Origin of the sequence: Aeromonas sp. S15(2024) (assembly GCF_041402265.1) — a bacterium.
GTDB classification, from domain to species: domain Bacteria; phylum Pseudomonadota; class Gammaproteobacteria; order Enterobacterales; family Aeromonadaceae; genus Aeromonas; species Aeromonas dhakensis.
In genome coordinates this window covers 1-113431 of sequence record NZ_JBGLQY010000013.1, presented here as the reverse complement: position 1 = coordinate 113431, position 113431 = coordinate 1, and the positions used below count along the sequence as shown (strand labels likewise).

Here is a 113431-nt window from a genome sequence, read left to right as displayed (position 1 = left end):
TCCAGCAGCAGGCGCGCCTTGCGCTCCGCTACCTCGCCGCCGCCGACCATCAGCACGGGTTTGTTGTCGAGTCGGCAAAAGATGGGCAAGTAGTCCATGGGGCCTCCTGATCAGGCGGTTTGGGTCTGGCTGGCAGTGGTGGTGGTTTCGGTCACGGCAACCGGGCGCTCAGCCTTGGGGGTGGCATACCAGTAGCCGAGTCCCATGAAGAGGGCGCCGGAGACGGTGTTGCCCAGGGTCACCCACAACAGGTTGTGGCCGATGCCGCCCAGGGTGTAGGCCTCGGAATGGGCGCCGAACCAGGAGAGGGCGAACAGGGTCATGTTGGCGATGGAGTGCTCGTAGCCGGAGGCGATAAAGGCCAGCAGGCACCACCAGATGGCGATGAAGCGGGCCGCCCCTTCGGTGCGCAGCGCCATCCAGATGGCGAGGCAGACCAGCCAGTTGCAGAGGATCCCTTTCATGAACAGGGTCAGCGCCGGTGCCTGGGTCTTGGCCAGCGCCACCTTGTGGGCCAAACTGCCCGCGTCCGGCAGCAGGCTGCCGCCATAGGAGTAGATCAGCGCCACCGCGATGGAGCCGAGCAGGTTGCCGGCCCAGGTCTGGGGCAGGATGCGCAGCAGATCTACCATGGAAATCTTGCCGGTCTTCACCCCGAAGGTGAGGAACATGGTGTGGCCGGTGAACAGCTCGGAGCCGGCGATGATGACCAGGGTCAGGGCGATGCCAAAGGTGGCCCCCATCACCAGCGGACGGATGCTCGGATCCACCAGGTTGCCCAGGGTGAAGATGAGGATGATGCCAAGGCCCACATAGGCCCCCGCCATGGCGGAGCTGAGCCAGAAGCCAAGCTTGTCGCTGCGCTCGAAGCGGTTGATGCGGGCCGCGTTGGCGGCGCACTTGTTGATGGTTTCGGTATACATCTTTGTTTCCTTCAAGAGGGCCGCCCGCGGGCAGCCCTGATGTTCATGGTGTTAGACGGCGACCCAGACCTGCTGGTCGCGCACTTCAATGGGGTAGCTCTGTACCGACATAGCGGGGTTGTCGAAGCAGTGGCCATCGCTCAGGCGAAAGCGCTGCTTCTTGAGGGGGCTGGCCACCCAGAGCTCGCCGTCGTGTTCGCAGAGGATGCCCCGCGACAGCACGTTGGCGGCGAAGAAGGGATCCCGGTTGTCGATGGCGAATACCTCCGCCGCCGCGCTCGGGCGGAACAGGGCGATCTGGCGACCCTCAATGAGCGCACAGACGCCGGTGCCAGGGAGTATGTCGTTGAGTTGGCAGGCAAGTTTCATCATTGGGTTTTCACCTCGATCTGGTAGACGGGGATGCGCTCGGCCGGAGTGGCCGGTCGATGCTGCGCGCGCTCGGCGACGAACTGGACGTCCGGATCGCGCTTGTCGCTGTTGATGAAGTGGCTGAAGCGCTGCAACGCCTGCTCTTCGTTGAGGGTGCGTGACCATTCGCATTCGTAGCTGTCGATGAGGGTCTGGATATCGCGCTCCAGCGTCTCGGCCAGCCCCAGCTTGTCGTCGACGATCACCTCGCGCAGGTAGTCGACGCCCCCTTCCAGGTTGCCGAGCCAGACCGAGGTGCGCTGCAGTTTGTCGGCGCTGGTGACGTAAAACATCATAAAGCGGTCGATCAGCTTGAGCAGGGTCTCGCGGTCGAGGTCAGAAGCCAGCAGATCGGCGTGGCGCGGCTTCATGCCGCCGTTGCCGCCCACATAGAGGTTCCAGCCCGCGTCGGTGGCGATGATGCCGACGTCCTTGCCCTGGGCTTCCGCACATTCACGGGTGCAGCCGGAGACGCCGAGCTTCATCTTGTGGGGGGTACGAATGCCCTTGTAGCGGTTCTCGAGGAAGACCCCGAGGCCGACGCTGTCCTGCACGCCGAAGCGGCACCAGGTGCTGCCGACGCAGGTCTTGGCCATGCGCAGCGCCTTGGCGTAGGCCTGACCGGTTTCGAAGCCCGCTGCCAGCAACTTGCGCCAGATGGCGGGCAGATCATCCTTCTGGGCCCCGAACAGGCCGATGCGCTGGGCGCCGGTGATCTTGGTGTAGAGCTTGTAGTCGCGGGCCACTTCGGCCACCGCCAGCAGCCCTTCCGGGGTCACCTCACCGCCAGCCATGCGCGGGATGACGGAGTAGGTCCCGTCCTTTTGCATGTTGCCGAGGAAGATGTCGTTGGTGTCCTGCAACTGGGTGTTGAGCGGGCTCAGCACGTAGTCGTTCCAGCAGGAGGCGAGGATGGAGCCGACGGTCGGTTTGCACACCTCGCAGCCATGACCCTGACCATGCCTGGCCAGCAGCTCGTCGAAGCTCTTGATCCCCTCCACCTTGACCAGATGGAACAGCTCCTGGCGGGAGTGGGGGAAGTGGGCGCAGAGGTGGTTGTTGACCTCGATGCCCTGCTTCACCAGTTCGGCGTTGAGCACCTGGCTGATGAGGGGCACGCAGCCGCCGCAGCCGGTACCGGCCTTGGTATGCTGCTTGATGGCGGCGAGCGTGGTGTGACCCTCGGCGACGGCCTTGGCGATGTCGCCCTTGGAGACGTCGAAGCAGGAGCAGATCTGGGCGCTCTCTGGCAGGGCATCCACCCCCAGGGTCGGCTTGGCACCGGCGTAGGCGGGCAGGATCAGGGTGTCCGGGTGGCTCGGCAGGGGCAGGGCGTTGAGCATCATCTGCAGCAGGTTGCCGTAATCCTCCACGTCACCTACCAGCACGGCGCCGAGCAGACGGCTGTTGTCTTCGCTTACCACGATTTTCTTGTAGACGCCGGCCTGGTCGTCCTGGAACACATAGCTGTGGCTGCCCGGGGTGCGGCCGTGGGCATCGCCGATGGAGCCGACGGAGACGCCGAGCAGCTTGAGCTTGGCGCTCATGTCCGCCCCTTCGAAGCGGCTGTCGCCGCCAAGCAGATGGTCGACGGTGATCTGGGCCATCTTGTAGCCCGGGGCCACCAGGCCGAAGAAGCGGCCCTGCCAGGCGGCGCACTCGCCGATGGCATAGATGTCGGGGTCTGAGGTGAGGCAGTGATCGTCGATGACGATGCCGCCGCGTTCGGCGATGGCGAGATCACCGTAGCGGCCGAGGGTATCTTGCGGGCGAATGCCGGTGGAGAAGACCACCACGTCCACTTCCAGCTGGCTGCCGTCGGCGAAGGCGAGGCGGTGTTTCGCCTGCTCGCCGCCATGCATCAGGATCTCGCTGGTGCTCTTGCTGGTGTGCACCTGCACGCCCATGGATTCAATCTTGCGGCGCAGCAACTGGCCGCCCTGGCCGTCGAGCTGTTCGGCCATCAGTACCGGGGCAAACTCCACCACGTGGGTCTCGAGACCCAATGCCTTGAGGGCACCGGCCGCTTCCAGGCCAAGCAGGCCGCCCCCGATCACCACCCCGCTCTTGCCGCTCTTGGCGGCGTTGCGGATGGCTTTCAGATCCTCGATGGTGCGATAGACGAAGCATTCGTGGTGCTGACTGCCCTGAATGGGCGGCACCCAGGGGTAGGAGCCGGTGGCCAGTACCAGCTTGTCGTACTCGACCACGGTGCCCTTGTTGGAGTGCACTTCGCGGTTGGTCCTGTCGATTTTTTTCACCGCTTCGCCGAGCAGCAACCGAATGCCGTGCTTGTCGTAGAAACCGGGTTTGACGAGGGAGAGATCTTCGCTGGTGTGGTGGGAGAAGTAGGAGGAGAGATGGACGCGATCGTAGGCGGGACGGGGTTCTGCACCGAAGACGGTGATCTCGTAGCGGCCCGGCTCAGCCCGCTCGATCAACTCTTCTATGAAGCGGTGCCCCACCATGCCGTTGCCCACAACGACCAGTCTGACTTTGCTCATGATTGCCTCTAGTTTGGAGTAATAAAACATCATTCTGAGGCTAGGCTACCCAGTCGGCAGGGGCGGGCGATTGATGCAAATCAAGTGTCTATTTATATATCCCCTCAGGGGTAATTCCTGATAATTCAAAGCTATACATAAATAGGTATACCAGTGGTGCAATTGGTTATGGCGTGGGGATCGGGGCCAGCGTCGCAGGGGCTGCCTGGCTGACCCTGCAAAGAAATGCCCATACCGTCAAAAAGCGTGAAAAATTCCTTCATGGGATGACGGCAGCCATGGGTTGTCAGCAGAACCGGGGGCGTCAGGGAAGGGGGCGGTAAGGCTCCTGGGCGCAGATATCGCGGATGAGGGTGCGCAGCCAGCGGTGGGCCGGGTCGGCATCCAGCCTGGGGTGCCAGAGCAGGGCGACCCGGATCGCTGGCAGCGCGAAGGGCAGGGGACGAACAACCAGATCCCCCAGCAGGGCGACGCAGTGACGCTCAGGCACAGTGGCCACCAGATCGCTGCCGCGCACCAGCGCCAGCGCGGTGGCAAAGCCGGGCACCAGGGTGGCGACGGTGCGCGAGAGCCCCTGCTTGGCCAGCGCCTCATCGACCGGGCTGTGGGGTTGGCCACGGCGGGACACCAGCACGTGGCGCGCCCCGGCGTAGCGGCTGGCGGTGAGCGGGCCGTCGCACAGTGGATGACCGGGGCGCAGCACGGCGACGAAGTGGTCCTGAAACAGGGCCTGGGTACGCAGCTCGGGCGCCGTGGTGGCGCTGATGACCCCGGTCTCGAAATCCAGCTCGCCGCTGCGCAAGGGGCCGCTCTCCTTGTCCGGCTTGGCCAGAAAGTGGAGCCGTACTCCGGGGGCCTCGGCGGCGAGTCGGTTCAGCAGGGCGGCGCCGAAGAGTTCTACCAGCCCCTCGCTGGCACGCAGGGTGAAGGTGCGCTCCAGCCGCGCCGGGTCGACCTCCTGCCGGGGGCTCAGCATGCTCTCTGCCTCCTGCACCAGCCGACCGACCTGCTCGCGCAGCAACTGGGCTCGAGGGGTCGGCACCAGGCCGCGGCCGGCCCGCACCAGCAGCGGATCGCCGGTGGTCTCCCGCAATCTTGCCAGGGCCCGGCTCATGGCTGAGGGGCTCAAGCCCAGTCGTCTGGCGGCGCCGGCCACGCTGCCTTCGTCCAGCAGGGCATCCAGGGTGATCAGCAGGTTGAGGTCGGGAGTGCTCATGTGCATGCCTTCATCGGAGTGGGAGCAGAGGGGCCAGCTTCATCATACCCGAGAACGGGCACCCTCATATGGCGTCCGCTGCATTGATAAGCTGCAACTGGTGCGTCTTCCGCCTGCTCACCGGCCCCACTAGCCTTGTCGTCATCACCCCTATGTGGAGCCCGGCTCATGTCAACATCAACCCATTTGCCGCCCCTGGCGGCGCCTCGTCTTGGTCTGCTGGCGCTTGGCCTCGCCACCCTGTTGCCCATGCTGGCGGCCAGCATGGGCGGCATCTTGCTGCCGGCATTGGGGGCGGCCTTTCATCTGCCCTTCGCCATCTTGCAGTGGGTGCTGGTGGCTTACCTGCTGGGGCTCACCTGCCTGACAGTGGTGGCCGGCCGGCTGGGTGACAGGTTCGGCCGGCGTCGGCTGCTGCTCTGTGGCATGGGGGGCTTTGCGCTGGCCTCCCTGCTCTGCGCGCTGGCGCCGACCATCGGTTGGCTGATCGCCGCCCGGGTGCTGCAGGGGGCGAGTGCGGCCTGCATGCTGACGCTGTCGCTGGCCATGGTGGGGCAGCTGGTGTCACCGGCCAGACGGGGCTGGAGCATGGGATTGCTCGGCACCCTGTCGGCCTGCGGCACGGCGCTGGGCCCCTCGTTTGGCGGCCTGCTGCTGGAGGTGGCGGGCTGGCAGGCTGCCTTCCTGGCGCTGCTACCCCTCGGCCTGCTGGCGCTGCTCTGTGCCCGTGCCGGTCTGCCCGATGACGGGGCGAGCGGGCAGGGGGCACGACTCAACCTGGCCAGCCTGGGGTGGCTGCTGGTGACGCTGCTGGGCTACGGGCTGGCGCTCACTGCGACAGGCGTCCCGGCCCTCTGGCTTGGGGGCGGGGCGCTGCTGGCCGCCGCCTGGCTGGTGCGCAGCGAACTGGGCTCCCCCGCCCCTCTGTTGCCGTTGGCATTGCTGCGAACCCGGCGGCTGCGCGGCGCTCTGGCGGCCAGTGCGCTGGTGGCCGGGGTGATGGTGGCGACCCTGCTGATCGGTCCCTTCTATCTGCAGGGGGTATTCGGGCTCGGCCCGCTGACCAGCGGGCTGCTTATCTCGGGTGGACCCCTGCTGGCGGCACTGAGCGGGATGCCAGCCGGTTGGCTGGTGGACAGGGTCGGCGCCATCACAGTGGTGCGACTGGGCTTGCTGGTGATGAGCGTGGCTGTGGTGCTGCTGGCCACCCTGGGCAGCGGCGGGGGCCCGATGGGATACCTGCTGCCCGTGTTGCTGCTGACTGCCGGCTACGCCCTGTTCCAGACCGCCAACAACAGCCTGGTGATCGGCGCCGCCGACGAACAGACCCGTGGTGCCGTGGCCGGGTTGCTGACCCTGTCGCGCAATCTGGGCCAGCTGACGGGGGCGGCGGGGCTGGGGGCCCTGTTTGCCGCCCTGGCGGGAGGCGGCAATCCGGCCGTCGCCAGTGCGAGCGAGCTGGCGTTCGCCATGCGGGCCACCTTCGCCCTGACGGCTCTGCTGCTGATGAGCGCACTCTGGCTGGCGGGAAGAGGTGAACGCGACGTACCGGGCAATGCGACCCGGGAAGGCTGCGAGCTGGGAGGGCGCTGAAAACGAAGACGCCTCCACAGGGGAGGCGTCTTGCTACGGGGTTGAGCAGGATAGTAAACCGCTCGGATCCTCGTCTTCGATCAAGCTGTTACAGGATAAAGCGGCTCAGATCCTCGTCTTCAATCAGCTTGCCGAGGTGGGCGTTGACGTAGTCGGTGTTGATGACAAAGGTCTCGCCGGACTTCTCGGAAGCGTCGTAGGAGATGTCTTCCATCAGGCGTTCCATCACGGTGTGCAGACGGCGGGCGCCGATGTTCTCGGTGCGCTCGTTGACCTGCCAGGCCGCTTCGGCCAGGCGGCGGATACCGTCCTGGGTGAACTCGATGTTGACCCCTTCGGTGGCCATCAGCGCCTTGTACTGATCGGTCAGGGAGGCGTTCGGCTCGGTCAGGATCCGCTCGAAGTCTTCGGTGGTCAGCGCGGTCAGCTCGACCCGGATCGGCAGACGGCCCTGCAGCTCGGGGATGAGGTCGGACGGCTTGGCGATCTGGAAGGCGCCGGAGGCGACGAACAGGATGTGATCGGTCTTGACCATGCCGTGCTTGGTGTTGACGGTGCAGCCCTCGACCAGCGGCAGCAGGTCGCGCTGAACCCCTTCACGGGAAACGTCCGGGCCTGAGCTCTCGCCGCGCTTGCAGATCTTGTCGATCTCGTCGAGGAAGACGATGCCGTTGTTCTCGACGGAGGCGATGGCCTTCTGCTTCAGCTCTTCCGGGTTGACCAGGCGGGCCGCTTCCTCTTCGATCAGCGCCTTCATGGCCTCTTTGACCTTGATCTTGCGCTTCTTCTTCTGGTTCTGGCCCAGGTTCTGGAACAGCCCCTGCAGCTGGTTGGCCATCTCTTCCATGCCCGGCGGGGTCATGATCTCGACGCCCATTGGGGAGGCGGAGAGCTCCAGCTCGATCTCCTTGTCATCCAGCTGCCCTTCCCGCAGTTTCTTGCGAAAGATCTGGCGGGTGTTGGAGTTGTCGGCCTTCTCTTCCTCGCCCCAGCTGTTGCGCGGGTTGGGCAGCAGGGCGTCGAGGATGCGCTCTTCGGCGGCTTCCTCGGCGCGGTATTTCATCTTCTCCATCTCGGTCTCGCGCACCAGCTTGATGGCGACATCGGTCAGATCGCGGATGATGCTGTCCACTTCCTTGCCCACATAGCCCACTTCGGTGAACTTGGTCGCTTCGACCTTGATGAAGGGGGCGTTGGCCAGCTTGGCCAGGCGACGGGCGATCTCGGTCTTGCCGACACCGGTCGGACCGATCATCAGGATGTTCTTCGGGGTCACCTCGTGGCGCATCTCCTCGGAGAGTTGCATCCGGCGCCAGCGGTTGCGCAGGGCCACGGCCACCGCACGCTTGGCGTCGGCTTGACCAATGATGTGTCTGTCCAGCTCGTGGACGATTTCTCTCGGGGTCATCTCGGACATGATGGTGTTCCTGTATCCGGGGCGGGCAGGGCCCACCCCTTGGAAAATGGGGTTTGGCTGGCGGCCTTATTTGGCGGTGTAGTCCAGCACTTCGATGGTGTGGTTGCCGTTGGTGAAGACACAGATGTCGCCCGCAATCTTGAGGGACTTCTCGACGATGCTCTTGGCATCCAGCTCGGTGTTCTCCAGCAGGGCGATGGCGGCGGACTGAGCGAAGTTGCCGCCGCTGCCGATGGCGATGAGATCGTGTTCCGGCTGCACCACGTCACCGTTGCCGGTGATGATGAAGGATTTGTGCTCGTCGGCGACGGCCAGCAGCGCCTCGAGGCGGCGCAGGGCGCGATCGGTGCGCCAGTCTTTGGCCAGCGCCACGGCGGCGCGCTCCAGGTTGCCCTGATGGGTCTGCAGCTTGGCCTCGAAGCGCTCGAGCAGGGTGAAGGCGTCGGCGGTGCCGCCGGCAAAACCTGCCAGCACCTTGCCGTTGTAGAGGCGATGAACCTTGCGGGCGTTGCCCTTCATGACGGTGTTGCCAAGAGAAACCTGGCCATCGCCACCGATGACGACCTGACCGTTGCGGCGAACTGAAACTATGGTAGTCACTTTACTTACCTCGCTTGAGCCGAATGACGGCCTGACTGTGCATGGCAAGAGAGATGGGGATGGCAATCCGGCTTTTCAAGCCTGCGCGCTGGCGCGGCCAACGGGGTTGGCTGGGAGTGGTGGCGACTGGCACCAAAAGAAACAGGGCCAGGTGTTGCCACCCGGCCCTGTTTATGGACGCTGCCATCACCCCTTCTTGGGGATGCAGCCGCTGATGCCTGAGCCCTGCAGCTTGCGGTTGGCCGCATCGGCCGCCGCCTTGCCGCTGAAGGGGCCCACCATCACCTTGTAGACGGCGCCACCGGCCCCGTTCACCACCTGCAGGCTGGAGGAGAGCCCGGCGGTGAAGGCGATGCGCGCCTTGAGGGATTCCGCGGAATCCTGCGAACGCAGGGCGGCGCACTGCATCATGTAGCGCTCGTTGTCGGCCGCGGCAGGCGGAGTCGCTGCCTTGGCCTTGGCGGCCTCGGCCCGTTCCCGCTCCAGTTCGGCGCGCAACTCCCGCTCCATCCGATCCCGTTCGGCCTTGCGGTCGATCACCTGCTCCTGGGCACTGGCTACCGGCGCGCCGGTAGCCGGCTTGGCCGGTTGTACCGGTTGCGGCTTGTAGGGCTGTACCTGGCCGATGGGGGTTCCAGGCTGAGGAATATTGGTCGGCACCGGCTGCGGCAGCTTCTCCGGCTGCAGGGTCATGGTTTCCGCCGGGGGGGGCGGCAGCACGCCCGGCTGGGGCGGCGGCTCGACGATGTCGACCTGCTTGTTCTCCAGCCGTTCGATGTAGCTCCACTTCTCCTGCGGCAGGCCGTTGCTCTGGGCCTTGGGCTTGTTGGCTTTCACCTGCTCCTCAATGGTGGGGGCGTCGTTGCCCTTGCCACTGATCATGTAGAGGAAACCGCCGAACCCCGCCAGCAACACTACGGCCAGCAGGGCCGGGATAACAGGAAAGCGGCGAGGTGCCGCTTTCTTGGTGTTGCGACCACCCGCCCGACGTCGCGGGCGGCTGCCGACATAATCCCGGGTCGCCATCTATTACATGCGCTCCAGGGTGTGGATGCCCAGTACGCCCAAGCCCAGCTTGAGGACCTTGGCGGTGGCGGCGCACAGCAGCAGACGGCTCTGACGGGTCGCCTCGTCCACGCCATCCTTGTTGATCGGACAGGCTTCGTAGAAGGTCATGAAGTTGCCGGACAGCTCGTACAGATAGGTACAGAGCAGGTGCGGCATGCCCTTGTCTGCCACGCCGTTGACCGCGTCGGAAAACTGGATCAGCTTCTGGGCCAGGGTCTCTTCCGCTTCTTCGCTCAGGACCACCTTGCCGCCCAGGGTATCGGCATCGACGCCGGCCTTGCGGAAGATGGACTGGATCCGGGTGTAGGCATACTGCAGGTAGGGTGCGGTGTTGCCTTCAAACGACAGCATCAGATCCCAGTCGAAGATGTAGTCGGTGGTGCGGTTCTTGGAGAGATCCGCATACTTGACCGCGCCCATGGCGATGGCGTGCACCACCTGGGCCTTCTCCTCTGCGGAGAGGTCGCTGTTGCGGCTCTCCAGCAGGGCGGCGGCGCGCTCTTCCGCCTCATTCAGCAGATCGACCAGCTTGACGGTGCCGCCGGAGCGGGTCTTGTAGGGACGGCCATCCTTGCCCAGCATCATGCCGAAGGCGTGGTGCTCGAGGGGCACGGATTCCGGCACATAGCCCGCCTTGCGGGTGATGGTCCAGGCCTGCATCAGGTGCTGGTGCTGGCGGGAGTCGATAAAGTACATCACCCGGTCGGCGCCCAGGGTCTCGTAACGATACTTGGCACAGGCGATGTCGGTGGTGGTGTAGAGGAAGCCGCCATCGCTCTTCTGGATGATGACGCCCATGGGCTCGCCATCCTTGTTCTTGAACTCGTCCAGGAAGACGACGGTGGCGCCTTCACTCTCGACCGCCAGGCCGCGCGCTTTCAGATCGGCGACGATTTCCGGCAGCATGTCGTTGTACATGGACTCGCCCATGATGTCCTTGTTGGTCAGGGAGACATTCAGGCGGTCGTAGTTGCGCTGGTTCTGCTCCATGGTCATGTCGACCAGCTTCTTCCACATGGTGCGGCAGTACTCATCACCACCCTGCAGCTTGACCACGTAGTTGCGCGCGCGCTCGGCGAACGCTTCGTCTTCGTCGTAGTGACGCTTGGCCTGGGTGTAGAAGGCTTCCAGATCGCGCAGCTCCATGTCGGAGGCGTGCTCGTTGGCCATCTTCTCCAGATAGGCGATCAGCATGCCGAACTGGGTACCCCAGTCGCCGATGTGGTTGGCACGCACCACCTTGTGGCCGAGGAACTCGAGGGCACGGGCAGCCACGTCACCGAGGACGGTGGAGCGGATGTGATGCACCGCCATCTCTTTGGCCACGTTGGGGGCGGAGTAGTCCACCACCACGGTCTGCGGGGTTGGCAGCTTCACGTTGGCGTTGGCGGAGGTCACCATGGCCTCTACCTGACCGGCCAGCCAGCTCGGGTCGAAGAAGAAGTTGATGAAGCCGGGGCCGGCGATCTCGACCTTGGCGATCAGGTCGGAGGCGGGCAGGTGCTCGATGATGGCAGCGGCCAGCTCACGGGGATTCTTGCGGGCCGGTTTGGCCAGCAGCATGGCCAGGTTGGTGGCCAGGTCACCGTGAGCCTTCTCCTTGCATCGGTCTACTTGCACGCGGGCTTCCAGGTCCGCCGGCAGGATGCCCGCTGACTTGAGATTGGCTACCGTTTGTTCAAGTAGATGATGAATATGCTCTTTCATAACTGACCACCAAGGTTGCGCGTCGAAAAATGACTGATATATAAGGGCGTGAATTTTACCCGCATCGGCCCGAGAAAACTATAGGGATGACCCGCCGCTCGCGGTCGGGCGGATATTTCACTGCATTTGGCACCAGATCCCAGAATATTGGACGGAAAATACGGTGCTTATCCATTTCTACTGCATATTGAAGCGGCTTGTCCAGGCTATTTTCCCCTGATTGTTAAGGGGTTTTTTATTCCAACTCGTTCTGAATGATCTGCCCCGCCGCCCCGGTCGTATCAACAGGTACCTTTTACCGAGGAATCTGTCGATGAAACTGGCGCTGTTTCCCCTCTCGGCCCACCTGCTGCCCGGTGGCATCATGCCGCTGCGCATCTTCGAGCCCAGATATCAGCGCATGATCGCCGAGGCGGGAGAGCAGGGTTTTGCTATCTGCATGCTGGATCCCCGCCAGCCCGATGCGTTGCGCAACATGTACCCCATCGCCACCCGGGTACGGATCGTCGACTTCGATCAGCTGCCGGACGGTCTGCTCGGCATCACAGTGCTCGGCATGGAGCGGGTCAGGATCACCGATCTGTGGCAGGAGTCGGACGGCTTGCGGGTCGGGGAGGTGGACGTGCTGCCCCCCTGGCGTACCGGCCGGCTCAATGCCGACCAGCACTCGCTGGCCAGGGCGTTGCAGGAGGTGTTCAACGACTATCCGGAATATGCGGCCCTCTACCGCAACCCGGACTGGGACGATGCCAGCTGGGTGGCCCAGCGCTGGCTGGAAGTGCTGCCCATCCCCGTTGAGCAGAAGCAGTGGCTGGTGGCGGCAGAAGACAACCAGCCGGCGCTCTCCCTGCTGAGCGGATTGCTGGTCGCCAGCCACTGAGCCGTTTTTGATGGCAGAGCCGGTGATCCTTTTGCTGCGCCACACGTATTGGCACTCACCACCCTCTTCAAGGCATGGCGCAATGGCATATACTGGCCAATCACAATCGACTCCGTACAGGATATCGCCCCCCATGGATGACCCAGCCGGCGATCTCAAGTCCCTGCTCGTCAGGGTTGCCGAACATGGCGACAAGGTCGCCTTTGCCACCCTGTTCCAGCACTTCGCGCCGCGCATCCGCAGCTATGGGCTGCGCCACCTCGGCAGCGAGGCCAATGCCATGGAGCTGGTGCAGGAGACCATGCTGCTGGTCTGGCAGAAGGCCCGTCTCTACCACCCCGACAAGGGAGCCGCCACCACCTGGATCTACACCGTCATGCGCAACCAGGGCTTCGACATGCTGCGCCGGCGCCGCGCCAGCAAGGAAGAGCTCTGCGCCGAGGAGCTGTGGCCCATGCTGGAGTACAGGGCGGAAGAGGAGCACCTGAGCGGCGGCGAAGACGCTGTGCTGACCCGTCAGATGGCCCACTACCTCGGCACCCTGCCGGAACCGCAGCAGCAGGTGGTGCGCGGCATCTACCTGCAGGAGCTCTCCCAGCAGGAGCTGGCAGACCGGCTCGGCGTGCCGCTCGGCACCATCAAATCCCGCCTCAGACTGGCGTTACAGAAATTGAAGGAACAAGTGGAGCAAGGCCATGATTAAAGCCCATCCCGTTCAGGCCATGTTGCGTGCCTTTGCCGCCGACGAACTGCCCCTGCCGCTGGCCGTCGGCGTCTCCGCCCACTGCGAGCTCTGCCCCGACTGTGCGGCCCGGTTGCGGGCCTGCGAAGAGGAGCTGGCTCGGCAATACCTGACCCCGGCTGAGGAGTGCGAGCCACTGCCGGCAGAGTTCGATGCCATGCTGGCCGGCATCCTGCAGCAGCCGGTGGCCACTGCGGTCGCATTGACCCAGTCGGCGGTGGCTCGGCCCGAGCTGCAGGTGGCGGGCCAGTCGTACCGGTTGCCGCGGGTGCTGGCCTGTCACCACGCCCCCAGCTGGCGCCACATCGGCGCCATCCGGCAGGTGAGCCTGCCGCTCGACGAGCAGGGGGCCCGTGCCAGCCTGCTGCACATAGAGGCGGGTGGCCGCATCCCTGAGCACACTCACAAGGGTTACGAGCTGACCTTGTTGCTGGCCGGCACCATCGAAGATGGCGACACCCGCTATCAGGCGGGGGACTTCATCTGGCGCGATGCCAGCCACGCCCACAGTCCGCACACCCCGGACGGTTGCCTCTGTTACACGGTGCAGGACGCGCCGGTACAGTTCACCAAGGGGCTGTCGCGGCTGCTCAACGGCATCAGCCATCGCCTCTACTGAGCCTTGGCGGCAATAAAAAAAGGGACCCTCGGGTCCCTTTTTGCATGGTGCGCTGACCGGATCAGGCCACGAACACCAGGTAGACGGCGAAGGCCACCACGAAGCGGTAGATGGCGAACGGGATGAAGTCGAGGCGACGGATCAGCGCCAGGAAAGTCTTGATGGCGATCATGGCCACCACGAAGGCGGTGACGAAACCCACCGCGAACATGGGGAAGTCGGCCATGGAGAGGAAATCGCGACTCTTGTAGAGATCCAGCCCGCTGGCCGCCACCATCATGGGCACCGCCAGGATGAAGGAGAACTCGGCCGCCGCCTGACGGCTGATCCCCATCAGCATGCCGCCGCTGATGGTGGCACCGGAGCGGGAGAAGCCGGGCCAGAGCGCCAGGCACTGGAACAGGCCGATGCCGAACGCCTGCTTGTAGCTGATGTCGTCCAGGGTTTCGGAGAGCACTGCCGGGCGAAACTTCTCGGCGATGATCAGCAGGATGCCGCCGGCCACCAGGGCGTACATCACGGTCTGCGGGCCGAACAGATGGGCCTTGATCCAGCTGTGGATGGCGAGGCCGATGACGACGGCGGGCAGCATGCCGAGGATGATGTGCACCAGCGAGAGGGTGGCGTGTCCCTGCGCCGGCTTCTGGCCGAAGTGGATGCCGATGAGGCCAAACAGGCGGCGCCAGAATACGGCGACCACCGCCAGGATGGAACCCATCTGGATCACCACTTCGAAGGTGGCAGCCTTGGGGCCGTCGAAGCCAAGCAGGTGGCCGACGATGATCATGTGGCCGGTGGAGGAGACGGGGAGGAACTCGGTCAGGCCCTCCACTATGCCCAGCACGAAGGCGACAAACAGGGCGTAAGACTCTGTCATGTTTCAGATCTCTTGATTATTGGTCCGGTTGAAGTCGGCCCCGAGCCGAGCCGAGGGCGACCAATGATGGAGGAAAATCGGGCAGGCAACCAGTGAATATTGTGTTGGCGCCAGGCCCCGCCGGCGGGATCGACGGTGAGGTCATTGGTTTTCATTCGGGCCTACATGGCGTTCGGCGCTCAGCGGCCCCGATCAGGCGGGACCCTGCCCGGCCAGGATCCCCTCGATTTGCTGCAGCAGCGCCGCATCCAGCGGGGGCTGGGCCTGGGCCTCCACCGCGCTGACAATCTGCTGCGGGCTGCTGGCACCGATCAGGGCGCAGCTCACCACTGAGTCGCGCAGGACCCACTGCAGCGCCAGTTGCGACAGTGGTTGGCCCCGCTGCTGCGCCAGCGCATGCAGGGCACGGATGGTGGCCAGCTTGTCGGCGGTGATCTGCTCGGGCTTGAGGAAGGGGCTGGCGCTGGCGGCGCGCGAATCCGCTGGAATGCCCGCCAGGTAGCGATCGCTCAGCAGTCCGCCCGCCAGCGGCGAGAAGGCGACCACCCCCATGCTGTGCTCGCGGCAGACCGGCAGGGTTTCAGCCTCGATGTCGCGCTGAAAGAGGGAGTATTTGAGCTGGTTGACCAGGCAGGGGGTGCCCAGCTCCGCCAGCCGGGCGGCGGCCTGCGCGGCGAGCAGGGCCGGGTAGTTGGAGAGGCCGACGTAGAGCGCCTTGCCCTGACGTACCATCAAGGCCAGCGCCTGACAGGTCTCCTCCAGCGGGGTGCGCGGGTCCGGCCTGTGGTGATAGAAGATGTCCACGTAGTCGAGACCGAGCCGGCGCAGGCTCTGGTGCAGGCTGGCAAACAGGTATTTGGCGCTGCCGCCATCGCCATAGGGGCCATCCCACATGATGTATCCCGCCTTGCTGGCGATGATGAGCTCGTCTCGATAGGGCGCCAGGCTCCCCTTGAGCAGCCTGCCGAAGGTTTGCTCGGCCGACCCCGGCGGCGGCCCGTAGTTGTTGGCCAGATCGAAGTGGGTGATACCCAGATCGAACGCCTGGTGCATCATGGCTTTCGCGGTGGCGGGATCGCTCTCGGCGCCGAAGTTGTGCCAGAGGCCGAGAGCTATGCCGGGCAGGCGCAGGCCGTGACGACCGGCGGGTCGATAGGGCTGGCGCTGGTAACGGTCGGGGGCGGCGAGGTAGTGATCATCCATAACGACTCCTTGCGTGGGATTGTTTGCGAGCGGATGTGAGGGGTGACCCCGAGCCCTCTTCGCTCGGCATGTCTGCGCGGGAGAAGAGGGGGCCGGGGTCAGCTGGCAGCGATGAAGCGATAGCGGGTCTGGTGGCGATAGGTCTGCCCCGGCAACAGCCAGGGATCGCCCAGCTCGGGCCGGTTGGGGCTGTCCGGTAGCTGCTGGGCCTCCAGACAGAAGCCGGCGTGATCCCGATGGAGCCGGCCATCGCGTGCCGGCGTATTGGCCAGCCAGTTGCCGCTGTAGAACTGCAGCGAAGGCTGGTTGGTGTAGACCTCCATCGCCAGCTGACGATCCCCCGAGACCACCCGCGCCGCCCACTCGGCGCTTGGCCCGTTGAGCACAAAGGCGTGATCGTACCCCTTGGCCTGTTGCTGCTGGGGGTGGCTCAGCCAATCTTGTCCGATCAGGCGTTCGCGGCGCAGATCGAACGGCCCCTCCACCGGTGTGATCGCGAGCGGCAGACCGCTTTGGTCGGTGGGCAGGAAACGGTCGGCGTTGAGGTGGATGAGGTGGTCGCGCACATCGCCACCGTCCGGGTTGTCGTCGAGATTGAAGTAGGTGTGGCTGGTGAGGCTGACCGGGGTCGCGGCATCCGTGCTGGCGACGCAATCCACCACCAGATCGCACTGCTCCAGCCGGTACTCCAGCATGACCCGCAGGTTGCCGGGAAAGCCCTGATCCCCGCTACGGGAGAGCAGGGTCAGTCTGACCCGGTCCGCCTCCCGCTCCTTGATCTGCCAGTGCTGGCGATGAAACCCCGCCCGTCCGCCGTGCAGGCAGTGGGGCGGCTGGTTGGCATCCAGCGGCCAGCGCTGGCCGTCGCGCAGCAGCTCGGCGTTGCCGATGCGGTTGGCAAAGCGTCCCGCCACCGCCCCCAGCCATACCTGTTGAGCGGGATAGGCCTCATCGGCGCAGCCCAGCAGCACTTCACGGCGCCCACCCGCCACCGGCAGGGTGAGGGAGGTGAGGGTGGCCCCGAAGTCGAGGCCGCGCAGGCGCAGCCCCTCCTCGTTTTCCAGCTCGAACGGGATCATGGCATCGCTCATAGTTTGCCTGCACCGGCGTTACCGAGCCGGCAGACATGGCCGTCGGCCTGCATCATCAATGGGCTCATAGTTTTCCCGCCCCCGCGCTGGCGCGGCAGACGTAGCTGTCGGCCTTGAGGCCGAAGCGGGCCGGGTACTCGGCATCGACCGCGGCGATCACCTCGGCCACTTTCTCTGGGCGCAGCAGGGCGACCACGCAGCCACCGAAGCCGCCACCGGTCATCCGCACGCCGCCCTCGGTACCGATCCTGGCCTTGATGATCTCCACCAGACCGTCGATGGCGGGCACGGTGATTTCGAAGTCATCGCGCATGGCGGCGTGGGAGTCGGCCATCAGCTCGCCGAGGCGCACCAGATCCCCCTGCGCCAACGCGTCGGCGGCGGCCAGGGTGCGGCTGTTGTCGCCCACAACGTGACGAGCACGGCGGTAGCAGACCTCATCCAGCCCGGCCTTGCCCGCTTCCAGCGCCGCCAGATCGAGATCGCGCAGCGCCTTGACCCCGTAGTGACGAGCGGCGGCTTCGCACTGCTGACGACGGGTGTTGTATTCGCTGTCCACCAGACCGCGACGGACGTTGGAGTTGACGATCAGCACCGCCAGGTCGGTGGGCATGGGGATGAGGCGGGTCTCCAGCGAACGGCAGTCGAGCAGCAGGGCGTGATCCTGTTTGCCGCTGGCGGAGATCATCTGGTCCATGATGCCGCAGTTGCAGCCGACGAACTGGTTCTCCGCCTGCTGGCCGTTGAGGGCAATCTCGGCCTGGCTGATGGTGAGCCCCAGCGCCTCCTTGAAGGCCTGGCCGATGGCCACCTCCAGCGAGGCGGAAGAGGAGAGGCCGGCTCCCTGCGGCACGTTGCCGGAGACCACCAGATTGAGGCCGCGCAGGGGATAGCCGCGCTCCTGCAGGTACTTCACCACCCCGCGGATGTAGTCGCTCCAGCGCTGGTCGGCATGATGATTGATGGGCTGGCCGAGATCGAACAGGTCGCGCTGGTTGCCATAGTCGGCGGCGATCACGTGCACCAGGCTGTCATCGCGCAGGCCGATGGCGACGCAGGTCTCGTAGTCGATGGCGCAGGGCAGCACGAAGCCGTCGTTGTAGTCGGTGTGCTCGCCGATGAGGTTGACGCGGCCGGGGGCCCGCACCAGCAGGTCGGGTTGTTGCTCAAACTGCTCGGCAAAGACGGCGCTGACGCGCTGGCTCGGGGTCATGGGGTCACCTCATTGGCTTTGTAATGAACGGGGGAAAGGGTACGCAGGCGCTCCGCGGTTTGCTCCGGGGTAAGGTCGCGCTGGGTTTCGGCCAGCATCTCGAAGCCCACCATGAATTTGCGCACCGTGGCGGAGCGCAGCAGGGGCGGATAGAAGTGGGCATGCAGTTGCCACGCCTCTGGGCAGTCGGAGCGGGGCGGCGCAAAGTGCCAGCCCATGGAGTAGGGAAAGCTGCACTCGAACAGGTTGTCGTAGCGGCTGGTGAGCTCCTTGAGCGCGATGGCCAGATCCTGCTGCAGCTCTGGGGTGAGGTCGAGCAGAGAGGGGACATGGCGCTTGGGCAGCAGCAGGGTTTCGAACGGCCAGGCCGCCCAGAAGGGCACTACCGCCAGCCAGTGTTCGGTCTCCACCACGATGCGGGAGCGATCCTGCAGCTCCCGCTCCACGTAGTCGACCAGCAGCGGGCGGCCATGTTCCGCCAGCCAGGCGCGCTGGTGCTGCTCTTCGCGGGCAATTTCATTGGGCAGGAAGTCGCTCCCCCACAGCTGACCGTGGGGATGCGGGTTGGAGCAGCCCATGACGGCGCCCTTGTTTTCAAACACCTGCACCCACTCCCACTGGGCCGACAGCTCGGCCACCTGCTCCATCCAGGTGGTGATCACCTGCTCGATGGCGGGCAGAGGCAGCTCGGGCAGGGTCTTGCCGTGATCCGGCGAGAAGCAGATGACCCGGCTGGTGCCGCGAGCGGCTTCCAGCTTGAGCAGGGGATCCTGCTCGCCACTGGCGGCCGGGGTGTCCTGCATCAGGGCAGCGAAGTCGTTGGTAAAGACGAAGGTATCCCGATAGTCGGGATTCTGGTCACCGGTGACGCGCTTGTTGCCGGCACAGAGGAAGCAGTCGGGGTCATGGGCCTGGCTCGGTGCCTGGCTCACCTTCTCGACCTGGCCCTGCCAGGGGCGCTTGGCTCTATGAGGGGAGACCAGCACGTATTGGCCGGTCAGCGGGTTGAAACGACGGTGGGGGTGATCAACCGGGTTGAACATCATCACTCCTCAAGCTCAATAAAAGGAATTGCGGGCAGGGATGAGGGCGGGTGCGCCCCTCATCTGTGGCCCTTCCCCCACAACGGGAGAAGGGAGCAAAACGGACATCACGCCTCATACCCCTGCGGGTTGGCGGATTGCCAGCGCCAGCTGTCGGCGCACATGGCGGCCAGATCCCGCCGGGCACGCCAGCCCAGCTCGCGCTCGGCCCTGGCGGGATCGGCCCAGCATTCGGCGATGTCGCCGGGGCGTCTTGGTTCGATGCGATAGGGCAAGGGGCGACCGCTGGCCGCCTCGAACGCCGCCACCATCTGCAGCACGCTCTGGCCCTGGCCCGTACCCAGGTTGTAGACGTGCACGCCGCCCTTGCTGGCGCAGTGCTGCAACGCCTTGACGTGCCCTTCGGCCAGATCCATCACGTGGATGTAGTCACGCACACCTGTGCCGTCGACGGTGGGGTAATCGTTACCAAAGATGGAAAGGCAGTCGCGCCGGCCGATGGCGACCTGGGTCAAAAACGGCATCAGGTTGTTGGGGATCCCCTGGGGATCCTCCCCCATGGTGCCCGACTCGTGGGCGCCGACCGGGTTGAAGTAGCGCAGCAGGGTCATGCTCCAGTGCGGCTCGGCCCGCTGCAGATCCTCGAGGATCTCTTCGATGATCAGCTTGGATCGGCCGTAGGGATTGGTGGCGCTGCGCGGGAAATCTTCCCGGATGGGCGTGCTGGCCGGGTCACCGTAGACGGTGGCCGACGAGCTGAACACCAGGTTGTGGACGCCGGCCCGCTTCATCGCCTGCAGCAATACCAGGGTGCCGCTCAGGTTGTTCTCGTAGTAGTCGAGGGGGATGCGGGTGGACTCGCCGACAGCCTTGAGGGCGGCGAAGTGGATCACGGCATCGATCCTTTGCTCGCTGAAGATGCGATCCAGCAGGAGCGGGTCACGGATGTCCCCCTGATAGAAGCGGGGCTCGCGCCCGCTGATGGCGGCGATGCGGGCCAGTACGCCGGCCTTGCTGTTGCAGAGGTTGTCCACCACCACGGGCTCCATGCCGGCCGCCTGCAGTGCCAGGCAGGTGTGGCTGCCGATGTAACCGCAGCCGCCGGTGACCAGTACTTTCATCCTCATCTCCACGCTCAAAAAAAGCCTGTGAAGGAGTCTAGCCGAGGGGCTGGCGGGCAAACTGTGAACTGGCTAACAAATATGTGTAAACGATTACACTTGTTTTGGTGGTCATCATTTCAGCAATATGGTTTTTCCCCCTGTTATCAGTGACATTGCTCGGTATAATGGCCTAGTCCCGAACCGTGAAATAAGTGAAAACAACATGAGTACCATCAAGGATGTCGCCCGTTTGGCCAACGTATCGGTGGCAACGGTTTCACGGGTGATGAACAACTCACCCAAGGCCAGCGCCGCCTCCCGCGAGGTAGTGCTGAAAGCCATGGCCGAACTGGGCTACACCCCCAATGCCAACGCACGGGCGCTGGTCAGCCAGACCTGCGACACCATGGGCGTGCTGGTGGGCGACGTGGCGGATCCCTTCTTCGGCGCCCTGGTCAAGGGGGTCGCCGCGGTGGCGGTGGAACAGGGGCTGCACCTGTTGATGGGTAATGGTTTTCACACGGCACGGCAGGAGCGCGAATCCATCGAGCTGCTGATCGGCAAGCGCTGCGAGGCGCTGGTGGTGCACAGCAAGGCGCTGAGCGACGAGGAGCTGATCGACTATGCGCTGCGGGTGCCCGGCATGGTGCTGATCAACCGCGACATCCCGGCACTCAAGGGGCGCTGCATTGCCCTCAACAACCGGCAGGGGGCTGCCACGGCGACCCGGCATCTGCTGGAGCTGGGCCACCGTCACATCGCCTTCCTGAGCTCCGATCACGCCATCGAGGATGCCATCCTGCGGCTGCAGGGCTATCAGGATGCGCTGGCCGAGGCGGGCGTGCGCGCCGACCCCGAGCTGGTGGAGAGCGGCATGCCCAACGAGGAGGGCGGCGAGCGGGCCATGCTCAACCTGCTGGCCAAGGGGCTGCCCATCACGGCCGTGGTGGCCTACAACGATGCTATGGCGGCGGGGGCCATCTCGGTGCTGGCGGACAACGGCCTCAAGGTGCCGGAGGAGGTGTCGGTGGTGGGCTTCGATGACATCATCTATGCCAGATACCTGCGCCCCAAGCTCTCCACCATGCGCTACCCGGTTGAACTGATGGCAGCCCAGGCGGCCAAGCTGGCCCTGCAGCTGGCAGCGGGCGAAAGCGAGGTGGTACAGAGCCGCATTTACACCCCGACTCTGATCAACCGCCACTCGGTGGCACCCGTTCGAAGCTGATCCCTTTCATTTACCTCCGTTTATCGCTCCGGATCGCCGTTTTTGAGGCGCTCGATCCGGAGCCTTGGTCTTTTACCTGCATTTAGCGCATTTTTACCCTGTTTTACTTAACAAATTCAGTGTAATCGTTTACATCTGTGTGAGCGGGATCGCCGATCACCGGGCAAATCTCCCCTACACTGCATACGTTTTCGGCGTTCATGCAGGGAGAGAGACGAATGCTCAGGGAGATAGTGGCCCGTCAGGACTGGCAGACCCAGGCGATTACCGCGGTGAATCGGCTGCCCGCCCATACCCCCTTGTTCAGCTGGCGCAACGAAGCCGAGGCGCGGGATGATCTCGCCTCGCCTTCGCGCACCCTGCTGGATGGGGAATGGCGCTTCTCCTTCTTCGCGGCGCCCGAGCGGGTGCCGGAGCAGTGGCTGGCGCAGGATCTGCCGGATGCCTGTCCCATCCAGGTGCCGGGCAACTGGCAGCTGGCTGCGGCCTACCCAGGGTTGCGGCCTGCGACGGATGTACCCATCTACACCAACATCAAGTATCCCTTCCCGTGCGATCCACCGCGGGTGCCGGCCGAGAATCCCACCGGCTGCTACTCCCGCGAGTTCAGCGTGCCAGCCGACTGGCTTGCCAGCGGTCAGACCCGGATCATCTTCGACGGGGTGGACAGCGCTTTTCACCTCTTCTGCAACGGTCGCTGGGTCGGTTACTCCCAGGACAGCCGGCTGCCCGCCGAGTTCGATCTGACCCCCTTCCTGCAGGCCGGCGACAACCGGCTGGCAGTGCTGGTGCTGCGCTGGTCCGACGGCTCCTATCTGGAAGATCAGGACATGTGGCGCATGAGCGGCATTTTCCGCTCCGTCAGCCTGCTGCACAAACCGGCTCGTCATCTGATGGATATCCGGGTAACGCCCGAGCTCGACGCCTGCTACCGGGATGCCCGCCTCAAGATCGCATTGCAGGTGGCCAATGGGACCGGCCTGTCGGTGGTGGCCAATCTCTATGACGGCGGCGAGCGGGTGGCGACCCTGCGCCAGCAAATCGGCACGCAAGCCATTGACGAGAAAGGGGCGTATGACGATCGCGCCGAGTGCTGGCTCGAGGTGGCGACCCCGCGCAAATGGAGCGCCGAGACCCCCCACCTCTATCGCCTCACCCTGACCCTGCTGGACGAGCAGGGAGAGCCCATCGAGAGCGAAGCCTGTGATGTGGGCTTTCGGGCGGTAGAGATCCGTGGTGGCCTGCTGCGGGTGAACGGCCAGCCGCTGCTGATCCGTGGCGCCAACCGCCACGAGCATCACCCCGCAACGGGCCATGTGGTGACCCCCGCCGCCATCGAGCAGGATCTGCTGTTGATGAAGCAGCACAACTTCAACGCGGTGCGCTGTTCCCACTACCCCAATCACTCCGAGCTTTATCGGCTGTGCGACCGGCTCGGCCTCTACGTGGTGGACGAGGCAAACCTGGAGACCCACGGCATGACCCCCATGGGGCGGCTGGCGCGGGATCCCGCCTGGAGCAACGCCTTCCTGGAGCGGGTGACCCGCATGGTGGCCCGCGACTTCAACCACCCCAGCATCATCATCTGGTCCCTTGGCAACGAGTCGGGCTACGGCCCGGCCCACGATGCCATGTATGGCTGGGTCAAGCGGGCGGATCCGAGCCGTCCTTTGCAATACGAAGGGGGTGGGGCCGATACGCCGGCCACCGACATCATCTGCCCTATGTATGCCCGTACCCATCAGGATCAGCCTTTCCCGGCGGTACCCAAGTGGGCGCTGGCCAAGTGGATTGGCCTGCCGGGCGAGACCCGCCCGCTGATCCTGTGTGAATACGCCCACGCCATGGGCAACAGCCTGGGGGGCTATGCCCACTACTGGCAGGCATTTCGCGATCATCCGCGGCTGCAGGGTGGTTTTGTCTGGGATTGGGTCGATCAGGGACTGGACAAGCTGACCGATGACGGCCGCCATTTCTGGGCCTATGGCGGTGATTTCGGCGATACCCCGAATGATCGCCAGTTCTGCTGCAACGGTTTGGTGTTCCCTGACCGCACCCCCCATCCCGCCCTGTTTGAGGCAAAACGTGCCCAACAGCCGTTCGGGTTGAGGCTGCTCGAGCGCCAGCCGCTGACGGTCGAGATCCGCAGCGAATACCTGTTTCGCGAGACGGACAACGAGCGGCTGCAGTGGCGGCTGTGCGAAGACGGCGTGGTGGTGAGCCAGGGTGAATGCCCACTCACCCTGGCACCGCAGGGCTGCGTGACGCTGACCCTGCTGGAGCAGTTGCCGGCCTTTGCGCCGGGGGGGCTCGCCTGGCTGGATCTCGCCATCGTGCAGCCCGCCGCCACGGCCTGGTCAGCGGCCGGTCACGAGGTGGCGCGCCAGCAATGCATGTTGCCTGCACCGCTTGCACTGCCCGCTACCCGCACGCCGGCCACCTTCATCGAGCTGACGGATGGCTGGCAGATCCGGGCGGCCAACAGCGAGTGGCGGCTGGACAAGACCAGCGGCCGCATCCACAGCTGGCACAAGCTGGGGCGCGAGCAGCTGAAGGAGGCCATCGCCGATCACTTCTATCGGGCGCCGCTCGACAACGACATCGGCACCAGCGAGGCGGACCACGCCGATCCCAACGCCTGGATTGCCCGCTGGCAGGCGGCCGGGCTCAATGAGTTGCAGCATCGCTGCCTCGAGCTGGTAGTGAGCCCTGACCAAGGGACTGTGACGGTGCGTCACGGCTACTTCGTCGGCGAGGCGCTCAAGCTGCTGACCCTCTGGCGTCACGCCTTCGATCAGGATGGTGCCATGCACCTCGCCATCGAGGTGGAGGTGGCAGCCGAGATGCCCTCTCTGCCGCGCATCGGCGCCCGGCTCTGGCTGGCCGACGAGGTGCTGGCGGCAGGGGAGGAGGTGAGCTGGCTGGGGCGCGGTTCGCACGAGAACTATCCGGATCGCCTGCTGGCTGCCGACCTCGGTCGCTGGCAGTCGTCGCTCGATGCGCTGCACACCGCGTATGTGTTCCCGACCGACAACGGGCTGTGCTGTGACACCCGTCAGCTGCGATTCGGCTCCGTAGAGGTCGAGGGGCTGTTTCATTTCAGCCTGAGCCGTTTCAGTCAGCAGCAGTTGGCCCTGGCTCGTCACCAGACCGATCTGGTGGCCGCAGGCGGGATCCATCTCTGTCTGGATGGTTTTCATATGGGCATTGGTGGTGATGACTCCTGGAGCCAGAGCGTACGACCGGAATATTGGCTGCAACCAGGCAGCTACTATTGGAACTGTGTTCTACGCTGAACCTGAGCGATTGCTTAACAAGAAAGAGTCCCGTTCAGAGCCGCAACGTTACCAGTTAAGTATAACCATATGAATTTTAATTGATTTGTTGCTATGTAACAGAGTGTAAACGTTTTCATTTTGTTGTCATGATCACAGATCGATATACAACAAACTGATTACATTAGGCTGGCGCCAGTTCACTTGGTGTACAGCATTCCCTACAAAAACAGATAGAGAGATCGGAGCATAACAATGAAAAAGATCACGACCATTGCCGCCGTACTGATGAGCCTGATGGCAGGAGCCACCGCCCATGCCGAAACCCGTATCGGGGTGACCGTCTACAAATACGACGACAACTTCATGGCGGTAGTGCGCAAGGCAATCGAGAAGGAAGCGGCTGCCAATCCGGGGGTGGAGCTGCTGATGAACGACTCCCAGAATGACCAGTCCAAGCAGAACGACCAGATCGACGTGCTGCTGGCCAAGGGGGTGAAGGCGCTGGCCATCAACCTGGTTGACCCGGCAGCGGCCCCGGTCGTGATCGAGAAAGCCCGTGGCGAGGATGTGCCCGTGGTGTTCTACAACAAGGAGCCCAATGCCGCCGATCTGGCCAGTTATGACAAGGCCTACTACGTGGGTACCGATTCCAAGGAGTCTGGCATCATCCAGGGTCAGCTGATCGCCAAGCACTGGAAAGCCAACCCGGCCTGGGATCTCAACAAGGATGGCGTCATCCAGTTCGTGCTGCTGAAGGGCGAGCCGGGTCACCCGGATGCCGAAGCCCGTACCACCTACGTCATCAAGACCCTGAACGATGGCGGCATCAAGACAGAGCAGCTGCACATGGATACCGGTATGTGGGATACCGCCATGGCCAAGGACAAGATGGACGCCTGGATCTCCGGCCCGAACGCCAACAAGATCGAAGTGGTCATCGCCAACAACGATGGCATGGCGATGGGCGCCGTGGAGTCGCTGAAGGCTCAGGGCAAGACCGCCATCCCGGTGTTCGGCGTGGATGCACTGCCTGAAGCGCTGGCGCTGGTCAAAAGCGGTGCCATGGCCGGTACCGTGCTGAACGATGCCGCCAACCAGGCCAAAGCCACTTTTGAGCTGACCAAGAACCTGGCTGAAGGCAAACCGGCCGGTGAAGGCACCAGCTGGAACATCGTCAACAAGGTTGTGCGCGTTCCCTACGTTGGTGTCGATGCTGACAACCTGTCCAAATTCGAATAATTCCCTCCTCCCGGGCAAGGGGTCTCCCCTTGCCCTCAGTTTCAACCAGATGTGATGGCTGATATGACAACACAGCAACAATCAGAATGGCTGTTGGAGATGATTGACGTCAGTAAAAGCTTTCCCGGCGTCAAGGCACTCGATAATGTCAATTTACGGGTCCGTCCTCATTCTGTGCATGCGTTGATGGGCGAGAACGGGGCAGGGAAATCGACACTGCTCAAGTGCTTGTTCGGCATTTACGAGAAGGATGAGGGCAAGATCTTCTTCAAGGGGCAGGAGATCAACTTCACCTCCTCCAAGGAGGCGCTGGAGAACGGTGTCTCCATGGTGCATCAGGAGCTGAACCTGGTGCTGCAGCGCTCCGTGATGGACAACATGTGGCTCGGTCGCTATCCGACCAAGGGGCTGTTCGTCGACCACGGCAAGATGTATCAGGACACCAAGCATATCTTCGACGAGCTGGACATCGACATAGACCCGCGGGTCAAGGTCGGTACCCTCTCCGTCTCCCAGATGCAGATGATCGAGATCGCCAAGGCGTTCTCCTACGATGCCAAGATCGTCATCATGGACGAGCCCACCTCCTCGCTGACCGAGAAAGAGGTGAGCCACCTTTTCAAGATCATCAACAAGCTCAAGGATAAGGGCTGCGGCATCGTCTATATCTCCCACAAGATGGAAGAGATCTTCCAGCTCTGTGACGAGATCACCATATTGCGGGATGGCCAGTGGGTGGCGACCCAGCCGCTCAAGGGCATGACCATGGATCAGATCATCGGCATGATGGTCGGTCGCGAGCTCACCCAGCGCTTCCCGGAGAAGACCAACCAGCCGAAAGAGGTGATCCTCGAGGTCGAGCACCTGACGGCGAAGAACCAGCCCTCCATCCAGGACATCACCTTCAACCTGCACAAGGGGGAGATCCTCGGGGTGGCCGGGTTGGTGGGGGCCAAGCGGACCGACATCGTCGAGACCCTGTTCGGCATTCGCGACCGCAGCGAGGGTTCCATTAAGCTGCACGGCAAAGAGGTGGCCAACCACAACGCCCACGAGGCGATCCGCAACGGTTTTGCGCTGGTGACCGAGGAGCGCCGCTCCACCGGCATCTATTCGCGCCTCGACATCGCCTTCAACTCCCTGATCGCCAATATGGACAACTACAAGGGCTCCATGGGGCTGCTCAGCGACAACAAGATGAAGAGCGACACCCAGTGGGTCATCGACTCCATGCGGGTCAAGACGCCGACCCAGCAGACCCAGATCGGCTCCCTCTCGGGGGGCAACCAGCAGAAGGTGATCATCGGCCGCTGGCTGCTGACCCAGCCGGAGATCCTGATGCTGGACGAACCGACCCGCGGCATCGACGTGGGGGCCAAGTTCGAGATCTACCAGCTCATCCTGGAGCTGGCGAAGAAGGATAAAGGCATCATCATCATCTCGTCGGAAATGCCCGAACTGCTCGGCATCACGGATCGCATCATGGTGATGAGCAATGGCCGGGTCGCCGGGATCGTCAATACCAAAGAAACTGACCAGAGCGAGATACTGCGCCTGGCATCTCTGTACCTCTAGAGACAGGAAGACATTTATGGAGTCGGCTAAAAATTTCAATCTGATGCGGGCACTCAAGGAGAACGGCATCTACGTGGTGCTGCTGGTGCTGCTCATGATCATCGTGATCAAGGAACCCTCCTTCCTGAGTCTCACCAACTTCAGCAACATCCTGACCCAGTCTTCGGTGCGGGTCATTATCGCGCTCGGGGTGGCTGGCATCATCATCACCCAGGGGACGGATCTGTCGGCCGGTCGTCAGGTCGGTCTGGCGGCGCTCATCGCGGCGACCATGCTGCAGGCGCTGACCAACGTCAACAAGGTGTTCCCCAGTCTGGGCGAGGTACCCATTCCGGCGGTGATCCTGCTGGTGTGCGCAGTGGGTGCCCTGATTGGCCTGGTCAACGGCCTCATCGTGGCCTATCTGAACGTCACCCCGTTCATTACCACCCTGGGCACCATGATCATCGTCTACGGCATCAACTCCCTCTACTTTGACTCGGTAGGGGCTTCGCCGGTGGCCGGTTTTGACCCCCGTTTCTCCAGCTTCGCGCAGGGGTTCATCAAGCTGGGTGGCTTCAAGCTATCCTATCTGACCTTCTACGCCGCCATCGCCAGCGTGTTCGTCTGGGTACTGTGGAACAAGACCCGCTTTGGCAAGAACATCTTCGCCATCGGCGGCAACCCGGAAGCGGCCAAGGTCTCCGGTGTCAATGTGGCGGTCAATCTGGTGATGATCTATGCGCTGGCGGGGGTCTTCTACGCCTTCGGCGGTATGCTGGAAGCAGGCCGGATCGGCAGCGCCACCAACAACCTGGGCTTCATGTACGAGCTCGATGCCATCGCCGCCTGCGTGGTGGGCGGGGTGTCGTTTGCGGGTGGCGTGGGTACGGTTGCAGGGGTGATCACCGGCGTGCTCATCTTCACGCTGATCAACTATGGTTTGACCTATATCGGCGTCAGCCCTTACTGGCAGTTCATCATCAAGGGCGGCATCATCATTCTGGCGGTGGCACTGGACTCTATGAAGTACGCCAAGAAGAAATAACGATTGGCAGGGAGGGCTGGCAGTGCCGGCCCTCTCTTCTGGAGGGATCCCATGCCATTCAAGGTCAAGATTTACGTCCTGTTGCTGCTGGCCATCCTGGTCACCATCGGTACCGCCTGGTTCAGCGTCAATCACTTCATCAGCGCCTACATCCGCACTCAGGCGACCCAGAACATCAACGAACAGATCTCCCTGGTCAAAGAGAAGCTGGCCGGCGACATCAATCAGAAAATCCTGCTGGCAGCCAACCTCAACTTCGGGGTGACCAACGTCAAGAAGACGCTGGAAGAGACCGGCTTTCACAACATCGTCAAGGTGATCGGCGACATGGCGTTCGACGTGGGCGGTGTCATCAACGATACGGCCAAGGTTGATGCGCTGCGCAAGCTTATCCCTGCCGCCAACAACCAGATCACCGTCAGCCCGCTGCAGCAGGTGGACGGCAAGCCCGTCATCTCGATTCTGGTGCCGCGCGGTGCCGACTCTGCCTACCTCTATTACCTCGACATGAGCGAGTTCAAGAACCTGCTGGCCAGCGTCAGTGGCGAGGGGCGCTACTTCTCGCTGGCCGATAGCCAAGGTAATGAGCTCTACAGCAGCAAACCGCAGGGAGAGAGCGAGGCTCGCCCCAATTCGCTGGATATTCGCGGCAGCAGCTGGATCCTGACCGGCTACATAGATCTCGATTACATCCGCACTATGACCCAGGCACTCAACGGCCAGATCATCATGGCGCTGCTCGGGGTGGCCGTGGTGGTGATGGTGCTCGCCGTGCTGGCGCTCAATGTCGCCTATCGCCCGATTCTCTCGCTGCGGGACCTGGTGCTGGAGCTCTCTCGCGGCAGCGGTGACCTTACCCGCCGACTGGCGGTGACCAGCAAGGATGATCTCGGTCAGATCTCGGCCGGTATCAACCGCTTTATCGAGCGGCTGCAGGAGATGATGAACGAGGTACGCCAGGCCAGCGGCCAGCTCAATAGCGGCATTGCCGGATTGGCCAGCCAGACCGGTGCTGCCCAGTCCCTGCTGGCGGATCATGTGCGGGAGACCGAGCAGGTGGTGACCGCCATCAACGAGATGAGTCGCACCGCGGTCTCCGTCTCGGAGAGTGCGGCCAGCACGGCCCAGCTCACCGGCCAGAGCCAGCAGTTGGCGAGCCAGTCCCGTCAGGTGGTCGATCAGGCCATGGCCAGCGTGATGGCACTGGTGGATGAGGTGGAGGCCACCGCCCGCTCCATCGAGGCCATGCAGCAGGATGTGCAGCAGATTGGCTCGGTGCTCGGGGTCATCGGCAGCATAGCCGAGCAGACCAACCTGCTGGCCCTCAACGCCGCCATCGAGGCGGCCCGCGCTGGCGAGCAGGGGCGCGGTTTTGCGGTGGTGGCCGACGAGGTGCGTTCACTCGCCGCCTGTACCCAGCAGAGTACGGCAGAGATCCAGACCATGCTGGCCAGCCTGCAGCAGGGGACCCGGACCGTGGTGAATGCCATGAGCAATACCAAGCAGAGTTGTCAGGGTGCCGCCGAGAACACCACTCGGGTCAACGAGTCACTGGATCTGATGGCGGGCGAGGTGGTGGAGATCAACGATCTCATCAGCCATATCGCCACGGCTGCGGAGCAGCAGAGCGCGGTAGCCGAGGAGATCAATCGCAACATGAGCGCCATTGCCGAGGTGATCCGCCAGCTGACCCACAACGGCGAGGCGACGGTGGCCAGTGCCGGCTCGATGCAGCAGACCTATGACAGGCTGCGGGAGATTGTGGGGCATTTCCGGTTGGAATGAGCAGATAGAAAGGTAGGCCGGGGTAAAAATGGCCAAAAAAAGATGGGGGCGACTTGCGTCGCCCCCGATAGTCTTATCGCTCATATCCTTGAACGAAGTTGCTCCCTGCAATCCCTGACTATACCTCTTCCTTTAGGTTTCCCCTTCCCAATCCTTTGGGGTGTCCTTTAGCCATCATGGCCTGACGAGTCATCCATTCCCGTCGCACTTTCTCCGTCCTGGGAGGTGTCCTTTACCACATCCTGTGGTGAGTCCATTTGCCCAACCCTGGCAGCCAGTCTTCCTGACCGACTTCATTGCGTCCGTGCAGGAGTAACTATAAGGATTTCATGGGGCGGGACAACGGCAGAGTGAAAAACGTTTTTATGCATCTCGTTACGAAGGAAACTTGTTTCAATATTTATCCTTTAATTTCATTGTCATAGATATTTTTTGTTCATGTTTTACGATCTTATCTTCCGACTATCGCGGGATCTTTTTTGGCGCTTTACCTACATCCGCTATGGCGAATGTCTTACACCTTGTTCAACTGGGATTCAGAAAGGGGAGGCGAGCAGATAAGGACCTGCTGGCAACGAAGCATGGCTGGAGGGAGATAGCGTCAGTTGTGTGCCTGCAGCCGCTCATAGATGGTCTGGCGTTCTTCCGGGCTCAGGGAGGAGAAGTAGTGGGTAAACAACCGCAGCAGCAGGGACTTGTTCATGCCGTCCTGCTGGGTCAGGTTGCCAAGCTCATCGATGGCCGTGGTGCTCAGTGAAAAGGTGGCTTTCTTGAAACTGGGCTTGAGATGTTCACCGCTCTCGATGAAGGCGAGTGCGGTCAGAGCCTCGTCTCGATGCAGGGTCAGCTCCAGGCTGACGACCTTGGGCTTGCCCTTGGCGTAGAAATCCGCGTCCTCGATGAACTCGTCTATGGTGAACTTCTTCTGGTGATGCAGATTGTGTTTCTTCTTCAGGTCGGCAAGTCCCATCTCATACCCCCAGCTCCAGAAACTCCTTGGCGATGGCGCGGATCTCTTCGGCAGACTTGCCATCCGGCTCTATCTCCATCACCGACAATCCCTTCTCCTCGCTGTCGTCGTAGACGTTGCGGCCATAGGTGATGGAATTGAGCACATCGACACCGAAGGAGGAGCAGACCTCCTTGGCTTCCAGTATCCGCTTCGCCTGGTTGGGCAGGGCGGGGCATTGGGTCAGTACCACGGCAGCCCGCAAGGTCGGGTTGACCATCTTGCAGGTGGTGATGAGGTCTTCCATGTGCGGCAGAGTCTTGAGATCGCGGCGCTTGGGACGCAGCGGGATCAGGGCATGGGTGGCGACGGCCATGGTGGAACGCAGTGCCCGGTTGTCCTGGCCGCCACAGTCGACGATCAGGTAGTCATAGCGGTTCTTCAGGCTGAGCAGATCGTTGCGGATGTTGCCGTAGAGCTGGACGCAGTTTATCTGGGGCAGATCCGGATTGTCGTTGCGCTCCTGGATCCAGTCCGAGGTGGTGCGCTGCGGATCGCAGTCCACCAACAGTACTTCGCCGTGAAACTGGGTTCTGAGGTAGACCGCCAGATTCTGGGCCAGACAACTCTTGCCGCTCCCTCCTTTCTCACCACCGACCAGCAGGATCATGACCGTCTCCTATCCCTATGAAAAACAGCTGCATTGAGTATAGGAGGGGGTTGGGCCATGACAAGCCAGGAGGAGAAGACCTCCTCCCGGGGTTTCGCTCAGTAGTGCTGGCTGCCGCCGTGCCACTGACACATGTAGGCGGGTACCAGCATCTGGGGGGCCTGATCGACATGGCACACCACCAATGGCATGGCAGGGGCACCCTCCGCATGGACCAGTGCCGGGGTCATGGGCAGCAGCAGAGTGGAAAGCAGCAGCAGTGACTTCATCTTCATGGCTATCTCCTTGGTGACATAACAGGTGTGATCCTGATCACTTTCTGAGTTAAGTCGAGCCGGCTTGCGGTGCAAGCTGCTGAAATAAATTCAACTAATGAAAAAAGTTTGAAAAAGCCCCGGCGCCGGCCAGTTGAAAATTGGCCGGCCAAGATGCGCAATTCGTGCATATCCATATAAGAGGTGAAGAGGCAACGCTGCCTGTAGTCTGGCCCGGCAAGCGGAATAGACGCGATGCCATGATCTGGAACAACAAACAGATTATTCAGCGCGAAGCCTGGCGGTGACTTTTTATTTGCTGCGAGCGCCTCGTAAAGAGCGCGGAAAATTCAAATATCTGCATATAAAATTCATTCTGTGTTGATTGTGTTTTTATCTTCATGAAATTAAAGGTTTTTTGTTTTTGCGCTTATCCCTTTGTAGATATTTTTCGTGAATGAAACAAGGTGGAATATGAAATATGTGCCGAAGAAAGTGCGTATTTAATCGGGATGGGTGAATGGGAGATTGTCAGTTCTGTTACCCCTATCAAAGAATAAACCGTGAATTTATTCAGTTCTGGGTGAATGTGATCAATGTCTAAGTTTATCGTGATTGGCAGGTCTAACCTCGGTCTCGAAAGGCAAGGGCAGGATAGAACACAAGCCGATTACCCTACATAAAGAATATCCCGCCTTAGCCACGAGCATGAATAGAAGGAATCTATTCAATCACTCGCAGGGACCACTGCTAGACGGAATATAATCATGAGCAAATTTTATGTAGGTTCTGAAGTTGGCCAATTGCGCCGTGTCATGTTGCACCGCCCCAACCTCAGTCTGAAGCGTCTGACTCCTTCCAACTGCCAGGATCTGTTGTTCGATGACGTCCTGTCCGTTGAACGTGCCGGTCAGGAGCACGACAAATTCGCTCAGGTACTGCGCGATCAGAATGTCGAAGTTTTCCTGCTGACCAATCTGCTGGCGGAAACCCTGGACGTGCCGGAAGCCAAAACCTGGCTGCTTCAACATCAGGTCTCCGACTATCGCCTCGGCACTTCTTTTGCCAACGACGTACGCTGCTTCCTGGCTGACATGCCACACCGCGAGCTGGCCCGCATTCTCTCCGGTGGCCTGACCTACTCCGAGATGCCCTACAGCGGCGTCAACATGGTAGTGGGCATGCACGCACCGACCGACTTCATCATCGAGCCGCTGCCCAACCACCTCTTTACCCGTGACACCTCCTGCTGGGTCTATGGTGGTGTCTCCATCAACCCGATGGCCAAACCGGCCCGCCGTCGCGAAACCAACCACGTGAAGGCCATCTATCGCTGGCACCCGCAGTTTGCCGGTCAGGACTTCATCAAGTACTTCGGTGATGAGGATCGCGACTACGACAACTCCACCATCGAAGGGGGTGACGTACTGGTCATCGGTCGTGGCGCCGTGCTCATCGGCATGTCCGAGCGCACCACACCGCAAGGGGTTGAGCACCTGGCTCGCGGCCTGTTCAAGCACGGCCAGGCCAAACAGGTCATCGCCATGCAACTGCCGAAACACCGTAGCTGCATGCACCTGGATACCGTCATGACCCACATGGACATAGACACCTTCTCCGTCTATCCGGAAGTCATCCGCAAGGATGTGAACTGCTGGAGCCTGACTCCGGGCGGTGCCACCGGCATGAACATCAAGGAAGAGGGTTACTTCGTCACCGCCATCGAGAAGGCACTGGGTGTCGATCAGCTCAAGCTCATCACCACAGGTGGTGACACCTTCGAGGCCGAGCGCGAGCAGTGGAACGATGCCAACAACGTGCTGACCGTGCGCCCCGGCGTGGTGGTGGGTTACGAGCGCAATACCTACACCAACGAGAAGTACGACAAGGCCGGCATCACTGTGTTGCCCATCCCGGGTGAAGAGCTGGGACGTGGCCGCGGCGGCGCCCGCTGCATGAGCTGCCCGATGGAACGCGACGGCATCTAACAAGACGGCGTGGCGCCGGCAGAGGCTGGCGCCACACAGCACCAAACTCGAGAGTAACACTCATGAAAAAACCAACTGTCGTCGTCGCCCTGGGTGGCAATGCCCTGCTCCGTCGTGGCGAGCCCCTTGAAGCAGATATCCAGCGCAAGAACATCGCCACCGCCGCCAAGACCATCGCCCTGATCGCTCAGGAGTACAACGTGGTGCTGGTGCATGGCAACGGCCCGCAAGTCGGTCTGCTGGCCCTGCAAAACAGTGCCTACACCAAGGTATCCCCCTATCCGCTGGATGTGCTGGGTGCCGAGTCTCAGGGCATGATCGGCTACATGCTGATCCAGGAGTTGAAGAACCTGATGCCGAGCCGCAACGTCACCGCGTTGCTGACCCAGGTGCAGGTTGACCCGCAAGATCCGGCCTTCGTCAATCCGACCAAATTCATCGGTCCCGTCTACGAAGAGGCTGAGGCCCGCGCCCTGGCTGCAGAGAAGCAGTGGGTGGTGAAGGCCGATGGCAAGTTCTTCCGCCGCGTGGTGCCGTCTCCGCTGCCCCAGCGCATCGTCGAAGGCGACGCCATCGAAACCCTGATCGCCCAGGGCCACCTCATCATCTGTACCGGTGGTGGCGGCATCCCGGTGACCTGGGATGGCCAGAGCCTGACCGGCATCGAAGCCGTCATCGACAAGGACATGTCTGCCGCCTACCTGGCCAAGCAGATCAAGGCCGACGCCCTGCTGATCCTGACCGATGCCGATGCCGTCTACCTGGACTGGGGCAAACCGACCCAGCGTCCGCTGCGGATCACCAGCCCGGACGAGCTGGCCGGCGTCAAGTTCGACGCAGGCTCCATGGGGCCGAAAGTCGAAGCCTCCTGTGAATTCGTCAAGGCGACCGGCGGCATGGTCGGCATAGGTGCACTGGACGATGGCCTGGCCATCCTCAAGGGCGAGGCCGGCACCAATATCGTCGCCACCCGTACCGTGAATGCGTAATTACCGACATATGTACTGAGAATGCGTAGTCAACACTACTGCCTGAATTGGTCTGAAACAAATATAGAGAGAACTCATCATGGCTTTTAATCTGCGTAACCGTAACTTCCTGAAACTGCTGGACTTCACCCCGCGCGAAATCCAATACATGATCGATCTGGCCATCGACCTGAAGAAAGCCAAATACGGTGGCTATGAGCGCAAACACCTGACCGGCAAGAACATCGCCCTGATCTTCGAGAAGACCTCCACCCGTACCCGTTGTGCGTTTGAAGTGGCGGCCTTCGACCAGGGCGCCCAGGTCTCCTACCTCGGCCCGAGCGGTTCCCAGATCGGCCACAAGGAGTCCATGAAGGACACCGCCCGGGTGCTGGGCCGCATGTATGACGGCATTGAATACCGTGGCTATGGCCAGGAGATCGTCGAAGAGCTGGGTGCCCACGCCGGCGTCCCGGTCTGGAACGGCCTGACCAACGAATTCCACCCGACCCAGATCCTGGCCGACTTCATGACCATGCTGGAGCACGGCAAGGGCAAACGCCTGGATCAGATCAAGTTCGCCTACCTGGGGGACGCCCGCAACAACATGGGTAACTCCCTGATGGTCGGTGCCGCCAAGATGGGCATGGACATCCGCCTGGTCGCGCCGAAAGCCTTCTGGCCGGAAGAAGAGCTGGTTGCCAAGTGCCGCCTGATCGCCGAAGAGACTGGCGCACGCATCACCCTGACCGAAGATGTGAAAGAGGGTGTGCTGGGTACCGACTTCCTCTACACCGACGTCTGGGTTTCCATGGGTGAAGCGAAAGAAGCCTGGGATCAGCGCGTCAAACTGATGACCCCGTATCAGGTCAACATGGACGTCATCAACGCCACCAAGAACCCGGATGTGAAGTTCATGCACTGCCTGCCGGCGTTCCACAACGACGAGACCACCATGGGCAAGGAAGTGGCTGACAAATACGGCATGAAAGGCCTGGAAGTGACCGAGGACGTGTTCGAATCCGAGCACAGCATCGTGTTCGACGAGGCCGAAAACCGGATGCACACCATCAAGGCAGTGATGGTTGCTACGCTGGGCGACTAAGGTCGCAGTAGTGGTGCCGGGGGGCGACCCCCGGCTTTTCGACCATGTGACAGCGGCATAATACCTCCAACCCTACGACCCGCAGCCTGCATGGATACCACACCCACAGAAGGAAGCTGGACCATGACCAAATTCAAGTTCCCGTCAGCCTACACGATACTGTTCGTGCTGATCGCCCTGGTGGCCGCCCTGAGCTGGATAGTGCCGGCCGGCAAATACGAAATGACCATGAACGAAGCCCTCGGCAAGGAAGTGCCGGTGGCCGGTACCTACAAGCTGGTAGAGGGCAATCCCCAGGGGATCGTCGACGTGCTGCTGGCGCCGATCGATGGTCTCTACAACCATGACACCTACGAGGCAGGCGCCATCGACGTCTCCCTCTTCATCCTGATCATCGGTGGTTTTCTTGGCATAGTGACCAAGACCGGTGCCATCGATGCCGGTATCGAACGGGTGACCGACCGCCTGCGCGGCCGTGAAGAGTGGATGATCCCGATCCTGATGGCGCTGTTCGCCGCAGGGGGCACCATCTACGGCATGGCGGAAGAGTCCCTGCCGTTCTATACCCTGCTGGTGCCGGTGATGATGGCCGCCCGCTTCGACCCGGTGGTGGCTGCTGCAACTGTGCTGCTGGGGGCCGGTATCGGTACTCTGGGTTCCACCATCAACCCGTTTGCCACCGTGATCGCCGCCAACGCCGCCGGCATCTCCTTTACCGATGGCATCTGGCTGCGCGTCGCCATGCTGGTGGCCGGCTGGCTGCTCTGCGTGGCCTATGTGATGCGCTACGCCAAGATGGTGCGCAGCGACCCCAGCAAATCCCTGGTGGCTGACAAGTGGGAAGAGAACCGTGCCCACTTCCTCGGCAACAAGAGCGACCAGATGCTGGAGTTCACCCTGACCCGTAAAATCGTGCTGGGCATCTTCGTCGCCGCCTTCGCCGTGATGATCTACGGTGTGGCCGTGCTGGGCTGGTGGATGGCGCAGATCTCCGGTGTGTTCCTGGCTGCCGCCATCATAGTCGGTGTCATCTCCCGCATGAGCGAGGAGGAGCTGACCTCCAACTTCATCGATGGTGCCCGCGACCTGCTCGGCGTGGCCCTGATCATCGGTATCGCCCGCGGTATCGTGGTGGTGATGGACAACGGCATGATCACCCACACCATACTGCACAGCGCGGAAGGGATAGTGACCGGCCTCTCCACAGTAGTGTTCATCAACGTGATGTTCGTGCTGGAAGTGGTGCTCTCCTTCCTGGTGCCGTCCTCCTCCGGCCTGGCCGTGCTGACCATGCCGATCATGGCGCCGCTGGCCGACTTCGCCAACGTGGGTCGCGAGCTGGTGGTCACCGCTTACCAGTCCGCCTCCGGTCTGGTGAACCTGGTGACCCCGACCTCCGCCGTGGTCATGGGTGGCCTGGCCATCGCCAAGGTTCCCTATGTACGTTGGCTGAAATGGGTAGCCCCGCTGCTCGGCCTGCTGACCGTGCTGATCGTGGTCTGCCTGAGCCTGGGTGCCGTGCTGGCATAAACACCGACAGACATAGCTGCAAAAACGGGAGCCATTGGCTCCCGTTTTTTATGGCCGACCACGAGGCGGGCCCAGACAGCGCACGGATGGGATAAAAAGCCGATTGGCAGACAGCAAAAAGGCGACCCTGGGTCGCCTTGCTGCATTGGGGGACGGCTAGCGCGCCTGTTCCAGGGTGCGCACCACGGCGGCGTGGGCCTGACGGGTGCGGCTGATGTGGCGCGGGGCGACCAGCACCACGTCGTTGCCGGCGACGGCCCCCATGATCTCGGGATTGGCGTTGCGATCCAGCAGACGAGCCACCACGGTGGCGGCCCCTGGTGTGGTATGGATCAACACCATCTGCTGGTTGTGCACCACGGCGCGCACCATGTCGTGAATGGAGCGAGTGCTACCGGCGGGTTCCAGCTGTTCGTCCACCAGGGTGTAGACCTTCTTGCCGTTGGCATTCTGCGCCTTGGCGACGCCGAGACGGCGCAGCAGGCGGGAGATGGTGGACTGGCTGATATCGGCGAAGCCGCGCTCCGACAGCTCGCGGCGGATCTCTTCCTGGGTGCTGTAGCAGTGCTGGCCGATGATCTGGCGACAGGCATCCAGCTGGGCCAGATCGGGCTCTTGGGCAACGGGACGGCTGAGGGTCTTGACCACGGCGAATTCCTTTGATGATGACCGACGCTAAACGCTCGATATCTGCCGCATTAGCTGAATATCAGCAAAAAATACTGGCAATCAATGCACTGGCAGGAAATGAGCGGGAATAGCTCTCTTTGGATGGCAAATTATAACCAACTGGTTATTTGGTGATGTGACAGGGGTCAAAAATGGGCCCCTTGGGGCCCACCTGGATATCTTTTTGAGTCTGGTTCTCAGTAGCGTTCGCTGACGATGTCCTGGGTGAAGGACTTCTCGCAGTATTTGCACTTCATCCGTACCGCGCCTTTCACCTCGCGCACCCGGAAGTAGCTCTCCACCGGCTCGTTGTGGGAGATGCAGTTGGAGTTGGGGCAGTGGAACACTCCGGCGATGAACTCCGGCAGCTTGAGCTGGTGCTTCTTCACCACGGCGAAGTCTTCGATGATGTTGACGGTCGCCTTGGGGGCGAACAGCGCCAGCTGGTTGGCCTGCTGCTCGGTCAGGCGGGTGTTCTCGATCTTGATGAGATCCTTTTTGCCGAGGGCGCCGGATTTGAGGTTGAAGCCGACGGTGATCCGCTCCTGGGTCTCTACCAGCTGAAACAGCTTGAGGATCTTGATGCCCTGGCCGGCGGGGACGTGGTCGATGACGGAGCCGTGACGGATGGCTTCGACTTGCAGTTGGTTCTTGTCAGACATGATGTTCCCCTTTCCGTTAGACAGTTTCGTTCAGTACCAGAGCCAGCAGTGCTTGGCGCGCATAGACCCCGTTCTCCGCCTGCTGGAAGTAGTAGGCGTGGGGCGTCTTGTCGACCGCGACGTCGATCTCGTCGACGCGGGGCAGGGGATGCAGGATCTTCATGGTGGGCTTGGCCCCTTCCAGGGTGGCCAGTTCCAGCACGAACTTGGCGGCCATGTGCTTGTACTCGGTCTCGTCGAAGCGCTCTTTCTGGACCCGGGTCATGTAGAGGATGTCGAGCTCAGGCATCACCTCTTCCATGGTTTCATGCACGCTGAACTGGATGCCCTTCTCTTCCAGCTCTTCGCAGATGTAGTCCGGCATCGCCAGCGCTTCCGGCGAGATGAAGAAGAAGCGGCAGTTGAACAGGCTGAGGGCCTGGGCCAGGGAGTGCACGGTGCGGCCGTACTTGAGGTCGCCGACGAAGGCGACGTTGAGGCCGTCCAGCTTGCCCTGGGTCTCGCGGATGGAGAAGAGGTCGAGCAGGGTCTGGGTCGGATGCTGGTTGGAGCCGTCACCGCCGTTGATGACCGGCACGCGGGAGAATTCGGAGGCGAGGCGGGCCGCCCCCTCTTTCGGATGGCGCATCACCACCGCATCCGTGTAGGAACCGATGATCTTGATGGAGTCGGCCAGGGTTTCACCCTTCTTGGCGCTGGTGTTGCCACCGTCGGCGAAGCCGATGATGTTGCCACCCAGGCGCTGCACCGCGGTCTCGAAGGAGAGGCGGGTGCGGGTAGAGGCTTCGAAGAAGCAGCTGGCGACCAGCTTGTCTTTCAGCAAGCGGGTGTCGGGCTCGGCCTTCAACCGTTGTGCGGTTGAGACTACCAGTTCCATTTCAGACCGGGTCAGGTCCGTGATGGAGATGACATGTTTCTTATAGAGTGGATTGGTCATCGTCTGCATTCCCTTTGACATCAATGAAGGTTTTTCGGGCACAAAAAAAAGCCCCTGAAACAGGGGCTTTTTTTGAAAACAATTGGGGATCTGTGGGTCGGGAACCGGAAACAACGGGGCCGCTCTGGTGCGCTCCACCCGTCTGCAAGGCTGTTTTTTTCATCAAAAACTGCATCGTCCTGTCCTGACCTTTTTTCAAACCGGACAGATTATAGAGTCGCATTTTGAATTGTCAAAAATTTATTTCAAAGGCAAGATTTACGCAGAAAAACGTTTAAGTGCCGCGAACAGGTCGGCAAACCCACACCTGATGCTGGGACTGCAGTGGCTCGTCATCATGCACCATGGCACGTAGATAGCCGAGCCTGTGGTGCCCTTCCAGCAGACAGTAGGGGTGGGGCAGGGGTTGTCCGTTCGGGTAGCTGTCCCCTGCCGTCGATGCCAGCACTATGATGGGTTCTGGCCAGCTCCCTTCGCGCAACATCCTCTCCCCGAGCCAGGAGCTGCGCACGTAGCGGTTGCTGCGCAACATCTCGCCCCAGCGTTCGATCACCTCCATATGGCGGGAGTCTATCTGGTCGATGATCCGTGCGGTGGGCCAGCTCTCGCATTCGAACTGATGGCGGGCGAGATCGATAAAGCTCCAGTTGGACTCAAAACCGCGCCAATGGCGATAAATCCACTGGATGAGCACATTTTCGGGAATGAAGGGCACCAGCGGGGCGACCCGCGCCAGATAGTCGGGCAGCGTCTCGGTTTTGCTTTCATCCCTGAAGTTGAGCGGTGCAAGTTGTTGCAGTAACCGGTAATTAAGCATGTGCAGCCCCCTTCTTGCCTGGCCCCAAGCTTAACCCTACCCCCATTGCGGTCAGTTTCCTACCCAAACAAGGCTGTAAATACAGCAGGTTACCCATTGGAGCTGCATAAATTGGCGGGATCTGCTCGTCCTTTGCGCAATCGCACCGAAAGTGAGAAAAAAGCCTTTACCTTTGAAACCCGCTTTGTATACTACGCCTCGTTTGTTGCAGGGGCGTAGTTCCAATTGGTAGAACAGCGGTCTCCAAAACCGATGGTTGCGGGTTCGAGTCCTGCCGCCCCTGCCATTTTCAGAAAAGCCAGCTCATTGAGCTGGCTTTTCGCTTTTCCGGGCCTGCCACTCTCCATTTGCACATCCCTTGTGCCGCATGCTCTCCTGGCCTGGTTGCTCTCCCCATACCCGCCTATCCCAACCGCTAGTCGCTATTGCGCCACTCTGCCCTGTCGTTTCTGGCAATCGTGCTGCCGGGCCCCCTGTGCTACATAACAGGGTCGGTGCCCTGGCATGCCGCTGGCAGGCCGGCACTCAATGCTCAAGCCGTGGATTGTGGGCGTGAACATCAGCTGAGGAGAGCGAACCATGAACAAGGCAGTGGAAACCCGATTGAACAAGTCCCGACCCGGCGGCTGGATCCCCCAGGATGGGGCCCATGTCGAGCGCTGGATCCGGCGGATCAAGCACTACGTGAACCAGCAGCCGAGAGCGCTGGTCCCCCCCATCGCCGAGCTGCGGGATCTGGTCAATGCCGACCCGGCGCTGCATGCCCAGGCCGAGGCCATGTTCAAGGAGGCCTGGCGCCACAAGCACCAGACCCCGCTCGGTCAGCCTGAGGTGCGCTCGTTCGAGGAGTTCCTCGGCCTGCTCAACGGCATCATGACCACTGCACCCGAGGCCTATCAGGACATCCCCAGCCAGGAGCCGTCCGGCCTCATCGGCTTTCCCATCAATGCCCTGCTCGACTGGCCCATGGCCACCCGCTTCGGCTACCAGTTTTTTGCCAATGCCCTGGTCAACCAGCAGTTCAAGAAGATCCTCGACTACTGGGCCCAGTTCCTGCAAAGCCCGGCTTCCCGCTATGTGCTGACCGAGCCGGTAAGCAGGCTGGATCGCGAGACCCTGGTGGTGCCTTGGCTTGGCAAGGCAGCCAAGGCCGAGATGGTGCAGGTGGCGAACGAAGCGGTCGGGGAGGGGCCCAACCCCACGCCGGGCAGTTTCGAGCAGATCTTCGAGTGCGAGCCGGCGGCCGAATACCACGGGTTCAGCTGCTGGGACGACTTCTTCACCCGGCGTTTTCGGGCCGGAGTGCGGCCGGTCTCGGCGCCAACGGATGACAATGTCATCGTCAACGCCTGCGAATCGGCGCCGCTGCAGGTGCGCAAGGAGGTGAGCCGCAGCGATCAGTTCTGGCTCAAGGGGCAGCCCTATTCGCTGGAGAACATGCTCGATTTTGACGATCTGGCCCCCCGTTTCGAGGGCGGCACCGTCTATCAGGCCTTCCTCAGCGCGCTCAGCTACCACCGCTGGCACAGCCCGGTGAGCGGCACCATCCGCAAGGTGCGCATCGTCAACGGCACCTACTATCTGGAGAACCAGTTCGAAGGCTTTGCCGACCCGCAGGGGGCGGATCCCAGCGCCCCCAACAACTCCCAGCCGTTCCTCACCTCGGTGGCGACCCGGGCACTCATCTTCATCGAGGCGGACAACCCCAAAATCGGTCTGATGTGCGTGGTGCCGGTGGGGATGGCCGAGGTGTCGAGCTGCGAGATCACGGTGCAGGCGGGGGATCGGGTGAAGAAGGGGGATCCGCTCGGCATGTTCCACTTCGGCGGCTCCACCCACTGTCTGCTGTTTCGCCCCGGCGTCAGGCTGGAGTTCGACTTTCATGGTCAGACCCCAGGGCTGGATGCAACCAATATGCGGCTCAATACCGCCATCGCCCGGGTCAAGTAGCCCTGCCGGGCAGAGTATGGGAGGCCGCCTGCGGGCGGCCTTGTTGCATTCAGGCCTGCTGCCGGAAAAGCAGATCCAGATAGGCGCCTTCTATCAGCCGGGAGGGCTCAACTCCAAGCTGCGCCATGATGTCGTTGGCTTCCTGCATCCCCGCCTCAAGCGGCTCGTCCTCCTCCAGCACCACCTCCAGTTCGAGGAAATGGCCGAGCCCCTGCACCCGATCTAGGTGGATCCGGGTTCTGCCGACCAGCAACAGGGTGCGCTTCTTCTGTACCCTGCCGATCTGGCCCCAGGCCAGGCTGAGGGTCTCCCGCAGGCGATCCGGTTCATGTGTCGGGGTCAGCTGATAGAAGCTCTCCTTGGGGCCTTGTTGATCGGCGCGGCGGTAGAAGATGAGCTCGCCGGCCGAGGGGGAAAAGGTTCGCAGCTTCAGACGACCGGCGTCACAGCGAAAGAAGGTGTCATCCTGCTCGATCTCGACGGGGCCCTGATCGGCGATGGCGAGTGCCTTGGGGAGTAGGTCATCTATCCGCTCTATGCTGGCTTTGGTCTCTATATTTCGGGGCATGGCAGGGTTATCCATCAGGGTTTGAAGGAGTCCAAACTAGCACGGATTGCGCACCTGCATAGCCATTTGTCGAGACGGATATCGGCCGAAGAGTGGGTGGTTTTTCGTGAGCTGTGGCACAACCTGTTGCCGAGTCATGATAAATCGACAGGATTCACTAAAGTCTGTTCAGCATGTGGCCGATAGCCTTGATTAAACAAGGGTCTCTCCCTGGCCCGTCACAACAACAAGGATCCGTAGTCATGACACTTTCGTTGCGCGGCAAGCTGCTGGCCACCAGTCTGGGGGTGGTGCTGCTGATGGCCTCACTGCTCGGCATCGTTGCCTTTCACACCCTCAAATCCCGCACCATGAGCGCCATCCAGAGCGAGGCGGTCAACTATGGCCACGCCTACTCGGTCGCCATCGGCGACTGGATGGCGGATCGCAAGAACACGGTGCACGCGCTGGTTAACCTGATCGCCGACAACCCGCAGGCCGAGCTGGTGCCTCACCTGAAGCAGGCCTACACCTCGGGTGGCTTCGGGCTTACCTACTTTGGTTCTACCCAGGGGGTGATGACCCGCCAGGACCCCTCCCTCAATACCGGCAACTATGACCCGCGCGAGCGCCCCTGGTATCAGGACGCGGTGAAGGCGGGGCAGCTTATCGTCACCGCCCCCTATGTCAGCGTCACCATGCAGAAGCTGGTGGTCACCCTCTCCGAACCGGTACGCCATCAGGGCGAGCTGGTCGGCGCCGTGGGGGCCAACCTGGCGCTCGACAAGCTGATCGACGAGGTGCTGGCGATGCAGGTGCAGGGGGATGGGTACGCCATGCTGCTCGACAGCAGCGGCCTCATCGTCGGTCACCCCAACAAGGAGCTGGCGCTCAAGCAGATTGGTGAGCTCTCCCCTGATCTGTCGGCGGCCACCTTCCAGCAGTGGGGTCGCGAGAACAACGAGCTGCACGCCGCCACCCTCGACGGGCGCGACGTGTTGCTGGCGGTGCAACCGGTGGCGGGCACCGACTGGCTGCTGGCCATGGTGATGTATCGCGACGTGCTGGAGGCACCGCTCGCCACCCTGCTGTGGCAGCTGGTGGGGCTGACCCTGGTGCTGATGCTGGTGTTCAGCGCCCTGCTCACCGCCATGTTCAAGTATCTGTTTGCCGATCTGGGCCGGGTCGCTGGCGCGCTGCACGACATCGCCCACGGCGAGGGGGACCTCACGGTCCACATCAACACCCGCAGCAAGGACGAGGTGGGTCAGCTGGCGGAGAGCTTCAACCAGTTCGTGGCGCGGCTGCACGGCATCGTTAGCCGACTGCGTGACGTCACCGTCGAGCTGGCGGCCCAGTCTCGCGCCCAGGCGGCCGGGGCCCAGTCCCGCAGTCAGCGGGTGCGCCAGCAGCAGGACGAGATCGTGATGGTGGCGACCGCGGTGACCGAGATGGCCTCCGCCACTCAGGAGATCGCCGGCAACGCCGAGTTTGCCGCCACTACCTCGGGCGATGCGGTCAAGCTGGCGGTATCCGGCCAGTCGCAGGTCGGCCAGAGCCAGCGCAGCATCACAGGGCTGGCAGACGAAGTGGCCGACGCCAGCCAGATCATCGTGGAGCTGGATGCCCATGCCCAGAAGATCAGCGGCATTCTGGCCACCATCAGCGGCATCGCCGAGCAGACCAACCTGCTGGCGCTCAACGCCGCCATCGAAGCGGCCCGGGCCGGCGAGCAGGGGCGCGGCTTTGCGGTGGTGGCGGACGAGGTGCGGGTACTGTCGCGCCGCACCCACGACTCCACCGACGAGATCCAGCAGATGATCGAGACCCTGCAGCAGACCACCCGCCGGGCGGTGGGCGGCATGGAGACCAGTCGCCAGCTGGCGGGTACCAGCGTGGAGGACGCGGAGTCCGCCAACCAGAGCCTGGCGCGGATCAACGAGGCGATCGGTTCCATCAGCGACATGGCGACCCAGATTGCGGCGGCGGCCGAAGAGCAGACCTCGGTCACCAGCGAGATCAGCCGCAACACCGAGAACATCCGCCACGTCTCCCAGGAGCTGGCCGAGCAGGCCAATCAGGAGGCGGCGCAGGCGGCCGAGCTGAAGGGGTTGACCGAGCGGCTGGAACAGGAGATCGGCCGCTTCCGGCTCTGATCCTCAGACAATCTTTCATGACAAAGGGCAGCCCACGGGCTGCCCTTGCTTATTTCACGACAGGCTCAGGGGGCTGCTTGACCCAGATCAGCTGATCGGTGGCAAAGCCCAGCCCCTTGGCCTTGGCGATCAGCGCATCCACGTTGGCCTTGGGCGGATTGGGGGAACGGGCGAGGATCCAGAGGTAGTCGTGGTTGTAGCTGGTCACCAGCGAGAGCTGATAATCGGGATCCAGCTCGATGACGTTGTAGCCGCCGTAGAAGGGGCCGAAGAAGCTCACCTTGAGCCGTGCCTCGTCCGGCTTGTCGACAAAGTAGGCCTTGCCCTCGGCTTCGCGCCAGCTGCCGTCGCTCTGCTTGCCGCGATTGAGCACCCTGACCCCGCCGTCGTCGCGCAGGCTGTAGGTGGCGCTCACCTGCTCCAGTCCGCGCTCGAAGCCATGGTCGAGGCGGGCTATCTCGTACCAGGTGCCGAGGTAGCGGTCGAGCTGGAAGCCGGTAACGGGTCGGATGCCGTCGGCGAGGCCGGTACAGGCCGTCAGCAGGCAGGCGGTGAGCAGGCAAAGCAGTGTACGCATGAACAATTCCTCTCTGGTTATCCCTCTATGATGCGCAGCTGGCCTTCCCGAAAGCGGGAGGCTTGATCCGTCGGCGTGCTGCCGAAGAAGCGCTTGTACTCCCGGCTGAACTGGGAGTTGCTCTCGTAGCCGACCCTGGTTGCCGCGGTGCCCGCCTTGATGCCGTCGTGCAGCATCATCATCCGCGCCTTGTGGAGGCGAAACGACTTGATGTACTGCAACGGCGAGGTGGCGGTGACCGCCTTGAAGTGGTGGTGGAACGCGGAGACGCTCATGTTCACCTCCCGCGCCAGCTCCTCCATGGTCAGGTTGTCGGCGAAACGCTGCTCTATCATACGCAGCACCCGGGCGATCTGGCCCACATGGTTGTGGCGGTTGGCGAGCGCCTGCAGCGCCGGGCCGCCCCCCTCGTGCAGGGCGTAAAACAGCATCTCCCGCACCGTCTGCGGCCCCAGCACCCGGGCGTGGTGGGGTTTGTCCATCAGATCGATCAGCCGCTCGGCGGCGCAGAACATGGCCTCCGACAGGGGCACCGAGTGCACGCCGCTCTTTTGCGGAGCGGGGGCGGGCAGGGCATCCCCCAGCTCCAGCAACAGCTCCTGCAGGGTCACCAGGTTGATCTCGAGGGAGAAGCCGATGAGGGGCTGCTCGGGGGAGGCGAAGCACTCGCACTCGCAGGGCAGCGGCAGGGTCATCAGCAGGTAGTGGTTGGGGTCGTAGCGAAACACCTGGTCCGCCAGATAGCCCACCTTGTGTCCCTGCAGGATCACTATCATCCGCGGCTGGTAGAGCACCGGGGTGCGGCCGTGGTATTCGGTGGTGTAGATGAGGCTCACCTGATCCACCGGCGAGGGAGTGATGCCGGGAGCGGTGACGTGGCGAGCCAGCTTGGCGGCGAGGTCGGTGTAGCGTGTCTGCATGGTATGCTCTTGGAGTCTGTTCTGGCTGCTTTGTAGAAATAGGCAAAGAACTAGCAGGATGTTGTCTTGATGGTATTGGTTGTCTGGAGAAAAATGCAATCACATTTTTGCGGCCTGGCCGCCAGAGACTAAAAAGGCAATGTCGATGAACAACTTCACCCTGCATACCCCGACCAAGATCCTGTTCGGCAAGGGCCAGGTCGCCCAGCTGCGTGAACAGCTGCCGCGCGATGCCCGCATCCTCATCACCTACGGTGGCGGCAGCGTGGTGCGCAGCGGCCTGCTGGCCCAGATCCGCAGCGAACTGGCCGGCATGACCCTGTTTGAATTCGGTGGCATCGAGCCCAACCCCACCTATGAAACCCTGATGGGGGCGGTCGAGCTGGCCCGCGCCGAGCGGGTCGACTTCCTGCTGGCTGTCGGCGGCGGCTCCGTGCTGGACGGCACCAAGTTCATCGCCGCGGCTGCCCATTATGATCCGGCCCGGGATCCCTGGCACATCCTCGAGACCGTGGGCAACGAAGTGCGCTCCGCCATCCCGCTCGGCGCCGTGCTGACCCTGCCGGCCACCGGTTCCGAGATGAACATGGGCGCCGTGGTGACCCGGCGCAGCACCGGCGACAAGGTGCACTTCTTCTCGCCCTTCGTGATGCCGCGCTTTGCCGTGCTCGACCCCGTGCTCACCTACACCCTGCCGGCCCGTCAGGTGGCCAACGGGGTGGTGGATGCCTTCGTGCACATCCTGGAGCAGTACCTCACCTACCCGGTCAACGCCAAGGTGCAGGATCGCTTCGCCGAGGGCCTGCTGCTGACCCTGCTGGAAGAGGGCCCCAAGGCACTGGTGGAACCGGAAAACTACGAGGTGCGCGCCAACATCATGTGGAGTGCCACCCTGGCGCTGAACGGCCTGATCGGAGCCGGTGTACCGCAGGACTGGGCCACCCACATGCTGGGCCACGAGATCACCGCCCTGCACGGCCTCGACCACGCCCAGACCCTGGCGGTGGTGCTGCCGGCCCTGCTGCAGGCCAAGCGCCAGCAGAAACACGCCAAGCTGCTGCAATACGCCGAGCGGGTGTGGGATCTGCGCAGTGGCAGCGAGGCTGAGCGCATCGACGGCGCCATCGCCGCCACCCGCGACTTCTTCGAGCGGATGGGGATCAAGACCCGGCTGCGGGATTACGGCGTGGCGGACGCAGGAATTGATACCCTGCTCGGCAAGCTGGCGGAACACGGCATGACCGCCATCGGCGAGCACGGCGATATCGACCTGGTGCAGAGCCAGCATATTTATGAGGCGGCCTGGTAAGCCGGGCGCACCGGTCAGTCACCATCGAAACGATTAAATAACAGGGGCCGGATCCGCCTATTTGGCGGGTAGACGGCCCCTTGTCTGTTACAAAACAGTTACTTTTTTCGTTTTCGGCCTGATATCTGTGATCCGTGCGGATTTCGTAAGAACAAAAAGCGCTAAGATAGAGGGCCGGTAAAACATTTTTTTTGACTGGTTGGATCACTTTTTCCAGCGCTTTTTACTGGTATAAGTCGCTAATTTGGTTTGTTTTTTTAAATCATGGTCCGGGACGGGCTGAATTCTGTACGCGCGCTGCCGGGACTGCGGTTGTAATAAAACTCCAAAATTTGATACTAATCACCTTCGCGCCTGAAAAGCGGGGGCCTGACCATGACAGGAGGTTGAGGTAAAGCCTACTGATTTTCATAACAAAGGGCCCGTGACCTGCACTTTGGTCATGTCTTGTTTCGCCAGAAATGCGACACTGGGCAGCGATTGTTTATTAACCATCAGGGAATAGTCATGCAGATTGGAATACCGAGAGAGAGTCTCGCCGGTGAGACCCGGGTCGCAGCGACCCCGGCCACCGTTGAGCAGCTGAAAAAGCTCGGCTTCGAAGTCGCTATCGAGGCCGGTGCCGGCCTGCTGGCCAGCTTCGATGATGCCGCCTTCGAGGCTGCCGGTGCCAGCGTGGTGCCGAGCGTCTGGCAAGCCGACCTCATCTTCAAGGTCAATGCGCCGACCGATGCCGAGATCGCACAAATTAAAGATGGTGCCACTCTGGTGAGCTTCATCTGGCCCGCCCAGAACCCTGAGCTGGTCAAGAAGCTGTCCGCGCGCAACATCAATGTGATGGCGATGGACATGGTGCCGCGGATCTCCCGTGCCCAGTCCCTCGATGCCCTCTCCTCCATGGCCAACATCGGTGGCTATCGCGCCGTCGTTGAAGCCGCGCACCAGTTTGGTCGCTTCTTCACCGGCCAGATCACCGCCGCCGGTAAAGTGCCGCCCGCCAAGGTGCTGGTGATCGGTGCCGGTGTCGCCGGTCTGGCCGCCATCGGTACTGCCGGTTCCCTCGGTGCCATCGTGCGTGCGTTCGATACCCGTCTGGAAGTGGCCGAGCAGATCGAGTCCATGGGTGGTGAATTCCTCAAGCTCGACTTCGGCGGCGAGGATGGTTCCTCCTCCGATGGTTATGCCAAGGTCATGAGCGAAGAGTTCATCGCGGCTGAGATGGCGCTGTTTGCCCAGCAGGCCAAGGAAGTGGACATCATCATCACCACCGCCCTGATCCCGGGCAAGCCGGCACCCAAGCTGATCACCAAAGAGATGGTGGACAGCATGAAACCGGGTTCCGTCATCGTGGACATGGCTGCCCAGGCTGGCGGCAACTGCGAATACACGGTATCGGGTGAACTGCATGTCACCGACAACGGCGTCAAGGTGATCGGTTACACCGATCTGCCGGGCCGTCTGCCTGCCCAATCCTCCCAGCTCTACGGTACCAACCTGGTCAACCTGATGAAGCTGATGTGCAAGGAGAAGGACGGCAACGTCGCCATCGACTTCGAAGACGTGGTGCAGCGCAACATGACGGTGATCCAGGCCGGTGAAGTGACCTTCCCGCCGCCCGCCATCTCCGTCTCTGCCGCCCCGCAGAAGCCGGCCGCCGCCAAACCGGCTGCCAAGAAAGAAGAGGCCAAACCCTCCAACAAGAAGTTCGTGTTCGGTGCCCTCGGCATCGCCGCCTTCGGCTGGGTTGCTGCCGTGGCGCCTGCCGCGTTCCTCTCTCACTTCACCGTATTCATCCTGGCCTGTGTGGTCGGTTACTACGTGGTGTGGAACGTCTCTCACGCCCTGCACACGCCGCTGATGTCGGTCACCAATGCCATCTCCGGCATTATCGTGGTCGGTGCCCTGCTGCAGATTGGGCAAGGGTCGACCCTGGTCACCGCATTGGCCTTCATCGCCGTGCTGATTGCCAGTATCAACATCTTCGGCGGCTTCACCGTCACTCAGCGCATGCTGAAGATGTTCCGTAAGGATTAAGGGGGTTTAACGTGTCTCAAGGACTGGTAACAGCATCCTATATCGTTGCCGCCGTGCTCTTCATCCTCAGTCTCGCGGGACTGTCGAAGCAAGAGACGGCCAAACATGGCAACCTGTTCGGTATCGCGGGTATGGCCATCGCCCTGCTCGCCACCGTATTCAACCCGGAAACCAGTGGCGTTCACTGGATCATCCTGGCCATGGTGATCGGCGGTGCCATCGGCGTGCGTCTGGCGCTCAAGGTCGAGATGACCGAAATGCCCGAGCTGGTGGCCGTGCTGCACAGCTTCGTGGGTATGGCGGCCGTGCTGGTGGGCTTCAACAGCTTCATCGATCTGCACCCGTCTGCTCCGGCTGAAGTAGTGGTCTCTGTCGGTTCCAACCTGGATGCCACTCTGGCCGCAGCCCGCGCCGCCTTCGAACAGGCCAACAGCGTCGCCCAGGTCGAGCACCTGACCGGCGCCATGCTGAACATCCACCTGGTGGAAGTGTTCTTGGGCGTCTTCATCGGTGCGGTGACCTTCACCGGTTCCGTGGTGGCGTTCGGCAAGCTGCGTGGCCTGATCTCTTCCAAGCCGCTGATGCTGCCGCACCGCCACAAGCTGAACCTGCTGGCCGTGGTGGTCTCCATCGCGCTGATGATCCACTTCGTCAACGCCGGTGGCTCCACCTTCGCCCTGCTGGTGATGACCCTGATCGCCTTCGCCTTCGGCTGGCACCTGGTTGCCTCCATCGGCGGCGCCGACATGCCGGTGGTGGTCTCCATGCTGAACTCCTACTCCGGTTGGGCGGCGGCGGCGGCGGGCTTCATGCTCTCCAACGACCTGCTGATCGTCACCGGTGCCCTGGTGGGTTCTTCCGGTGCGATCCTCTCCTACATCATGTGTAAAGCGATGAACCGCTCCTTCATCTCCGTGATCGCCGGTGGCTTCGGCTCCGACGGTGTGGCCTCCACGGCCGACCAGGAGATGGGCGAATACCGCGAGACCAGCGCCGAAGACGTGGCCGAGCTGCTGAAAAACTCCAGTTCCGTCATCATCACCCCGGGCTACGGCATGGCGGTGGCGCAGGCCCAGTATCCGGTGGCCGAGATCACCCAGAAGCTGCGTGATCGCGGCGTCAAGGTGCGCTTCGGTATCCACCCGGTTGCCGGTCGTCTGCCTGGCCACATGAACGTGCTGCTGGCGGAAGCGAAAGTCCCGTACGACATCGTGCTGGAAATGGACGAGATCAACGAAGACTTCAGCGATACCGACACCGTGCTTGTGATCGGTGCCAACGACACCGTCAACCCGGCTGCCATGGAAGATCCGGGCAGCCCCATCGCCGGCATGCCGGTGCTGGAAGTGTGGAAGGCGCAGAACGTCATCGGCTTCAAGCGTTCCATGAACACTGGCTATGCCGGTGTGCAGAACCCGCTGTTCTTCAAAGAGAACACCCAGATGCTGTTCGGCGATGCCAAGGCCAGCGTCGAGGCCATCCTGAAAGCGCTGTAAGCGCCGGAGAGGAAAGCAAAAAGGAGGCTGCGGCCTCCTTTTTTATTACTTACTTTTTGGTATATCCTCAGCCAATGCACAGAGGGAGAGCGCGGCATGGTGTGGCGGAAAGGATGGATCCTGTTTTGTCTCTGGTGGGGGAGCCTGGTGCAGGCCGCCGAGCCGCCGACCCTGACCCTGCTCACCGAGCTGTGGCCGCCTTATGTGATGCGCCTCGACGACGGCAGTCTGGGTGGTGCCGATCTTGAGCTGGCCCGCACCGTGCTCAAACGGATGGGCTACCAGACCACGGTCAAGGTGCTGCCCTGGAAGCGGGTGCTGCAGGAGGCCAGGTTCCAGCGCGGCGATGCCATCGTCGACGCCTTCTTCGAGGAGCGCCGGCTGGAGTGGCTGCACTATCCTGATGAGCCCCTCTCCCAGAGCGGTGAAGTGATCTTCTTCCCCTTCAGCAAGCCTGTCGACTATCAGAGCCTGGAGAGCCTCAAGGGGCTGCGCATTGGTATTCAGTCCGATTACGCCTATGGCGAACCCTTCCTGACCTCGGCCCTGTTCACCCGGGTGCCCATGACCGGGGAGAACAACATGATCAAGCAGCTGCACCTGATGATGGCCGGACGGCTGGATGCGGTGGTGATGAACCAGATAGTGGGCCGTTACCTGCTCAAGGGGCAGGGTCTGCAGGATCAGATCGGTCACAGCGAGAAGATGGTGACCGAGAGCAACCGCAACTTTCTCGCCTTTACCCACAGGCCCGGCAACGAACGGCTGGCCTATCAGTTCTCCCTCGCCCTCAAGGCCTTCAAGCAGACCCCCGAGTATCAGGCCCTGCTGACCCGCTACGGGCTCTGACCCCCTCTTGAACCGGCGGCACCGGGCCGCTATCGCCCTGTTGTGCGCCTGTTCACATTTTGTGGCACTTCACCGCCAGTGGGGCATAATGCCTGCGCAAAAAGCGAGTCGGCTCAATTTTATTTGAGTCCTATTGCTTTAGAGTTACCAAAAGTTGATCGGATTGCCCAGCGCCGCAGCGGCTCCGATCATAGGCGCGGCCCTCATTCGGCTGCCGCCAGACCGGCATCTCCCGCCATACTGGTTATATGTCGCTCCGCCGTTGCACGGCGGGCCGGACAGCACAATACACGCCCCTATGCGGGCACCATGAACATGAGACACATCGCAATGAACGCACAATGGACCGACTTTATTACCCTGCTCAAGCGTGAAGTGGTGCCGGCCCTTGGCTGCACCGAGCCCATGTCGGTGGCGCTGGCGGCGGCCAACTGCCGCAAGCTGCTGGGGCAGGTGCCGACCCGCGTCAGCGTCTGGGTCAGCGGCAACCTGTTCAAGAACGGCATGGGGGTCGGGGTGCCGGGCACCGGCATGATAGGGCTGCCGGTGGCGGCCGCTGTCGGTATCACCGGCGGCAACCCGGATGCCGGGCTGGAGGTGCTCAAGACCCTCACGCCGGATCAGGTTGAAGCCGCCAAGGCGCTGCTGCCCGCCATCAAGGTGGACGTGAAGGATGTGCCGGACGTGCTCTACGCCGAGGTGCTGGCAGAGGTAGAGGGCCACAGCGCCCGGGTGGTGATCTGTACCGACCACACCCGCATCATCCTGATGGAGCGCGATGGCGAGGTGCTGATGGCGCAGGACAGCGCCCCCGGCGTGCAGATCCAGGCCGCGCCTGCCAGCAAGCCCGCCATGACCCTGCGCGAGATCGTGGAGTTCGCCCTGCAGGTGCCGCTGGCCGAGATCGACTTCATCCGCGAGGCGGCCACCATGAACCAGGCGCTGGCGGACGAAGGGTTGCAGGGGTATGGCCTGCGCATCGGCAAGATCCTCACCGAGCAGGTGGAGCGCAAGCTGCTCTCCGATGATCTGATGACCCTGGCCATGCGCCTCTCTTCCGCCGCCTCCGACGCGCGGATGGATGGTGCCATGCTGCCCGCCATGTCCAACTCGGGCTCCGGCAACCAGGGCATTGCCGCCACCATGCCGGTGGTCGCCGCCGCCCGCTTCCTCAAGGCGAGCGACGAGCAGCTGACCCGGGCGCTGGTGATGAGCCACCTGGTCGCCATCTACATCAAGACCTACCAGAACAAGCTGTCGGCCCTCTGTGCCGCCAGCACCGCCGCCATGGGGGCGGGGGCCGCCATCACCTGGCTGCTGGGTGGTCAGTTCGAGCAAATTAGTCACTGCATCAACAACATGATTGGCGACGTTTCCGGTATCATCTGCGACGGTGCCGGCAGCGCCTGTTCCATGAAGGTCTCTACCTCCACCTCGGCGGCGGTGAAATCCTCGCTGATGGCCATCAACAATCTGCGGGTCCCCCAGAGCGAAGGCATCGTCTCCGACGATGTGGATCAGACCATCGCCAACCTGGGCCGCCTCTCCAAGCAGGGGATGCTGGATACCGATATCGAGATCATCAACATCATGCGGGCCAAGCAACAAGGCAAGGCCGAGTGATGCAAGAGGGTGGCGCAGGCCACCCTCCGTTTTTCTGCCAGCTGACGCCACCCCGGCCACACCGGGGGGCACGCCGCCACGACGCGGCAGGTTTCAGGGAGGAGTGCGTACAGGGCACTCGTCCGCACACTTCGGGCCTGGCCCGATCATTTTGGGGAATATCGTCATGACTCTTAGCGTTATAGGTAATCTGGCCATCCTGGCCATGTTGCTGCTGTTTCTCTATCGGTTGCAGCAGACCCACGTCAGCTTCACCCGCCGGGTCTTCTCGGGGCTGGGGCTGGGCATCCTGTTCGGCGCCGCCCTGCAGCTGCTCTACGGGGCCGGTTCCGACGTGCTGGTGCAGACCGGCGACTACCTGGATATCGTCGGCAGCGGCTACGTGAAGCTGCTGCAGATGATCATCATCCCGCTCATCATGGTCTCCATCATTGGGGCCATCCTCAAGCTCAACGGTGGCACCGCCCTTGGCAAGATCAGCGCCATGACCATTGGCGTGCTGATCTTCACCACCATGATCGCCGCCGGGGCGGGCATCCTGATGTCCAACCTGTTCGGCCTGACCGCCGAGGGGCTCACCGCCGGCGCCGCCGAAACCGCCCGCGGGGCGGCCCTGCAGACCACCCTCGGCAGCGTCGAGAGCATGTCCTTTGCCAAGATGGTGCTGGAGTTCATCCCGGCCAACCCCTTCCTCGATATGACGGGGGCGCGCAAGACCTCCACCATCGCCGTGGTGATCTTCTCCATCTTCATCGGCCTCTCCGCCACCGGTATCGCCCGCAAGAAGCCGGAGATCTTCGTGAGTTTCGGCCACTTCATGCAGGTGGCTCACGTCATCGTGATGCGGATGGTGACCCTGGTGCTGCGCCTCACCCCCTACGGCGTGCTGGCGCTGATGACCAAGGTGGTGTCCGGCTCCAACTACGCCGACATCATCAACCTGCTCAACTTCGTGCTGGCCTCCTACGGTGCCATCGCCATCATGTTCGCCGTGCACCTGCTGCTGGTGGCGCTGGTGGGCATCAACCCGGCCCGCTTCCTGAAGAAGATCATGCCGGTGCTGGCCTTTGCCTTCACCTCCCGCACCAGTGCGGGTTCCATCCCGATGAACGTGCAGACCCAGACCAAGGCGCTCGGCATTCCGGAGGGGATCGCCAACTTCGCCGCCTCGTTCGGTTCGACCATCGGCCAGAACGGCTGCGCCGGCATCTATCCGGCCATGCTGGCGGTCATGATTGCGCCGACCGTGGGGGTCAACCCCATGGATCCGGCCTTCATCATGACCCTGATCGCCATCATCACCGTCAGCTCCTTCGGGGTGGCCGGCATTGGTGGCGGCGCCACCTTCGCCGCCCTGATCGTGCTCTCCGCGCTGGACTTTCCGGTGGCGCTGGCCGGTCTGCTCATCTCCATCGAGCCGCTGATCGACATGGGCCGTACCGCGTTGAACGTCTCCGGCTCCATCACCGCCGGTACCGTCACCAGCCGTCTGCTGGGGGAGACCGACATGGCGGTGTTCAACAGCGAGCAGGAAGTCTGTCTGGACGGCGAAGAGTCCACCATCTGATCCGCCGCGGGAGGGGATCCCTTCCGCCATCAACCACAGGGAGGGCATGCCCTCCCTGCGTCATTGACAGGAGCAAGTATGAGAATCGTGATCATCGGTGGCGAAGCCGCCGGCATGAGTGCGGCCGCCAAGGCGCGCCGACTGGCCAAAGAGGCTGAGATAGTGGTGTATGAGGCGTCCGAGGTGATCTCCTTCGGCGCCTGCGGTCTGCCCTATTTCGTTGGCGACGAGTTTCAGGAGCCCGGCTACATGGCCGAGTTCACCCCGGCGCAGTTCGCCGCCAAGGGGATCGAGGTCAAGACCGGCCACCGGGTGCTGAGCCTGGATGCCAATGCTCAGACGCTGAAGGTCGAACATAACGGCGACACCTTCACCGATCGCTACGATCGGCTGATGATCGCCACCGGCGCCCGCGAAGTGATGCCGCCCATCCCAGGCCTGCAGCAGGAAGGGGTATTCGGCCTGCGCCGGATGGCCGATGGGCTGGCCCTCAAGGCCGCCGTGCAGGAAAAGGCCAACCGCCGAGCCCTGGTGATCGGCTCCGGCTTTATCGGGCTGGAGGTGGTCGAGGCGCTGGTCCATCAGGGCAAGGAGGTGCGCCTGATCGAGCTGGCGGAGCGGGTCATCCCGGAGGCGTTCGACAGCGAGATCACCCAGCATATCGAGACCGAGCTGCGTGAGCAGGGAGTCTCCCTCCATCTCGGCGAGCGGGTCGAAGCCCTGTTGGGAGAGGGCCGGGTGACCGGCGTGCGCACCAGCCATGGCGAGTACGAGGCCGATATAGTGGTGGTCTGCACCGGGGTCAAACCCAATACCGAGTTCCTGGCCGATACCGGCATCGAGCGGCTCGGCAACGGTGCCATCAAGGTGAACCGGCAGGGGCGCAGCTCGCTGGCCAACGTCTGGTCGGCCGGTGACTGTGCCAGCGTCTGGCACGGCGTGAAGCAGCAGCAGGTCTATGTGCCGCTCGCTACCATCGCCAACAAGCTGGGGCGCATGGTGGGCGAGAACCTGGCGGGCGCCGAGCAGGAATTCCCGGGCACCCTCGGCTCTGCGGCACTCAAGGTGCTGGGGCTGGAGGCGGGCCGTACCGGCCTCTCCGAGCAGGAAGCCAAGGTGATGGGGATCGACTATCGCACCGTGGTGATCAAGGACAAGTGCCACACCAACTACTGCCCGGGTCAGTCCGACATCCACGTCAAGCTGGTCTACGAGGCGGGCAGCAAGCGGCTGCTGGGGGGGCAGATCCTCGGGCGCAAGGGGGCGGTGCACCGCATCGATGCGCTGGCGGTCGCCATCACCATGGGGGTGACCACGGAGCAGCTCGGCATGCTGGACTTTGCCTACGCGCCGCCCTTCTCCCGCACCTGGGATGTGCTCAACGTGGCGGGCAACGTTGCCAAGTAATACAAGGCATGACGGCGTGGCTGATGTGCGCCGTCTTTCCCCATGCCGCCGGCACGGGGTGGTAAAGGGGCATGTCGTTCATGAACAGCGCCCATAAAAAAACCGGAGCCAAGGCTCCGGTTTTTCATTGTGCGGCAAGCGATCAGCTGCGACCGAGACGATTGTCCGGGTAGTTCTTGGCCAGCACTTCGCGGGCGTGCTGGGCCAGGGTCGGCATCTTCAGGGTGTCGTAGGAGTTGATCATGATCTCCAGCGCCTTCTCGGTTTCGGCCGTGTCGGGGTAGGTCTCGACGATCAGCTTGGCCCGGTTGGCGGCGGCGATCAGCGCATCACGCTTCACATAGTACTCGGCCACGCTCAGGTCGTAGCGGGCGAGCCGGTTCTTCAGACCGATCATGCGGGCACGGGCATCGGCGGCGTAGACGCTGTTGGGGTAGTTCTGCAACAGGGTCTTGAAATCCTGGAAGGCCTGACGGGCATAGGAGGGGTCTTTGTCGTCCCGATCTATGCCCAGGAAGTCCTGGAAGAAGTTGTAATCGCCGGCCATGTTGGTCAGACCGCGCATATAGAAGACGTAATCGATATTTTTATGCGCCGGGTTGAGGCGGATAAAACGGTCGATATTGGCGATCGCCTGGGCAGTGTCATCCTGCTTGTAGTAGGCGTAAATGAGGTCGAGCTGAACCTGGTTGGAGTAGGCACCGAAAGGATAGCGAGAATCCAGCGCTTCCAGTAACTCGATAGCATTCAGGTAGTTACCGGCATCCAGCTTGACGCGTGCTTTCTGGTACAGGGTCTCCGGCGGTTCGTCCGGTACCTTGGGTTTGGTGCTGGAACAGCCTGTGATCAAGGTAGCGACCAAGGCGAGTGACATCAGCAGGTGAGACTTCTTTCCCATCAACAACATCCGGTCCATTTCCACGAAATTGGCAAAGTATCCGTTATGCTTGGCTAAAAGAAAAGCTAGAATACCCGGATTATTTCGAATTGATACCCCCCGCTCAAGAGACCATACATGAGCCAGCATATTGAACTGACAGGCGAATTCCAGGATCACCAATTCGGGCAGCGACTCGACCAGGCCCTGGCCGAATTGTTTCCAGACTACTCCCGCACCCGCATCAAGGAGTGGATTTTACAGGACAGAGTGACCCTGGATGGTCAGGTTGCCAATACCCCGCGCGAGAAGGTGCTGGCCGGGCAGAAGGTACATGTGGATGTCGAGCTGGAAGATGACACCCGCTTCGATGCGCAGGATATCGAGCTCAACATCGTTTACGAAGATGAACACATTCTGGTGATCGACAAGCCGGCCGGTCTGGTGGTTCACCCGGGCGCCGGTACGCCCGATGGCACCATCCTCAACGCCCTGCTGCACCGCTACCCGGACATCGCCGAAGTGCCCCGCGCCGGTATCGTGCACCGTCTGGATAAAGACACCACGGGTCTGATGGTGGTCGCCAAGACAGTGCCGGCCCAGACCCATCTGGTGGAAGCGCTGCAGGCGCGCCAGATCACCCGTGAGTACGAAGCGATCGCCATCGGTCACATGACCGCCGGCGGCACCGTCGATGCTCCCATCGGCCGTCACCCGACCCAGCGCACCCACATGGCCGTGGTGCCCAATGGCCGTCCTTCCGTGACCCACTACCGGGTGCACGAGAAGTTCCGCGGTCACACCCGGCTGCGGTTGCGGCTGGAAACCGGTCGTACCCACCAGATCCGTGTGCACATGGCCCACATCAAGCACCCGCTGGTGGGTGATCCGGCCTACGGCGGTCGTCTGCGTCCGCTGCGCAACGCCATCCCCGAGCTGACCGAAGCCCTGCGCAACTTCCATCGCCAGGCGCTGCACGCCACCATGCTGCAGCTGGCTCACCCCATCACCGGTGAGGTGATGCAGTGGCACTCGCCGACGCCGCAGGACATGCTGGATCTGATGGAAGTGCTGCGGGCCGATACCCTGGCCAATCCGGACGATCTGGTCTGGAACTGATAATAAAGAGGGCGCGCTTGCGACGATTCCTGCCGTAACCCGCCCTGCATGACTCGAAACGGGGCCCCTTGACTGGTTGCAGCCAAGGGGCCCCGTTTTCATATGAACGAAAGGAGCCACAGATGAAATGGATCGAACCCGACTGGCCGGCCCCGGCCAGGGTCAGAGCCCTGTCGACCACCCGTGACGGCGGCGTCAGCGAGGGGGTCTTTGCCGGCCTCAACCTGGGGGCCCACGTGGGGGACGAACCGGCCAGGGTCGAGGCCAACCGGGCCCGACTGCAGCAGGCGTCCTCCATCCCCGGCACTCTCAACTGGCTCAATCAGGTGCACGGCACCGCGGTGCATCCCGTCAGCAGCGACTATGGCTGCGCGCCGGATGCGGATGCCGCCTGCGCCCGAGACGCGGGGCAGGCCTGCATCGTGATGACTGCCGACTGCCTGCCTGTGCTGTTCTGCGATCGGGCCGGCACCGTGGTGGCCGCCGCTCACGCCGGCTGGCGTGGGCTGCAGGGGGGCGTGCTGGAGGCGAGCATCGCCGCCATGGGTCGCGAGCCGGGCGAGATCCTGGCCTGGCTTGGCCCGGCCATCGGCCCGCAGGCCTTCGAGGTGGGTGGCGAGGTGCGCGAGGCCTTTATGGCGGAGCAGGCTGCAGCAGAGGCAGCGTTTGTCCCTTCGCCCAACGAGGGCAAGTGGCTGGCGGACATCTACCAGCTGGCCCGCCTGCGCCTCGCCCGCGCTGGCATTACCGCCGTCCATGGCGGCGAGCACTGCACCTTCAGCGACAGCGAGCGCTTCTACTCCTATCGTCGCGACGGCCAGACCGGCCGAATGGCTTCCATCATCTGGCTGGCCGAATAAATACTGAGCGGCCCCTTGTTTGCCAAGGGGCCGTGATCCCCTCACGCCTGCATCTGCAGAAAAAATAACCAGCCTCACCCCTTGAAATAGTCCGTACGGGCCTCATCTTTCATCTCAGAAAGTTATGTTGTTTGCCGCGCAAGCGGCGTCTGCCTGTTTGAAGGGGGAGTGCAATGCGCCTCGATCGCCTGACCAGCAAATTCCAGATTGCTATTTCCGATGCCCAGTCTCTTGCGCTGGGTCGTGACCACCAATTCATTGAACCCGTTCACCTAATGACCGCCCTGGTCAATCAGGATGGCGGCTCCATTCGCCCGTTGCTGACCCTGACCGGGCTGGACATCAATGCCCTGCGTTCGCGTCTGGGTGAAGAACTCGACCGCCTGCCGCGTGTCAGCGGCGTGGAGGGAGATGTGCAGCTCTCCAACGGCCTCGGCCGGCTGCTCAACGTCTGCGACAAGCTGGCCCAGCAGCGCAAGGATCAGTTCATCTCCTCCGAACTGTTCGTGCTGGCGGCCCTCGACGAGAAGGGGACGCTGGGCGAACTGCTGCGTGCCCAGGGGCTGACCAAGGAGAAACTCGAAGCGGCCATCGACAAGGTGCGTGGCGGCAAGAAGGTGGAGGATGCCAACGCCGAGGAGAATCGCCAGGCGCTGGAGAAGTACACCATCGATCTGACCGAGCGGGCCGAGATCGGCAAGCTTGACCCGGTGATCGGCCGGGATGACGAAATTCGCCGCACCATCCAGGTGCTGCAACGCCGTACCAAGAACAACCCTGTGCTGATCGGGGCTCCCGGCGTCGGCAAGACCGCCATCGTCGAAGGGCTGGCCCAGCGCATCATCAACGGCGAGGTGCCGGAGGGGCTCAAGAACAAGCGGGTGCTCTCCTTGGACATGGGGGCCCTGGTGGCCGGTGCCAAGTATCGCGGCGAGTTCGAGGAACGGCTCAAGGCGGTGCTGAACGACCTGGCCAAGGAGGAGGGCAACGTCATCCTCTTCATCGACGAGCTGCACACCATGGTCGGCGCCGGCAAGGGCGAGGGGGCCATGGACGCGGGCAACATGCTCAAACCAGCGCTGGCGCGGGGCGAACTGCACTGCGTCGGGGCTACCACGCTCGATGAATATCGCCAGTTCATCGAGAAGGATGCCGCGCTGGAGCGCCGCTTCCAGAAGGTGCTGGTGGAAGAGCCGAGTGTGGAGGATACCATCGCCATCCTGCGCGGCCTGAAGGAGCGTTACGAGCTGCACCACCACGTGCAGATCACCGACCCGGCCATCGTGGCAGCGGCCCAGCTGTCGCACCGCTACATCGCGGATCGTCAGCTGCCGGACAAGGCCATCGACCTCATCGACGAGGCGGCGGCCAGCATTCGGCTGCAGATCGACTCCAAGCCCGAGTCTCTCGATCGGCTCGAGCGGCGCATCATCCAGCTGAAACTCGAACAGCAGGCGCTGATGAAGGAGGATGACGACGCCAGCCGCAAACGGCTCGAGCTGATCAACCAGGAGATCGGTGAAAAAGATCGGGAATACAATGAGCTGGAAGAGGTGTGGAAGGCCGAGAAGGCTGCCCTCGCCGGCACCCAGCACATCAAGGCGGCGCTGGAGCAGGCCCGTCAGGATCTCGACGTGGCGCGCCGCGCAGGTGACCTGGGTCGCATGTCCGAGCTGCAGTACGGCCGCATTCCTGAGCTGGAGAAACAGCTGGATCTCGCCACCCAGGCCGAGATGCAGGAGACCAGCCTGCTGCGCAACCGGGTCACCGACGTGGAGATCGCAGACGTGCTGGCACGCTGGACCGGGATTCCGGTGGCCCGCATGCTGGAAGGGGAGCGCGAGAAGCTGCTGCGGATGGAAGATCAGCTGCACAGTCGGGTGATCGGCCAGGAGGAGGCGGTCGAGGCGGTCTCCAACGCCATTCGCCGCTCCCGTGCAGGTCTCTCTGACCCGAACCGCCCCATCGGCTCTTTCCTGTTCCTCGGGCCCACCGGGGTGGGCAAGACCGAGCTGTGCAAGGCGCTGGCGGAGTTCCTGTTCGATACCCAGGACGCCATGGTGCGGATCGACATGTCCGAGTTCATGGAGAAACACAGCGTGGCCCGTCTGGTGGGGGCGCCTCCCGGCTACGTGGGTTATGAAGAAGGCGGTTATCTGACCGAGGCGGTGCGTCGTCGCCCCTACTCGGTGATCCTGCTGGACGAGGTGGAGAAGGCCCATCCGGATGTGTTCAACATCCTGCTGCAGGTGCTGGATGACGGCCGGCTGACCGATGGTCAGGGTCGTACCGTGGACTTCCGTAACACCGTGGTCATCATGACCTCCAACCTGGGGTCGGATCTGATTCAGGAGCACCACTCCGAGAAGGATTACGACGAGATGAAAGCCATGTTGATGGAGGTGCTGGCACGCAGTTTCCGGCCGGAGTTCATCAACCGGATCGACGAGACGGTGGTGTTCCACCCGCTCGGCGAGGAGCACATCAAGTCCATCGCCCGCATCCAGCTCAAGAGCCTGATGAGCCGGCTGGAGGCCCAGGGCTACGAGGTGGAGGTGAGCGAAGCGCTGCTGAACAAGCTGGTGCACGCCGGGTTCGACCCCGTCTATGGGGCGCGTCCCCTCAAGCGGGCGATCCAGCACAAGGTGGAGAACCCGCTGGCGCAGGCGCTGCTCTCCGGCCGCATCGTTCCCGGCAAGAAACTGCTGCTGGGAGCCGACAGCAACGGCCTCACCATGACCCAGTAACGGGATCGTCGATAAAAAACGCAGGCTTGATGCCTGCGTTTTGTTTTCTGAGGGACTGAAATGCTGAAGTTTTCCGTCTTGGTGGATGACGACGTTCATCTGCCGGAGTGTCTACCCGAGCGAGGGTTGGCGCTGCTGCTGGAGTGCGACGGCCTCAGGGTGCTGTTCGACAGCGGCCGTGGCCGGGCGCTGTGCCACAACGCCGCCGTGATGGGGATCGATCTCGCCTCGCTCACCCATGTGGTGCTCTCTCACGGTCACTACGACCATGTGGGCGGGGTAGGCTCGCTGCCCGTCTATCCGATTCCCATTCCTCTCATCGCCTGCCCGGACGTGTTCTGCGAGCGGGGCTATTTCCTGCCGCTTCCCTTCTGGCGGCGCAACCTCTATCGCCTGTCGGGAGTGCTGGAACGGGAGTCGCTGGCGGCCAGAGGCTTGCTCCCCCACTGCTCGGCCGAGCCGGTGTGGCTCTCGGATCGTCTGGTGTTCCTCGGCAGCATTGTGCGGCGCGACCGGGCTGCGCCTTCGCTGCTCGGCTACATAGTACGGGGCGGGCGGGTGGAGAAAGACCTCATCAGTGACGACTCGGCGCTGGCCTACAAGAGCGAGCAGGGGCTCATCGTCTTTATCGGCTGTGGTCACGCCGGGACCGAGAACATCATCGAGCGGGCCAGGGAGGTGTGTGGTGATGAGCGGATCCACGCCGTCATCGGCGGCCTGCACCTGAAGTTTTCCGGTTCGCAGCGGGCGGCGGCGCTTGGCGCCTATCTGCAGGAGGAGGCGGTGGAGAAGCTGTTTGCCTGCCACTGTACCGGCAGCAGGAAAGCGGAACTGCCGCGCCAGTGCCAGATCGGAGCCGGTTTCGAATACCGGTTTTCGGCGTAAAAAAAACGGCAATCCGAAGATTGCCGGGAGGAATGTAGTGAAGCGACCTGACGTGGGTTGAGCGGGTCGCAGGGGCAAGCCCCCGATGGCGAAGCAAGGCCGCTGCCGGTCTTGCCTCTTACAGCCTGCCGGGGTTGCGCTCGCTCAACCCCGACGGCCACTTGCCTGTCGCCATGCCGGCGGCGATCGCGCCGGCCTGGCCTTCATTCGTTACAGCATGCGTTACAGCATGCCTTGCACGGCGGCTTTCATCTCGGCCGGCCAGACACCGACCTGAACCTGACCTATGTGCTCTTTTTGCAGCAGCAGCATGGCCAGACGGGATTGACCGATGCCGCCGCCGATGGTTTGCGGCATCCGGGCGGCCAGCAGGTCCTGGTGCCAGTCGTACTGCAGGCGATCCTCGTCGCCGGTGATGGCGAGCTGGCGGCGCAGCGCCTCGGCGTCAACCCGGATCCCCATGGAGGAGATCTCGAAGCTGTCCTGCAGCACCGGGTTCCACACCAGGATGTCACCGTTCAGACCAGCTAGGCCCAGCTCGCTGTGGCTGCTCCAGTCGTCGTAGTCCGGGGCACGCACGTCGTGGCGCTCACCGTGGGAGAGGGCACCGCCGATACCGATCAGGAACACGGCACCCAGCTCCTTGGCGATGGCGCGCTCGCGCCCCTTGGCGTCGAGATCCGGGTAGCGGGTCAGCAGCTCTTCGCTGTGCACGAACTGGATTTCGGCCGGCAGGAAGGGGGTCAGCTCATGTTCGGCACAAACCGCGCGCTCGGTGGCCTTGATGGCGGCCCAGATGCCGCGCACCGTCTCCTGCAGGTAGGCCAGATCGCGGCGCTCGCTCGGCATCACCTTCTCCCAGTCCCACTGATCCACGTAGACGGAGTGGATGGGGGTGAGGCGATCCTCGTCCGGACGCAGTGCCTTCATGTGGGTGTAGATGCCTTCGCCCGGACCGAAGCCAAAGCGGCCCAGGGTCTGGCGCTTCCATTTGGCCAGTGAGTGCACCACTTCGTAGCTGTGCTCAGGCAGGGTCTTCACCTTGACCTGCACCGCATTCTCGTGGCCAGAGAGGTTGTCTTGAGTGCCATCACCGACCCGGCTCAGGATGGGGGCTTGTACCTCCATCAGACCCAGTTGTTGGGCGAGTTGGCGGGAGAACATCTCTTTGACGAAGCTGATCTGTTGCTGGCTGCGAATGTAGTGCTGTTTCATGCTGAATACCTGTCTTGAACCCGTTGGATGTGAGGATTCTTCAACAGATCGCCGACTAAATTCAATATTCGATAATAGAAATAGGCTTTGTGTATTTTTTTCTTCAAAATATGCGGGTTATTAATGATGAATCATCAAAGGGAGTGCAAAAAAGTGCCGGAAAATTATCGGATCGATAATCTCGATCAGGCCATCCTCACCGCCCTGATGGAGAATGCACGGCTGCCTTACGCCGAGCTGGCCAAACAACTGCTGGTCAGCCCGGGCACCATCCATGTGCGGGTGGAGAAGATGAAGCAGGCGGGCATCATCGAGGGAACGCGGGTGCAGGTGAACCCGAAGAAGCTGGGTTACGACGTCTGCTGCTTCATCGGCATCAACCTGAAGAGCGCCAAGGATTACCCCTCGGCGCTGGCCAAGCTGCAGGCGCTGGACGAGGTGGTGGAGGCTTACTACACCACGGGCCACTACAGCATCTTCATGAAGGTGATGACCCGCTCCATCGACGAGTTGCAGACCGTGCTGATCCACAAGATCCAGACCATCGACGAGATACAGTCCACCGAGACGCTGATCTCGCTGCAGAACCCGATCCTGCGGGATGTAAAACCTTGAGCCGGGTTGCATGAGAGGGATGTAGAGATCCACTCCCGTACGAGACGCTTGTCTCGCTGCAAAACTCGAGCTTGCGGGATATGAAGCCCTGACCGGCCGATCAGGGTTCGATATAGGGGATGCCGTACTTGTCGTAGAGGGCCTTGAGCCGGCCGTCGCGTTTCATGCGCAGCAGCTCGGCGTCATAGGCCGCCATCTGGGCCGGGGTATTCTGGTCGGCGCGGGTGCGGGCCCAGGTGTTGAAGTAGGGGCTGCTCTTGAGCGGTTTGGGCAGGTAGTCGAGCTTGCCCTCCAGTCCCTCCTCCCTGATCTGGGCGAAGGCGGTGACCAGCGGCATGGGGACCGTATCGATTCGTCCGGCCAGCAGCTTGCGCAGCTGCAGCTGGTTCATGGTGATCTCCTGGAAGTGATAGGAGGGATCGGTGAGGGCGGCGGCCAGCTCGGGGGTGTAGGAGAAATCCTTGGTCACTCCGATGCGCCAGGGTTTGAGGTCGGCCAGCGTCTCGTAGCGGATCTTCAGCAGGTCGGCCTTGCGCACGAAAAAGTGCCAGCTGTGGCGGATATGGGCCTGCTGGGGGTAGATGAGGTAGCGTTCCCGCTCCGCCTTGTAGGAGTGCGTCATCACCACATCGCAAACACCGGTCTCTGCGTTGCGGGTGAGACGGGCACCGGAATCGGCCAGCTCGATCTTGATGGGGATCTTGAGTCTGCCAAAGATGGTGGTGACGATGTCGACATCGAGCCCTCTGGGCTGCTGAGCGGCATCGAGGTATTTGAGCGGGGGTTCCATCGTGCCACAGACGATCAGCTCCCTGGCAAAGGGGCTGAGCGGGAACAGTAGCCAAAGCAGGTGGATTACACGCAAACTACCTCTCCTGAACCCATTTGAAGATTATCTGGCACCTGATACCAGTATATTGGGTTGCCCCTGATTAGTAGAGGCGACTGTATATGGCAAACCCTGAAATTGAAAGCGAGCTGGACGGCATCGACAGGCTGTCGGTCTGCCTCTATCGCCTGGGCTTGAGTCTGGCAGCCTTGCTGCTGCTGTGTCGAGGGGCAAGCTTGCTGATCGGGCAGGATTTTTTGACGCCGGCACAGTGGCTGACGGCGCTGGCCGTGGCCAGCGGGGTATGCGGCCTGTGCCTGCATGTCTATGACAAGCGCATTCGCTTCTTGCTGCAGGGGCTGGGCTGGGGCGCCCTGTTGCTCAGTGCGAGCGGGGCGCCGGATGTGCTGGTGCTGGGAGCGGCCCTTGCCATGCTGGCGGGGCTGGCCTTCAAGGAGCAGTTCTGCTTCGCCATTCCGGGGATCAGGGCGGTGCCCCTGCTGCTGCCCCTGTTGTGGCTGCTGGAGCTGACCGGCATCGGCTGGGCCGCCGCCCTGGTGGCGCTGGTGTGTGGAGCGCTGCTCACTCTGCTCGCGCTGGCAAAATGGCGGATGCCCCTGCACTTCGATATCGGCGACAAGGGGCGTTACCAGATTTAGGTGGGCAGGCAGGCCTTCATCTGCGCGTTGAGGGCCTGCATCACCTGCCGGCGGCTGATGATGCCTATTACCCGATTGCCCTCCAGCACCGGATAGACCTTGGGTTTGGCCCCGGTCATCTGGCGGGCCAGCTCCAGTATGCTGTCGTCCGGGCTGACCGAGAGCGGGGTTCGGTTCATCAGATCCTCGACCCGGGTGCGGGTATCGCAGTGATAGCTGCCGGTGAGCAGGCTCGGGATGCAATCCTGCTCGGAGAGAAACCCGATCAGCTGCTGCTGCGGGTCCAGCACCGGCAGGCCGCTCAGGCCGGCGTCATGCAGTCGGTCCAGCGCCTCGGCCAGGCCGAGCTGCGGGGTGAGGGAGTGGGTCAGACGGCTCATGTGATCGCGGATCTGCAACATGGAAGTGGCTCCGTAAGGTGATGATGGGGCCACTATGCCCGCCGGATGGCGGCAACGGCCAATGGCTTGTGCCGTGGGGATCGATAGGCATTCCTGCGGATAAGAGAGGAGGGATTATGCGTGCATTGGTGACAGGATGTGGCCGTCGGCTCGGTTTCTATCTGTGCGAACAGCTGGTGGCGGCAGGCTGGCAGGTAACCGGCAGCTATCGCAGCGAGCGACCGGAGCTGGCGCGGTTGCGGGCGCTGGGGGTGACGCTGGTGCAGGCCGACTTCAACCGGGAGGAAGAGGTGGGCCGGCTCATCGAGGTGCTGGCCTCCCAGCCGGATCTGGCGCTGGTGATCCACAACGCCTCGGCCTTTGAGCCGCAGGCGAGCGAGCCGGCGGCCCAGCTGGCCCAGTTTGATCAATTCTACCGGGTGCACATGGCGGCCCCTTTCCAGCTCAACCGGGGGCTGGCCCCTCAGCTGGCGCGCCATCCCAACGCCAGCATCATCCACATCACCGACATCTATATCCACGCCCCGGCGCCCCAGTTCGCCAGCTATGTGGCCACCAAGGCGGGGGCCCATTCGCTCGCCATGAGCTTTGCCCGCGAGCTGGCGCCGGCCATCCGGGTCAACACCATAGAGCCTGGCCCCATTCTGTTTCTCGACGAGCATGGGGATGCGTGGCGTGAACAGGTGCTGGCGAAGACGCCGCTGGCGCGGGAAGGGGGGCTGGCGCCCATCTGGCAGGCGGTGCAGTTGCTGATGCAGAACGACTACATGACCGGGGCCAGCATCCGGGTGGATGGTGGCCGCAGTCTGGCCGTCATCTAGCCATCAACAGGGGATGGCCATGTCGCGCTGCAGGGCGACGGGGGCCAGGCCGACCTGCCCCTCCTCGATCACCTTGCCCGCCATCAGCCGGGTGTGCAGCGGCAGGGTCACCTTGGGGTCGTGCACCTCTCCTTTGCCGTAGAGTTCTGCCAACAGCTCGTCGAGATAGGCGTCAACTTGGGCGGCGGAGAAGTCGTCGTCCTCGCTGCTGGCCAGGATGTCGATGTCCAGCGGACGGTCCCGCACCTTGCAGTGCGGATCGCTGCGATCCCGCCCGTGGGCCAGCTCCATGGCGATGAAGTGTGCCTTGAGTCTGGGCTGAGCCAGCTCGCTCTCGGCGACAAACAGGCAGTTGAGAAAGTCATGGCTTGAATGCATGCCGACCGGCTTGGTCTGGATCACCGAACTGAGCCGCAGGCGGCCAAAGTGGGCAAGCAGCTCGGCAACCGCCTGGCCGACATGCTGGTGGGGGTCAAGATTCGACCCTATGCTACACAGATAGAACATGTCATCAGTCCTTTGATAGGGCTCATCTGAAATTCTTACACAGCTCACGGTTATCGGCTTAACTATGCATTAACATCTGTTTGTCTGTTGTGATCAGGCTCTATCATCTTGGCAAGAAAGGAGATTTGCATGAGTGTGGAACTGAAATGGGCACTGCTGACCGCCTCGGGTGCGTTGGCCATGATCCTGATTATCTGTGTGGTATCCGTGGGTCTGGCATGACCCCGGAAGAGAGCATGAACCGGCCTTCTGGCCGGTTTTGCTTTTTGGGGGAGTGCGGATATGCTGACCCACCCCAGATGAAGTGAGACCGCACAAGATGACCAAGGTACGCCCACGCTCCCTGCTGCAAGTGGTATTGATGGGGTTCGTCCTGGTGTTGATGCCGCTGGGTGGCATGATCTGGCATGACAGCCAGGCCCTCGACCACCTCAGCCAGTTGACCAGCGACGAGCTGGAGCGGGCGGTGCGCGATACCCGCCGGGCCACTCTGCTGACCACCCAGGCCATCGATCTTGAGCGCACCCTGCGCCGTTATGCGGTGCTCGGGGATGAGCGCATCCTGACCAGTTACCAGCAGCAGCTGGCGAGCTACCGCGACCAGCTGGCCGCCCACCAGAGTTCCATTCCTGACGCCGAGGCTTATGGAAGCATCGAGCAGGCCCTCGTCTGGCTCGACAGCTTGCAGGATCTTGCCCGTGCCAAGGCCGAGTCCAACAGCCCCAAGTTTGACGAGTTCAACGAGGCCAACCAGCAGCTCGAGATCATCACTCGCAGTCAGGTAGACGATCACGTCAGCAAGGTGCGGGCCACCATCGCCGCCCTGATGACCGAGATCTGGTGGGTCAGCGGTTTCGTGGCAGTGCTCAGCCTGCTGCTGGTCTTGCTGTTTACCTACCTGATCATCCACCCCGTGCGTCAGATTGAGTCGCGGATCTTGAGTCTGGGGGCCGGTGTGGAGCCGGACAAGCGGCCGGTGGACGGGCCGGCCGAACTGGTGCTGCTGGGGGAGCGGATCGGCTGGCTGCACGACAAACTGAAGGAGCTGGAGCAGCAGAAATACCAGTTCCTGCGCCACGTTTCCCACGAGCTGAAGACCCCGCTGGCAGTGCTGCGGGAGGGGGCGGATCTGCTCTCCGAGCAGCTTGTAGGGCCGCTCACCCAGGATCAGCAGGAGATCTGCCAGATGCTGGAGGAGAACAGCCGGCGTCTGCAGACCCTTATTGAGCGACTGCTTGATTTCAACCGGCTCAGCCAGCAGGAGGTGTTCACCCTGACGCCGGTGGCAGTGGCGCCCCTGCTGTCAGAATTATCTGCAGAATACCGACTGGCGCTGGAATCCAAACAAATCAGTGTACACTTGCCGACCGATCCGATCACGCTGAAAGCGGAGCCATATCGCTTGCGGCTGATCCTCGATAATCTGTTCTCCAATGCGGTCAGCTACGGTGCCAAGGGGGGACAGATCTGGATCCGTGCCGGGCAGGATGGCAACGGCAGCTGGCTGGAGGTGGCCAACGAGGGGCCCGCCATTCCCGTGGCCGAACGGGAGCGGATCTTCGAACCCTTCGAGCAGGGCAGTATTGTGCGCCAGGGCTTGCTGAAAGGCTCCGGAATGGGGCTCTCCATCGCCCGGGAATCGGCGATGAGCCTTGGCGGCGAGTTGGTATTGGTTGAAGATGAACAGGCGGATGTCTGTTTCCGGTTGACGTTGAAGTGAAGCCCAAGATGAAACAATGTGTTGTTCCGGTATTGATGATGAGCCTGCTCACAGGCTGTTCCCTGCTGCCAGCGCGTGACCCGGCGGCGTCGCCGGATCTTGCCCTCGCCAAGCGGATGGAGTTTGCCAACAAGGAGATGCAGGTGCGCCTGCAATACTCGGACTGGCTGCTGGCCAGCCATGCCCAGCAACGGGCCCAGGAGCGCCAGCGCCTCAAGGGGGCTACCGACCTCGAGAGCCGGGTCAGCCTGGCCATGGTCAACACCCACCCGTCCGAATCGGTGGCAAGCCGGCGAGCCGGTCTGGACAAGCTCAAGAGCCTGCTGCCCGAGCTCGGCCTGGATGCCCAGGCCTTCCTGCGCAGCTGGATTGCCCTCGGCGAGGAGCTGCTGGCCCGTGACAGCCGGCGCGACGATCAGAGTCAGGAGGTGCAGCGTCTGCGCCGCCAGATCGAGCAGCTCTCCGCCATCGATGAACAGCTCAATCAGCGCAAGCTGAATGGCAACGGCGAGGCGCTGAAATGAGTCGCATCCTGCTGGTTGATGATGATGCCAGCCTGCTCAAGCTGATGAGCATGCGTCTGCGCAGCCAGGGTTATGAGGTGGATACCGCCGACAGTGCCGAAGGGGCGCTGGACCGGCTGCGCCAGCAACGGGCCGATCTGGTGCTGAGCGACTTGCGCATGGCCGGCATGGACGGGCTGGCGCTGTTCGAGCGGATCCAGTCCCAGTGGTTGGGGCTGCCGGTCATCATCATGACCGCCCACGGCACCATCCCGGACGCCATTCAGGCGACCCGCTCCGGGGTGTTCAGCTTTCTGACCAAGCCCATCGACAAGGACGAGCTGTTCGCCACCATAGAGCATGCGCTGAGCCTGACGCGCCCAAAGCAGCGCCAGGAGTGGCAGTCGCTGATCCTGACCCGCAACCCGCAGATGGAGCAGTTGCTGATCCAGGCCAGCAGCATCGCCACCATGGAGGTGCCGGTGCTGATCATGGGCCCTTCCGGTTCCGGCAAGGGGGTGATGACCCAGGCCCTGCACCAGGCCAGCAGCCGGCGTGATCAGCCGCTGTATGTGATCAACTGTGCCGCGCTGCCCTGGGCGGCGCTGGATCTGCAGCTGTTCGGCGAGGATGGCCAGTCCGGCCTGTTTGAGCAGGCCAAGGGTGCGACCCTGTTTCTCGACGAGATAGGGGATCTGTCGGAGTCACTGCAGGCCAAGCTGCTGCAGGTATTGCAGGAGTACGGCCAGGGCACGCCTGAGGTGCGGGTCATCAGCTCCAGCCATCAGGATCTGGTGGCGGCGATGGAGGAGGGGCGCTTTCGGGAAGATCTCTTCTATCGGCTCAACGTGGCCAACATCACAATGCCGCCCCTCAGTGCCCGCAGCGAGGATATCCCCTTGCTGGCCAGGCAGGCGCTGGACGAGTATCGCAGCCGCCACGGCGAATGCGCCGCCCTCGGCTTCTCGCCGGAGGCGCTGGCGTTGCTGGCGGCGGCGGCCTGGCCCGGCAACGTGCGCCAGCTCTACAGCGTGGTGGAGCAGCTGGCCAGCCTCTGTTGCAGCCCGGTGATCGGCGCCGCCATGGTGGAGTCTGCCCTGAGTGGCGGCAGTGGTGGCATCCCCTCGTTCAACGAGGCGCGGGCCGAGTTTGAGAAGGAGTATCTGATCCGGCTGCTGCGCACCACCGAGGGCAATGTCACCCTGGCGGCCAGCATGGCGGGCAGAAACCGCACCGACTTCTACAAGCTGTTGAACCGGCACGGCATAGAAGCAGCGAACTTCAAGTCGAAGGGATAAATGACAGAGGGGCGGCCCGTTGATGAGGGGCCGCCCCTCTGGTTTTAGACCGAATCGGTCACGTTAGGCCGGCTCAAGCCGGGTCGGTGACGCCAGCCGTGGCCTGGGTTTTCTGGGTCTTATGGGAGAGCCAGAGGCCGCTCGCCTTCATCAGGTAGCCGAACAGCGCACCTATCACCAGGGAGGGCAGGATCAGCCGCCACTCTCCCGCTGCCCCGAAGGTCGCGCAGCAACCGGCGAAGGTGCCGGGAATGTAGGAGAGCCACTGTTGCCTGGCCTGCACGCACATCAGGGTCGCCACCACCCCGGTCATCAGGTAACCCGCCACCCCGGCGCCCCACCAGGCGTCGCCATGGATCAGCAGCAGGGCCCACAGCATGCCGCTGGCATTGCACAGCAGGGTTTGCAGCAGCGCCTTGTAGCCGCCGCTGGAGGCGAAGTAGCTGGTGCAGCCGAGGAAGCCGACCCAGGAGATGAGGCCGAGGGTGACGGCGACCCAGCCCCAGACGGCGGAGAGGATCCCGGTCGTGATGGCGATGGCGATCAATGGGCTCATGGCGTGACTCTTCAGTAGTGAAATCCGGAAAAAGGGGAGCCTACCCCGCGCAGGGGGGGCGGCAAGCAGGGGCGGAATTGTGTGTGATCTGCATCACTCATTTCAACTCAGGAATACGCTTGCGCTCGCGAAAAAAATTCATGGTGAGGCGGTCGTGTCTGCACCATAGTTAGAGGCCCTGTCCTGCTCATGGAGTGAGTCTGATGGTGCCAAATGTGATCGTTCCCCTGCTGGTGTTCGTAGTGCTGTTTCTGGTCGGAACCATGGCCAAGGCACTGCCCCTCTATCAGTTCATGTAATTTTCCGTGAAATAAAACTCGGCCGGGGCGGGTCTTATGATTGTTACCCTCATCGCCCCGGGAGTTTTTCCATGTTGCTCAAGCGCCGCTCTGCCCATCACCTCACCGAACAGGATGTCACGCCGGAAGCCGTCTATCAGGATCGTCGCCTGATCCTGAAAGGGCTGGGGCTCGGCGCCGCCACCCTGGCGTTGCCGACCCAGGCCGGGGTGCTCGATCTCTTCTCTGGCGACAAGCCGGCACCGGTCGCCACCCGGGCGCTCAACATCCACGCTGCCGCCCGGCCGGAGGGGCTGACCCTCACGCCGGAGGAGAAGGCCACCACCCACAACAACTTCTACGAGCTGGGTACCGACAAGGGGGATCCGGCCCGCAATGGCCACTACCTCAAGCCCGAGCCCTGGACTCTGAAGGTAGAGGGGGAGGTGGCCAAGCCGTTTACCCTGGATGTGTGGGATCTCATCAACAAGAGCACGCTCGAGGAGCGTATCTACCGGCTGCGCTGCGTGGAGGCCTGGTCCATGGTGCTGCCCTGGAGCGGCATCGCGCTGGCGGACCTCATTCGCCGGGCCGAGCCCACCAGCCGTGCCAGGTTTGTGGCCTTCGAGACCCTCTATGATCCGGAGCAGCTGCCCGGTCAGGCTTCCCGCTCCCTCGGCGGCGGCATCGACTATCCCTATGTCGAGGGGCTGCGCATCGACGAGGCGATGCATCCGCTCTCCTTCCTGGCGATGGGGCTCTATGGCAAGGCGCTGCCGGCCCAGAACGGTGCGCCGATCCGGTTGGTGGTGCCCTGGAAGTACGGCTTCAAGAGCATCAAGAGCATCGTCTCCATCCGGCTGGTGGAGGAGATGCCGCCCACCACCTGGAACCTGCTGGCCCCCAACGAATACGGCTTCTACGCCAACGTCAATCCAGCGGTGGATCACCCGCGCTGGAGTCAGGCCAGCGAGCGCTTCATCGGCGAGGGGGGCATCTTCGGCGCCAAGCGCCAGCCGACCCTGATGTTCAATGGCTATGCCGACGAGGTGGCGTCCCTCTATCAGGGCATGGACCTGCGCAAGTGGTATTGAGACGAAAGGAGCTGACATCATGACTCTGCGACTGACGGCGCGTCACATCACCTTGCTGCGGGCGCTGGTACACCTCGCCTCGCTGGGGTTTCTGCTCTGGCTGCTGGTGGCCGTGCCCGGCGGTCTGCTGGGAGGGGATCCGGTACAGGGGCTGACCCACTATCTGGGCAAGGGGGCGCTCAATCTGCTGTTGCTCACCCTGCTGGTGTCGCCGCTGGCCAAACGCTGGCGGCAGGGGCAGCTCATCAAGCTGCGCCGCCCGCTCGGGCTCTGGTGCGCCGCCTGGGCCGGTCTGCACTTTATGGTCTGGCTGGGGCTGGATCTGCAGTTTGACTGGCGGCTGATTGGCGGCGAGCTGGTCAAGCGCAGTTATATAGTGGTGGGTATGGTGGCGCTGCTGTTGCTGCTGGCGCTCAGCCTCACCTCGATCCCGGCCCTGCTGCGGCGCATGGGGCCGGCTTGGCAGAAGCTGCACAACTGGATCTACGCGGTGGCCCTGCTGGTGCCGGTGCACTACTGGTGGTCGCTCAAGAGCGGCTGGCAGGAGCCCCTCATCTACCTGTTGCTGGCCTGTGCCCTGCTGGTGCCACGCCGCGACAAGCTGCTGCGCCCCTGGCGCCGGCTTCGGCCGCAGAAACTGAGGGAGGCATGAGGTCTTAAGTACGCCGCCCCGACAACCCGCAATAAAAAAGAGGCCTAGTCGGCCTCTTTTTTGATGTCACCCGTATGGGCGTCGACCAGGAGTCGCACCCGCTGCCCCTGGGCATCCAGGGTTTCCACCTCGAATTTGTCCCCTTCCAGCTCCACTTCCCGAATGTCGTGATACCCTTGGGCCACCAGCAGCTTGACCAGCCCGGCCATGTCGAGACGGCTTTCGGCCGCCCAGCCGAGGGTGGAGAAGAGGCAAAGGATCAGCAGGAAACTGCGTCGGATCATATTCATTCCGGATTCATGGCTGGCAGACTATAAACGGCATTATGTTAGGTTTTGGGAGATGAATCATCCATGAATAGAGCCCTGTCTCTGCTTGGGTTGCTGCTGCCGGCACTGGCACAGGCGGCCACGCCGAACGAGGCCTTGCTGCAGCAGGCGGTCAGCGAGGGACGGGTGCGCCCCTTTCATGAGGTGATGGAGGTGGCTTCCCGCCTGCCGGTACGGGTGCTGCGGGTCGATCTGGGGGAGGAGGACGGCATCTGGCTGTACGAACTCAAGCTGATCGACAGCGAGAACAGCGTCATCAAGGTGGGCTATCGGGCCGACAATCTGGAGATGGTGTGGCTCAAGGGTCACCATCTGGAGCGGCTGTTCGAACCGCGTCCGCCCCTGGAAGAGGAGTAACGGCGTGAGCCCGCGAACCCACCGTCCGGTTCGTCCCCCCAACTGCTGCCGGTACCGGCACAACCCTGCTTTGGATACCCATTTATGCGAATTCTGATAGTTGAAGATGAGAAGACCCTGGCTGGCCAGCTGGCGGAACAGCTGCGCCTGTCCGGTTTCGTGACCGACCTTTGCCACGATGGCAACGAGGCCGGCTTTCTCGGCGAGACTGAACCCTATGACGCCATCATTCTGGATCTCGGTCTGCCGGGCCGCGACGGCCTGAGCGTGCTCAAAGAGTGGCGCAGCAAGGGGATCGACACCCCGGTACTGGTGCTGACCGCCCGTGGCCAGCTGCACGAGAAGATCGAGGGGCTCAACGCCGGGGCCGACGACTACCTCACCAAGCCGTTCCAGGTGGCCGAGCTGGTGGCCCGGGTCCATGCCCTGGTGCGGCGGGCGGCGGGCAACGCCAGCTCGATCCTGGAGATCGGCGGAGTGCGGCTCGACATGGCGGCGTCCCAGGTGTGGTACGAAGGCACCCCCATCAAGCTGACCGCCCACGAGTTTCGGGTGCTCGGCTATCTGATGCAGCACAGGGGCAAGGTGGTGTCGCGCAGCGAGCTGATCGACCACATCTACGCCCAGGATTTCGACCGCGACTCCAACACGGTGGAGGTGTTCATCGGCCGGATCCGCAAGAAGACCCACGCCGATCTGATCGAGACGGTGCGCGGCCTCGGCTACCGGATCAACGAATGAACCGGCACTTGATGCCCCCTTGCGCAGGAGTGGCTGAATGAGGCTGGTGCGCACCCTGCGGGGGCGGCTGGTGGTCATCGCCATGGTCTGGTGCGGCCTGTTCCTGTTTGCCACCGGCTTCAGCCTGCAGACCATGATGCGCAACTACTGGCAGGAGGCGGAGGCCGACGGCCTGCGCCTGCAGCTCTACGATCTGCTCTCCCGCCTCGAGATCCAGCCGGATGGCCTGCCGGTGGTCACCGAACCCATGGCCGATCCCCGCTTTCGCCAGCCCTACTCAGGTTACTACTGGCAACTGGAGCTGGGGGAGAGCGTGGTCAGCCGCTCCCGCTCCCTGTGGGATGTGCACCTCGACGTGCACGGCCTGAAGTCGGCCTTCGGCGATCCGGATCTGTTCGTCGGCAAGGGGCCCAACAAGGAGCCGCTGCTGATCATGACCCGTACCGTGCTGCTGCCCGGTTCGGATCGGGTGTTCACCCTGGTGATGGCCAAGGACAGCAGCGCCCTGACCCAGACCCTGAAGAAGACCCGCATCAGCCTGTTCCTCGGCCTCGGCTTTGCCGCGACCGGGCTGGTGCTCGGCTTCATGTTCCAGATCGTCTACGGCCTGCGGCCGCTGCACCTGTTGCGGCGCGAGCTGAGCCGGGTCCATCAGGGCCATCAGGAGGGGTTCCGGCTGCGCTACCCGCTGGAGATCCAGCCGCTGGTGGAGGACATCAACCGGCTGCTGCACCACTATGGCGAGCTGTTGCAGCGGGCCCGCTCCCACACCGGCAACCTGGCCCACGCCCTCAAGACGCCGCTCAGCATCATGCGCAACCAGGTGGCCCAGCTGCCACCGGAGGATCAGGCCGCCCTCGGCGAGCAGCTCGATCAGATCCAGCGCCACATCGACTACCACCTCGGCAAGGCGCGGGTGACCGGCGCCGCCAAGATCCTCGGGGTGTCGACCCCGGTGCGGGCGCGGGTGGAGTACATCTGCCGCGCCTTCTCCCGCCTCTATCCGGGCCGGGAAGTGGATCTGCAGGTGCCGGCCACCCTGGCGGTCGGGGTGGAGGAGCAGGACTTCGACGAGATGGTGGGCAACCTGCTGGAGAACGCCTTCAAGTGGTCGGTCGGCCGGCTGCGCATCTCCAGCGCCGAGCTGGGGGGCTGGATCACCCTGCGCATCGAGGATGATGGTCCCGGCATGAGCGAGGATCAGATCGCCAAGGCAGTGCTGCGCGGGGTGCGGCTCGACGAGAAGGTGCCGGGTTCGGGGCTGGGGCTCAACATCGTCTCCGATCTGGCGGAAGCCTACCGCGGCAGCCTCATCATGGGACGCGCCGAACTGGGCGGGCTGGCTGCTTCCCTCTCGCTGCCCAAGGTGGCAAGAGTGGAGAGCTAGGCATAAGATATGGCACCTGTTTTAGCCTGAGGAAGAGAACCATGACCGATGATCCATGGGCACTGTGTCACCTCGACGATTCGTTCGATGCCTCCGTGCTGGGCACCAAGGGGGCCCAGATCCAGTGGTTTGAGGATCGCGACAGCCTGATTGCCTTCCTGCTGGAAGATTTCGTCGACCTGCTGGCCGACGTGGGCGAGCTGGATGAGGATCAGACCGAGCGGGCGCGCGAGCGCTTCACCCTGCTGGTGGAGCAGAGCTTCGACGATCGCGGCCTGATGGACGCCATCAACGATCTCGCCTCCGGCCTGCGCCGCATCGCCTGGCTGGGGCCGCTCTCCGAGCTGGCCGAGCTGAGCGATGACTTCGCCTCCGGCCTGCGCCGCTACTTCTGGAGCCAGTACGACGGGGATGAAGATGACCCGGATGCCTGGGTGCCGGAAGAACTCTGGCCTCAGCTGGTGGAGTGTGCGGAAGAGTACATGGTGGAAGGGGACTTCTGATTCTGAGCCCTTGTCCGCGCTCTGGCTGCAAAGCGGGTGGAGTGTGCACAAGAGTAGATGGTTGAGGGTGGCTTCCGAGTCACACCACAAACCGCGATAAGAAAACGGCGCCTTGATGGCGCCGTTTTTGTTGCTCAGTCCTCTGCTCAGGCGTTGGCCGGCACCGCATGGGCGGTGTTGACCGGGGCCGGGCCCTGGTACTTCTCGATCTGCAGCTGGGCCATGTGACCGCAGTTGCCCTGCGCCAGGCTGGAGGTGCCCTCGTCGAAGGTGAGGCAGTTGACGTTGCCGTTCTTGCACAGGCTCCCCGCCTCGCCCGGTTTGGCCGGATCGAACCAGGCCCCTTCGCACACCCGCACCACCCCCGGGCGGATGTCGGTCGAGAGCAGGGCCCCCACCAGGATCTGGCCGCGGTCGTTGAAGGCCCGCACCAGATCGCCATCCTGGATGCCGCGTGCCTTGGCGTCGTCCGGGTGGATCAGGATCGCCTCGCGATCGGCGATGGCGAACTTGTCCCGCAGCGGGGTGTTGTCGAGCTGGGAGTGCAGCCGCTGGGTCGGGTGCGAGGTGTTGAGCGACAGCGGATAGCGGGTTGCCTCCTTGCTCTTGATCCACTCCTTGGGCTCATACCACTTGGGATGGCCGGCGCAGTCGGCATAACCCATGCCGGCCACCGTGCTGGAGAAGATCTCGATCTTGCCGGACGGGGTACCGAGCGGGTTGAGCAGCGGGTTCTCGCGGAAATCGGCGTGACGGATCCACTGGCGGTTCGCCTCGGGCACCGGGAAGCGGATGTAGTTGTTGGACTCCCAGAACATGTTGAACGGCGGCAGCGCCACCCGGGCGCCGCGGGCCTGGGCGGCCATGCCGTCGTACATCTGCTTGAGCCACAGCATCTCGTCCTTACCTTCGGTGTACTGCTCCTGCAGACCCAGCTTGGCGGCGACGTCGCGGAAGATGTCGAAGTCATTGCGCGCCTCGAACTGGGGCGGCACGCACTGGTGCATCGGGAAGACGTAGCGCTGGGAGTAGTCGCCGCCCATCTCCAGATCGTTGCGCTCGTAGCTGGTGGTGGCCGGCAGCACGATGTCGGCGTGCTTGGCGGTGGCGGTCCAGTAAGGCTCGTGCACGATCACGGTCTGCGGCTTGCGCCAGGCCTTGACCAGGTTGTTGGTGTCCTGGTGGTGGTGGAAGGGGTTGCCGCCCGCCACGTAAACCAGCTTGATGTCCGGGTAGGTCACCTTGCGGCCGTTGAAGTCGATGGTCTTGCCGGGGTTGGCCAGACAGTCAGCGATGCGGGCCACCGGGATCGGCGCCGGCCCGTTCTTCGGCGCATTGCCGGCGGAGATGCCCGCCAGGATGCCGCCCTTGGCGGTGGGGCTGCCACCGGAAGAGTAGTGGTAGCTGAAGCCGTAACCGCCGCCCGGCAGGCCGATCTGGCCCAGCATGGCGGCCAGGGTGACCAGCATCCAGTTGGGCTGTTCGCCGTGCTGCTGCCGCTGCATGCCCCAGCCCGCCATGATCATGGTGCGCTTGGACGCCATGTCGAGGGCCAGCTGGCGGATCACCTTGGCGTCGACACCGCAGATGGTGCTCGCCCACTCGGCGCTCTTCGGCTGGCCGTCTTCCTTGCCGAGCAGATAGGCGAGGAACTTGTCGAAGCCGGTGGTGTAGCGGTCGAGGAAGGCTTGATCGTGCTTCTGCTCGCTGTAGAGGGTGTGGGCTACCCCCAGCATCATGGCCACGTCTGTGTAGGCATTCGGCGCAATCCATTCAGCCCCGGCCAGTTTGGCGGTTTCGTTGTAGACAGGGTCGATGCTGATGATGCGGGTACCCTTCTCCTTGAGCGCCTTGAAGCCGGCCTGACCTTCGTGATCCGGCATGTTCCAGCTGTTCTTCAGGGTGACCTGGGCGTTGACCCCCCACAGCACCACCAGTTCGGCGTGCTCGATGACGTTGGGCCAGGCGGTCTGCTGCTCATACACCTCGATGGAGCCCATCACGTGGGACATGATCACCTGGGCTGCGCCGGCGGAGTAGTCGCCGGCATAGCCGGTGAAGCCGCCCGCCAGGTTCATCAGGCGGTGCAGCAGGGTGCGGCTGTTGTGGAACATGCCGACGCTCTTCCAGCCGTAGGAACCGGCGTGGATCGCCTGCGGGCCGAAGTCGCTCTGCACCCGGCTGATTTCGCCGGCCACCAGGGCGATGGCCTTCTCCCAGCTCACCCGCACCCACTCGTCGGCGCCGCGCAGCTCGGGTTTTGCACCCGGGCCCTGCTCCAGCCAGCTCTTGCGCACCATGGGGTACTTGATGCGGTTCTTGGCGTGGACCTGGAACGGCGCCATGTCGATGAGATCGTTGGGGGCCGGATCATCGGCCACCGGCTGGACCCGTACCATGCGGCCCTCTTCGACGATGGCCTCGAAGGCCCCCCAGTGAGCGCCGGTCAGGATGCCTTTCTGGGCCGGCACCAGGGTCGGGAACTGTTCAAGGGCCGTACTGATGGCCTGGGCCAGCGCGCTTTTCGGGAAGACGCCGGCCAGCAGCGGCAGGGCGGCACAGGCGCCGAGCCCCTTGAGCAGGTTGCGGCGGGAGAGATTGGTTTGCTTATCGGTAAAAAAAGTCATGACGATTTCCTCTGTGCCAGCCTTAGTGCGCCGCGTTCATGTCACTGGCATGTTTCTGGACGTATTGGGTCAACATGCGTGCCTGTTCCGGGGTCAGGGAGGTGCGTGATTCCATCCCCTTGATGACACCGATCCACTGGTTGGCGTTGAAGTGATCCAGTGCGGTGAGGCCGTGGCAGCCGGTACAGTTGTTGGACATCAGGGTGGAGGCGTACTGCCACAGCTTGCCCTGATCGCCGATGAGCTGACTCTGATCCACCCAGGCGGTCAGGCTGACCTGATGCCAGGTGAGGTTGGTGGCGCTGTCGGTTTCGCTCTTGCCGGTGGTGAGCTGTGCCTTGGCCTTGTCGCCGAGCAGGGTGCTCAGGATGCGCTTGCCGGGGGCGGCGTAGAACACCTCGCTCACCCCGTCCTGCTGCCAGCCGTCGATGCGCACCTGGGCGCGGCCGTTGTCGTTGGCCAGCACTTCCACCTGGGTGGAGGGCATCAGGGTGCCTTCGTCAGTCTTGGCGCCGGCATCCAGATAGAGCGGGGTGGTGGCGATGGCGTAACGGGTGGTGACGTTGGCCGGGGTCTGGGCGGCGGCTTGCGCCAGCTCGCTGGCACCGGCGGCGGCCAGGCCGCTCATGTCGGGCATGATGTGGGCGACGCCGCGGTGGCAGTCGATGCAGGTCTGGCCCTCCTTGATGGCGACCGGGTGCTCGGAGCGGGCGTTGGGGCGCTGGGCCAGGATGTCCATGGCCGCGTAGCTGTGGCAGCTGCGGCAGGTGGCGGAGTCGTTGGCCTTCAGCTCGTCCCACACCGACTGCGCCATGCGCAGCTTGTGGGCCTCGTATTTCTCCGGCGTGTCGAGGGTGCCGATCGCCTCGTGATAGATGTCCTTCACGGCGCGGATCTTGGTCCACAGATAGGAGGTGGGATCACCCGGAATGTGGCAGTCGGCGCACTCGGCGCGGATGCCCTTCACGTTCTGGAAGTGGACGCTGCCCTGATACTCGGCCAGCGGGGTCTGCATGGAGTGGCAGGAGACGCAGAACTCGGTGGAACTGGTCTTGTGCATGACGGTCACCGTGACCCCCAGCGCTGCAACGCCCAAGAGGGCTCCAAGCAGCAGTAGCCAGAACCAGGTTTTTCTCAACAGTTTTCCAAGCATGACGGCGTTTTCCTACGTTCAAATATTACCAATATAGTAGTATCCATGGAGAGGTAGTTGATTGACCTCTATCATGATTTATATTTTGTATTGTTATTTTAAATGCAATTATTATTTTGTTATTTATCATTTAACTGAATTTAATCTAACATCCTGCGATTTTACCGTCTTTTTGCTCCTCGTTTGAGGCGTAATTGATGCCGCTGCGCCACTTTCTCTCCACTTTTTATCGTTGGGCCATGACTCCCTGCTCCCTTCTCTTGCCTGTGCAGCAGCCTGTCGTCTCGCGCCTGGCAGGGGCTTGGGCTTTGCCCTGGGCCCGGTATATACTGTTCGCATATACAGTATCCAGGTGTTTGCCATGCGACTCTTTATCGCCGAGAAGCCCAGTCTGGGGCGCGCCATTGCCGACGTGCTGCCCAAGCCCCACAAGAAGGGGGAGGGCTTCATCGAAACCGCGCAGGGGGATGTGGTGACCTGGTGCATCGGCCACCTGCTGGAGCAGGCCGAGCCCGATGCCTACGATGCCGCCTACAAGCAGTGGCGCATGGAATCCCTTCCCATCATCCCGAGCCAGTGGCAACTGGTGGCCAAGCCGAAGACCAAGACCCAGCTCACCGTCATCAAGCGCCTGCTCAAGCAGGCCGACTGCGTGGTCAACGCCGGTGACCCGGACCGGGAGGGGCAACTGCTGGTGGACGAGGTGATCGACTTTCTCGGCTATGGCAAAACCCGGCCGGTGCTGCGCTGTCTCATCAGCGATCTCAACCCGCCGGCGGTGCGCCGCGCCCTCGACAAGCTCAGAGACAACAAGGAATTCGTGCCGCTGGCGGTGTCGGCGCTGGCCCGCAGCCGGGCCGACTGGCTCTACGGCATCAACATGACCCGCGCCTATACCCTGCTTGGTCGCAAGGGGGGTTGCAGCGAGCTTCTCTCGGTCGGCCGGGTACAGACTCCGCTGCTGGGGCTGGTGGTGCGGCGGGATCTCGAGATAGAGGCCTTCGTGCCCAAACCCTTCTTCGAGGTGCTGGCCCATCTACAGACCGAAGACAACGAGCGTTTCAGCGCCAAGTGGCTGCCCTCCGAGGCCTGTCTGCCCTGGCAGGACGAGGAGGGGCGGGTGCTCAACCGGGCGCTGGCCGCCAAGGTGGTGGAGCGGATCCAGGGTCAGAGCGCACTGGTGGAAGAGGTGGAGGAGCAGGCCCGCAAGCAGGCTGCGCCGCTGCCCTACAACCTCTCCAGCCTGCAGATCGATGCCGCCAAGCGGTTCGGCATGGACGCCAAACGGGTGCTGGATGTCTGCCAGAGCCTCTATGAACGGCACAAGCTCATCACCTACCCCAGATCCGACAGCCGCCATCTGCCGAGCGAGCACTTCAATCGGGCCGGCCAGGTGCGGGAGGCCATCGCCAGCACGGCGCCGGCGCTGGCCAGGGCGGTGAGCGAGGCGGACGGCAAGATCCGCAGCAAGGCGTGGAACGACAGCAAGGTGGATGCCCACCACGCCATTATCCCCACCGAGAAGCACGGCAACGAGGGGAGCCTGAGTGGCGATGAAGCCAGGCTGTATGGCCTGATCGCCCGCCAGTATCTGCTGCAGTTCTACCCGCCGTTCGAGTACAACGACAGCAAGGTGCTGCTGCGCATCGCCGGCGGGCAGTTTCAGGCCAAGGCGCGGCGGATCCTCAAGGCGGGCTGGAAGGCGCTGCTCGGGGTGGAGGAAGATGACGAGGAGGAGGCGGGAACCCTGCCTGCCCTGCGTCAGGGCGAGCAGTTGCTGTGCGAGCGGGGGGAGCTGCTGGAGAAGATGACCCAGCCGCCCAAGTCGTTTACCGATGCCACCCTGCTGGCCGCCATGACCGGCATCGCCCGCTACGTGCAGGATCCCGAGATCCGCAAGACCCTGCGCGAAACCGACGGCCTCGGCACCGAGGCGACCCGGGCCGGCATCATCGACCTGCTGTTCAAGCGCCGCTTTCTGGTGCGTCAGGGCAAGAGCATCAAGGCGACCCCCACCGGGCGGGCGTTGATCCAGGCCCTGCCGGCCACGGCCACCACCCCGGACATGACGGCGCTGTGGGAGCAGCATCTCGGCCGGATTGCCGAGCGGCAGGCGAGCTATCAGCAGTTCATGGGGCCGCTCACCGAGCAGTTGAACGATTTGATCGACGGCGCCAGGCAGGATTCGGGGGCCAGCTTCAGCGCCCTGCCCAAGGCGGCGCCCGGGGCCGACAAGCGTCGCTTCACCAAACGCAAGCGCAGCCCGGCGAGTGGTGGCACGACAGGGGCAGGCAAGCGGCCAGCCAGGGCCGCCTGATAAAAAAAACGCCCCTTCCGGGGCGCAAAAAGGCATTGTCGTCAGGCGTCGGCCAGTCTGGCGCGACTCAAATTCAGGTAGTGCCAGGCAACGCCGAGCAGCACCAGATCCTTGAAAATAAAGAACTCGGTGACCGGCACCCCGTCGACCAGCTTCCAGACGCCCGGCAGGGTCAGCAGAAAGCTGAGGGTCACGAGGAAGGTCAGGATGGCCCCCAGGCTGCTCCAGTAGCCCAGACGTGGCCGCCACAGGCCGGCAATCAGGCCGCCGGCGATCAGGATCTCGACCAACCCGATCAGATTGGAGACTGCCTGCTCCGAGAGCACGGCATAGAGCCAGCTCATCAGCGGGTGGCTTGCCACCAGTGGCCGGATGGCCGCCGCCTCGGTCGGCGTGAACTTGAACACGCCGATCCAGAGCAGGGTCAGTACCACCCCCGCGAGGGCGATCAGAAAACCTCGGTCATGACGTTCCATTTCTGCTCCTCTGTCATGGGGTGAGCGTGACGGGCGGAAAGTCGATGTCGGTTTCTGCCAGATGATTGCCGTAGTTGGTCAGGGTATTGATGACCACCTGCCCCAGCACCTCCATCATCAGCTCATCATCCACGCCCGCCGCCCGGGCGGCGGCCAGTTGCGCATCACTGATGACACCGCGCTGGGTGACCAGGGCGACCGCCAGCTGCAACAGGGCGTGATCGAGCGGATCCGCTGCCTGGGCGAGACGGGCAGCCCGGATGGCGTCGTCATCGAAACCGGCCCGGCCAGCCAGCAGAGTGTGGGCCGACAGGCAGTACTGGCAGGCGTTGGCCTGACCGATGGCCAGTGCCAGCAGCTCCCGCTGGCGGGCGCTGAGCCGCCCCTTGCCCAGCGCGTCGGCAAAGCCGAGCAGACCGTTGAGCAGGGCCGGTGAGTGGGCCAGGGTTGCGTAGAGGTTGGGGACCATGCCCAGGCTGCTTTTAAGAGCGGCGAAGGTGGGGGCGGCTGCCGGTTTGGGCTGCACGACGGCGTGAATGCGACTCATGATGTGCTCCTGTTTGGGTTGGGTACGGGAGACACTATGCCGGTTTTAATGGTACGGTTTATCACCCAGAGTCCATCATTGACTACCAGGCGTCTCAAATATGGATCCACTCTCGATATTGCTGGCCCATGCCGCTCCCCAGGCCAGTCTCTTTTTCGCCGGCAACCTGTGTCAGCACTCTCACAGCAGCGACTATCCCGCCGGTGGCCATCTGCACTTGTTGCGCCGTGGCGAACTGCTGCTGCGCGAAGAGGGGGGTGAACCCCTGTTGCTGACCGAGCCGACCCTGATCCTCTACGCCAGGGGGCAGGCTCACAGGCTCGAACCCCGCCAGTTGGCGGGCTGTGACCTGGTGTGTGCCAGCGTGTCGTTCGGGCCGGCAGGAGACTCACCACTGCAGCTGGCGTTACCGGATACCTTGGTGTTGCCGCTGCAGACGATCCCGGCCATTGCGCCGGTACTGACCCTGCTGTTCGAGGAGGCATTCGTCGAGCGTTACGGTCAGCCGCCGATCCTCTCCCGTCTGCTGGAAGTGCTGCTGATCCTCTTGCTGCGTCATCTGGTGGAACAGGGGCTCTGCCGGCAGGGGATGTTGGCCGGTCTCTCCGACCCGCGGCTGGCTCGGGCCATCGCGGTCATGCATCAGCGCGGGGACGAGCCCTGGACGGTGGCGACCCTGGCGCGGGAGGCGGGCATGTCGCGCGCCCGCTTCGCCGCTCATTTTCAGGCGCTGACCGGGCAGACGCCGCTGGACTATCTGACGCGCTGGCGGATGGTGTTGGCCAGTCAGCAGCTGCTGGCGGGGGAGTCCATTACCCAGGTGGCGTTGGGGGCGGGTTACAGCGGGGGCACCGCCTTCGGGCGGGCGTTCGAGCGGGAGTTTGGCATGAGCCCGGGGCGCTGGCTCAAGGCGCGGCAGCGCGAGTGACCGGGGCCGCGACGGGCCCCGGTGTCATCAGCCGGTGTAGACGGTCTCTTCCGGGTACTTGATGCGGGTTTCGACCGGGCGAGCCAGCATGAAGGCCAGAGTGAGCGGGCCGAGACGGCCGCAGATCATCACCAGCACCAGGATGAGCTTGCCAGGCTCGCTCAGGGTGGCGGTGATGCCAGTGGAGAGCCCCACGGTGGCAAACGCCGAGATGGTCTCGAACATGATCTTGTCGAAGGGCTGCTGCTCGGTGAGCATCAGCAGGAACATGGCCAGCATCAACACCATGGTGCTGACCATGATGATGGCCAGCGATCGGGTCACTATCTGGGACGAGAGGGTGCGGCCAAAGGCGGTGACATGAGGGCGCTTGGTCAGAAACGCCTTGGTCGCCAGCAGCACCACCGCGAAGGTGGTCACCTTGATACCGCCACCGGTGGAGGTGGCACCCGCCCCGATGAACATCAGCATCATCAGAAACAGCAGGGCGGCCGGGGTCATCAGGCCGATGTCGATGGTGTTGAAACCCGCGGTACGGGCGCTGGCAGACTGGAAGAAGGCCGCCAGCCACTGGCCACCGAAGGAGACCTTGCCGAGGGTGCCCGGGTTGTTGTGCTCCAGCAGCCAGAACATCAGGGTTCCCAGCAGCAGCAGACCCGGGGTCATGATCAGCATCAGCTTGCTGTGCAGCTTGAGCTTGCGCCAGCGGCGGTTGCGCACCAGATCGACGATGACTGTGAAGCCGATCCCGCCGAGGATCAGCAGACCGGCGATGGTCAGGCTGATGACGGGGTCGTCCCGGTAGTCCATGAGATTGTTGGCAAACAGCGAGAAGCCGGCGTTGTTGAAGGCCGACACCGCGTGGAAGAAGCTGACGTAGAGGCCGCGCTCCCACCCCATCTCGGGCACCCAGCGAATGGCCATCAGAGCGGTGCCGATGAGCTGGGCGATGAAGGCGAACAGCACGATGCGCTTCACCAACTGAATGATGTTGACCGAGCCCTCCTGGCCCAGCGCCTCCTTGGCCAGCACCTGCTGGCGCAGGCCGACCCGTTTGCTGAACATGGCGATGAGCAGCAGGGTCATGGTCATCTGGCCCAGGCCGCCAATCTCCATCAGTATCAGCAGGAAGATCTGTCCCTGCAGGGTGAAGGCAGTGCCGGTGTCCACCACCCCGAGCCCGGTCACGCTGATGGCCGAGGTGGCGGTGAACAAGGCATTGATGAAGCTCACCTGATCGTTGTGGCTGGAAGGCTGCACCAGAAACAGGGTGCCGATCAGCAGGATGACCAGAAAACTGCCGAGGATCAGCTTGGCTTCACTCCAGCGGGACTCATCTTCCCGCTGCAGGGCAAAGGCGTAGCTGCTGCGCCAGCGGGTCATAGGGTTTCCAGCCAGTGGTCGATGGCGTGCTTGTTGCCGGCCAGGATCAGGATGTCACCCAGCTGCAGCTCCATCTTGCCGGTCAGCACGTTGTGCAGGGTCTCGCCACGCTTGATGGCGAGCAGCTGGAATTCGCTCTGTTGCAGCAGATGGAAGTCGCTGAGGGCCCGACCGTTCAACTGCAGGCCGATGACAAACTCGGTCAGCACCATGTCGTGACCCAGCTCCAGATAGTCGAACAGCCGGTTATCCAGCATGCTCTGGGCGACCCGACGACCCATGTCCCACTCCGGGTTGATCACCTTGTCGGCACCCACCTTCTGCAGGATCTTGGCGTGGAACTTGTCGCGCGCCTTGACCCAGACCTTCTTCACCCCTGCCTCCTTGAGGACGAGGGTGGTGAGTATGCTGGTCTCGAGGTTGTCACCGATGGCGACGAAGACGATGTCGAAGTCGGCCAGGCCCAGTTCGGCGACGGTGGCCTCGTCGGTGGCGTCGGCCACGATGACGTGGTTGCAGAGGGTGGCGATCTGGCGGGTCTTGCTCTCGTCGATGTCAATCGCCAGCACCTCGGCATCCTGGCGCTGCAGCTCTTCACACAACGCGCTGCCAAACAGCCCCAGGCCGATGACGGCAAATTGGTTGTTCATGAGTACTTCCTCAAGAGTCGGAGCGGGATACTCTACTCCAGCTATATGAGTCCGAAAAGAGGGCGGGATTTTTCGTCCGGCGGCAATATAAGGTAGACTGCCCGCTTGCCATTGTCGGAACACGCAGATGAAACTCACCCCGCACGCCTCCCTGTTGACGCTCAACACCCTCGCCCTCGATGCCCACTGCCACTGGCTGGCCGAAGTGGAGCAAACCGACGACCTGCCGCAGCTGGTTGCCAACGCCGAGCTGGCCGGCTTGCCGCGGCTGGTGCTGGGCGGTGGCAGCAACGTGCTGTTTTGCGATGACTTCGCCGGGGTGGTGGTGCTCAACCGGCTCAAGGGGATAGCGCTGCAGGACGAGGGGGATCACTGGCGGCTGCACGTAGCCGCCGGCGAGAACTGGCACGAGCTGGTGTGCCACACCCTGCAGCAGGGCTGGTACGGTCTCGAAAACCTGGCGCTCATCCCTGGCACGGTCGGGGCGGCACCGGTGCAGAACATCGGCGCCTACGGGGTCGAACTGGCCAGCGTCTGTGCCTACGTCGAGACGTTCAACTGGCAGAGCGGCGAGATAGAGCGCATCGCTGCGGCCGACTGCCGCTTCGGTTATCGCGACAGCATCTTCAAGCACGAGTATCAGGACAGCCATTTCATCACTGCGGTCGGTCTGCGACTGGCCAAGGCCTGGCAGCCAAGCCAGGGCTATGGTCCGCTGGCCGCACTGGGCGAACTGCCCTCGGCACAGGCCATCTTCGACACCGTCTGCGCCACCCGTATGGCCAAGCTGCCGGATCCGGCCGTGCTCGGCAACGCGGGCAGCTTCTTCAAGAATCCGGTGGTGCCTGCCGCGCTGGCAGCGTCGCTCAAGCAGAAATATCCCCAGATGCCGCTCTATCCGGCGGGTGAAGGGCTGGCCAAGCTGGCCGCGGGCTGGCTCATCGACCAGTGCGGCCTCAAGGGTTTTGCCATCGGCCGTGCCGCCGTCCATCAGGAGCAGGCGCTGGTGCTGGTCAATCTGGGCGGCGCCAGCGCCATGGAGCTGATCGCGCTGGCGGCCCATGTCCGTGACAGCGTGGAGCAGAAATTTGGGGTGGTGCTGGAGCACGAGGTGCGCTTCATGGGCCGCCGTGGTGAAACTTGGCTCGACGAGGTACTGGCATGACCCTGACTCCCATCCGGCAAACTCTGATCTCCCTGCTCAGCGACGGGCAGTTCCACTCCGGCGAACAGCTTGGCGAGCAGCTCGGCATCAGTCGGGCGGCGGTCAGCAAGCACATGGCGGCGCTCAAGGAGCTGGGACTGGATCTTTTCAGTCTGACCGGCAAGGGTTACCGGCTGGCGGTGCCGATGGCGCTCTATGACGAGACACAGCTGCAGGCGCTGGCGCCCATGGCACCGGTGCACTGCTTCCCGGTCATCGACTCCACCAACCAGTACCTGCTGGAGCGGGTCAACCAGTTGCAGTCGGGCGAGAGCTGCCTGGCCGAGTGCCAGACCGCCGGGCGCGGCCGGCGCGGCAAGCCCTGGGTTTCCCCCTTCGGCTGCCAGCTGATCCTGAGCATGTACTGGCGGCTGGAGCAGGGCATGGCGGCCGCCATGGGGCTGAGTCTGGCGGTCGGGGTGGCCGTGGTGCAGGCGCTGGAGTCCCTCGGTTATCCGGGAGTTGAGCTCAAGTGGCCCAACGATCTCTACTATCAGGGCCGCAAACTGGCGGGCATTCTGGTGGAGATGAGCGGCAGCGCCGGCGCCAGCTGCCACCTGGTGATCGGGGTCGGCCTCAACCTGGCGATGCCGAGCCGGGAGGCGGAGCGGATCGATCAGGCCTGGTCCGAATTGCGCCACATCCAGCCGGAACTGGTGGACCGCAATCTGCTGGCCGGCCGGGTGATTGAACATCTGCAGCAGGCCATGCTCACCTTCGAACAGGAGGGGCTCGCCAGCTTCGTGGCAGACTGGAACCGGCTCGACCACTTCGCCGGCCGGCCGGTGCGACTGCTGATGGGCGAGCAGGAGATCCGCGGCGTGGCGCGCGGCATCGATGATCGCGGTGCGCTGCGGCTGGAGACGGAGGAGGGGATCAAGTTCTATCTGGGCGGGGAGATCTCCCTGCGCCGGGGAGACTGATGGCGGCGCTGACCGTCACCCAATGAAGAGGGGGCCTGCGGGCCCCCTCTTCATTGATGGGTGAGCTGCCGCCGTTACTTGCGCAGCTTGATCTGCTCGATGGCGTGCTCGTTGCCCTTGGTCAGGATCAGGTTGGCCCGCTCCCGGGTAGGCAGGATGTTCTCTTTCAAATTCAGATAGTTGATATCTTGCCAGATGTTGCTGGCGATCTTGGTCGCCTCGCTCTCGGCCAGCTTGGCGTAGTGGTGGAAGTAGGAGTCCGGATCCGAGAAGGCGCCGCTGCGAAATTTGAGGAAACGCTCGATATACCAGGTGCGCAGCAGTTCGGCGTCGGCATCCACATAGATGGAGAAGTCGACGAAGTCCGACACGAACACGCGGTGCGGATCCTGCGGGTAGTCCATGCCGCTTTGCAGCACATTGAGCCCTTCCAGGATCAGGATGTCCGGCTGCTCCACCACCTTCTTCTCATCCGGAATGATGTCGTAGATGAGGTGAGAGTAGACGGGGGCCTCGACTTTCTCGTGGCCGGCACGGATGTTGGCGACAAACTCCACCAGATGACGGATGTCGTAGGACTCCGGGAATCCCTTGCGGCGCATCAGGCCGCGCTCTTCCAGCACCTTGTTGGGGTAGAGAAAGCCGTCGGTGGTGACCAGCTCCACCCGCGGGTGCTCCGGCCAGCGCTCCAGCAGCGCTTGCATGATGCGCGCCGTGGTACTTTTACCACCCGCCACACTGCCGGCGATGCTGATGATGTAGGTGCCTTTGCCGCGAGACTGACCGAGGAACTGTTCCAGCACCCGGCTGCGGCGCTGCTTGGCCTTGACGTAGAGATTGAGCAGACGGGAGAGGGGCAGATAGATCTCTTCCACCTCCTGCAATGACACCTTCTCGTTGATCCCGCGCAGGGTCTGCAGATCGTGCTCGGTCAGGGTCAAAGGGACCGAGTCGCGCAATAACGCCCATTGTTCGCGGGTGAATTGCAGATAGGGGTTATGCTCTGTCGTCATGGTGTCGTCACTGTTTCTTGGGCAGGGCGACCATACACCAAGGGGGGCGGGAGCGACAAGAGAAGCGACGGTTTCGAGCGGAGAGTGAGTCCTTTTTTGCCTGGTTCCTGGCAATAATGCACATTTTGCAAGGCGCAATGGTTGCATCCCCAAAATCCTTACCATAAAATGCGCGACGCTTAGATGTCTGTCGTCTATTTGCCCAGCAAAAGCGATAAATCAACGGGTGCAAGCAGAATTACCGTTGTGACATTGACGTAACGGAGGGGTTCCCGAGCGGCCAAAGGGATCAGACTGTAAATCTGACGGCTCTGCCTTCGAAGGTTCGAATCCTTCTCCCTCCACCATATTTCTCTGCGGTTTGAGTTCTTTGGGTTAGAGAAATGCGGGCATCGTATAATGGCTATTACCTCAGCCTTCCAAGCTGATGATGCGGGTTCGATTCCCGCTGCCCGCTCCAAGATGCTGATTGGCTCAGGCGATAGCAGAGTCACACCCTAGGGTGAGTTCGGCAATCGAACCAGCCTGTCAGCACCACCCTCTCTTCCCCACCAGATTCAAATCCATCATATAAACTGTTCTGTGGTTAGCTTGCCACCGCGTACTCAGCGTTAGTTTAGAGGGACGATCATGTCTAAAGAAAAATTTGAGCGTAATAAACCGCACGTTAACGTGGGTACCATCGGCCACGTTGACCACGGTAAAACCACCCTGACCGCCGCCATCACCAACGTGCTGGCCAAGCACTTCGGTGGTAAAGCTTTCGCCTTCGACCAGATCGACAAGGCGCCGGAAGAGCGTGAGCGTGGTATCACCATCAACACCTCCCACGTAGAATACGACACTGCTACCCGTCACTACGCCCACGTAGACTGCCCGGGTCACGCCGACTACGTTAAAAACATGATCACCGGTGCTGCCCAGATGGACGGCGCGATCCTGGTAGTAGCAGCGACTGACGGCCCGATGCCGCAGACTCGTGAGCACATCCTGCTGGGTCGTCAGGTAGGCGTTCCGTACATCATCGTGTTCATGAACAAATGCGACATGGTAGATGACGAAGAGCTGCTGGAACTGGTCGAGATGGAAGTTCGCGAACTGCTGTCCGAGTACGACTTCCCGGGTGATGACCTGCCGGTAGTACGTGGTTCCGCACTGAAAGCGCTGGAAGGCGAAGCTCAGTGGGAAGAGAAGATCCTGGAACTGGCCGGCCACCTGGACACCTACATTCCGGAGCCGGAGCGCGCAATTGACCAGCCGTTCCTGATGCCGATCGAAGACGTATTCTCCATCGCAGGCCGTGGTACCGTAGTAACCGGTCGTGTAGAGCGCGGTATCGTTAAAGTTGGTGAAGAAGTGGAAATCGTTGGTATCAAAGATACCACCAAGACCACCTGTACCGGCGTTGAAATGTTCCGCAAACTGCTGGACGAAGGTCGTGCAGGTGAGAACGTTGGCGCGCTGCTGCGTGGCGTGAAGCGTGAAGACGTAGAGCGTGGTCAGGTACTGGCCAAGCCGGGCACCATCAAGCCGCACACCAAGTTCGAATCTGAAGTGTACGTGCTGTCCAAAGAAGAAGGTGGTCGTCACACCCCGTTCTTCAAAGGCTACCGTCCGCAGTTCTACTTCCGTACTACCGACGTGACCGGTACCATCGAACTGCCGGAAGGCGTAGAGATGGTAATGCCGGGCGACAACATCAAGATGGTTGTTACCCTGATTGCGCCGATCGCGATGGACGACGGCCTGCGTTTCGCCATCCGTGAAGGTGGCCGTACCGTAGGTGCTGGTGTTGTAGCTAAAGTTATCGCTTAATCTTTGGCTTACATAAATAAAGCAAAGCCCCTATAATAGGGGCTTTCTTATGCAGGGGCGTAGTTCGAATTGGTAGAACAGCGGTCTCCAAAACCGATGGTTGCGGGTTCGAGTCCTGCCGCCCCTGCCATATACCTCGTCTCGTACGGGGCTTTTGTGTCTTTGGTTACGTCAGATACAGGTGGGTTGTATGAGTGTTAGTTCTGAGAGCCAGGGCGGAAGCAAGGATACCCTGCTTTGGGGCCTGGTTTTCATTATCCTGGCGGCCGCTGTAGTGGGTAATTACCTGCTCAACGATGTTGTCGCTGCCGTCCGCGCCCTGGGTGTGGTCGTTGTCATTGCTGCTGCCGGTGCAGTAGCCCTGCAAACCACCAAGGGAAAGGCAACACTGGCATTTGCCCGTGAGTCTCGCCTGGAAGTACGCAAGGTCGTATGGCCGACCCGTCAGGAAGCCATTCAGACAACCCTGATTGTGCTGGCGGTGACTGCCGTGATGGGGCTGCTGCTGTTCGTACTGGACGGTGCCCTGGTCTGGTTGGTCAACCTGATTACCGGTGTGTAAGGATAAGCCATGACTGAACAACGTGAACAGCGTATGAGATGGTATGTCGTGCAGGCGTTTTCCGGCTATGAAGGCCGTGTCGCCAAATCCCTGCGTGAACATATCAAGATGCATGGCATGGAAGACATGTTCGGTGAAGTGCTGGTCCCGACCGAAGAAGTGGTCGAGATGCGTGCTGGCCAGAAGCGCAAGAGTGAGCGCAAGTTTTTCCCAGGCTACGTCCTGGTTCAGATGATCATGGATGAAACCACATGGCACCTGGTACGCAACGTACCGCGCGTCATGGGCTTCATCGGTGGCACCTCTGATCGTCCTGCTCCTATCTCCGATAAGGAAGCGGATGCCATCCTCAATCGTCTGCAAGATGCCCACGACAAGCCGCGTCCGAAAACCCTGTTTGAACCGGGTGAGATGGTGCGGGTTGCCGATGGTCCGTTCGCCGATTTCAACGGTACCGTTGAAGAGGTGGACTACGAAAAGAGCCGCGTGAAGGTCTCCGTACTGATCTTCGGCCGTTCTACTCCGGTAGAGCTGGATTTTGGTCAGGTCGAAAAAGGCTGATTAAACTCTGTTCGTTAACGGTTGTCAGGGGCAGCGAATATCATTATAATTCGCTGCCCCTTTATTAGTTGGGGAGCCGTTTGCAGGAGCATGTCTCCGAGGCGTTAGAACCCATTTCTGAGGTATTTTTGTAATGGCTAAGAAAGTCACAGCTTATATCAAGCTGCAAGTTAAGGCTGGCAGTGCTAACCCCAGCCCTCCCGTTGGTCCTGCTCTGGGTCAGCACGGTGTTAACATCATGGAATTCTGTAAAGCGTTCAACGCTCGTACAGAGAAGCTGGAAAAAGGTTCTCCGACTCCGGTCGTGATCACCGTTTACAGCGATCGTTCCTTCACCTTCGAAACCAAGACTCCGCCCGCTTCCTTCCTGCTGAAGAAAGCTGCTGGTATCCAGTCTGGTTCCGCCAAGCCGAACAAAGACAAGGTTGGTAAGGTGACTGTTGCCCAGCTGCAAGAAATCGCCAAGACCAAAGAGCCGGATATGACCGGTGCCGATCTGGATGCAAAAGTACGTTGCATCGCCGGCTCCGCTCGTTCCATGGGCCTGGTAGTGGAGGAGTAAGACAATGGCTAAACTGTCCAAGCGTATGCGCGTTATTCGCGAAAAAGTTGACGGTACCAAAGAGTACTCCATCAACGAAGCCATTGCCCTGCTGAAAGAACTGGCTACCGCCAAGTTCGTTGAAAGCGTTGACGTTGCCGTTAACCTGGGTATCGATGCTCGTAAATCTGACCAGAACGTACGTGGTGCTACTGTACTGCCGCACGGTACCGGTCGTGATGTACGCGTAGCCGTGTTCACCCAAGGTGCCAACGCCGAAGCTGCCAAAGCTGCCGGTGCTGAGCTGGTTGGCATGGATGACCTGGCCGATCTGGTCAAGAAAGGCGAAATGAACTTCGACGTCGTGATCGCATCCCCGGATGCCATGCGCGTTGTTGGTCAACTGGGTCAAATCCTGGGCCCGCGCGGCCTGATGCCGAACCCGAAAGTTGGTACTGTAACCCCGAACGTAGCCGAAGCCGTCAAGAACGCCAAGGCTGGTCAGGTTCGTTACCGTAACGACAAGAACGGTATCATTCACACTACCCTGGGCAAAGTTTCCTTCAACGAAGTTCAGTTGAAAGAGAACTTGGAAGCTCTGCTGGTTGCCCTGAAAAAGGCCAAGCCGTCCTCCGCCAAGGGTCAGTACATCAAGAAGGTAAGCATCTCCACCACTATGGGTGCCGGTGTTGCCGTAGACCAAGCTACTCTGGAAGCTCAGGCCTAATTGATGGATTTTACAAGGCGCAAAATTTAATCTATAATTTTGCGCCTTGATTGGTTGGGGGCTTCGACCTCCGTCCAAGACCGCAGGAGGCCGCTTGGCCTTAATACTTCCTGCGTAGACGGTGCCGGAAACCCAGCGAGAAAGATTCTTTCTCTTCTGGAATCCTGCTACCGCATCGTTCCCCTCTGTTGTAAAGGTAGGGGGGATGTGTCAGTACTGGGTCAATTGACCCGGATTCAATCCAGGAGTTAAGCCAATGGCATTGGGACTCGAAGACAAAAAGGCAATTGTTGCTGAAGTCAACGAAGCTGCCAAAGGCGCTCTTTCTGCAGTGATTGCCGATTCTCGCGGCGTGACTGTAGACAAGATGACCGTCCTGCGTAAAACCGCTCGTGAAGCTGGTGTGTACATGCGCGTTGTGCGTAACACCCTGCTGCGTCGCGCGGTAGAAGGTACCGAATACGAGTGCCTGAACGACGCATTTACCGGTCCTACCTTGATTGCTTTCTCTAACGAACACCCGGGCGCTGCCGCTCGTCTGTTCAAAGAGTTTGCCAAAGCGAACCAAAAGTTCGAAATCAAGGCTGGCGCTTTTAACGGTGAGTTTATCGCCGCAGCACAAATTGATCGTCTGGCCACGCTGCCGACTTACGAAGAAGCAATTGCGAAGCTGATGGCTACCATGAAGGAAGCCTCTGCTGGCAAGCTGGTTCGTACTATCGCTGCTGTTCGCGACCAGAAACAAGCTGCTGCTTGATTCTCGCCTATCTAGGCTGTTTGAGTTTATTCAACATCAGGAATTTTTGTCATGTCTATCACTAAAGACCAAATCATCGAAGCCGTTGCTTCCATGTCCGTAATGGAAGTTGTTGAGCTGATCGAAGCTATGGAAGAGAAGTTCGGTGTTTCTGCCGCTGCTGCCGTAATGGCCGGCCCGGCTGCTGCTGAAGCAGTAGAAGAGAAGACCGAGTTCGACGTAGTTCTGACTGCTGCTGGCGCCAACAAAGTTGCCGTTATCAAAGCCGTTCGTGGCGCTACCGGTCTGGGCCTGAAAGAAGCCAAAGATCTGGTAGAAGCTGCTCCGGCTAACCTGAAGGAAGGCGTGTCCAAGGACGAAGCTGAAGCTCTGAAGAAAGAGCTGGAAGCTGCCGGTGCTTCTGTTGAGATCAAATAATCTGCATTTATGTAGATTAGCCTGATAAAACAGGCTAGGGCTGGTGAATTTTTGTTCACCAGCCTTTTTGCGCTGTAGACTGAGAGCATTTCACACCGTTTACGACTCTCGGTGCACCAGCAATCCGGACTGTTTTCTTTCGTCCGGGCCAACACAAAACGGTGTTGAGACAGAGCTGTCCCGTGGGACAGAGTGGGTCACTTATCAGCGAGCTGAGGAACCCTATGGTTTACTCTTATACCGAAAAAAAACGCATTCGTAAGGACTTCGGTAAGCGAGACCAGGTACTGGACACGCCTTATCTGTTGTCCATTCAGCTGGACTCCTTCAAGCAGTTCATCGAGGCTGACCCGGAAGGTGAATATGGCCTAGAGGCCGCTTTCCGTAGCGTTTTCCCGATCACCAGTTACTCCGGTAGTGCTGAGCTTCAGTATGTCAGCTATCGCCTGGGTGAGCCGGTATTTGACGTAAAAGAATGCCAGATCCGTGGAGTGACCTACTCCGCGCCGCTGCGTGTCAAGCTTCGTATGGTTCTGTACGACCGTGAAGCAGCTGCCGGCACCGTCAAAGACATCAAGGAACAAGAAGTATACATGGGCGAAATTCCGCTCATGACCGAGAACGGCACCTTTGTCATCAATGGTACCGAGCGGGTAATCGTCTCCCAGCTGCACCGCAGCCCGGGCGTCTTCTTCGACCACGATAAAGGCAAAACACATTCATCCGGTAAGGTGCTGTATAACGCTCGTGTTATTCCCTACCGTGGCTCCTGGCTGGACTTCGAGTTCGATGCGAAAGACAACCTGTTTGTCCGTATCGACCGTCGTCGCAAACTGCCGGCATCCATTATTCTGCGTGCCCTGGATTTCAGTTCCGAACAGATTCTGGCCACCTTCTTCGAGACCATCGGTTTCGAAGTCAAAGATGGCAAGCTGATGATGGATCTGGTGCCGGAGCGCCTGCGTGGTGAAACTGCGACCTTTGACATCGTGGCCAATGGCGCCGTGGTGGTTGAGACCGGTCGTCGGGTGACTGCGCGTCACATCCGTCAGTTGGAAAAAGATTCCGTTACCCAGATTGAGGTACCGGTTGAGTATGTTGTTGGCAAAGTTGCTGCCAAGGACTACGCACATCCGCAAACTGGCGAGATGGTAGTGACTGCCAACCAGGCGCTGAGCCTGGAAGCGGTAGCCAACCTCTCCCAAGCCGGCTTCAAGCACTTCGAGGTTCTGTTCACCAACGAACTGGACCACGGTGCCTACATGTCCGAGACCCTGCGTATCGACTCCAGCTCCAGCCGCCTGGAAGCCTTGGTCGAGATCTATCGCATGATGCGTCCGGGTGAGCCGCCGACTCGCGAAGCCGCAGAGCAGCTGTTCGAGAACCTGTTCTTCTCTTCCGAGCGTTACGACCTGTCTACCGTAGGTCGGATGAAGTTCAACCGCCGTCTGGCTCGTGAAGACGAGACCGGCGTGGGCACCCTGACCAAAGACGATATCGTCGATGTGATGAAGCGCCTGATCGACATCCGTAACGGTAACGACGAAGTGGACGATATCGACCACCTGGGCAACCGTCGTATCCGTTCTGTCGGTGAAATGGCCGAGAACCAGTTCCGTGTCGGTCTGGTGCGTGTCGAGCGTGCGGTCAAGGAGCGTCTCTCCCTGGGCGACCTGGACACCCTGATGCCGCAGGATCTGATCAACGCCAAGCCGATCTCCGCCGCAGTCAAAGAGTTCTTTGGTTCCAGCCAGCTGTCCCAGTTCATGGACCAGAACAACCCGCTGTCCGAAGTAACCCACAAGCGCCGTATCTCCGCGCTGGGCCCGGGCGGTTTGACTCGTGAGCGTGCCGGCTTTGAAGTTCGAGACGTACACCCGACCCACTACGGTCGTCTGTGCCCCATCGAGACTCCTGAAGGTCCGAACATCGGTCTGATCAACTCCTTGTCCGTGTACTCTCGTACCAACGAGTACGGTTTCCTCGAGACCCCGTACCGCAAGGTCATTGACGGTGTGATCACCGACGAAGTGGACTATCTGTCTGCTATTGAAGAAGGCAAGTACGTGATCGCACAGGCTAACGCCGCGACCACCGAAGATGGCCGTCTGAAAGATGAATTGATCCCGTGCCGTCACAAAGGTGAATCCACCTTTATGAACGCCGACCAGATCCAGTATATGGACGTGAGCCCGCAACAGATCGTCTCTGTGGCAGCGGCCCTGATCCCGTTCCTGGAACACGATGACGCGAACCGCGCATTGATGGGTTCAAACATGCAACGTCAGGCTGTACCGACTCTGCGCGCCGACAAGCCGCTGGTTGGTACCGGTATGGAACGCGCAGTGGCCGTTGACTCCGGTGTTACCGTAGTGGCCAAGCGTGGCGGCATGATCGACTACGTCGATGCCTCCCGTATCGTTATCAAGGTCAACGAAGATGAGCTGCTGCCTGGCGAAGCCGGCATCGACATCTACAGCCTGACCAAATACACCCGTTCCAACCAGAACACCTGTATCAACCAGCGTCCGTGCGTGATGTTGGGCGAGCCGGTAATGGCGGGCGACGTACTGGCTGACGGCCCGTCCACCGATCTGGGTGAACTGGCGCTGGGTCAGAACCTGCGCGTCGCGTTCATGCCGTGGAACGGTTACAACTTCGAAGACTCGATCCTGGTGAACGAGCGTGTTGTTCAGGAAGACCGCCTGACCACCATTCATATCCAGGAACTGGCCTGTATCTCCCGTGACACCAAGCTGGGTCCGGAAGAGATCACTGCCGACATCCCGAACGTGGGTGAAGCCGCTCTGTCCAAGCTGGACGAGTCCGGTATCGTCTACGTGGGTGCGGAAGTGAAGGGCGGCGACATTCTGGTCGGCAAGGTGACCCCGAAAGGTGAAACCCAGCTGACCCCGGAAGAGAAGCTGCTGCGCGCCATCTTCGGTGAGAAGGCGTCCGACGTGAAGGACTCTTCCCTGCGTGTGCCGAACGGTGTGTACGGTACCGTGGTTGACGTGCAGGTCTTTACCCGCGATGGCGTGGAAAAAGACAAGCGCGCCAAAGAAATCGAAGAGATGCAGCTGAAGGAAGCGAAGAAGGACTTGACCGAAGAGTTCAAGATCCTGGAAGACGGCATTTTCGGCCGCTCCCGCAACCTGCTGCTGGCCGCCGGTTACAGCGAAGACCGTCTGAACAAGCTCGATCGCTCCAAGTGGTTTGAACTGGCCATCGAAGATGAAGCCAAGCAAATCGAGCTGGAACAGATCGCTGAACAGCACGTTGAGCTGAAGGCCGAGTTCGACAAGAAATTCGAGAACAAGCGTCGCAAGATCATCCAGGGCGATGACCTGGCGCCGGGCGTCCTGAAGATCGTCAAGGTCTATCTGGCCGTCAAGCGTCGCATCCAGCCAGGTGACAAGATGGCGGGTCGTCACGGTAACAAGGGTGTTATCTCCAAGATCTGTCCGGTCGAGGATATGCCCCATGACGAGTACGGCCGTCCGGTCGACATCGTTCTGAACCCGTTGGGCGTACCGTCCCGTATGAACATCGGTCAGATCCTTGAAGTGCACCTGGGCCTCGCGGCCAAGGGTATTGGCGAGAAGATCGACCGCATGGTCAAGGAACAGCGCGAGCTGCACGAGATGCGTGACTTCCTGCAACAGGTCTATGACCTGGGCGAGAAAGACACCCAGCAAGTGAACGTGGCCGAGCTGTCCGACGACGACGTACGTACCCTGGTCGGTAACCTGCGCAAGGGTCTGCCGGTGGCAACTCCGGTATTTGATGGCGCCAAAGAGCGTGAAATCAAGGCCCTGCTGAAGCTGGCCGACCTGCCGGAATCCGGTCAGATCGCCCTGTTCGACGGTCGTACCGGTAACGCCTTCGAGCGTAAGGTCACCGTGGGTTACATGTACATGCTGAAGCTGAACCACCTGGTAGACGACAAGATGCACGCGCGTTCTACCGGCTCCTACAGCCTGGTTACCCAGCAGCCGCTGGGTGGTAAGGCGCAGTTCGGTGGTCAGCGTTTCGGTGAGATGGAAGTGTGGGCCCTGGAGGCTTACGGTGCGGCATATACCCTGCAGGAGATGCTGACCGTCAAGTCTGACGATGTGAATGGCCGTACCAAGATGTACAAGAACATCGTGGATGGCGACCACCGTATGGAGCCGGGCATGCCCGAATCCTTCAACGTATTGCTGAAGGAAATCCGCTCTCTGGGTATCAACATCGAGCTGGACGAAGAGTAAGAGCTCGCTCTTATTGTTCGAGAATTGACGTGGGCGCCCCGAGAGGGGCGCCGAGGTTAGACTCCTGACAGGGGAAACACGTGAAAGACTTACTCAAGTTTTTGAAGGCTCAGACCAAGACCGAAGAGTTTGACAGTATCAAGATCGGTCTGGCCTCTCCTGACATGATCCGCTCCTGGTCATTCGGTGAGGTCAAAAAGCCTGAGACCATCAACTACCGGACTTTCAAGCCGGAGCGTGATGGTCTGTTCTGCGCCCGTATCTTCGGACCGGTGAAGGACTACGAGTGTCTGTGCGGCAAGTACAAGCGCCTGAAACACCGTGGTGTGATCTGTGAGAAGTGCGGCGTAGAAGTGACCCAGACCAAGGTCCGTCGTGAGCGTATGGGCCACATCGAGCTGGCCAGCCCGACTGCCCACATCTGGTTCCTGAAGTCCCTGCCGTCCCGTATCGGCCTGCTGCTGGACATGACCCTGCGTGACATCGAGCGCGTGCTGTATTTCGAATCCTATGTAGTGATCGAACCTGGCATGACCAACCTCGAGCGCAGCCAGATGCTGTCCGAAGAGCAGTACCTGGACGCACTGGAAGAGTGGGGCGACGAATTCGACGCCAAGATGGGTGCCGAAGCAATCCTGGCATTGCTGCGCGCCATCGATCTGGAAGGCGAAGTGCGCACCATGCGCGAAGAGCTGGATCAGACCAACTCCGAGACCAAGCGCAAGAAGACCACCAAGCGTCTGAAGCTGATGGAAGCCTTCCTGCAGTCCGGCAACAAGCCGGAGTGGATGATCATGACAGTGCTGCCTGTGCTGCCGCCGGACCTGCGTCCGCTGGTACCGCTGGACGGCGGCCGTTTCGCGACCTCCGATCTGAACGATCTGTACCGCCGCGTGATCAACCGTAACAACCGTCTGAAGCGTCTGCTGGATCTGGCTGCACCGGACATCATCGTGCGCAACGAAAAGCGCATGCTGCAAGAGTCCGTGGATGCCCTGCTGGACAACGGTCGTCGTGGCCGTGCCATCACCGGCTCCAACAAGCGCCCGCTGAAATCCCTGGCCGACATGATCAAGGGTAAGCAAGGTCGTTTCCGTCAGAACCTGCTCGGTAAGCGTGTCGACTACTCCGGTCGTTCCGTTATCACCGTAGGTCCGACCCTGCGCCTGCATCAGTGCGGTCTGCCGAAGAAGATGGCGCTGGAACTGTTCAAGCCCTTCATCTATGGCAAGCTGGAAACTCGCGGTCTGGCGACCACCATCAAGGCCGCCAAGAAGATGGTTGAGCGCGAAGAAGCTGTTGTCTGGGACATCCTGGACGAAGTGATCCGCGAACACCCGGTCCTGCTGAACCGTGCACCGACTCTGCACCGTCTGGGTATCCAGGCGTTCGAGCCGACCCTGATCGAAGGCAAGGCCATCCAGCTGCACCCGCTCGTCTGTGCCGCCTATAACGCGGACTTCGACGGTGACCAGATGGCGGTCCACGTACCGCTGACCCTGGAAGCCCAGCTGGAAGCGCGCGCGCTGATGATGTCCACCAACAACATCCTGTCGCCTGCCTCCGGTGAGCCGATCATCGTTCCGTCTCAGGACGTGGTCTTGGGTCTGTACTACATGACCCGTGCCCGTATCGCCGCCAAGGGCGAAGGTATGGTGCTGTCCGGTCCGAAAGAGGCCGAGAAGGTCTACCGTGCCGGCCTGGCCGACCTGCATGCGCGCGTCAAGTGCCGCATCACCGAGTACGTGAAGAACGAAGCCGGTGAGCTGGTTGCCAAGACCGAGATGAAGAACACCACCGTTGGTCGTGCGATCCTGAGCCTGATCCTGCCGAAAGGCATGGAATACGCCCTGATCGACGAGCCGAAGGTGCTGACTGCCGCCGAACAGGCTGATCTGGATGCCAACCCGCAGAACTGGATCAAGTGCGTCTCCAACAAGGCGCTGGGCAAGAAGCTGATCTCTCGCCTGCTGAACACCTGCTATCGCAAGCAGGGCCTGAAGGACACCGTCATCTTTGCTGACCAGCTGATGTATACCGGTTTCCACTACGCGGCCCTGTCCGGTGCGTCCGTTGGTATCGATGACATGGTCATCCCGGATGCCAAGAAGGACATCATCGCTTCTGCCGAAGCCGAAGTCGCCGAGATCCAGGACCAGTTCCTGTCCGGTCTGGTGACCGCGGGCGAACGTTACAACAAGGTTATCGACATCTGGGCCAGCGCCAACGAGCGTGTCTCCAAGGCCATGATGGAGAACTTGTCCAAAGAGCGTAACGTCAACTCGCTGGGTGAAGAAGAAGAGCAAGCCTCGTTCAACAGCATCTTCATGATGGCCGACTCCGGTGCGCGGGGTTCCGCAGCCCAGATTCGTCAGCTGGCCGGTATGCGTGGCCTGATGGCCAAGCCGGATGGCTCCATCATCGAGACGCCGATCGTTGCGAACTTCCGCGAAGGTCTGAACGTACTGCAGTACTTCATCTCCACTCACGGTGCTCGTAAGGGTCTGGCGGATACCGCACTGAAGACTGCGAACTCCGGTTACCTGACTCGTCGTCTGGTAGACGTGGCACAGGACATGGTGATCACCGAGGACGATTGCGGCACTACCGAAGGTCTGTGGATGACTCCGCTGATCGAGGGTGGCGACGTGGTCGAGCCGCTGCGTGAGCGCGTGCTGGGCCGTGTGGTTGCCGATGACGTGATCAAGCCGGGTACTGAAGACGAAGTGCTGGTAGCACGCAACACCCTGCTCGACGAGCAGCTGTGTGACCTGCTGGAGCGCAACTCCGTCGACCGCGTGAAGGTACGTTCTGCCATCACCTGTGAGACCGACTTCGGTAACTGTGCTCACTGCTACGGCCGTGATCTGGCCCGTGGTCACCTGGTTAACAAGGGTGAGGCTGTCGGTGTTATCGCCGCCCAGTCCATCGGTGAACCGGGTACCCAGCTGACGATGCGTACCTTCCACATCGGTGGTGCCGCATCCCGTGCCGCTGCCGAGAGCAGCATCCAGGTCAAGAACACCGGTAGCATCAAGCTGCAGAACGCCAAGTTCGTTCACAACAGCGACGACAAACTGGTTATCACCTCTCGTTCTACCGAACTGACCATCATGGACGAGATGGGCCGTACCAAGGAAAGCCACAAGCTGCCTTACGGTGCCGTGCTGGAAGTGAAGGATGGCCAGGCCGTGAGCGCCGGTGAAACCGTCGCCAACTGGGATCCGCACACTCACCCGATCATCACCGAAGTGGCGGGTCGCCTGCACTTCGAACACATGATCGACGGCGTGACCATTACTCGTCAGACCGACGAGCTGACCGGTCTCTCCTCCATCGTCGTGCTGGACGTCAACGAGCGTCCGAGCGCCGGTAAAGAGATGCGTCCGACCGTGAAACTGGTCGACCTGAACGGCAAGGACGTGATGATCCCGGGTACCGATGTAGCCGCCCAGTACTTCCTGCCGGGCAAGGCGATCGTGAACCTGGAAGATGGTGCCAACGTGGGCGTGGGTGACGCGGTAGCGCGTATCCCGCAAGAGTCCGGCGGTACCAAGGACATCACCGGTGGTCTGCCGCGCGTTGCGGATCTGTTCGAAGCACGTCAACCGAAAGAGCCGGCCATCCTGGCCGAGATCTCCGGTACCATCTCCTTCGGGAAAGAGACCAAGGGCAAACGCCGTCTGGTCATCACCCCGACCGATGGTGGCGACGTCTACGAGGAGATGATTCCGAAGTGGCGTAACCTGAACGTGTTCGAAGGTGAAAAAGTTGAGAAGGGTGAAGTGCTGGCGGACGGTCCTGAGTCTGCTCACGATATCCTGCGTCTGCGTGGTATCAGCCCGGTCGCCAACTACATCGCCAACGAAGTGCAGGACGTTTACCGTCTGCAAGGCGTTAAGATCAACGACAAGCACATCGAAGTCATCGTTCGTCAGATGCTGCGCAAGTGCGAGATCCTGACTGCTGGCGACACCGACCTGATCGAAGGCGAACAGGTTGAAGTGGCTCGCGTGAAGATTGCCAACCGTAAGCTGGTTGCTGAGGGCAAGACCCCGGCCACCTACCGTCACATCCTGATGGGTATTACCAAGGCATCTCTGAGCACCGAGTCCTTCATCTCCGCGGCTTCCTTCCAGGAAACCACCCGCGTTCTGACCGAAGCTGCCGTTGGCGGCAAGCGCGACGAACTGCGTGGCCTGAAAGAGAACGTGATCGTAGGTCGTCTGATCCCGGCTGGTACCGGCTTTGCCTACCACCACAGCCGGATCAACCAGCGTGCCGCAGCCGCTCGTGCCGTTGCCGCACCGCAGGTGACTGCCGATGAAGCTCAGCAAAACCTGGCGGATCTGCTCAACGCAGCCGGCAGCTTTGACGAAGAGTAATCTTCTGCTGCAGTGATTGAAAAAGGGCCCCTTTATGGGGCCCTTTTTATTGGCTGTTTTCTCGGCAAAGCCTGATGCCACGCGGATATTCGGATGATCCAGAGCAAGGTTGCGGAGTAAAAAATCAAAAAAAGTTGACATTGAACCCTCGCAACTGAAAACTCGGGAAAGTTGAATGGGTATTACAGGGGTAGAACATGACTGTCGGTATCGAGGAAGTGATGCTTCCCGAAGAGCAACTGATCGGTCGCACTTTTACAGACGAAGACAGGGAATTGTTGCGCTCATACGATGGGCTTATCGACGGCTTGGCTGAGCTGTTCGGCAAGCACTGTGAAGTGGTGCTCCACTCCCTGGAAAATCTGCACGAGTCCGTGATCAAGATTGCCAACGGGTTCAATACGGGACGTAATGAGGGGGCCCCCATTACCGATCTCGCGCTGCGTATGCTCAAGGACATAGAGAATACCGGCCAGGATTACACCCAGAGCTATTTTGCTCGCAGCCGCACCGGTGCCCTGATGAAGTCGAGCACCATCGCCATCAGGAACAGCGACAGGCAGGTGATCGGCCTTATCTGTATCAACCTGCACATCAATGCGCCTTTTCACGAGTTTGTCGCCGAATTCTTCCCGACGCCGCAACAAGTCGAGCGTCAGTCGCCGGAGACCTTTGCCAACAGTGTGGAAGAGCTGGTTGCCCAGACGGTGGACAATACCATCGACGAAATCAACCGCGATCCGACCGTTGCCAACAATGCCAAAAACAGGTTTATCGTGACCCAGTTGTTCGAGAAGGGCATATTTGATATCAAGGACTCGATCAACCTGGTCGCCGACAAACTGAATATTTCCAAACACACCGTTTATCTGTACATCCGACAGCGCAAGCAGGGTGAAGACGAAAACGAATAAGCGCCATAGAAGGGGATAGACAAGAATGGCTAAAGAAGTTATTGCAACCGACAAGGCTCCTGCCGCAATTGGTCCATATGTTCAGGCCACCAAACTGGGCGAGCTGGTCTTCACCTCAGGGCAGATCCCGCTCGATCCGGCCACCATGGAGATCGTGGCTGGCGGTATCGAGGCTCAGGCCGAGCAGGTGATGAAGAACCTGGTTGCAGTATTGAAGGCAGCGGGTGCCGACACCAGCAAGGTGCTGAAGACCACCTGTTTCCTCAGCGACATGAACAACTTTGTTGCCTTCAACCAGGTTTATGCCCGTTACTTCGGTGAATCGGCCCCGGCCCGCTCCTGCGTGGAAGTGGCGCGCCTGCCCAAGGACGTGCTGGTTGAAGTCGAAGCCATCGCTTACGTCTGATCCAAGGCGGTACGAAGAGCCCCTCCCAGGAGGGGCTTTTTCGTATTTGGCGTAGAATGGGCTGATACATGCGCAGGAGTCCGGATATGAGTCTCAATTTCGCCTTGCTGGTGACAGGGCCGGCCTATGGTACCCAGTCGGCCAGCACGGCCTATCGCTTTGCCCTGAGTGTCATCGAGCAGGGTCATCGACTGTCTCACCTGTTTTTCTATCAGGATGGGGTCTGCAACGGCAACGGTCTGCATGCTCCCGCCTCCGATGAGAGCAACCTGGTCGCTCTGTGGCGCGAGCTCGCCATCCAGCAGGGGATCCGTATCGACGTATGCGTGGCGGCAGCCATGCGTCGTGGTGTGCTGGATGAGCAGGAAGCCAAGGGGATGGGCAGAGCGCAGTTCAATCTGGAAGCGCCCTTTTGCCTGAGCGGGTTGGGCCAGCTGGCGGAAGCCAGCCTGACCGCCGATCGCTTTGTCCAGTTCTAGGGGGGAAGCATGCACAAGATAGCGTTCATTTGCCGGCGCGGGCCTCATGGTACTGCGGCTGGCCGGGAAGGTCTCGACGCCCTGCTGGCCACCTCTGCCATGACGGAGTCGCTGGCGTTGTTTCTCATCGAGGACGGCGTGCTGCAACTGCTCAAGGACCAGCAGCCACAGGCCATCTTGCAGCGTCATTATGCGCCGACCTTCAAGATGCTCGAGCTGTACGACATCGAAGAGGTCTATGTGTGTACCGACTCGCTGGCGGAACGGGGGCTGACCCCCGAGGATCTGCTGATCCCGGTGACCGGTCTCTCCCGATCCGACATTCGTCGCCAGTGGGGCGACTGCAGCACCCACATCTGTTTTTGAGGTAGTCATGATACAGCTGATATTGACGTCTCCCTTCCAGAGCCAGGAGCTGGAGCAGGCACTGGCCTATCGCCAGCCGGACGATGTGTTGGTGCTGATGCAGGACGCCGTCGTCGCGGCAACGGCCCCGTTGTGGAGCGAACGGCTGACAGGCGTGCCGCTCTACGTGATGCGGGAGGACCTGCAGGCGAGGGGGTTGCAGTCACGGATCGGGATGGATCTGGAGATGGCCGACCTGGTCGCGCTGATCGCCGAAAAAGGCTCACCGCAGACATGGGGTGGCTAGAAACTGTTTTTATAAAATAATTTCAGTGACTTACCGTGCCTTTACACACATTCTGCCGTGCCTTTCCCGACACGGATTGTATAAATCTTGACTCCCTTGACAACTGGGCATAAAATTTCGCGTCCCCGTATCTGCGGGGAGGATTTTTCACATGTTTATGAAGTCATTATCAGGAGCCTTTTGATGGCAACTATTAACCAGTTGGTTCGCAAGCCACGCATCAAGCTCGTTGTGAAAAGCAACGTGCCGGCGCTGGAAGCGTGCCCTCAGAAGCGTGGCGTGTGCACTCGTGTATACACCACCACCCCGAAGAAGCCTAACTCTGCACTGCGTAAAGTGTGCCGTGTACGTCTGACCAACGGCTTCGAAGTCACCTCCTACATCGGCGGTGAAGGTCACAACCTGCAAGAGCACTCTGTTGTTCTGATCCGTGGCGGTCGTGTAAAAGACTTGCCAGGTGTTCGTTACCACACCGTTCGTGGTGCGTTGGACTGTGCCGGTGTTAAAGACCGTAAGCAGGCTCGCTCCAAGTACGGCGTGAAGCGTCCGAAAGCTTAATGGTTCTCCGTTAAGTAAGGCCAAACGTTAATTCGTTTCTAGTTAGATAACTTTCTAGTTTTGGGTAACCCCTGAAGTTACGGAGAATTTGAAATGCCAAGACGTCGTGTTGTTGGTCAGCGTAAAATCCTGCCGGATCCCAAGTTCGGATCAGAGCTGCTGGCTAAATTCGTCAACGTAGTAATGGTTGACGGTAAGAAATCTGTTTCCGAAGCCATCGTATATGGCGCGCTGGACATCATTGCCACCAAGACTGGCAAAGAGCACCTGGCCGTATTCGAAGAAGCCCTGGACAACATTCGTCCGGCCGTCGAGGTTAAATCTCGTCGTGTCGGTGGTGCAACCTATCAGGTACCGGTAGAAGTTCGTCCGGTTCGTCGCAATGCCCTGGCAATGCGCTGGTTGGTTGATGCCGCTCGTAAACGTGGTGAAAAATCAATGGCTCAGCGTTTGGCTGGCGAGCTGCTGGATGCCGCTGACAATAAGGGTTCGTCTGTCAAGAAACGTGAAGACGTTCACCGTATGGCTGAAGCGAACAAGGCCTTCGCTCACTTCCGCTGGTAATCCGCTTGCGCAGGGTCTTTTGGCTCTGCGCACCTTCAATTATCTGGGGACAAGTGCCCTAGTAAGAGGATGACAATGGCTCGTACAACCCCCATTGAGCGTTATCGTAATATCGGTATCTCCGCTCACATCGACGCCGGTAAGACTACTACTACCGAGCGCGTTCTGTTTTACACCGGTGTAAGTCACAAGATCGGTGAAGTTCACGATGGCGCTGCCACTATGGACTGGATGGAACAGGAACAAGAGCGTGGTATCACCATCACCTCCGCCGCGACCACCGCTTTCTGGTCCGGTATGGGTAAACAGTTCCAACCGCACCGTATCAACATCATTGATACCCCGGGCCACGTTGACTTTACTATCGAAGTAGAGCGCTCCATGCGTGTTCTGGATGGCGCCGTGATGGTGTACTGTGCCGTAGGTGGCGTACAGCCCCAGTCTGAAACCGTATGGCGTCAGGCTAACAAGTACAAGGTTCCCCGTATCGCGTTCGTCAACAAGATGGACCGTACCGGTGCCAACTTCCTGCGCTGCGTTGAGCACATCAAGACCCGTCTGAAAGGTAACCCGGTTCCGCTGCAACTGAACATCGGTTCAGAAGAGAACTTCAAGGGCGTTATCGACCTGGTCAAGATGAAAGCCATCAACTGGAGCGAAGCTGACCAGGGCGTTTCCTTCGATTACGAAGACGTGCCGGCCGAGCTGCTGGAACAGGCGCAAGAAATGCGCATGAACCTGGTTGAAGCCGCTGCTGAAGCGTCTGAAGACCTGATGGAAAAATACCTGGGTGGTGAAGAACTGACCGAGGAAGAGATCAAGAAAGCTCTTCGTCAGCGCGTTCTGAATAACGAAATCATCCTGGTTACCTGTGGCTCCGCGTTCAAGAACAAGGGCGTACAGGCCATGCTGGATGCCGTGATCGAGTATCTGCCGGCGCCGACCGACGTTGCTGCGATCGACGGTCTGAAGCTGGATGGCGAGACCAAAGACGAGCGTCACGCTTCCGATGACGAGCCGTTCTCTGCTCTGGCGTTCAAGATTGCTACCGACCCGTTCGTGGGCAACCTGACCTTCTTCCGCGTTTACTCCGGTGTGGTTAACTCCGGTGACTCCGTGCTGAACTCCGTTAAAGAGAAGCGCGAGCGTTTTGGCCGTATCGTTCAGATGCACGCCAACAAGCGTGAAGAGATCAAAGAAGTTCGCGCAGGCGACATCGCTGCTGCCATCGGCCTGAAGGACGTCACCACCGGTGATACCCTGTGTGACGAGAATGCACCGATCATCCTGGAGCGTATGGAATTCCCGGAGCCGGTAATCTCCATCGCCGTTGAGCCGAAATCCAAGGCCGACCAGGAGAAGATGGGTCTGGCACTGGGCCGTCTGGCTCAGGAAGATCCGTCCTTCCGCGTATGGACCGACGAAGAGTCTGGCCAAACCATCATCGCCGGTATGGGTGAGCTGCACCTGGACATCATCGTTGACCGTATGCGTCGCGAGTTCAAGGTAGAAGCGAACGTAGGTAAGCCGCAGGTTGCCTACCGTGAAACCATTCGTAACACCGTCAAGGATATCGAAGGTAAGCACGCCAAGCAGTCCGGTGGTCGTGGTCAGTACGGTCACGTCGTTATCGACATGTACCCGCTGGAAGAAGGCAAAGCCTACGAGTTCGTCAACGACATCAAGGGTGGCGTCATTCCGGGCGAATTCATCCCGGGTGTTGACAAGGGTATCCGCGAGCAGCTGAAGTCCGGCCCGCTGGCAGGCTATCCGGTAATGGATCTGGGCGTGCGTCTGCACTTCGGTTCTTACCACGATGTCGACTCTTCCGAACTGGCGTTCAAGATCGCTGCTTCTCTGGCGTTCAAGGCTGGCTTCATGAAGGCCAACCCGGTACTGCTCGAGCCGATCATGAAGGTCGAAGTCGAGACTCCGGAAGACTACATGGGCGACGTTATCGGTGACCTGAACCGTCGTCGCGGCCTGATCGAAGGCATGGAAGATGGCCCGTCCGGCAAGATCGTACGTGCTCTGGTGCCGCTGGCCGAAATGTTCGGTTACGCCACCTCCCTGCGTTCTGCTACCCAGGGTCGTGCTTCCTACGCCATGGAATTCGCCAAGTATCACGATGCCCCGACTAACGTCGCCCAGGCCGTGATCGAAGAGCGCAAATCCAAGTAATTTAAGATTCCCCGCCTACGACGGTAGGCGGGTTTAACCTAGAAGGACTACGTCGTGTCTAAAGAAAAATTTGAGCGTAATAAACCGCACGTAAACGTCGGCACCATCGGCCACGTTGACCACGGTAAAACCACCCTGACCGCCGCCATCACCAACGTGCTGGCCAAGCACTTCGGTGGTAAAGCTTTCGCCTTCGACCAGATCGACAAGGCGCCGGAAGAGCGTGAGCGTGGTATCACCATCAACACCTCCCACGTAGAATACGACACCGCTACCCGTCACTACGCCCACGTAGACTGCCCGGGTCACGCCGACTACGTTAAAAACATGATCACCGGTGCTGCCCAGATGGACGGCGCGATCCTGGTAGTAGCAGCGACTGACGGCCCGATGCCGCAGACTCGTGAGCACATCCTGCTGGGTCGTCAGGTAGGCGTTCCGTACATCATCGTGTTCATGAACAAATGCGACATGGTAGATGACGAAGAGCTGCTGGAACTGGTCGAGATGGAAGTTCGCGAACTGCTGTCCGAGTACGACTTCCCGGGTGATGACCTGCCGGTAGTACGTGGTTCCGCACTGAAAGCGCTGGAAGGCGAAGCTCAGTGGGAAGAGAAGATCCTGGAACTGGCCGGCCACCTGGACACCTACATTCCGGAGCCGGAGCGCGCAATTGACCAGCCGTTCCTGATGCCGATCGAAGACGTATTCTCCATCGCAGGCCGTGGTACCGTAGTAACCGGTCGTGTAGAGCGCGGTATCGTTAAAGTTGGTGAAGAAGTGGAAATCGTTGGTATCAAAGATACCACCAAGACCACCTGTACCGGCGTTGAAATGTTCCGCAAACTGCTGGACGAAGGTCGTGCAGGTGAGAACGTTGGCGCGCTGCTGCGTGGCGTGAAGCGTGAAGACGTAGAGCGTGGTCAGGTACTGGCCAAGCCGGGCACCATCAAGCCGCACACCAAGTTCGAATCTGAAGTGTACGTGCTGTCCAAAGAAGAAGGTGGTCGTCACACCCCGTTCTTCAAAGGCTACCGTCCGCAGTTCTACTTCCGTACTACCGACGTGACCGGTACCATCGAACTGCCGGAAGGCGTAGAGATGGTAATGCCGGGCGACAACATCAAGATGGTTGTTACCCTGATTGCCCCGATCGCAATGGACGACGGCCTGCGTTTCGCTATCCGTGAAGGTGGCCGTACCGTAGGTGCTGGTGTTGTAGCTAAAGTTATCGCTTAATCGATACTTTATATGCACACATGAAAGGGGTGGCTTCGGCCACCCCTTTTACTTTTGGGGCTTTAAATGGCCTGTGAGATACTTTTGCGAAATTATTGATAGAGGTAGCTGCTGTGAGTAAACCCGCCATTTTTCTGGATCGCGATGGTGTCATCAACAAGGACACGGGTTATGTCAGCCAGGTTGATGACTTCCATTTTCTGCCCGGGGTGATTGAGGCCATGCAATTGCTGAAGAAAAAAGGCTATTTGCTGGTCGTGGTGACCAACCAATCCGGCATCGCCCGTGGTTACTTCACTGAAGATGACTTCATGAACCTGACCGAGTGGATGGATTGGTCCCTGGCCGATCGCGATGTGGATCTCGATGGTATCTACTTCTGCCCCCATCACCCGGACCACGGTGCCCCCTGCGACTGCCGCAAACCCGAACCGGGTATGCTGTTGCTTGCCCAGCGGGAGCTCAGTATCGACATGAGCCGCTCTTATATGGTGGGTGACAAACCTTCGGACCTGAAAGCCGCCATCAATGCCAAGGTCGGTCACAAGGTCATGGTCAGAACAGGCAAGCCGATTACTGATGCGGGGATTGAGCTGGCCGATGCCATCTACGACAACCTGCATGATTTTGCCGTTGCAGCACCTGTCGCAGGCTGATTTCGCTGGATTAAGATGCTTTTTGGTGGCTTTGTGAGCGGTTGAACGATGAAAGCCATCTTTTTGCAATTATCCTCTTGCCAGAACGAATTCACTCCCTATAATGCGCCTCCATCGACACGGCAAGCGGCAACGCAAACAGCCGGGTCGGTCGCCTCGAAAAGCCTTTGAAAATAAGGCTTGACTCGAGAAGGCGGTTGAGTAGAATGCCACTCCCGCAGCAGCCAAAAGCTGCGTCGCTCTTTAACAATTTGAATCAAGCAA

At 61.5% G+C, this 113431-nt stretch carries 103 protein-coding genes and 4 tRNA genes (1 of these 107 cut by a window edge); 67 read left to right on the top strand and 40 right to left on the bottom strand.

Annotated elements, in window-relative coordinates; all coding sequences use genetic code 11:
- The 5 genes from cysG to ACB033_RS20120 form a co-directional block, all read right to left on the bottom strand.
- Positions 1–98: the beginning of a siroheme synthase CysG gene (gene cysG / locus ACB033_RS20140; protein WP_139724418.1), read on the bottom strand. The gene continues 1309 nt to the left of window position 1, outside the view; only the first 98 of its 1407 coding nucleotides appear in the window; it begins with the start codon at positions 96–98; its stop codon lies beyond the left edge, outside the window.
- A gap of 12 nt (positions 99–110) precedes the next feature.
- On the bottom strand, positions 111–923 hold the full coding sequence (gene nirC / locus ACB033_RS20135; protein ID WP_139724416.1) for a nitrite transporter NirC: 813 nt from the start codon (positions 921–923) through the stop codon (positions 111–113).
- 51 nt (positions 924–974) lie between these two features.
- Entirely contained in the window at positions 975–1292 is a 318-nt protein-coding gene (nirD, locus tag ACB033_RS20130) for a nitrite reductase small subunit NirD (protein ID WP_139724450.1), read from the bottom strand.
- A complete protein-coding gene (gene nirB / locus ACB033_RS20125; RefSeq protein WP_162519805.1) occupies positions 1292–3838 on the bottom strand; it encodes a nitrite reductase large subunit NirB in 2547 nt (848 codons plus the stop codon). Before nirB ends, nirD begins: the two co-directional genes overlap by 1 nt.
- 304 nt (positions 3839–4142) lie before the next feature.
- Entirely contained in the window at positions 4143–5054 is a 912-nt protein-coding gene (locus ACB033_RS20120; RefSeq protein WP_162519804.1) for a LysR family transcriptional regulator, read from the bottom strand.
- Between the two features lie 168 nt (positions 5055–5222).
- Between ACB033_RS20120 and ACB033_RS20115 the strand changes: the two genes are divergently transcribed.
- Positions 5223–6647: an MFS transporter gene (locus ACB033_RS20115; protein WP_139724411.1), complete on the top strand. Its 1425-nt coding sequence runs from the start codon at positions 5223–5225 to the stop codon at positions 6645–6647.
- Between the two features lie 88 nt (positions 6648–6735).
- Here the strand turns inward: ACB033_RS20115 and hslU are convergent, their stop codons facing one another.
- The 4 genes from hslU to argS all read right to left on the bottom strand — a co-directional run bounded on the left by hslU (position 6736) and on the right by argS (position 11439).
- Positions 6736–8064 (bottom strand): HslU--HslV peptidase ATPase subunit, encoded by a 1329-nt coding sequence (gene hslU, locus ACB033_RS20110; protein WP_005306542.1) that lies wholly within the window; start codon positions 8062–8064, stop codon positions 6736–6738.
- Between the two features lie 66 nt (positions 8065–8130).
- Entirely contained in the window at positions 8131–8664 is a 534-nt protein-coding gene (gene hslV / locus ACB033_RS20105) for an ATP-dependent protease subunit HslV (RefSeq protein ID WP_139724409.1), read from the bottom strand.
- 186 nt (positions 8665–8850) lie between these two features.
- Positions 8851–9690, bottom strand: a complete 840-nt coding sequence (locus tag ACB033_RS20100) for an SPOR domain-containing protein (RefSeq protein ID WP_017784188.1) — start codon at positions 9688–9690, stop codon at positions 8851–8853.
- Between the two features lie 3 nt (positions 9691–9693).
- Positions 9694–11439, bottom strand: a complete 1746-nt coding sequence (gene argS, locus ACB033_RS20095; RefSeq protein ID WP_043170599.1) for an arginine--tRNA ligase — start codon at positions 11437–11439, stop codon at positions 9694–9696.
- A 313-nt stretch (positions 11440–11752) separates the two neighbouring features.
- Between argS and ACB033_RS20090 the strand changes: the two genes are divergently transcribed.
- The 3 genes from ACB033_RS20090 to ACB033_RS20080 all read left to right on the top strand — a co-directional run bounded on the left by ACB033_RS20090 (position 11753) and on the right by ACB033_RS20080 (position 13680).
- Positions 11753–12319 carry an LON peptidase substrate-binding domain-containing protein gene (locus ACB033_RS20090; protein ID WP_010635790.1) on the top strand — a complete coding sequence of 189 codons (567 nt, stop codon included), beginning with the start codon at positions 11753–11755 and terminating at the stop codon, positions 12317–12319.
- Between the two features lie 133 nt (positions 12320–12452).
- Complete coding sequence (locus tag ACB033_RS20085) at positions 12453–13022, top strand: sigma-70 family RNA polymerase sigma factor (RefSeq protein ID WP_162519803.1); 570 nt, start codon at positions 12453–12455, stop codon at positions 13020–13022.
- The gene (locus ACB033_RS20080; RefSeq protein WP_139724407.1) at positions 13015–13680 is read left to right on the top strand and encodes a ChrR family anti-sigma-E factor; all 666 of its coding nucleotides are present in this window, start codon (positions 13015–13017) and stop codon (positions 13678–13680) included. The genes ACB033_RS20085 and ACB033_RS20080 overlap by 8 nt, the downstream gene beginning before the upstream one ends.
- A gap of 61 nt (positions 13681–13741) precedes the next feature.
- On the opposite strand, the gene bacA is transcribed toward ACB033_RS20080, so the two are convergent.
- From bacA to galE, 6 genes are all read right to left on the bottom strand, one after another.
- On the bottom strand, positions 13742–14557 hold the full coding sequence (bacA, locus tag ACB033_RS20075; protein WP_139724405.1) for an undecaprenyl-diphosphate phosphatase: 816 nt from the start codon (positions 14555–14557) through the stop codon (positions 13742–13744).
- A 192-nt stretch (positions 14558–14749) separates the two neighbouring features.
- The gene (locus tag ACB033_RS20070) at positions 14750–15760 is read right to left on the bottom strand and encodes an aldo/keto reductase (protein WP_139724403.1); all 1011 of its coding nucleotides are present in this window, start codon (positions 15758–15760) and stop codon (positions 14750–14752) included.
- A 98-nt stretch (positions 15761–15858) separates the two neighbouring features.
- Entirely contained in the window at positions 15859–16851 is a 993-nt protein-coding gene (gene galM / locus ACB033_RS20065; protein WP_139724401.1) for a galactose-1-epimerase, read from the bottom strand.
- A 64-nt stretch (positions 16852–16915) separates the two neighbouring features.
- Entirely contained in the window at positions 16916–18064 is a 1149-nt protein-coding gene (galK, locus tag ACB033_RS20060) for a galactokinase (protein ID WP_019839381.1), read from the bottom strand.
- Positions 18061–19107 carry a UDP-glucose--hexose-1-phosphate uridylyltransferase gene (locus ACB033_RS20055; protein ID WP_139724399.1) on the bottom strand — a complete coding sequence of 349 codons (1047 nt, stop codon included), beginning with the start codon at positions 19105–19107 and terminating at the stop codon, positions 18061–18063. The genes galK and ACB033_RS20055 overlap by 4 nt, the downstream gene beginning before the upstream one ends.
- A gap of 107 nt (positions 19108–19214) precedes the next feature.
- Positions 19215–20228: a UDP-glucose 4-epimerase GalE gene (galE, locus tag ACB033_RS20050; protein ID WP_139724397.1), complete on the bottom strand. Its 1014-nt coding sequence runs from the start codon at positions 20226–20228 to the stop codon at positions 19215–19217.
- A 205-nt stretch (positions 20229–20433) separates the two neighbouring features.
- Between galE and ACB033_RS20045 the strand changes: the two genes are divergently transcribed.
- From ACB033_RS20045 to ACB033_RS20020, 6 genes are all read left to right on the top strand, one after another.
- A complete protein-coding gene (locus tag ACB033_RS20045; protein ID WP_017764831.1) occupies positions 20434–21438 on the top strand; it encodes a substrate-binding domain-containing protein in 1005 nt (334 codons plus the stop codon).
- A gap of 218 nt (positions 21439–21656) precedes the next feature.
- Positions 21657–24734, top strand: a complete 3078-nt coding sequence (locus tag ACB033_RS20040; RefSeq protein ID WP_371140717.1) for a beta-galactosidase — start codon at positions 21657–21659, stop codon at positions 24732–24734.
- A 234-nt stretch (positions 24735–24968) separates the two neighbouring features.
- Positions 24969–25955, top strand: a complete 987-nt coding sequence (gene mglB / locus ACB033_RS20035) for a galactose/glucose ABC transporter substrate-binding protein MglB (RefSeq protein WP_017787092.1) — start codon at positions 24969–24971, stop codon at positions 25953–25955.
- A 54-nt stretch (positions 25956–26009) separates the two neighbouring features.
- Positions 26010–27530 carry a galactose/methyl galactoside ABC transporter ATP-binding protein MglA gene (gene mglA, locus ACB033_RS20030; RefSeq protein WP_371140716.1) on the top strand — a complete coding sequence of 507 codons (1521 nt, stop codon included), beginning with the start codon at positions 26010–26012 and terminating at the stop codon, positions 27528–27530.
- A 16-nt stretch (positions 27531–27546) separates the two neighbouring features.
- Positions 27547–28557, top strand: a complete 1011-nt coding sequence (gene mglC / locus ACB033_RS20025; protein WP_017779549.1) for a galactose/methyl galactoside ABC transporter permease MglC — start codon at positions 27547–27549, stop codon at positions 28555–28557.
- A gap of 51 nt (positions 28558–28608) precedes the next feature.
- A complete protein-coding gene (locus ACB033_RS20020; RefSeq protein ID WP_371140715.1) occupies positions 28609–30342 on the top strand; it encodes a methyl-accepting chemotaxis protein in 1734 nt (577 codons plus the stop codon).
- A gap of 601 nt (positions 30343–30943) precedes the next feature.
- Here ACB033_RS20020 and ACB033_RS20015 read toward each other — a convergent pair.
- The 3 genes from ACB033_RS20015 to ACB033_RS20005 form a co-directional block, all read right to left on the bottom strand.
- Positions 30944–31312 carry a hypothetical protein gene (locus ACB033_RS20015; RefSeq protein ID WP_005306483.1) on the bottom strand — a complete coding sequence of 123 codons (369 nt, stop codon included), beginning with the start codon at positions 31310–31312 and terminating at the stop codon, positions 30944–30946.
- A 1-nt stretch (position 31313) separates the two neighbouring features.
- Entirely contained in the window at positions 31314–31961 is a 648-nt protein-coding gene (locus tag ACB033_RS20010) for an AAA family ATPase (protein ID WP_005306480.1), read from the bottom strand.
- 98 nt (positions 31962–32059) lie between these two features.
- A complete protein-coding gene (locus tag ACB033_RS20005) occupies positions 32060–32236 on the bottom strand; it encodes a hypothetical protein (protein ID WP_162852093.1) in 177 nt (58 codons plus the stop codon).
- Positions 32237–32982: 746 nt separating this feature from the next.
- Here ACB033_RS20005 and arcA point away from each other — a divergent pair.
- From arcA to ACB033_RS19985, 4 genes are all read left to right on the top strand, one after another.
- The gene (gene arcA / locus ACB033_RS20000) at positions 32983–34203 is read left to right on the top strand and encodes an arginine deiminase (RefSeq protein ID WP_017764826.1); all 1221 of its coding nucleotides are present in this window, start codon (positions 32983–32985) and stop codon (positions 34201–34203) included.
- Positions 34204–34265: 62 nt separating this feature from the next.
- Complete coding sequence (arcC, locus tag ACB033_RS19995) at positions 34266–35192, top strand: carbamate kinase (protein ID WP_010635806.1); 927 nt, start codon at positions 34266–34268, stop codon at positions 35190–35192.
- A 79-nt stretch (positions 35193–35271) separates the two neighbouring features.
- On the top strand, positions 35272–36276 hold the full coding sequence (argF, locus tag ACB033_RS19990) for an ornithine carbamoyltransferase (protein WP_005306471.1): 1005 nt from the start codon (positions 35272–35274) through the stop codon (positions 36274–36276).
- A 123-nt stretch (positions 36277–36399) separates the two neighbouring features.
- A complete protein-coding gene (locus ACB033_RS19985) occupies positions 36400–37806 on the top strand; it encodes a YfcC family protein (RefSeq protein WP_005306469.1) in 1407 nt (468 codons plus the stop codon).
- Positions 37807–37962: 156 nt separating this feature from the next.
- On the opposite strand, the gene ACB033_RS19980 is transcribed toward ACB033_RS19985, so the two are convergent.
- The 5 genes from ACB033_RS19980 to ACB033_RS19960 form a co-directional block, all read right to left on the bottom strand.
- Positions 37963–38454, bottom strand: coding sequence for an arginine repressor (locus ACB033_RS19980; protein ID WP_005306467.1), 492 nt, complete (start codon positions 38452–38454; stop codon positions 37963–37965).
- 218 nt (positions 38455–38672) lie between these two features.
- Complete coding sequence (pyrI, locus tag ACB033_RS19975; RefSeq protein WP_005306465.1) at positions 38673–39137, bottom strand: aspartate carbamoyltransferase regulatory subunit; 465 nt, start codon at positions 39135–39137, stop codon at positions 38673–38675.
- A gap of 16 nt (positions 39138–39153) precedes the next feature.
- Positions 39154–40074: an aspartate carbamoyltransferase gene (gene pyrB, locus ACB033_RS19970; RefSeq protein ID WP_005306463.1), complete on the bottom strand. Its 921-nt coding sequence runs from the start codon at positions 40072–40074 to the stop codon at positions 39154–39156.
- Complete coding sequence (locus tag ACB033_RS19965; RefSeq protein ID WP_139431056.1) at positions 40055–40249, bottom strand: hypothetical protein; 195 nt, start codon at positions 40247–40249, stop codon at positions 40055–40057. Before ACB033_RS19965 ends, pyrB begins: the two co-directional genes overlap by 20 nt.
- A gap of 99 nt (positions 40250–40348) precedes the next feature.
- A complete protein-coding gene (locus ACB033_RS19960; protein WP_139724389.1) occupies positions 40349–40891 on the bottom strand; it encodes a hypothetical protein in 543 nt (180 codons plus the stop codon).
- A 209-nt stretch (positions 40892–41100) separates the two neighbouring features.
- Between ACB033_RS19960 and ACB033_RS19955 the strand changes: the two genes are divergently transcribed.
- Both ACB033_RS19955 and ACB033_RS19950 read left to right on the top strand, forming a co-directional pair.
- Positions 41101–41177: transfer RNA gene (locus tag ACB033_RS19955), tRNA-Trp, on the top strand.
- Between the two features lie 293 nt (positions 41178–41470).
- Positions 41471–42841, top strand: coding sequence for a phosphatidylserine decarboxylase family protein (locus ACB033_RS19950; protein WP_139724387.1), 1371 nt, complete (start codon positions 41471–41473; stop codon positions 42839–42841).
- Positions 42842–42890: 49 nt separating this feature from the next.
- Here ACB033_RS19950 and ACB033_RS19945 read toward each other — a convergent pair whose 3' ends face one another.
- Positions 42891–43409, bottom strand: a complete 519-nt coding sequence (locus ACB033_RS19945; RefSeq protein WP_139724385.1) for a class IV adenylate cyclase — start codon at positions 43407–43409, stop codon at positions 42891–42893.
- Between the two features lie 242 nt (positions 43410–43651).
- Between ACB033_RS19945 and ACB033_RS19940 the strand changes: the two genes are divergently transcribed.
- Complete coding sequence (locus ACB033_RS19940) at positions 43652–45544, top strand: methyl-accepting chemotaxis protein (RefSeq protein ID WP_139724383.1); 1893 nt, start codon at positions 43652–43654, stop codon at positions 45542–45544.
- Positions 45545–45593: 49 nt separating this feature from the next.
- Here the strand turns inward: ACB033_RS19940 and ACB033_RS19935 are convergent, their stop codons facing one another.
- A complete protein-coding gene (locus ACB033_RS19935; protein ID WP_021470044.1) occupies positions 45594–46121 on the bottom strand; it encodes a lipocalin family protein in 528 nt (175 codons plus the stop codon).
- Between the two features lie 17 nt (positions 46122–46138).
- Positions 46139–47041, bottom strand: coding sequence for an AraC family transcriptional regulator (locus ACB033_RS19930; protein ID WP_017764818.1), 903 nt, complete (start codon positions 47039–47041; stop codon positions 46139–46141).
- Between the two features lie 145 nt (positions 47042–47186).
- Here ACB033_RS19930 and yqhD point away from each other — a divergent pair, with 145 nt between their 5' ends.
- The 7 genes from yqhD to ACB033_RS19895 all read left to right on the top strand — a co-directional run bounded on the left by yqhD (position 47187) and on the right by ACB033_RS19895 (position 57326).
- The gene (gene yqhD, locus ACB033_RS19925; RefSeq protein ID WP_005306449.1) at positions 47187–48350 is read left to right on the top strand and encodes an alcohol dehydrogenase; all 1164 of its coding nucleotides are present in this window, start codon (positions 47187–47189) and stop codon (positions 48348–48350) included.
- 507 nt (positions 48351–48857) lie between these two features.
- Entirely contained in the window at positions 48858–50384 is a 1527-nt protein-coding gene (gene pntA / locus ACB033_RS19920; protein ID WP_017764816.1) for a Re/Si-specific NAD(P)(+) transhydrogenase subunit alpha, read from the top strand.
- An 11-nt stretch (positions 50385–50395) separates the two neighbouring features.
- Positions 50396–51880, top strand: a complete 1485-nt coding sequence (gene pntB / locus ACB033_RS19915) for a Re/Si-specific NAD(P)(+) transhydrogenase subunit beta (protein ID WP_005306445.1) — start codon at positions 50396–50398, stop codon at positions 51878–51880.
- Positions 51881–51976: 96 nt separating this feature from the next.
- Positions 51977–52729, top strand: a complete 753-nt coding sequence (locus tag ACB033_RS19910) for an ABC transporter substrate-binding protein (RefSeq protein WP_139724381.1) — start codon at positions 51977–51979, stop codon at positions 52727–52729.
- Between the two features lie 315 nt (positions 52730–53044).
- Positions 53045–54352, top strand: a complete 1308-nt coding sequence (locus ACB033_RS19905; protein WP_206866034.1) for a serine dehydratase subunit alpha family protein — start codon at positions 53045–53047, stop codon at positions 54350–54352.
- Positions 54353–54518: 166 nt separating this feature from the next.
- Positions 54519–55919, top strand: a complete 1401-nt coding sequence (locus tag ACB033_RS19900; RefSeq protein WP_371140194.1) for an L-cystine transporter — start codon at positions 54519–54521, stop codon at positions 55917–55919.
- A gap of 78 nt (positions 55920–55997) precedes the next feature.
- The gene (locus ACB033_RS19895; protein ID WP_371140193.1) at positions 55998–57326 is read left to right on the top strand and encodes a CoA-disulfide reductase; all 1329 of its coding nucleotides are present in this window, start codon (positions 55998–56000) and stop codon (positions 57324–57326) included.
- A gap of 142 nt (positions 57327–57468) precedes the next feature.
- Here ACB033_RS19895 and ACB033_RS19890 read toward each other — a convergent pair whose 3' ends face one another.
- The gene (locus tag ACB033_RS19890; RefSeq protein WP_005306434.1) at positions 57469–58224 is read right to left on the bottom strand and encodes an outer membrane protein assembly factor BamD; all 756 of its coding nucleotides are present in this window, start codon (positions 58222–58224) and stop codon (positions 57469–57471) included.
- 117 nt (positions 58225–58341) lie between these two features.
- Here ACB033_RS19890 and rluD point away from each other — a divergent pair, with 117 nt between their 5' ends.
- The 4 genes from rluD to ACB033_RS19870 all read left to right on the top strand — a co-directional run bounded on the left by rluD (position 58342) and on the right by ACB033_RS19870 (position 63814).
- Complete coding sequence (rluD, locus tag ACB033_RS19885; RefSeq protein WP_010635820.1) at positions 58342–59322, top strand: 23S rRNA pseudouridine(1911/1915/1917) synthase RluD; 981 nt, start codon at positions 58342–58344, stop codon at positions 59320–59322.
- Positions 59323–59444: 122 nt separating this feature from the next.
- The gene (gene pgeF / locus ACB033_RS19880) at positions 59445–60182 is read left to right on the top strand and encodes a peptidoglycan editing factor PgeF (protein WP_371140714.1); all 738 of its coding nucleotides are present in this window, start codon (positions 59445–59447) and stop codon (positions 60180–60182) included.
- A gap of 173 nt (positions 60183–60355) precedes the next feature.
- Complete coding sequence (gene clpB / locus ACB033_RS19875; RefSeq protein WP_010635822.1) at positions 60356–62929, top strand: ATP-dependent chaperone ClpB; 2574 nt, start codon at positions 60356–60358, stop codon at positions 62927–62929.
- A 60-nt stretch (positions 62930–62989) separates the two neighbouring features.
- Entirely contained in the window at positions 62990–63814 is an 825-nt protein-coding gene (locus tag ACB033_RS19870; RefSeq protein WP_371140713.1) for an MBL fold metallo-hydrolase, read from the top strand.
- A 222-nt stretch (positions 63815–64036) separates the two neighbouring features.
- Here the strand turns inward: ACB033_RS19870 and asnA are convergent, their stop codons facing one another.
- On the bottom strand, positions 64037–65029 hold the full coding sequence (asnA, locus tag ACB033_RS19865; RefSeq protein ID WP_024942111.1) for an aspartate--ammonia ligase: 993 nt from the start codon (positions 65027–65029) through the stop codon (positions 64037–64039).
- Between the two features lie 153 nt (positions 65030–65182).
- On the opposite strand from asnA, the gene asnC reads away from it, so the two are divergent.
- Complete coding sequence (gene asnC / locus ACB033_RS19860) at positions 65183–65644, top strand: transcriptional regulator AsnC (protein ID WP_005306422.1); 462 nt, start codon at positions 65183–65185, stop codon at positions 65642–65644.
- Positions 65645–65744: 100 nt separating this feature from the next.
- Here the strand turns inward: asnC and ACB033_RS19855 are convergent, their stop codons facing one another.
- Positions 65745–66509, bottom strand: coding sequence for an ABC transporter substrate-binding protein (locus ACB033_RS19855; protein ID WP_139724373.1), 765 nt, complete (start codon positions 66507–66509; stop codon positions 65745–65747).
- An 86-nt stretch (positions 66510–66595) separates the two neighbouring features.
- Here ACB033_RS19855 and ACB033_RS19850 point away from each other — a divergent pair, with 86 nt between their 5' ends.
- Positions 66596–67132 carry a DUF2301 domain-containing membrane protein gene (locus ACB033_RS19850; RefSeq protein ID WP_139724371.1) on the top strand — a complete coding sequence of 179 codons (537 nt, stop codon included), beginning with the start codon at positions 66596–66598 and terminating at the stop codon, positions 67130–67132.
- Here the strand turns inward: ACB033_RS19850 and ACB033_RS19845 are convergent.
- Positions 67129–67533 (bottom strand): CBS domain-containing protein, encoded by a 405-nt coding sequence (locus ACB033_RS19845; RefSeq protein WP_017779305.1) that lies wholly within the window; start codon positions 67531–67533, stop codon positions 67129–67131. The two genes, ACB033_RS19850 and ACB033_RS19845, sit on opposite strands and share 4 nt — an antisense overlap.
- A gap of 116 nt (positions 67534–67649) precedes the next feature.
- On the opposite strand from ACB033_RS19845, the gene ACB033_RS19840 reads away from it, so the two are divergent.
- Entirely contained in the window at positions 67650–68354 is a 705-nt protein-coding gene (locus ACB033_RS19840; RefSeq protein WP_371140712.1) for an SDR family oxidoreductase, read from the top strand.
- Positions 68355–68357: 3 nt separating this feature from the next.
- Here the strand turns inward: ACB033_RS19840 and ACB033_RS19835 are convergent, their stop codons facing one another.
- Entirely contained in the window at positions 68358–68861 is a 504-nt protein-coding gene (locus ACB033_RS19835; RefSeq protein ID WP_043170621.1) for a 2-amino-4-hydroxy-6-hydroxymethyldihydropteridine diphosphokinase, read from the bottom strand.
- A gap of 129 nt (positions 68862–68990) precedes the next feature.
- On the opposite strand from ACB033_RS19835, the gene ACB033_RS19830 reads away from it, so the two are divergent.
- The 4 genes from ACB033_RS19830 (at position 68991) to ACB033_RS19815 (ending at position 72382) form a co-directional block, all read left to right on the top strand.
- Positions 68991–69083 carry a YnhF family membrane protein gene (locus tag ACB033_RS19830; protein WP_005306410.1) on the top strand — a complete coding sequence of 31 codons (93 nt, stop codon included), beginning with the start codon at positions 68991–68993 and terminating at the stop codon, positions 69081–69083.
- A 97-nt stretch (positions 69084–69180) separates the two neighbouring features.
- On the top strand, positions 69181–70581 hold the full coding sequence (locus ACB033_RS19825; RefSeq protein WP_371140711.1) for a sensor histidine kinase: 1401 nt from the start codon (positions 69181–69183) through the stop codon (positions 70579–70581).
- Between the two features lie 8 nt (positions 70582–70589).
- Positions 70590–71105, top strand: coding sequence for a hypothetical protein (locus ACB033_RS19820; protein ID WP_017764803.1), 516 nt, complete (start codon positions 70590–70592; stop codon positions 71103–71105).
- Positions 71102–72382, top strand: a complete 1281-nt coding sequence (locus ACB033_RS19815) for a sigma 54-interacting transcriptional regulator (protein ID WP_017779308.1) — start codon at positions 71102–71104, stop codon at positions 72380–72382. The genes ACB033_RS19820 and ACB033_RS19815 overlap by 4 nt, the downstream gene beginning before the upstream one ends.
- A 73-nt stretch (positions 72383–72455) precedes the next feature.
- Here the strand turns inward: ACB033_RS19815 and ACB033_RS19810 are convergent, their stop codons facing one another.
- Positions 72456–72938, bottom strand: coding sequence for a DUF1097 domain-containing protein (locus ACB033_RS19810; protein WP_005306399.1), 483 nt, complete (start codon positions 72936–72938; stop codon positions 72456–72458).
- A gap of 370 nt (positions 72939–73308) precedes the next feature.
- Here ACB033_RS19810 and msrP point away from each other — a divergent pair, with 370 nt between their 5' ends.
- Positions 73309–74310: a protein-methionine-sulfoxide reductase catalytic subunit MsrP gene (gene msrP / locus ACB033_RS19805; protein WP_123246558.1), complete on the top strand. Its 1002-nt coding sequence runs from the start codon at positions 73309–73311 to the stop codon at positions 74308–74310.
- Positions 74311–74329: 19 nt separating this feature from the next.
- A complete protein-coding gene (msrQ, locus tag ACB033_RS19800; RefSeq protein WP_005306391.1) occupies positions 74330–74962 on the top strand; it encodes a protein-methionine-sulfoxide reductase heme-binding subunit MsrQ in 633 nt (210 codons plus the stop codon).
- Positions 74963–75006: 44 nt separating this feature from the next.
- Here the strand turns inward: msrQ and ACB033_RS19795 are convergent, their stop codons facing one another.
- Positions 75007–75252 carry a PepSY domain-containing protein gene (locus ACB033_RS19795; protein ID WP_010635834.1) on the bottom strand — a complete coding sequence of 82 codons (246 nt, stop codon included), beginning with the start codon at positions 75250–75252 and terminating at the stop codon, positions 75007–75009.
- Positions 75253–75315: 63 nt separating this feature from the next.
- Here ACB033_RS19795 and ACB033_RS19790 point away from each other — a divergent pair, with 63 nt between their 5' ends.
- The 4 genes from ACB033_RS19790 to ACB033_RS19775 all read left to right on the top strand — a co-directional run bounded on the left by ACB033_RS19790 (position 75316) and on the right by ACB033_RS19775 (position 78279).
- Positions 75316–75648, top strand: a complete 333-nt coding sequence (locus tag ACB033_RS19790; protein WP_139724363.1) for a PepSY domain-containing protein — start codon at positions 75316–75318, stop codon at positions 75646–75648.
- 84 nt (positions 75649–75732) lie between these two features.
- Positions 75733–76389, top strand: coding sequence for a response regulator transcription factor (locus ACB033_RS19785; protein ID WP_005306366.1), 657 nt, complete (start codon positions 75733–75735; stop codon positions 76387–76389).
- Between the two features lie 37 nt (positions 76390–76426).
- Positions 76427–77776 carry a sensor histidine kinase gene (locus ACB033_RS19780; RefSeq protein WP_216973510.1) on the top strand — a complete coding sequence of 450 codons (1350 nt, stop codon included), beginning with the start codon at positions 76427–76429 and terminating at the stop codon, positions 77774–77776.
- Between the two features lie 41 nt (positions 77777–77817).
- Positions 77818–78279 carry a hypothetical protein gene (locus tag ACB033_RS19775; protein ID WP_010635837.1) on the top strand — a complete coding sequence of 154 codons (462 nt, stop codon included), beginning with the start codon at positions 77818–77820 and terminating at the stop codon, positions 78277–78279.
- 146 nt (positions 78280–78425) lie between these two features.
- On the opposite strand, the gene torA is transcribed toward ACB033_RS19775, so the two are convergent.
- Together torA and ACB033_RS19765 are read right to left on the bottom strand one after the other, a co-directional pair.
- Positions 78426–80906 carry a trimethylamine-N-oxide reductase TorA gene (torA, locus tag ACB033_RS19770; protein ID WP_216973509.1) on the bottom strand — a complete coding sequence of 827 codons (2481 nt, stop codon included), beginning with the start codon at positions 80904–80906 and terminating at the stop codon, positions 78426–78428.
- A gap of 22 nt (positions 80907–80928) precedes the next feature.
- Positions 80929–82059, bottom strand: a complete 1131-nt coding sequence (locus ACB033_RS19765; protein WP_216973508.1) for a NapC/NirT family cytochrome c — start codon at positions 82057–82059, stop codon at positions 80929–80931.
- Between the two features lie 361 nt (positions 82060–82420).
- On the opposite strand from ACB033_RS19765, the gene ACB033_RS19760 reads away from it, so the two are divergent.
- Positions 82421–84376, top strand: coding sequence for a DNA topoisomerase III (locus ACB033_RS19760; protein WP_216973507.1), 1956 nt, complete (start codon positions 82421–82423; stop codon positions 84374–84376).
- 41 nt (positions 84377–84417) lie between these two features.
- Here ACB033_RS19760 and ACB033_RS19755 read toward each other — a convergent pair whose 3' ends face one another.
- Together ACB033_RS19755 and ACB033_RS19750 are read right to left on the bottom strand one after the other, a co-directional pair.
- Positions 84418–84852 carry a DUF417 family protein gene (locus tag ACB033_RS19755; RefSeq protein WP_017409799.1) on the bottom strand — a complete coding sequence of 145 codons (435 nt, stop codon included), beginning with the start codon at positions 84850–84852 and terminating at the stop codon, positions 84418–84420.
- Between the two features lie 13 nt (positions 84853–84865).
- The gene (locus ACB033_RS19750) at positions 84866–85399 is read right to left on the bottom strand and encodes a carboxymuconolactone decarboxylase family protein (protein WP_017409800.1); all 534 of its coding nucleotides are present in this window, start codon (positions 85397–85399) and stop codon (positions 84866–84868) included.
- Positions 85400–85499: 100 nt separating this feature from the next.
- Between ACB033_RS19750 and ACB033_RS19745 the strand changes: the two genes are divergently transcribed.
- A complete protein-coding gene (locus ACB033_RS19745) occupies positions 85500–86327 on the top strand; it encodes an AraC family transcriptional regulator (protein WP_017781181.1) in 828 nt (275 codons plus the stop codon).
- Positions 86328–86354: 27 nt separating this feature from the next.
- On the opposite strand, the gene ACB033_RS19740 is transcribed toward ACB033_RS19745, so the two are convergent.
- A complete protein-coding gene (locus ACB033_RS19740; RefSeq protein ID WP_371140710.1) occupies positions 86355–87710 on the bottom strand; it encodes a TrkH family potassium uptake protein in 1356 nt (451 codons plus the stop codon).
- Entirely contained in the window at positions 87707–88360 is a 654-nt protein-coding gene (locus ACB033_RS19735; protein WP_005306338.1) for a TrkA family potassium uptake protein, read from the bottom strand. Before ACB033_RS19735 ends, ACB033_RS19740 begins: the two co-directional genes overlap by 4 nt.
- A 127-nt stretch (positions 88361–88487) precedes the next feature.
- Between ACB033_RS19735 and murB the strand changes: the two genes are divergently transcribed.
- The gene (murB, locus tag ACB033_RS19730) at positions 88488–89525 is read left to right on the top strand and encodes a UDP-N-acetylmuramate dehydrogenase (protein WP_371140709.1); all 1038 of its coding nucleotides are present in this window, start codon (positions 88488–88490) and stop codon (positions 89523–89525) included.
- Complete coding sequence (birA, locus tag ACB033_RS19725) at positions 89522–90487, top strand: bifunctional biotin--[acetyl-CoA-carboxylase] ligase/biotin operon repressor BirA (protein ID WP_094696490.1); 966 nt, start codon at positions 89522–89524, stop codon at positions 90485–90487. Before murB ends, birA begins: the two co-directional genes overlap by 4 nt.
- 74 nt (positions 90488–90561) lie before the next feature.
- Here the strand turns inward: birA and coaA are convergent, their stop codons facing one another.
- Positions 90562–91500, bottom strand: a complete 939-nt coding sequence (coaA, locus tag ACB033_RS19720; protein ID WP_005306328.1) for a type I pantothenate kinase — start codon at positions 91498–91500, stop codon at positions 90562–90564.
- Positions 91501–91762: 262 nt separating this feature from the next.
- Between coaA and ACB033_RS19715 the strand changes: the two genes are divergently transcribed.
- The 22 genes from ACB033_RS19715 (at position 91763) to gmhB (ending at position 113167) form a co-directional block, all read left to right on the top strand.
- A tRNA-Tyr gene (locus ACB033_RS19715) sits at positions 91763–91847 on the top strand.
- Between the two features lie 38 nt (positions 91848–91885).
- Positions 91886–91960 (top strand) — tRNA-Gly (locus ACB033_RS19710).
- Positions 91961–92130: 170 nt separating this feature from the next.
- Positions 92131–93315 (top strand): elongation factor Tu, encoded by a 1185-nt coding sequence (gene tuf, locus ACB033_RS19705; RefSeq protein ID WP_005306325.1) that lies wholly within the window; start codon positions 92131–92133, stop codon positions 93313–93315.
- A gap of 53 nt (positions 93316–93368) precedes the next feature.
- Positions 93369–93445, top strand: a tRNA-Trp gene (locus tag ACB033_RS19700).
- 60 nt (positions 93446–93505) lie between these two features.
- Positions 93506–93877: a preprotein translocase subunit SecE gene (gene secE, locus ACB033_RS19695; protein ID WP_005306322.1), complete on the top strand. Its 372-nt coding sequence runs from the start codon at positions 93506–93508 to the stop codon at positions 93875–93877.
- A gap of 9 nt (positions 93878–93886) precedes the next feature.
- On the top strand, positions 93887–94438 hold the full coding sequence (gene nusG, locus ACB033_RS19690) for a transcription termination/antitermination protein NusG (RefSeq protein WP_005306318.1): 552 nt from the start codon (positions 93887–93889) through the stop codon (positions 94436–94438).
- Between the two features lie 133 nt (positions 94439–94571).
- Positions 94572–95000 carry a 50S ribosomal protein L11 gene (gene rplK, locus ACB033_RS19685; RefSeq protein ID WP_005306313.1) on the top strand — a complete coding sequence of 143 codons (429 nt, stop codon included), beginning with the start codon at positions 94572–94574 and terminating at the stop codon, positions 94998–95000.
- A gap of 4 nt (positions 95001–95004) precedes the next feature.
- On the top strand, positions 95005–95706 hold the full coding sequence (rplA, locus tag ACB033_RS19680; RefSeq protein ID WP_005306309.1) for a 50S ribosomal protein L1: 702 nt from the start codon (positions 95005–95007) through the stop codon (positions 95704–95706).
- A gap of 256 nt (positions 95707–95962) precedes the next feature.
- Positions 95963–96463: a 50S ribosomal protein L10 gene (gene rplJ / locus ACB033_RS19675; RefSeq protein ID WP_005306307.1), complete on the top strand. Its 501-nt coding sequence runs from the start codon at positions 95963–95965 to the stop codon at positions 96461–96463.
- A 51-nt stretch (positions 96464–96514) separates the two neighbouring features.
- Complete coding sequence (rplL, locus tag ACB033_RS19670; RefSeq protein WP_005306304.1) at positions 96515–96880, top strand: 50S ribosomal protein L7/L12; 366 nt, start codon at positions 96515–96517, stop codon at positions 96878–96880.
- A 224-nt stretch (positions 96881–97104) separates the two neighbouring features.
- Entirely contained in the window at positions 97105–101133 is a 4029-nt protein-coding gene (gene rpoB, locus ACB033_RS19665) for a DNA-directed RNA polymerase subunit beta (protein ID WP_010635847.1), read from the top strand.
- 80 nt (positions 101134–101213) lie between these two features.
- The gene (rpoC, locus tag ACB033_RS19660) at positions 101214–105518 is read left to right on the top strand and encodes a DNA-directed RNA polymerase subunit beta' (RefSeq protein ID WP_005306298.1); all 4305 of its coding nucleotides are present in this window, start codon (positions 101214–101216) and stop codon (positions 105516–105518) included.
- Between the two features lie 197 nt (positions 105519–105715).
- Entirely contained in the window at positions 105716–106432 is a 717-nt protein-coding gene (locus tag ACB033_RS19655) for a transcriptional regulator (protein ID WP_010635848.1), read from the top strand.
- Between the two features lie 25 nt (positions 106433–106457).
- Positions 106458–106838, top strand: coding sequence for a RidA family protein (locus tag ACB033_RS19650; protein WP_005306289.1), 381 nt, complete (start codon positions 106458–106460; stop codon positions 106836–106838).
- 86 nt (positions 106839–106924) lie between these two features.
- Positions 106925–107317, top strand: coding sequence for a sulfurtransferase complex subunit TusD (gene tusD, locus ACB033_RS19645; protein ID WP_017765117.1), 393 nt, complete (start codon positions 106925–106927; stop codon positions 107315–107317).
- Between the two features lie 9 nt (positions 107318–107326).
- Positions 107327–107683: a sulfurtransferase complex subunit TusC gene (gene tusC, locus ACB033_RS19640; protein WP_025202535.1), complete on the top strand. Its 357-nt coding sequence runs from the start codon at positions 107327–107329 to the stop codon at positions 107681–107683.
- A 7-nt stretch (positions 107684–107690) separates the two neighbouring features.
- On the top strand, positions 107691–107969 hold the full coding sequence (gene tusB, locus ACB033_RS19635) for a sulfurtransferase complex subunit TusB (protein WP_054543652.1): 279 nt from the start codon (positions 107691–107693) through the stop codon (positions 107967–107969).
- 183 nt (positions 107970–108152) lie between these two features.
- A complete protein-coding gene (gene rpsL, locus ACB033_RS19630; RefSeq protein ID WP_005306278.1) occupies positions 108153–108527 on the top strand; it encodes a 30S ribosomal protein S12 in 375 nt (124 codons plus the stop codon).
- 93 nt (positions 108528–108620) lie between these two features.
- On the top strand, positions 108621–109091 hold the full coding sequence (gene rpsG / locus ACB033_RS19625) for a 30S ribosomal protein S7 (protein ID WP_005306266.1): 471 nt from the start codon (positions 108621–108623) through the stop codon (positions 109089–109091).
- 75 nt (positions 109092–109166) lie between these two features.
- Positions 109167–111272, top strand: a complete 2106-nt coding sequence (gene fusA / locus ACB033_RS19620; RefSeq protein WP_005306261.1) for an elongation factor G — start codon at positions 109167–109169, stop codon at positions 111270–111272.
- 54 nt (positions 111273–111326) lie between these two features.
- Complete coding sequence (gene tuf / locus ACB033_RS19615) at positions 111327–112511, top strand: elongation factor Tu (protein WP_005306325.1); 1185 nt, start codon at positions 111327–111329, stop codon at positions 112509–112511.
- 113 nt (positions 112512–112624) lie between these two features.
- Positions 112625–113167 carry a D-glycero-beta-D-manno-heptose 1,7-bisphosphate 7-phosphatase gene (gmhB, locus tag ACB033_RS19610; RefSeq protein WP_026141499.1) on the top strand — a complete coding sequence of 181 codons (543 nt, stop codon included), beginning with the start codon at positions 112625–112627 and terminating at the stop codon, positions 113165–113167.
- Positions 113168–113431 lie beyond the last annotated feature (264 nt).

What these genes read in the sequence shown, in the direction of transcription:
- nirC (WP_139724416.1), bottom strand. Translation starts at nt 923, where the DNA reads ATGTATACCGAAACCATCAACAAGTGCGCCGCCAACGCGGCCCGCATC.
- nirD (WP_139724450.1), bottom strand. Translation starts at nt 1,292, where the DNA reads ATGAAACTTGCCTGCCAACTCAACGACATACTCCCTGGCACCGGCGTC.
- nirB (WP_162519805.1), bottom strand. Translation starts at nt 3,838, where the DNA reads ATGAGCAAAGTCAGACTGGTCGTTGTGGGCAACGGCATGGTGGGGCAC.
- ACB033_RS20120 (WP_162519804.1), bottom strand. Translation starts at nt 5,054, where the DNA reads ATGAGCACTCCCGACCTCAACCTGCTGATCACCCTGGATGCCCTGCTG.
- ACB033_RS20115 (WP_139724411.1), top strand. Translation starts at nt 5,223, where the DNA reads ATGTCAACATCAACCCATTTGCCGCCCCTGGCGGCGCCTCGTCTTGGT.
- hslU (WP_005306542.1), bottom strand. Translation starts at nt 8,064, where the DNA reads ATGTCCGAGATGACCCCGAGAGAAATCGTCCACGAGCTGGACAGACAC.
- ACB033_RS20100 (WP_017784188.1), bottom strand. Translation starts at nt 9,690, where the DNA reads ATGGCGACCCGGGATTATGTCGGCAGCCGCCCGCGACGTCGGGCGGGT.
- argS (WP_043170599.1), bottom strand. Translation starts at nt 11,439, where the DNA reads ATGAAAGAGCATATTCATCATCTACTTGAACAAACGGTAGCCAATCTC.
- ACB033_RS20090 (WP_010635790.1), top strand. Translation starts at nt 11,753, where the DNA reads ATGAAACTGGCGCTGTTTCCCCTCTCGGCCCACCTGCTGCCCGGTGGC.
- ACB033_RS20085 (WP_162519803.1), top strand. Translation starts at nt 12,453, where the DNA reads ATGGATGACCCAGCCGGCGATCTCAAGTCCCTGCTCGTCAGGGTTGCC.
- ACB033_RS20080 (WP_139724407.1), top strand. Translation starts at nt 13,015, where the DNA reads ATGATTAAAGCCCATCCCGTTCAGGCCATGTTGCGTGCCTTTGCCGCC.
- bacA (WP_139724405.1), bottom strand. Translation starts at nt 14,557, where the DNA reads ATGACAGAGTCTTACGCCCTGTTTGTCGCCTTCGTGCTGGGCATAGTG.
- ACB033_RS20070 (WP_139724403.1), bottom strand. Translation starts at nt 15,760, where the DNA reads ATGGATGATCACTACCTCGCCGCCCCCGACCGTTACCAGCGCCAGCCC.
- galM (WP_139724401.1), bottom strand. Translation starts at nt 16,851, where the DNA reads ATGAGCGATGCCATGATCCCGTTCGAGCTGGAAAACGAGGAGGGGCTG.
- galK (WP_019839381.1), bottom strand. Translation starts at nt 18,064, where the DNA reads ATGACCCCGAGCCAGCGCGTCAGCGCCGTCTTTGCCGAGCAGTTTGAG.
- ACB033_RS20055 (WP_139724399.1), bottom strand. Translation starts at nt 19,107, where the DNA reads ATGTTCAACCCGGTTGATCACCCCCACCGTCGTTTCAACCCGCTGACC.
- galE (WP_139724397.1), bottom strand. Translation starts at nt 20,228, where the DNA reads ATGAAAGTACTGGTCACCGGCGGCTGCGGTTACATCGGCAGCCACACC.
- ACB033_RS20045 (WP_017764831.1), top strand. Translation starts at nt 20,434, where the DNA reads ATGAGTACCATCAAGGATGTCGCCCGTTTGGCCAACGTATCGGTGGCA.
- ACB033_RS20040 (WP_371140717.1), top strand. Translation starts at nt 21,657, where the DNA reads ATGCTCAGGGAGATAGTGGCCCGTCAGGACTGGCAGACCCAGGCGATT.
- mglB (WP_017787092.1), top strand. Translation starts at nt 24,969, where the DNA reads ATGAAAAAGATCACGACCATTGCCGCCGTACTGATGAGCCTGATGGCA.
- mglA (WP_371140716.1), top strand. Translation starts at nt 26,010, where the DNA reads ATGGCTGATATGACAACACAGCAACAATCAGAATGGCTGTTGGAGATG.
- mglC (WP_017779549.1), top strand. Translation starts at nt 27,547, where the DNA reads ATGGAGTCGGCTAAAAATTTCAATCTGATGCGGGCACTCAAGGAGAAC.
- ACB033_RS20020 (WP_371140715.1), top strand. Translation starts at nt 28,609, where the DNA reads ATGCCATTCAAGGTCAAGATTTACGTCCTGTTGCTGCTGGCCATCCTG.
- ACB033_RS20015 (WP_005306483.1), bottom strand. Translation starts at nt 31,312, where the DNA reads ATGGGACTTGCCGACCTGAAGAAGAAACACAATCTGCATCACCAGAAG.
- ACB033_RS20010 (WP_005306480.1), bottom strand. Translation starts at nt 31,961, where the DNA reads ATGATCCTGCTGGTCGGTGGTGAGAAAGGAGGGAGCGGCAAGAGTTGT.
- ACB033_RS20005 (WP_162852093.1), bottom strand. Translation starts at nt 32,236, where the DNA reads ATGAAGATGAAGTCACTGCTGCTGCTTTCCACTCTGCTGCTGCCCATG.
- arcA (WP_017764826.1), top strand. Translation starts at nt 32,983, where the DNA reads ATGAGCAAATTTTATGTAGGTTCTGAAGTTGGCCAATTGCGCCGTGTC.
- arcC (WP_010635806.1), top strand. Translation starts at nt 34,266, where the DNA reads ATGAAAAAACCAACTGTCGTCGTCGCCCTGGGTGGCAATGCCCTGCTC.
- argF (WP_005306471.1), top strand. Translation starts at nt 35,272, where the DNA reads ATGGCTTTTAATCTGCGTAACCGTAACTTCCTGAAACTGCTGGACTTC.
- ACB033_RS19985 (WP_005306469.1), top strand. Translation starts at nt 36,400, where the DNA reads ATGACCAAATTCAAGTTCCCGTCAGCCTACACGATACTGTTCGTGCTG.
- pyrI (WP_005306465.1), bottom strand. Translation starts at nt 39,137, where the DNA reads ATGTCTGACAAGAACCAACTGCAAGTCGAAGCCATCCGTCACGGCTCC.
- pyrB (WP_005306463.1), bottom strand. Translation starts at nt 40,074, where the DNA reads ATGACCAATCCACTCTATAAGAAACATGTCATCTCCATCACGGACCTG.
- ACB033_RS19965 (WP_139431056.1), bottom strand. Translation starts at nt 40,249, where the DNA reads ATGCAGTTTTTGATGAAAAAAACAGCCTTGCAGACGGGTGGAGCGCAC.
- ACB033_RS19960 (WP_139724389.1), bottom strand. Translation starts at nt 40,891, where the DNA reads ATGCTTAATTACCGGTTACTGCAACAACTTGCACCGCTCAACTTCAGG.
- ACB033_RS19950 (WP_139724387.1), top strand. Translation starts at nt 41,471, where the DNA reads ATGAACAAGGCAGTGGAAACCCGATTGAACAAGTCCCGACCCGGCGGC.
- ACB033_RS19945 (WP_139724385.1), bottom strand. Translation starts at nt 43,409, where the DNA reads ATGCCCCGAAATATAGAGACCAAAGCCAGCATAGAGCGGATAGATGAC.
- ACB033_RS19940 (WP_139724383.1), top strand. Translation starts at nt 43,652, where the DNA reads ATGACACTTTCGTTGCGCGGCAAGCTGCTGGCCACCAGTCTGGGGGTG.
- ACB033_RS19935 (WP_021470044.1), bottom strand. Translation starts at nt 46,121, where the DNA reads ATGCGTACACTGCTTTGCCTGCTCACCGCCTGCCTGCTGACGGCCTGT.
- ACB033_RS19930 (WP_017764818.1), bottom strand. Translation starts at nt 47,041, where the DNA reads ATGCAGACACGCTACACCGACCTCGCCGCCAAGCTGGCTCGCCACGTC.
- yqhD (WP_005306449.1), top strand. Translation starts at nt 47,187, where the DNA reads ATGAACAACTTCACCCTGCATACCCCGACCAAGATCCTGTTCGGCAAG.
- pntA (WP_017764816.1), top strand. Translation starts at nt 48,858, where the DNA reads ATGCAGATTGGAATACCGAGAGAGAGTCTCGCCGGTGAGACCCGGGTC.
- ACB033_RS19910 (WP_139724381.1), top strand. Translation starts at nt 51,977, where the DNA reads ATGGTGTGGCGGAAAGGATGGATCCTGTTTTGTCTCTGGTGGGGGAGC.
- ACB033_RS19905 (WP_206866034.1), top strand. Translation starts at nt 53,045, where the DNA reads ATGAGACACATCGCAATGAACGCACAATGGACCGACTTTATTACCCTG.
- ACB033_RS19900 (WP_371140194.1), top strand. Translation starts at nt 54,519, where the DNA reads ATGACTCTTAGCGTTATAGGTAATCTGGCCATCCTGGCCATGTTGCTG.
- ACB033_RS19895 (WP_371140193.1), top strand. Translation starts at nt 55,998, where the DNA reads ATGAGAATCGTGATCATCGGTGGCGAAGCCGCCGGCATGAGTGCGGCC.
- ACB033_RS19890 (WP_005306434.1), bottom strand. Translation starts at nt 58,224, where the DNA reads ATGGGAAAGAAGTCTCACCTGCTGATGTCACTCGCCTTGGTCGCTACC.
- rluD (WP_010635820.1), top strand. Translation starts at nt 58,342, where the DNA reads ATGAGCCAGCATATTGAACTGACAGGCGAATTCCAGGATCACCAATTC.
- pgeF (WP_371140714.1), top strand. Translation starts at nt 59,445, where the DNA reads ATGAAATGGATCGAACCCGACTGGCCGGCCCCGGCCAGGGTCAGAGCC.
- clpB (WP_010635822.1), top strand. Translation starts at nt 60,356, where the DNA reads ATGCGCCTCGATCGCCTGACCAGCAAATTCCAGATTGCTATTTCCGAT.
- ACB033_RS19870 (WP_371140713.1), top strand. Translation starts at nt 62,990, where the DNA reads ATGCTGAAGTTTTCCGTCTTGGTGGATGACGACGTTCATCTGCCGGAG.
- asnA (WP_024942111.1), bottom strand. Translation starts at nt 65,029, where the DNA reads ATGAAACAGCACTACATTCGCAGCCAGCAACAGATCAGCTTCGTCAAA.
- ACB033_RS19850 (WP_139724371.1), top strand. Translation starts at nt 66,596, where the DNA reads ATGGCAAACCCTGAAATTGAAAGCGAGCTGGACGGCATCGACAGGCTG.
- ACB033_RS19845 (WP_017779305.1), bottom strand. Translation starts at nt 67,533, where the DNA reads ATGTTGCAGATCCGCGATCACATGAGCCGTCTGACCCACTCCCTCACC.
- ACB033_RS19840 (WP_371140712.1), top strand. Translation starts at nt 67,650, where the DNA reads ATGCGTGCATTGGTGACAGGATGTGGCCGTCGGCTCGGTTTCTATCTG.
- ACB033_RS19835 (WP_043170621.1), bottom strand. Translation starts at nt 68,861, where the DNA reads ATGTTCTATCTGTGTAGCATAGGGTCGAATCTTGACCCCCACCAGCAT.
- ACB033_RS19830 (WP_005306410.1), top strand. Translation starts at nt 68,991, where the DNA reads ATGAGTGTGGAACTGAAATGGGCACTGCTGACCGCCTCGGGTGCGTTG.
- ACB033_RS19825 (WP_371140711.1), top strand. Translation starts at nt 69,181, where the DNA reads ATGACCAAGGTACGCCCACGCTCCCTGCTGCAAGTGGTATTGATGGGG.
- ACB033_RS19820 (WP_017764803.1), top strand. Translation starts at nt 70,590, where the DNA reads ATGAAACAATGTGTTGTTCCGGTATTGATGATGAGCCTGCTCACAGGC.
- ACB033_RS19815 (WP_017779308.1), top strand. Translation starts at nt 71,102, where the DNA reads ATGAGTCGCATCCTGCTGGTTGATGATGATGCCAGCCTGCTCAAGCTG.
- ACB033_RS19810 (WP_005306399.1), bottom strand. Translation starts at nt 72,938, where the DNA reads ATGAGCCCATTGATCGCCATCGCCATCACGACCGGGATCCTCTCCGCC.
- msrP (WP_123246558.1), top strand. Translation starts at nt 73,309, where the DNA reads ATGTTGCTCAAGCGCCGCTCTGCCCATCACCTCACCGAACAGGATGTC.
- msrQ (WP_005306391.1), top strand. Translation starts at nt 74,330, where the DNA reads ATGACTCTGCGACTGACGGCGCGTCACATCACCTTGCTGCGGGCGCTG.
- ACB033_RS19795 (WP_010635834.1), bottom strand. Translation starts at nt 75,252, where the DNA reads ATGAATATGATCCGACGCAGTTTCCTGCTGATCCTTTGCCTCTTCTCC.
- ACB033_RS19790 (WP_139724363.1), top strand. Translation starts at nt 75,316, where the DNA reads ATGAATAGAGCCCTGTCTCTGCTTGGGTTGCTGCTGCCGGCACTGGCA.
- ACB033_RS19785 (WP_005306366.1), top strand. Translation starts at nt 75,733, where the DNA reads ATGCGAATTCTGATAGTTGAAGATGAGAAGACCCTGGCTGGCCAGCTG.
- ACB033_RS19780 (WP_216973510.1), top strand. Translation starts at nt 76,427, where the DNA reads ATGAGGCTGGTGCGCACCCTGCGGGGGCGGCTGGTGGTCATCGCCATG.
- ACB033_RS19775 (WP_010635837.1), top strand. Translation starts at nt 77,818, where the DNA reads ATGACCGATGATCCATGGGCACTGTGTCACCTCGACGATTCGTTCGAT.
- torA (WP_216973509.1), bottom strand. Translation starts at nt 80,906, where the DNA reads ATGACTTTTTTTACCGATAAGCAAACCAATCTCTCCCGCCGCAACCTG.
- ACB033_RS19765 (WP_216973508.1), bottom strand. Translation starts at nt 82,059, where the DNA reads ATGCTTGGAAAACTGTTGAGAAAAACCTGGTTCTGGCTACTGCTGCTT.
- ACB033_RS19760 (WP_216973507.1), top strand. Translation starts at nt 82,421, where the DNA reads ATGCGACTCTTTATCGCCGAGAAGCCCAGTCTGGGGCGCGCCATTGCC.
- ACB033_RS19755 (WP_017409799.1), bottom strand. Translation starts at nt 84,852, where the DNA reads ATGGAACGTCATGACCGAGGTTTTCTGATCGCCCTCGCGGGGGTGGTA.
- ACB033_RS19750 (WP_017409800.1), bottom strand. Translation starts at nt 85,399, where the DNA reads ATGAGTCGCATTCACGCCGTCGTGCAGCCCAAACCGGCAGCCGCCCCC.
- ACB033_RS19745 (WP_017781181.1), top strand. Translation starts at nt 85,500, where the DNA reads ATGGATCCACTCTCGATATTGCTGGCCCATGCCGCTCCCCAGGCCAGT.
- ACB033_RS19740 (WP_371140710.1), bottom strand. Translation starts at nt 87,710, where the DNA reads ATGACCCGCTGGCGCAGCAGCTACGCCTTTGCCCTGCAGCGGGAAGAT.
- ACB033_RS19735 (WP_005306338.1), bottom strand. Translation starts at nt 88,360, where the DNA reads ATGAACAACCAATTTGCCGTCATCGGCCTGGGGCTGTTTGGCAGCGCG.
- murB (WP_371140709.1), top strand. Translation starts at nt 88,488, where the DNA reads ATGAAACTCACCCCGCACGCCTCCCTGTTGACGCTCAACACCCTCGCC.
- birA (WP_094696490.1), top strand. Translation starts at nt 89,522, where the DNA reads ATGACCCTGACTCCCATCCGGCAAACTCTGATCTCCCTGCTCAGCGAC.
- coaA (WP_005306328.1), bottom strand. Translation starts at nt 91,500, where the DNA reads ATGACGACAGAGCATAACCCCTATCTGCAATTCACCCGCGAACAATGG.
- tuf (WP_005306325.1), top strand. Translation starts at nt 92,131, where the DNA reads ATGTCTAAAGAAAAATTTGAGCGTAATAAACCGCACGTTAACGTGGGT.
- secE (WP_005306322.1), top strand. Translation starts at nt 93,506, where the DNA reads ATGAGTGTTAGTTCTGAGAGCCAGGGCGGAAGCAAGGATACCCTGCTT.
- nusG (WP_005306318.1), top strand. Translation starts at nt 93,887, where the DNA reads ATGACTGAACAACGTGAACAGCGTATGAGATGGTATGTCGTGCAGGCG.
- rplK (WP_005306313.1), top strand. Translation starts at nt 94,572, where the DNA reads ATGGCTAAGAAAGTCACAGCTTATATCAAGCTGCAAGTTAAGGCTGGC.
- rplA (WP_005306309.1), top strand. Translation starts at nt 95,005, where the DNA reads ATGGCTAAACTGTCCAAGCGTATGCGCGTTATTCGCGAAAAAGTTGAC.
- rplJ (WP_005306307.1), top strand. Translation starts at nt 95,963, where the DNA reads ATGGCATTGGGACTCGAAGACAAAAAGGCAATTGTTGCTGAAGTCAAC.
- rplL (WP_005306304.1), top strand. Translation starts at nt 96,515, where the DNA reads ATGTCTATCACTAAAGACCAAATCATCGAAGCCGTTGCTTCCATGTCC.
- rpoB (WP_010635847.1), top strand. Translation starts at nt 97,105, where the DNA reads ATGGTTTACTCTTATACCGAAAAAAAACGCATTCGTAAGGACTTCGGT.
- ACB033_RS19655 (WP_010635848.1), top strand. Translation starts at nt 105,716, where the DNA reads ATGACTGTCGGTATCGAGGAAGTGATGCTTCCCGAAGAGCAACTGATC.
- ACB033_RS19650 (WP_005306289.1), top strand. Translation starts at nt 106,458, where the DNA reads ATGGCTAAAGAAGTTATTGCAACCGACAAGGCTCCTGCCGCAATTGGT.
- tusD (WP_017765117.1), top strand. Translation starts at nt 106,925, where the DNA reads ATGAGTCTCAATTTCGCCTTGCTGGTGACAGGGCCGGCCTATGGTACC.
- tusC (WP_025202535.1), top strand. Translation starts at nt 107,327, where the DNA reads ATGCACAAGATAGCGTTCATTTGCCGGCGCGGGCCTCATGGTACTGCG.
- tusB (WP_054543652.1), top strand. Translation starts at nt 107,691, where the DNA reads ATGATACAGCTGATATTGACGTCTCCCTTCCAGAGCCAGGAGCTGGAG.
- rpsL (WP_005306278.1), top strand. Translation starts at nt 108,153, where the DNA reads ATGGCAACTATTAACCAGTTGGTTCGCAAGCCACGCATCAAGCTCGTT.
- rpsG (WP_005306266.1), top strand. Translation starts at nt 108,621, where the DNA reads ATGCCAAGACGTCGTGTTGTTGGTCAGCGTAAAATCCTGCCGGATCCC.
- fusA (WP_005306261.1), top strand. Translation starts at nt 109,167, where the DNA reads ATGGCTCGTACAACCCCCATTGAGCGTTATCGTAATATCGGTATCTCC.